At 48.0% G+C, this 115,343-nt stretch carries 98 protein-coding genes, 4 tRNA genes and 2 pseudogenes (1 of these 104 cut by a window edge); 50 read left to right on the forward strand and 54 right to left on the reverse strand.

Annotated features, from left to right (window positions below):
• Positions 1-201 precede the first annotated feature (201 nt).
• The 3 genes from ACSTTG_RS07690 (at position 202) to ACSTTG_RS07700 (ending at position 4,599) form a co-directional block, all read left to right on the forward strand.
• On the forward strand, positions 202-1,083 hold the full coding sequence (locus tag ACSTTG_RS07690; protein ID WP_438457823.1) for an NAD(P)-dependent oxidoreductase: 882 nt from the start codon (positions 202-204) through the stop codon (positions 1,081-1,083).
• Positions 1,084-1,459: 376 nt separating this feature from the next.
• Positions 1,460-3,703, forward strand: coding sequence for a TonB-dependent hemoglobin/transferrin/lactoferrin family receptor (locus ACSTTG_RS07695; RefSeq protein WP_438474348.1), 2,244 nt, complete (start codon positions 1,460-1,462; stop codon positions 3,701-3,703).
• A gap of 59 nt (positions 3,704-3,762) precedes the next feature.
• The gene (locus ACSTTG_RS07700; protein ID WP_438474349.1) at positions 3,763-4,599 is read left to right on the forward strand and encodes a heme/hemin ABC transporter substrate-binding protein; all 837 of its coding nucleotides are present in this window, start codon (positions 3,763-3,765) and stop codon (positions 4,597-4,599) included.
• Positions 4,600-4,833: 234 nt separating this feature from the next.
• Here ACSTTG_RS07700 and ACSTTG_RS07705 read toward each other — a convergent pair whose 3' ends face one another.
• The 6 genes from ACSTTG_RS07705 to ACSTTG_RS07730 form a co-directional block, all read right to left on the reverse strand.
• The gene (locus ACSTTG_RS07705) at positions 4,834-5,145 is read right to left on the reverse strand and encodes an AzlD domain-containing protein (RefSeq protein WP_438474351.1); all 312 of its coding nucleotides are present in this window, start codon (positions 5,143-5,145) and stop codon (positions 4,834-4,836) included.
• Positions 5,146-5,149: 4 nt separating this feature from the next.
• Complete coding sequence (locus ACSTTG_RS07710) at positions 5,150-5,839, reverse strand: AzlC family ABC transporter permease (RefSeq protein WP_438474352.1); 690 nt, start codon at positions 5,837-5,839, stop codon at positions 5,150-5,152.
• Between the two features lie 213 nt (positions 5,840-6,052).
• Positions 6,053-7,705 carry an RCC1 domain-containing protein gene (locus tag ACSTTG_RS07715; protein ID WP_438474353.1) on the reverse strand — a complete coding sequence of 551 codons (1,653 nt, stop codon included), beginning with the start codon at positions 7,703-7,705 and terminating at the stop codon, positions 6,053-6,055.
• 356 nt (positions 7,706-8,061) lie between these two features.
• A complete protein-coding gene (locus tag ACSTTG_RS07720) occupies positions 8,062-8,583 on the reverse strand; it encodes a putative ATP-dependent zinc protease (RefSeq protein WP_438474354.1) in 522 nt (173 codons plus the stop codon).
• Positions 8,584-8,885: 302 nt separating this feature from the next.
• Positions 8,886-9,326: a DUF3299 domain-containing protein gene (locus tag ACSTTG_RS07725; protein ID WP_438457817.1), complete on the reverse strand. Its 441-nt coding sequence runs from the start codon at positions 9,324-9,326 to the stop codon at positions 8,886-8,888.
• Between the two features lie 159 nt (positions 9,327-9,485).
• Complete coding sequence (locus tag ACSTTG_RS07730) at positions 9,486-11,570, reverse strand: metallophosphoesterase (RefSeq protein ID WP_438474355.1); 2,085 nt, start codon at positions 11,568-11,570, stop codon at positions 9,486-9,488.
• 470 nt (positions 11,571-12,040) lie between these two features.
• On the opposite strand from ACSTTG_RS07730, the gene ACSTTG_RS07735 reads away from it, so the two are divergent.
• Positions 12,041-12,913 (forward strand): DMT family transporter, encoded by an 873-nt coding sequence (locus ACSTTG_RS07735; protein ID WP_438474356.1) that lies wholly within the window; start codon positions 12,041-12,043, stop codon positions 12,911-12,913.
• A gap of 113 nt (positions 12,914-13,026) precedes the next feature.
• On the opposite strand, the gene ACSTTG_RS07740 is transcribed toward ACSTTG_RS07735, so the two are convergent.
• The 7 genes from ACSTTG_RS07740 to ACSTTG_RS07770 form a co-directional block, all read right to left on the reverse strand.
• Positions 13,027-13,314, reverse strand: coding sequence for a putative quinol monooxygenase (locus tag ACSTTG_RS07740; protein ID WP_438457814.1), 288 nt, complete (start codon positions 13,312-13,314; stop codon positions 13,027-13,029).
• A 267-nt stretch (positions 13,315-13,581) separates the two neighbouring features.
• Positions 13,582-14,184: a recombination mediator RecR gene (gene recR / locus ACSTTG_RS07745; RefSeq protein ID WP_438474357.1), complete on the reverse strand. Its 603-nt coding sequence runs from the start codon at positions 14,182-14,184 to the stop codon at positions 13,582-13,584.
• 12 nt (positions 14,185-14,196) lie between these two features.
• Positions 14,197-14,526, reverse strand: a complete 330-nt coding sequence (locus ACSTTG_RS07750) for a YbaB/EbfC family nucleoid-associated protein (protein WP_438474358.1) — start codon at positions 14,524-14,526, stop codon at positions 14,197-14,199.
• 70 nt (positions 14,527-14,596) lie between these two features.
• A complete protein-coding gene (gene dnaX / locus ACSTTG_RS07755; protein WP_438474359.1) occupies positions 14,597-16,771 on the reverse strand; it encodes a DNA polymerase III subunit gamma/tau in 2,175 nt (724 codons plus the stop codon).
• A gap of 3 nt (positions 16,772-16,774) precedes the next feature.
• A complete protein-coding gene (gene apt / locus ACSTTG_RS07760) occupies positions 16,775-17,320 on the reverse strand; it encodes an adenine phosphoribosyltransferase (RefSeq protein ID WP_438457811.1) in 546 nt (181 codons plus the stop codon).
• 173 nt (positions 17,321-17,493) lie between these two features.
• Positions 17,494-17,889, reverse strand: a complete 396-nt coding sequence (locus ACSTTG_RS07765) for a YbaN family protein (protein WP_438458385.1) — start codon at positions 17,887-17,889, stop codon at positions 17,494-17,496.
• A 421-nt stretch (positions 17,890-18,310) separates the two neighbouring features.
• Complete coding sequence (locus ACSTTG_RS07770; protein WP_438457810.1) at positions 18,311-19,432, reverse strand: response regulator; 1,122 nt, start codon at positions 19,430-19,432, stop codon at positions 18,311-18,313.
• Between the two features lie 289 nt (positions 19,433-19,721).
• Between ACSTTG_RS07770 and ACSTTG_RS07775 the strand changes: the two genes are divergently transcribed.
• On the forward strand, positions 19,722-20,606 hold the full coding sequence (locus ACSTTG_RS07775; RefSeq protein WP_438457809.1) for a LysR family transcriptional regulator: 885 nt from the start codon (positions 19,722-19,724) through the stop codon (positions 20,604-20,606).
• A gap of 57 nt (positions 20,607-20,663) precedes the next feature.
• Here ACSTTG_RS07775 and ACSTTG_RS07780 read toward each other — a convergent pair whose 3' ends face one another.
• The 3 genes from ACSTTG_RS07780 to fadI all read right to left on the reverse strand — a co-directional run bounded on the left by ACSTTG_RS07780 (position 20,664) and on the right by fadI (position 24,784).
• Positions 20,664-21,212, reverse strand: a complete 549-nt coding sequence (locus tag ACSTTG_RS07780) for an NAD(P)H nitroreductase (RefSeq protein WP_438474360.1) — start codon at positions 21,210-21,212, stop codon at positions 20,664-20,666.
• Between the two features lie 135 nt (positions 21,213-21,347).
• Positions 21,348-23,459, reverse strand: coding sequence for a fatty acid oxidation complex subunit alpha FadJ (gene fadJ / locus ACSTTG_RS07785; protein ID WP_438474361.1), 2,112 nt, complete (start codon positions 23,457-23,459; stop codon positions 21,348-21,350).
• Positions 23,459-24,784, reverse strand: coding sequence for an acetyl-CoA C-acyltransferase FadI (gene fadI / locus ACSTTG_RS07790; protein ID WP_438474363.1), 1,326 nt, complete (start codon positions 24,782-24,784; stop codon positions 23,459-23,461). The genes fadJ and fadI overlap by 1 nt, the downstream gene beginning before the upstream one ends.
• A 447-nt stretch (positions 24,785-25,231) precedes the next feature.
• On the opposite strand from fadI, the gene ACSTTG_RS07795 reads away from it, so the two are divergent.
• The 3 genes from ACSTTG_RS07795 to ACSTTG_RS07805 all read left to right on the forward strand — a co-directional run bounded on the left by ACSTTG_RS07795 (position 25,232) and on the right by ACSTTG_RS07805 (position 28,093).
• On the forward strand, positions 25,232-25,801 hold the full coding sequence (locus ACSTTG_RS07795) for a sigma-70 family RNA polymerase sigma factor (protein WP_438457805.1): 570 nt from the start codon (positions 25,232-25,234) through the stop codon (positions 25,799-25,801).
• A complete protein-coding gene (locus ACSTTG_RS07800; protein ID WP_438457804.1) occupies positions 25,794-26,519 on the forward strand; it encodes a DUF3379 family protein in 726 nt (241 codons plus the stop codon). The genes ACSTTG_RS07795 and ACSTTG_RS07800 overlap by 8 nt, the downstream gene beginning before the upstream one ends.
• 254 nt (positions 26,520-26,773) lie before the next feature.
• Positions 26,774-28,093: an outer membrane protein transport protein gene (locus ACSTTG_RS07805; RefSeq protein ID WP_438474364.1), complete on the forward strand. Its 1,320-nt coding sequence runs from the start codon at positions 26,774-26,776 to the stop codon at positions 28,091-28,093.
• 552 nt (positions 28,094-28,645) lie between these two features.
• On the opposite strand, the gene adhE is transcribed toward ACSTTG_RS07805, so the two are convergent.
• On the reverse strand, positions 28,646-31,351 hold the full coding sequence (adhE, locus tag ACSTTG_RS07810; protein WP_438474365.1) for a bifunctional acetaldehyde-CoA/alcohol dehydrogenase: 2,706 nt from the start codon (positions 31,349-31,351) through the stop codon (positions 28,646-28,648).
• Between the two features lie 630 nt (positions 31,352-31,981).
• Between adhE and ACSTTG_RS07815 the strand changes: the two genes are divergently transcribed.
• On the forward strand, positions 31,982-32,620 hold the full coding sequence (locus tag ACSTTG_RS07815; RefSeq protein WP_438457801.1) for a YchE family NAAT transporter: 639 nt from the start codon (positions 31,982-31,984) through the stop codon (positions 32,618-32,620).
• Between the two features lie 147 nt (positions 32,621-32,767).
• Positions 32,768-33,607, forward strand: coding sequence for an ion transporter (locus tag ACSTTG_RS07820; RefSeq protein ID WP_438457800.1), 840 nt, complete (start codon positions 32,768-32,770; stop codon positions 33,605-33,607).
• A gap of 147 nt (positions 33,608-33,754) precedes the next feature.
• Here the strand turns inward: ACSTTG_RS07820 and asd are convergent, their stop codons facing one another.
• The 3 genes from asd to yejK form a co-directional block, all read right to left on the reverse strand.
• Positions 33,755-34,867 carry an aspartate-semialdehyde dehydrogenase gene (asd, locus tag ACSTTG_RS07825; protein ID WP_438474366.1) on the reverse strand — a complete coding sequence of 371 codons (1,113 nt, stop codon included), beginning with the start codon at positions 34,865-34,867 and terminating at the stop codon, positions 33,755-33,757.
• 253 nt (positions 34,868-35,120) lie between these two features.
• Positions 35,121-36,335: an Hpt domain-containing protein gene (locus ACSTTG_RS07830; protein ID WP_438474367.1), complete on the reverse strand. Its 1,215-nt coding sequence runs from the start codon at positions 36,333-36,335 to the stop codon at positions 35,121-35,123.
• An 85-nt stretch (positions 36,336-36,420) separates the two neighbouring features.
• Positions 36,421-37,428: a nucleoid-associated protein YejK gene (yejK, locus tag ACSTTG_RS07835; protein WP_438457797.1), complete on the reverse strand. Its 1,008-nt coding sequence runs from the start codon at positions 37,426-37,428 to the stop codon at positions 36,421-36,423.
• 81 nt (positions 37,429-37,509) lie between these two features.
• Between yejK and ACSTTG_RS07840 the strand changes: the two genes are divergently transcribed.
• The 3 genes from ACSTTG_RS07840 to ACSTTG_RS07850 all read left to right on the forward strand — a co-directional run bounded on the left by ACSTTG_RS07840 (position 37,510) and on the right by ACSTTG_RS07850 (position 39,720).
• A complete protein-coding gene (locus tag ACSTTG_RS07840; RefSeq protein ID WP_438457796.1) occupies positions 37,510-37,734 on the forward strand; it encodes a YejL family protein in 225 nt (74 codons plus the stop codon).
• A gap of 27 nt (positions 37,735-37,761) precedes the next feature.
• Positions 37,762-39,537: a DUF3413 domain-containing protein gene (locus ACSTTG_RS07845; protein WP_438474368.1), complete on the forward strand. Its 1,776-nt coding sequence runs from the start codon at positions 37,762-37,764 to the stop codon at positions 39,535-39,537.
• 106 nt (positions 39,538-39,643) lie between these two features.
• A tRNA-Pro gene (locus ACSTTG_RS07850) sits at positions 39,644-39,720 on the forward strand.
• 64 nt (positions 39,721-39,784) lie between these two features.
• Here ACSTTG_RS07850 and ACSTTG_RS07855 read toward each other — a convergent pair.
• Both ACSTTG_RS07855 and ACSTTG_RS07860 read right to left on the reverse strand, forming a co-directional pair.
• Complete coding sequence (locus ACSTTG_RS07855; protein ID WP_438457794.1) at positions 39,785-40,114, reverse strand: SMR family transporter; 330 nt, start codon at positions 40,112-40,114, stop codon at positions 39,785-39,787.
• 48 nt (positions 40,115-40,162) lie between these two features.
• A complete protein-coding gene (locus ACSTTG_RS07860; protein ID WP_438474369.1) occupies positions 40,163-41,083 on the reverse strand; it encodes a LysR substrate-binding domain-containing protein in 921 nt (306 codons plus the stop codon).
• A gap of 248 nt (positions 41,084-41,331) precedes the next feature.
• Between ACSTTG_RS07860 and ACSTTG_RS07865 the strand changes: the two genes are divergently transcribed.
• The 7 genes and pseudogenes from ACSTTG_RS07865 (at position 41,332) to ACSTTG_RS07895 (ending at position 47,324) form a co-directional block, all read left to right on the forward strand.
• Entirely contained in the window at positions 41,332-42,348 is a 1,017-nt protein-coding gene (locus tag ACSTTG_RS07865) for a putative 2-aminoethylphosphonate ABC transporter substrate-binding protein (RefSeq protein ID WP_438474370.1), read from the forward strand.
• Positions 42,349-42,459: 111 nt separating this feature from the next.
• The gene (locus ACSTTG_RS07870) at positions 42,460-43,554 is read left to right on the forward strand and encodes a putative 2-aminoethylphosphonate ABC transporter ATP-binding protein (RefSeq protein ID WP_438474371.1); all 1,095 of its coding nucleotides are present in this window, start codon (positions 42,460-42,462) and stop codon (positions 43,552-43,554) included.
• Positions 43,551-45,281, forward strand: a pseudogene (locus ACSTTG_RS07875) (putative 2-aminoethylphosphonate ABC transporter permease subunit). The gene ACSTTG_RS07870 and the pseudogene ACSTTG_RS07875 overlap by 4 nt, the downstream one beginning before the upstream one ends.
• Before the next feature lie 123 nt (positions 45,282-45,404).
• Positions 45,405-46,088, forward strand: coding sequence for an HAD family hydrolase (locus ACSTTG_RS07880; RefSeq protein ID WP_438474372.1), 684 nt, complete (start codon positions 45,405-45,407; stop codon positions 46,086-46,088).
• 139 nt (positions 46,089-46,227) lie between these two features.
• Positions 46,228-46,318: transfer RNA gene (locus ACSTTG_RS07885), tRNA-Ser, on the forward strand.
• 197 nt (positions 46,319-46,515) lie between these two features.
• Positions 46,516-47,100, forward strand: coding sequence for a YceI family protein (locus ACSTTG_RS07890; RefSeq protein WP_438474373.1), 585 nt, complete (start codon positions 46,516-46,518; stop codon positions 47,098-47,100).
• Between the two features lie 133 nt (positions 47,101-47,233).
• A tRNA-Ser gene (locus tag ACSTTG_RS07895) sits at positions 47,234-47,324 on the forward strand.
• 104 nt (positions 47,325-47,428) lie between these two features.
• Here ACSTTG_RS07895 and ACSTTG_RS07900 read toward each other — a convergent pair.
• The 9 genes from ACSTTG_RS07900 to ACSTTG_RS07940 form a co-directional block, all read right to left on the reverse strand.
• The gene (locus ACSTTG_RS07900) at positions 47,429-47,971 is read right to left on the reverse strand and encodes a DUF1097 domain-containing protein (RefSeq protein WP_438457787.1); all 543 of its coding nucleotides are present in this window, start codon (positions 47,969-47,971) and stop codon (positions 47,429-47,431) included.
• The gene (gene lsrF / locus ACSTTG_RS07905; RefSeq protein ID WP_438474374.1) at positions 47,961-48,866 is read right to left on the reverse strand and encodes a 3-hydroxy-5-phosphonooxypentane-2,4-dione thiolase; all 906 of its coding nucleotides are present in this window, start codon (positions 48,864-48,866) and stop codon (positions 47,961-47,963) included. Before lsrF ends, ACSTTG_RS07900 begins: the two co-directional genes overlap by 11 nt.
• Before the next feature lie 3 nt (positions 48,867-48,869).
• A complete protein-coding gene (dhaL, locus tag ACSTTG_RS07910) occupies positions 48,870-49,508 on the reverse strand; it encodes a dihydroxyacetone kinase subunit DhaL (RefSeq protein WP_438474375.1) in 639 nt (212 codons plus the stop codon).
• Positions 49,509-49,645: 137 nt separating this feature from the next.
• Complete coding sequence (locus ACSTTG_RS07915) at positions 49,646-50,641, reverse strand: dihydroxyacetone kinase subunit DhaK (RefSeq protein ID WP_438474376.1); 996 nt, start codon at positions 50,639-50,641, stop codon at positions 49,646-49,648.
• Between the two features lie 49 nt (positions 50,642-50,690).
• Positions 50,691-51,005, reverse strand: a complete 315-nt coding sequence (locus ACSTTG_RS07920) for a VOC family protein (protein WP_438457783.1) — start codon at positions 51,003-51,005, stop codon at positions 50,691-50,693.
• A gap of 307 nt (positions 51,006-51,312) precedes the next feature.
• Positions 51,313-51,660, reverse strand: a complete 348-nt coding sequence (locus tag ACSTTG_RS07925; protein ID WP_438457782.1) for a helix-turn-helix domain-containing protein — start codon at positions 51,658-51,660, stop codon at positions 51,313-51,315.
• Positions 51,661-51,806: 146 nt separating this feature from the next.
• The gene (locus ACSTTG_RS07930) at positions 51,807-52,676 is read right to left on the reverse strand and encodes a DMT family transporter (protein ID WP_438474377.1); all 870 of its coding nucleotides are present in this window, start codon (positions 52,674-52,676) and stop codon (positions 51,807-51,809) included.
• Positions 52,676-53,878 carry a M24 family metallopeptidase gene (locus ACSTTG_RS07935; protein ID WP_438457780.1) on the reverse strand — a complete coding sequence of 401 codons (1,203 nt, stop codon included), beginning with the start codon at positions 53,876-53,878 and terminating at the stop codon, positions 52,676-52,678. Before ACSTTG_RS07935 ends, ACSTTG_RS07930 begins: the two co-directional genes overlap by 1 nt.
• Before the next feature lie 125 nt (positions 53,879-54,003).
• Positions 54,004-54,936: a LysR substrate-binding domain-containing protein gene (locus tag ACSTTG_RS07940; protein ID WP_438457779.1), complete on the reverse strand. Its 933-nt coding sequence runs from the start codon at positions 54,934-54,936 to the stop codon at positions 54,004-54,006.
• Positions 54,937-55,228: 292 nt separating this feature from the next.
• Here ACSTTG_RS07940 and ACSTTG_RS07945 point away from each other — a divergent pair, with 292 nt between their 5' ends.
• The 4 genes and pseudogenes from ACSTTG_RS07945 to ACSTTG_RS07960 form a co-directional block, all read left to right on the forward strand.
• Entirely contained in the window at positions 55,229-56,095 is an 867-nt protein-coding gene (locus tag ACSTTG_RS07945; protein WP_438457778.1) for a transporter substrate-binding domain-containing protein, read from the forward strand.
• A gap of 220 nt (positions 56,096-56,315) precedes the next feature.
• A complete protein-coding gene (locus ACSTTG_RS07950; RefSeq protein ID WP_438457776.1) occupies positions 56,316-56,975 on the forward strand; it encodes an amino acid ABC transporter permease in 660 nt (219 codons plus the stop codon).
• A 2-nt stretch (positions 56,976-56,977) separates the two neighbouring features.
• On the forward strand, positions 56,978-57,652 hold the full coding sequence (locus tag ACSTTG_RS07955; RefSeq protein WP_438457775.1) for an amino acid ABC transporter permease: 675 nt from the start codon (positions 56,978-56,980) through the stop codon (positions 57,650-57,652).
• Positions 57,649-58,410: pseudogene (locus ACSTTG_RS07960) on the forward strand (amino acid ABC transporter ATP-binding protein); the annotation flags it as partial. The gene ACSTTG_RS07955 and the pseudogene ACSTTG_RS07960, both read left to right, overlap by 4 nt.
• A 488-nt stretch (positions 58,411-58,898) precedes the next feature.
• On the opposite strand, the gene ACSTTG_RS07965 reads toward ACSTTG_RS07960, so the two are convergent.
• On the reverse strand, positions 58,899-60,206 hold the full coding sequence (locus tag ACSTTG_RS07965) for an MATE family efflux transporter (RefSeq protein ID WP_438474378.1): 1,308 nt from the start codon (positions 60,204-60,206) through the stop codon (positions 58,899-58,901).
• 443 nt (positions 60,207-60,649) lie between these two features.
• Here ACSTTG_RS07965 and ACSTTG_RS07970 point away from each other — a divergent pair, with 443 nt between their 5' ends.
• Entirely contained in the window at positions 60,650-62,800 is a 2,151-nt protein-coding gene (locus ACSTTG_RS07970) for a heavy metal translocating P-type ATPase (protein ID WP_438474379.1), read from the forward strand.
• A 48-nt stretch (positions 62,801-62,848) separates the two neighbouring features.
• On the opposite strand, the gene ACSTTG_RS07975 is transcribed toward ACSTTG_RS07970, so the two are convergent.
• Both ACSTTG_RS07975 and ACSTTG_RS07980 read right to left on the reverse strand, forming a co-directional pair.
• Entirely contained in the window at positions 62,849-63,334 is a 486-nt protein-coding gene (locus ACSTTG_RS07975) for a hypothetical protein (RefSeq protein WP_438474380.1), read from the reverse strand.
• Between the two features lie 45 nt (positions 63,335-63,379).
• A complete protein-coding gene (locus ACSTTG_RS07980; protein ID WP_438474381.1) occupies positions 63,380-64,276 on the reverse strand; it encodes a LysR family transcriptional regulator in 897 nt (298 codons plus the stop codon).
• A 197-nt stretch (positions 64,277-64,473) separates the two neighbouring features.
• Here ACSTTG_RS07980 and ACSTTG_RS07985 point away from each other — a divergent pair, with 197 nt between their 5' ends.
• Positions 64,474-66,255 carry an alkyl sulfatase dimerization domain-containing protein gene (locus ACSTTG_RS07985; protein WP_438474382.1) on the forward strand — a complete coding sequence of 594 codons (1,782 nt, stop codon included), beginning with the start codon at positions 64,474-64,476 and terminating at the stop codon, positions 66,253-66,255.
• A 147-nt stretch (positions 66,256-66,402) separates the two neighbouring features.
• Here ACSTTG_RS07985 and ACSTTG_RS07990 read toward each other — a convergent pair whose 3' ends face one another.
• The 5 genes from ACSTTG_RS07990 to ACSTTG_RS08010 form a co-directional block, all read right to left on the reverse strand.
• Positions 66,403-68,139 carry an ABC transporter permease subunit gene (locus tag ACSTTG_RS07990; RefSeq protein WP_438457769.1) on the reverse strand — a complete coding sequence of 579 codons (1,737 nt, stop codon included), beginning with the start codon at positions 68,137-68,139 and terminating at the stop codon, positions 66,403-66,405.
• A gap of 4 nt (positions 68,140-68,143) precedes the next feature.
• Positions 68,144-69,637 (reverse strand): ABC transporter substrate-binding protein, encoded by a 1,494-nt coding sequence (locus ACSTTG_RS07995; RefSeq protein WP_438457768.1) that lies wholly within the window; start codon positions 69,635-69,637, stop codon positions 68,144-68,146.
• Between the two features lie 36 nt (positions 69,638-69,673).
• Positions 69,674-70,474 carry an ABC transporter ATP-binding protein gene (locus ACSTTG_RS08000; RefSeq protein WP_438474475.1) on the reverse strand — a complete coding sequence of 267 codons (801 nt, stop codon included), beginning with the start codon at positions 70,472-70,474 and terminating at the stop codon, positions 69,674-69,676.
• An 18-nt stretch (positions 70,475-70,492) separates the two neighbouring features.
• Positions 70,493-71,257, reverse strand: a complete 765-nt coding sequence (locus ACSTTG_RS08005) for an ATP-binding cassette domain-containing protein (RefSeq protein WP_438474383.1) — start codon at positions 71,255-71,257, stop codon at positions 70,493-70,495.
• 152 nt (positions 71,258-71,409) lie between these two features.
• Positions 71,410-72,678 carry a glycosyltransferase gene (locus ACSTTG_RS08010; protein WP_438474384.1) on the reverse strand — a complete coding sequence of 423 codons (1,269 nt, stop codon included), beginning with the start codon at positions 72,676-72,678 and terminating at the stop codon, positions 71,410-71,412.
• Positions 72,679-72,912: 234 nt separating this feature from the next.
• On the opposite strand from ACSTTG_RS08010, the gene ACSTTG_RS08015 reads away from it, so the two are divergent.
• Positions 72,913-73,533 carry an MFS transporter gene (locus ACSTTG_RS08015; protein ID WP_438474385.1) on the forward strand — a complete coding sequence of 207 codons (621 nt, stop codon included), beginning with the start codon at positions 72,913-72,915 and terminating at the stop codon, positions 73,531-73,533.
• A 125-nt stretch (positions 73,534-73,658) separates the two neighbouring features.
• Positions 73,659-73,922 carry a hypothetical protein gene (locus ACSTTG_RS08020; RefSeq protein WP_438474386.1) on the forward strand — a complete coding sequence of 88 codons (264 nt, stop codon included), beginning with the start codon at positions 73,659-73,661 and terminating at the stop codon, positions 73,920-73,922.
• A 78-nt stretch (positions 73,923-74,000) separates the two neighbouring features.
• Here the strand turns inward: ACSTTG_RS08020 and ACSTTG_RS08025 are convergent, their stop codons facing one another.
• Positions 74,001-74,408 carry a GNAT family N-acetyltransferase gene (locus ACSTTG_RS08025; protein WP_438474387.1) on the reverse strand — a complete coding sequence of 136 codons (408 nt, stop codon included), beginning with the start codon at positions 74,406-74,408 and terminating at the stop codon, positions 74,001-74,003.
• 172 nt (positions 74,409-74,580) lie between these two features.
• On the opposite strand from ACSTTG_RS08025, the gene ACSTTG_RS08030 reads away from it, so the two are divergent.
• From ACSTTG_RS08030 to ACSTTG_RS08040, 3 genes are all read left to right on the forward strand, one after another.
• Positions 74,581-74,671 (forward strand) — tRNA-Ser (locus tag ACSTTG_RS08030).
• A 900-nt stretch (positions 74,672-75,571) separates the two neighbouring features.
• Positions 75,572-77,500: a putative bifunctional diguanylate cyclase/phosphodiesterase gene (locus ACSTTG_RS08035; RefSeq protein WP_438474388.1), complete on the forward strand. Its 1,929-nt coding sequence runs from the start codon at positions 75,572-75,574 to the stop codon at positions 77,498-77,500.
• 23 nt (positions 77,501-77,523) lie between these two features.
• Positions 77,524-78,729 (forward strand): Rossmann-fold NAD(P)-binding domain-containing protein, encoded by a 1,206-nt coding sequence (locus ACSTTG_RS08040; protein WP_438474389.1) that lies wholly within the window; start codon positions 77,524-77,526, stop codon positions 78,727-78,729.
• Between the two features lie 263 nt (positions 78,730-78,992).
• On the opposite strand, the gene ACSTTG_RS08045 is transcribed toward ACSTTG_RS08040, so the two are convergent.
• Positions 78,993-80,663: an amidohydrolase gene (locus tag ACSTTG_RS08045; protein WP_438457761.1), complete on the reverse strand. Its 1,671-nt coding sequence runs from the start codon at positions 80,661-80,663 to the stop codon at positions 78,993-78,995.
• Between the two features lie 131 nt (positions 80,664-80,794).
• Here ACSTTG_RS08045 and ACSTTG_RS08050 point away from each other — a divergent pair, with 131 nt between their 5' ends.
• Complete coding sequence (locus ACSTTG_RS08050; RefSeq protein WP_438474391.1) at positions 80,795-81,688, forward strand: LysR family transcriptional regulator; 894 nt, start codon at positions 80,795-80,797, stop codon at positions 81,686-81,688.
• A 162-nt stretch (positions 81,689-81,850) separates the two neighbouring features.
• Here ACSTTG_RS08050 and ACSTTG_RS08055 read toward each other — a convergent pair whose 3' ends face one another.
• The 4 genes from ACSTTG_RS08055 to ACSTTG_RS08070 form a co-directional block, all read right to left on the reverse strand.
• Entirely contained in the window at positions 81,851-82,621 is a 771-nt protein-coding gene (locus tag ACSTTG_RS08055) for a hypothetical protein (protein WP_438474393.1), read from the reverse strand.
• 221 nt (positions 82,622-82,842) lie between these two features.
• Positions 82,843-85,959 carry an efflux RND transporter permease subunit gene (locus tag ACSTTG_RS08060; RefSeq protein WP_438474394.1) on the reverse strand — a complete coding sequence of 1,039 codons (3,117 nt, stop codon included), beginning with the start codon at positions 85,957-85,959 and terminating at the stop codon, positions 82,843-82,845.
• Between the two features lie 5 nt (positions 85,960-85,964).
• Positions 85,965-87,047 carry an efflux RND transporter periplasmic adaptor subunit gene (locus ACSTTG_RS08065; RefSeq protein WP_438474395.1) on the reverse strand — a complete coding sequence of 361 codons (1,083 nt, stop codon included), beginning with the start codon at positions 87,045-87,047 and terminating at the stop codon, positions 85,965-85,967.
• A gap of 32 nt (positions 87,048-87,079) precedes the next feature.
• Positions 87,080-88,435, reverse strand: coding sequence for a TolC family outer membrane protein (locus ACSTTG_RS08070; protein WP_438474396.1), 1,356 nt, complete (start codon positions 88,433-88,435; stop codon positions 87,080-87,082).
• A 216-nt stretch (positions 88,436-88,651) separates the two neighbouring features.
• On the opposite strand from ACSTTG_RS08070, the gene ACSTTG_RS08075 reads away from it, so the two are divergent.
• From ACSTTG_RS08075 to ACSTTG_RS08135, 13 genes are all read left to right on the forward strand, one after another.
• Positions 88,652-88,861 (forward strand): cold shock domain-containing protein, encoded by a 210-nt coding sequence (locus ACSTTG_RS08075; RefSeq protein WP_438474397.1) that lies wholly within the window; start codon positions 88,652-88,654, stop codon positions 88,859-88,861.
• 12 nt (positions 88,862-88,873) lie between these two features.
• On the forward strand, positions 88,874-89,896 hold the full coding sequence (locus tag ACSTTG_RS08080; protein WP_438474398.1) for a hypothetical protein: 1,023 nt from the start codon (positions 88,874-88,876) through the stop codon (positions 89,894-89,896).
• Between the two features lie 164 nt (positions 89,897-90,060).
• A complete protein-coding gene (locus ACSTTG_RS08085; protein WP_438474399.1) occupies positions 90,061-90,792 on the forward strand; it encodes a winged helix-turn-helix domain-containing protein in 732 nt (243 codons plus the stop codon).
• On the forward strand, positions 90,765-91,316 hold the full coding sequence (locus ACSTTG_RS08090; RefSeq protein ID WP_438474400.1) for a hypothetical protein: 552 nt from the start codon (positions 90,765-90,767) through the stop codon (positions 91,314-91,316). The genes ACSTTG_RS08085 and ACSTTG_RS08090 overlap by 28 nt, the downstream gene beginning before the upstream one ends.
• Positions 91,317-91,715: 399 nt before the next feature.
• The gene (locus ACSTTG_RS08095; RefSeq protein ID WP_438474401.1) at positions 91,716-92,234 is read left to right on the forward strand and encodes a hypothetical protein; all 519 of its coding nucleotides are present in this window, start codon (positions 91,716-91,718) and stop codon (positions 92,232-92,234) included.
• Between the two features lie 24 nt (positions 92,235-92,258).
• A complete protein-coding gene (locus tag ACSTTG_RS08100) occupies positions 92,259-93,467 on the forward strand; it encodes a carbohydrate porin (protein WP_438474402.1) in 1,209 nt (402 codons plus the stop codon).
• Between the two features lie 1,036 nt (positions 93,468-94,503).
• Entirely contained in the window at positions 94,504-95,868 is a 1,365-nt protein-coding gene (locus ACSTTG_RS08105) for a V-type ATP synthase subunit B (RefSeq protein WP_438474403.1), read from the forward strand.
• Between the two features lie 3 nt (positions 95,869-95,871).
• Entirely contained in the window at positions 95,872-96,495 is a 624-nt protein-coding gene (locus ACSTTG_RS08110; RefSeq protein ID WP_438474404.1) for a V-type ATP synthase subunit D, read from the forward strand.
• Complete coding sequence (locus ACSTTG_RS08115) at positions 96,492-98,297, forward strand: V-type ATP synthase subunit I (RefSeq protein ID WP_438474405.1); 1,806 nt, start codon at positions 96,492-96,494, stop codon at positions 98,295-98,297. The genes ACSTTG_RS08110 and ACSTTG_RS08115 overlap by 4 nt, the downstream gene beginning before the upstream one ends.
• 3 nt (positions 98,298-98,300) lie before the next feature.
• On the forward strand, positions 98,301-98,750 hold the full coding sequence (locus ACSTTG_RS08120; RefSeq protein ID WP_438457746.1) for an ATP synthase subunit C: 450 nt from the start codon (positions 98,301-98,303) through the stop codon (positions 98,748-98,750).
• A gap of 10 nt (positions 98,751-98,760) precedes the next feature.
• Positions 98,761-99,441 carry a hypothetical protein gene (locus ACSTTG_RS08125; RefSeq protein WP_438474406.1) on the forward strand — a complete coding sequence of 227 codons (681 nt, stop codon included), beginning with the start codon at positions 98,761-98,763 and terminating at the stop codon, positions 99,439-99,441.
• A gap of 48 nt (positions 99,442-99,489) precedes the next feature.
• Positions 99,490-100,170 carry a DUF2764 family protein gene (locus ACSTTG_RS08130; protein ID WP_438474407.1) on the forward strand — a complete coding sequence of 227 codons (681 nt, stop codon included), beginning with the start codon at positions 99,490-99,492 and terminating at the stop codon, positions 100,168-100,170.
• Between the two features lie 21 nt (positions 100,171-100,191).
• Positions 100,192-102,027, forward strand: coding sequence for a V-type ATP synthase subunit A (locus ACSTTG_RS08135; RefSeq protein WP_438457743.1), 1,836 nt, complete (start codon positions 100,192-100,194; stop codon positions 102,025-102,027).
• A 60-nt stretch (positions 102,028-102,087) separates the two neighbouring features.
• Here ACSTTG_RS08135 and ACSTTG_RS08140 read toward each other — a convergent pair whose 3' ends face one another.
• The 3 genes from ACSTTG_RS08140 to ACSTTG_RS08150 all read right to left on the reverse strand — a co-directional run bounded on the left by ACSTTG_RS08140 (position 102,088) and on the right by ACSTTG_RS08150 (position 104,181).
• A complete protein-coding gene (locus ACSTTG_RS08140; RefSeq protein WP_438474408.1) occupies positions 102,088-102,576 on the reverse strand; it encodes a 2-thiouracil desulfurase family protein in 489 nt (162 codons plus the stop codon).
• A gap of 69 nt (positions 102,577-102,645) precedes the next feature.
• Positions 102,646-103,140 carry a GNAT family N-acetyltransferase gene (locus ACSTTG_RS08145; RefSeq protein ID WP_438474409.1) on the reverse strand — a complete coding sequence of 165 codons (495 nt, stop codon included), beginning with the start codon at positions 103,138-103,140 and terminating at the stop codon, positions 102,646-102,648.
• Positions 103,141-103,290: 150 nt separating this feature from the next.
• Positions 103,291-104,181: a LysR family transcriptional regulator gene (locus ACSTTG_RS08150; protein WP_438474411.1), complete on the reverse strand. Its 891-nt coding sequence runs from the start codon at positions 104,179-104,181 to the stop codon at positions 103,291-103,293.
• Between the two features lie 139 nt (positions 104,182-104,320).
• Here ACSTTG_RS08150 and ACSTTG_RS08155 point away from each other — a divergent pair, with 139 nt between their 5' ends.
• Entirely contained in the window at positions 104,321-105,637 is a 1,317-nt protein-coding gene (locus ACSTTG_RS08155; protein WP_438474412.1) for a serine hydrolase domain-containing protein, read from the forward strand.
• 82 nt (positions 105,638-105,719) lie between these two features.
• Positions 105,720-105,977, forward strand: coding sequence for an amidohydrolase family protein (locus ACSTTG_RS08160; protein WP_438474413.1), 258 nt, complete (start codon positions 105,720-105,722; stop codon positions 105,975-105,977).
• A gap of 185 nt (positions 105,978-106,162) precedes the next feature.
• Here the strand turns inward: ACSTTG_RS08160 and ACSTTG_RS08165 are convergent, their stop codons facing one another.
• Entirely contained in the window at positions 106,163-106,447 is a 285-nt protein-coding gene (locus ACSTTG_RS08165) for a GNAT family N-acetyltransferase (RefSeq protein WP_438474414.1), read from the reverse strand.
• Positions 106,448-106,559: 112 nt separating this feature from the next.
• A complete protein-coding gene (locus ACSTTG_RS08170; RefSeq protein ID WP_438474415.1) occupies positions 106,560-108,041 on the reverse strand; it encodes an amidohydrolase family protein in 1,482 nt (493 codons plus the stop codon).
• A gap of 150 nt (positions 108,042-108,191) precedes the next feature.
• Here ACSTTG_RS08170 and ACSTTG_RS08175 point away from each other — a divergent pair, with 150 nt between their 5' ends.
• Positions 108,192-109,073, forward strand: a complete 882-nt coding sequence (locus ACSTTG_RS08175; RefSeq protein ID WP_438474416.1) for a LysR family transcriptional regulator — start codon at positions 108,192-108,194, stop codon at positions 109,071-109,073.
• A gap of 29 nt (positions 109,074-109,102) precedes the next feature.
• Here the strand turns inward: ACSTTG_RS08175 and ACSTTG_RS08180 are convergent, their stop codons facing one another.
• Positions 109,103-110,023: a LysR family transcriptional regulator gene (locus tag ACSTTG_RS08180; RefSeq protein ID WP_438474417.1), complete on the reverse strand. Its 921-nt coding sequence runs from the start codon at positions 110,021-110,023 to the stop codon at positions 109,103-109,105.
• 117 nt (positions 110,024-110,140) lie between these two features.
• Between ACSTTG_RS08180 and ACSTTG_RS08185 the strand changes: the two genes are divergently transcribed.
• The gene (locus ACSTTG_RS08185; RefSeq protein WP_438474418.1) at positions 110,141-111,862 is read left to right on the forward strand and encodes an amidohydrolase; all 1,722 of its coding nucleotides are present in this window, start codon (positions 110,141-110,143) and stop codon (positions 111,860-111,862) included.
• Positions 111,863-111,963: 101 nt separating this feature from the next.
• On the opposite strand, the gene ACSTTG_RS08190 is transcribed toward ACSTTG_RS08185, so the two are convergent.
• Positions 111,964-112,371, reverse strand: coding sequence for a hypothetical protein (locus ACSTTG_RS08190; RefSeq protein WP_438474419.1), 408 nt, complete (start codon positions 112,369-112,371; stop codon positions 111,964-111,966).
• Positions 112,372-113,109: 738 nt separating this feature from the next.
• On the opposite strand from ACSTTG_RS08190, the gene ACSTTG_RS08195 reads away from it, so the two are divergent.
• A complete protein-coding gene (locus ACSTTG_RS08195) occupies positions 113,110-114,033 on the forward strand; it encodes a LysR family transcriptional regulator (RefSeq protein WP_438474420.1) in 924 nt (307 codons plus the stop codon).
• A 20-nt stretch (positions 114,034-114,053) separates the two neighbouring features.
• Here the strand turns inward: ACSTTG_RS08195 and ACSTTG_RS08200 are convergent, their stop codons facing one another.
• The gene (locus ACSTTG_RS08200; protein ID WP_438474421.1) at positions 114,054-114,698 is read right to left on the reverse strand and encodes a polysaccharide deacetylase family protein; all 645 of its coding nucleotides are present in this window, start codon (positions 114,696-114,698) and stop codon (positions 114,054-114,056) included.
• A gap of 72 nt (positions 114,699-114,770) precedes the next feature.
• Positions 114,771-115,343, reverse strand: the 3' portion of a protein-coding gene (locus ACSTTG_RS08205; RefSeq protein ID WP_438474422.1) for an ABC transporter ATP-binding protein. The gene runs 549 nt beyond the window's last position; 573 of the gene's 1,122 nt are visible here — the last part of the coding sequence; its start codon lies beyond the right edge, outside the window; the stop codon is at positions 114,771-114,773.

The following is a 115,343-nucleotide window of genomic DNA, read 5'->3' on the forward strand; positions in this document are numbered from 1 at the left end:
TTATTTATCGATTGAGACCAAAGTGTTAGTGAAGTTAATCACCTTGATAGATTTATGGTATGACAAATAGTCGACATGGCCCGCACTTTTCAAACTTGCCGATAGTTTCATCACAATCTACGATTGCTTAAACAGCGACATCGGTATATCCTATGCCGCGTAAATCATATAATCATACAATAATGCTTTTAGGAGTTTGATATGACTAAACCAGTAATTGGTTTCATCGGTCTAGGCCTGATGGGCGGCAACATGGTTGAGAACCTACAAAACCGTGGCTACGAAGTAAACGTAATGGACCTTAACAAAGATGCAGTAGCAGCTGTTCTAGCTCGCGGTAACGCATCTGAAGCTGCTTCTGGTAAAGAACTAGCTGAGAAAAGCGACATCGTAATGCTATGTCTAACAACTTCTGAAGTTGTTGAGAAAGTAGTATACGGCGAAACTGGTATCCTAGCTGGTATGTCTGAAGGCAAAACTCTAATCGACTTCGGTACTTCTATCCCAGCTTCTACTAAGAAGATCGGTGCTGACCTTGCTGCTATCGGCGCAGGCATGATCGACGCTCCTCTAGGCCGTACTCCAGCTCACGCTAAAGATGGTCTACTAAACATCATGGCTGCTGGTGACATGGAAACTTTCAACAAAGTTAAGCCAGTACTTGAAGAGCAAGGCGAAAACGTATTCCACCTAGGTGCACTAGGTTCAGGTCACGTGACTAAGCTTGTAAACAACTTCATGGGTATGACTACTGTTGCAACTATGTCTCAAGCATTCGCTGTAGCTAAGCTTGCTGGCGTTGACGGTCAACAGCTATTCGACATCATGTCAGCTGGTCCATCTAACTCTCCATTCATGCAGTTCTGTAAGTTCTACGCTGTAGATGGCGAAGAAAAACTAGGCTTCTCTGTAGCGAACGCTAACAAAGACCTAGGCTACTTCCTTGCTCTATGTGAAGAGCTAGGTACTGAGTCTCTAATCGCTCAAGGTACTTCTACTAGCCTACAAGCTGCTGTTGACGCAGGCATGGGTAACAACGACGTACCAGTAATCTTCGACTACTTCACTAACCTAAAGAAGTAATCAACTCGAAGAGTTAACTCAAGCAACTTTTGCTTTTGAGATGATAAGGGTCACGCCATGTGGCCCTTTTGCTTTTTTACATAAGCGATCCGCTGCCCCCTCCCCTTTGACACATCTGTCATTCTCAACCTCTGCCAGTTTAACTGTAACCTGCAAAACTAAAGCAGTTCTAGGCTCAATGTCATTTGAATAACGTTATGCACGCTTAGTGCTGATCACTCAATCAATCACCATACGATGCATAAATGATAATAATTACTATTTGCAATTGATCTAGGTCAATTTCATCTAGCACATTTTCTCTATGATACCCATGTAAATGATAATTATTATCAATAGATATATTACCTGCTCAAAAGTTTTAAGGAAAAGCAGTATGTCCTTGTTAAAGCCCAATATGGCCTCAGTCTCTCTTTTGCTCCCCGTTCTGACAACACCAGTTGCCCACGCCAATAATGATTACACCCTGGCTGAAGTTAAACACAGCACAGAAACCATGGTCGTGGTTGCCTCGCGTACAGAGCAGTCGATCAACGACGTTGCGGGCAGTGTCGCACTGGTCTCGGCCAACGATCTTGAAAAGCAACTTGCGAGTGATATTGAGCAAAGCTTGCGTTACGTACCGGGTGTCAGCATGAATGGTAACGCACGTTTTGGCGCAACTGATTTCAATGTCCGTGGTATGGATGGCAGTCGCGTAAAAGTATTAGTTGATGGTGTAGAACAGCCTATCGCATACGGCTCGGGGATCTCTGGAACGGTAATGAACGTACTGGGCAAGGGCCAAGGACAAGTAGAAGTCGATACACTACAAGCGATAGAGGTAAATAAAGGCTCATCTTCAAGCCTATACGGCAGTGGTGCCCTAGGTGGTAGTGTATTGATGCGTACGAAGAATGCCGATGACCTTCTTCAGGGAAGTGCTGGCCATGTGAGTATTGACGCGGGTTATCAGTCGAGTGACGATAGCTATAAAACAACGATAAATGCCGCACGTCAACTGTCAGAGGACGTTAAGGCTATGCTCATTTTCACCCACCGCGAAGGCAACGAAACCTCTACCCACGGAGATGGTGCCGACGTCCTTGGTGAAGAGCGTGGCGCTGCAGACCCGATGAGCTACTCATCAAACAACATACTTACCAAAGTTGAGGTGCAAGCTAGTGAAAATCATCACTTAAGATTCACTGGCCAATATTTTGAGCAAGACTCACAAGGTAACAACCTGTCTTTCGAAGGCACTTCTAGTGGTTTTGATACCTACTCTAACTATCGATTTCAAGATAAACAGCAGCGTGCTCAAGCTGGTATTGAACACCAATATTCAGCCTACAACTCTCTGTTCGATAATTTAACTTGGAAAGCAAATTGGCAATATTCACGAGCAGAGAACCAAACCTTTGATACCCTCACCGGTCTTTTACCCGGCTCAGAAGTGAATCGCGAGCGACAACGTGATGCACAAGATTCGTCTATCCAGCTTGATGTCCAGTTTGATAAAACCATCACTACTGGCGCCGTGGATCATGACCTCATCTATGGTTTTACCATTATCGACAGTACCTTTGAGCTTGAAACTCGTGATATCACTGATAAAGGTGACGATACCAGTGGTGTGGTAGAAATGCCGCCTAAAACCGACGTACGCAAGGCAGGTCTATTTGCCCAAGATCAGATGTACCTGATGAATGACCGCCTGATCCTGACCGCTGGCTTGCGTTACGATATGTTCCAATATCGCCCGGAAGCCGACTCTCGTGAAATTGATGGCAATACTGGCGAATATCACGACCTTGATGCGAGCGCATTTACAGGCCATTTGGGTGGGATATTCCACTTCACAGATACAACCAGCGGCTTTGCTAAGTACTCGCGCGGTTTTAAAGCACCGACACCAGAAGAGCTTTACTACAGTTTCGAGCGCAACCCGGTACCAGGTATGCACGTTATTGTGCTGGCAAACCCTGATTTAAACCCAGAGACCAGTGACTCGATTGAGGTTGGCCTGCGCCAAAACTACGCACTTCTTAACTGGGAGCTGTCGGCATACTACAACGACTACAATGACTTCATCAATTCTGTCTCATGGGAAGAGGAGCATGATGGTAGTACCTACCTGTACCAACGCAATGAAAACATCGAAAATGCTCGCATTTACGGAATCGAGCTAACCAGCATGCTGCACATTGGCGACATGAGTCAGCTTCCAACAGGCAGCTTTGTGAGAATGGCAGGTTCTTGGTCTGAGGGTGAAGACAAAGACACAGGTAATGCTATCGACAGTATCGCGCCACTGACAGGTGTCTTTGGAATCGGTTTTGATCGCCAAGATCGCCTATACGGCTGGGAATCAACTCTAACTGCAGTCGCCGGCAAACGTGGCTCTGACTGGAGTAATGAGAATAATCTCAACACCTCGGGCTATGGCGTCGTCGATGTCACCGCCTATGCGCAGCCAGTAAAAAACCTAACCGTCCGAGGTGGTGTATTCAACCTATTTGATAAAAAATACACCAACTACAGCCGCGTTAAGGGACTGACAAAAGCCTCTGTTACAAACCCAGATGCGCTGACATCACCTGGTATGAACTTCGGTCTAAACGCAAAATACGTATTCTAAAGCCTAATCAATTAATCGCCTCCCACTAATAAGGGAGGCCGATTACTCCGGTATAAACAATGAAAAAACAGCTCATTCTACTAGCATCAATATTGCTCCCTAGCCTGTCGACCCATGCGCAAGATCGTATGGTCAGTGCCGGCTTTGGCGTCACTGAAATCATCTATGCTCTGGAGGCGCAAGACAAACTTGTCGCGGCAGACTTCACTAGTCGCCACCTAATAGAAAATGATGACGTCAGCCAAATTGGACTTCATGTTCAATTAAACACAGAGGGTCTGCTCTCACTCAACCCAACTCACCTAATCGGCACTGATGAAATGGGACCGAAAACCACGCTTGACCAAATTGATAGCGCCGGTGTAGAGGTGGTTACAATCCCCTCAGGACAGGACGTCCCACACTTACTCTCTCGTATCATGAGTATTGCAGACATTGTCGAGGCACAAGAAAGCGCGATACACCTTAAGCAGCAGGTCCAGGAAAGCATCTCTGAAATGGAAAAAAACCAGTGTGATACCAAGCCAAACGCCGTCTTTTTTATGCTCGACATGGGCAGTGGACCTCGAGCTGGTGGTGCAAACACCGCAATCGACACCATCATCACTTTAGCGGGCGGTAACAACCCGGTCGCGGAGCATATTTCCGGTTATCAAGCACCCAATATGGAAGCTATCGTCGCCATGCAGCCTGAGCACATCATCATCAGCCAGCGAGCATGGGATACATACAACAGCACCGAAAAGCTTCTTACTAAACTACCACTGATGCGGTCCACCCCAGCAGGCATCAATGGCAATATAGCCGTGATTCCAAGTGGGGCTCTACTGGGTGGTTTTGGGCTTGCAAGTATCGAGGTCGCAAAGGACCTTAATCGTATATTCTGCCAACTCTGATGCCTATTAACTTAAGTAGGCATTAAAAGTGTTCCAAATGTGGATAGATTAGGCAACCAATCGCCTAATAAAAAAGGACAGGCTTAGATAGTTCTGTCCTTTTTTATAGCAGCTGCCGCTTTCTTTTAGTGCTCGGCTATACTCCCTTGCGAATAGCACACAACATTGCTCTCTTAAAAAACTCCTCGCTCCTCGAAGGGCAAAGCCTGTATCCGCCCCTCGTCTACCGTCTTTTCATAGTATCCATTTCAAAACAAAAAACACACCGAGACTGACGAGCGTAGTCAGCAGAATATTGCGCGATATACGCGCTAGCACCACGGCGAAAACGGCGGCAAGCAGATAAGGTAAGTTATCGCTAAAACTCAGCTCACCATGTGGCATAAATACAATCGGCCCCCAAATAGCCGTTAATACCGCAGGGCTGGCATAGCTCAGAAAGCGCTGCGCCCCACTACTTAGTCTCAGTGGCACCTTAGGCTCAAGGAACAGGTAACGGCTAGCAAAGACAATTAACGTCAGCACGAGTATAGATACATAGACCATCGGGTTATCGCTCCCCACTCACATAGCCAACCGTCATTCCGATTAGACTGGCTAACACAAGGCCACTCTCCACCTGCCAATATGCAAACAGTACCGCAGAGATCAGTGCAGATAGCGCGGCCAGTAGCGTCGACAACGTTTTGATATTCGGCACTACAATCGCAATAAAAGTCGCCGCGACGGCAAACTCCAGACCATACTGCTGTAAATCAGGAATTTGACCACCGATCACAATACCCACCAGAGTGGCTAAATTCCATATCAAGTAAAAGGAAACGCCAGCCCCAAGGGCATACCAAGGATCGAATCGTTCAGGCTTTTGGTGACCGCATAAAGCAAATAGCTCATCGGTAAGCAAAAACCCCAGGGTGATCCGCCAGCGTAGTGATAGCGGCGCAATATGTCGACGCATAGTTAGGCTATACAGTAGGTGTCGTGAGGTAATAAAGAAAATGGTGACCATCATAGTCGCCAGGCTGGCCCCAGCCTTAATCATTCCCATGGCGACAAGTTGAGCGGAGCCTGCGAATAAAATCGCGCTCATCGCCTGCCCCTCGAGTGGCATTAAACCAGAGTCAATTGCGAACGAACCTGCAAGAAAGCCCCATGGCACTACAGCAAGGCTTAGTGGCACCATTGCTACCGTGCCCTTAAATAACATACTTATTCGATTCGAAAAGTTATTCTGAGCCATCCCTTATCCTTACATACCATGACCTGCGCCGCTTAAAGATACGCTTTAACAGTCAATTATTCAGGATAAAGGTGATGGAAATCAATAGGAAAGTGATTTGAATTAAATACTCGGTAGCAACACTCTACTACCGAGTTAGTCTGTCAGTTCTTATATGAAGGTAGCGCCTCGTCTATACTATAAAATAAGCAGTACATTAGAAGCCGATCGAGTTCACTCTACTACTTCATCATTAATGCTGTTATAGGTTTCTTCCCAAACAGGGAGCAACTGGTCAGCGACATCACTACTATCCCCGCCGTAGGTGTCATCCCCCCAAGTGACTAAGTTACCATCCGATTTCAGTGCAGCGAAGGCATAGTTGTTTGCAAATATCTCTTGCACGTCCTGTTGTAACTGTTCTGTAACACCGCTGTTATCCCCACCCCAGCGATTATCACCCCAAGTAACAACGCTACCATCAAGTTTTAGCGCTGCATGGGCATACGCAGTTGAATACACCTTACTCACACCGCTTGTTAGATGTTCAGCAACACTGCTCGCGTCACCACCATAATTAGCGGATCCCCAAACCACGGCACTACCATCCTTTTTCAGGGCAACAAAGGTATAGATATTTGAATATACCTCAACCACTTCCGCTTTAAGCTGCTCTGCAACACTGCTGCTATCACCACCAAAAGTAGCTGACCCCCACGTAACAACGCTGCCGTCCGATTTGAGTGCGGCAAAAGCACCGTTAGAGGTTCCTCGTTGAGTTGAATAAACCTCTACCACCTCTCCTTCCAGTTCATTAGCCACACTACTACTGTCGCCACCAGAACCGCTCCCGCCCCATGTTACAACACTGCCATCAACCTTAAGTGCAGCAAAGGCTCTTCCGTTGGGGATTATCTTACTCACACCTTCACCCAGCTGGTGGGCAACCCCGCTGCTATCACCACCATTATTACGAGAGCCCCACGTCACTACGCTACCATTCGATTTAAGTGCGGCAAACGCATAACGATTGGAAAACACTTCAACTACACCCGACTCAAGTTGGTCTTGAACTTCGCTCGCATCACCTCCAGAAGAGCTGTTTCCCCAAACGACAAGGCTACCGTTGGATTTCAGTGCAGCAAACGCCCCTTCACCTGTCGAATAGACTGAAACAACATCTCCTTTGAGCTGATCAGCAACACTACTGCTATCCCCACCAATTGAGTTACCCCAAGTCACAACGCTACCGTCATCCTTTAGTGCAGCAAACGCTTTGTCACTCGAGAACACCTCGACCACGCCTTCCTCTAGGTGATCTGCAATACTGCTGCTATCTCCACCAACATCACTTAAGCCCCAGGTAACAACGCTTCCATCGGATTTCAGGCCAGCAAAAGCGCCCTGATTAGCTGAGAAAACCTCAAAGACATCGGATTTAAGGTAATCTGCAACGCTGCTGCTATCCCCTCCTGCATCTGAGCGCCCCCAAGTAACCAAACTACCATCGGAGATACGTGAAGCGAACGAAAAGTTAGTTGAAGAGGCTGTACTTACAACCGAAGGCGTGTTGATCGCAAGGGCACTGTCGATCAATCCATCATTATGAGCAATCGCCTTAAAACTAATTGCCTTACCATAATCATCATGATTAATGGTATAGCTCTCATCAGTCGATAATAACTCGTCTGAAACATACCATTGGTATTCAATCTCACTGCATTCTTGGCACTCAACGTAGCCATCTAATGTGTTACCGACCTTATACTCACCATCGATAGAAATCGCGATCAAAGTTGGTGCAACACCACCTGGCTGAGGGTCTTCTGATGAGTTACAACCGACTAAAAGTGATGCGATTGTCAATGTGATAAATTTCAATTTCATTGTTTAATCCTGTTCTAAGATACTTCCAAATATGCAGAAGTTCGATTCAGATTAAACGACTTAAAAATAAGATAAATTAATGAAAAATAAAGAATACTATCAAAAAATTAACTGTATCAATGGTTATTATTTTTTAGGGGGGAGCTGAATGGTGTACTTTATTTCTTTTCTATTCAAGGCTGCTCCCAATCAAAGAAGCTGTAGGCTATCTCCTATGCATGTTGCTCTATTTGAACGCGCAGAGTAGCAGTAAGCTATAGGAAAGAGTGCAACCTAGGTGTTTCGTCCCTTTTGAAAGTCAAGTTCAATCGGTTACTTTTAAATGGTTGCACCTGATATCTTGCAGATTAAGCGCCTTACAAGTTCTCTTGCTTCCCTATCGTAGGATTCTGGCTGACATCCACTAGGTACTGACATTCAAGCCAGTCACGACCAATCAGTAACTTATCGTTCATGCTGCTGCGATCGCGTAGATTCACCTGAAGAGTGCGCGCGTATTCGTCTTTTACAATAGTCAAATCGACACTATAACGAATATCAGACCCCAGTGAGTTCTTAATGCTTCTCACCGACACAATCGGCGCTTCGTATTGCTGGTACTCGCCAAGTTCATTTTCGGTAACAAAACGCACCTGTTTGCCAACATTTGCCTTGAGGTCATCGTAACCATCGATCACTTCAATATTCGTCGCATGCAGTGAAGAACGCGTCGCTCCAGTATCAATTCGTGCGCGGTACACCGAATCTATCTCTTGAACCGTGATGAACTCTTTTTCACCAATGATTGCCATACTCTCTACCGAACAAGTATCGGCAAAAACCATAGGACTTAGTGTAAACACAGCACCAAACAGACAGGCTAACTTATTATTTTTCATTATTTTCTTCCTTGAGGACGTCTCAGTGCACACCTTACGCAATTCCAAGTGAAGGTCAAATGACAAATAAACAAACTGGGAGTAAGCAAGAAAAAAGGGGATTAAACTAATGTAAGCGGATATTACTTGATTAAAGAGCATTCAAAACTGAACTATAATCGGCCCTATGGCAGTCGCCTACACCATTACTTACTAAAAAAAGATGCTGGATAATCAAAACACATCACAAAACTTCCGTACTTATTACGACGGTTGATATAGGACGACTGGCGTCTATTAGGACAGTCGCTGAGAACCTCTGGCTAGTAGGCTCTCACTGCTGGTTCGTTGAAAGCATAAGTCACCTGCCAACCATCGCCAAACTCATCTCGCTGTACCAGCAGTTCTCCCTCAACAACGATCGCATCTCGCAATAAAATATTGGGAACGCCTTGTGGGTATTTGACGTGAACCATTTGATTAGCCGGTGGCGGTGGTACATGAATACATGCGCCAAAGTAAGGCACAAGAAGAAACTCTGTCACCGCCTCATCGTTCCAATCTAAAGGCACTACAAACCCACCTAAAGCTAGCTCTTGATCGACCAGTTGTTGGTTGACAAGGGCGGCGTCAAATCCAACAGATTGTGGCTGTATAAAAGGGTCTAGCTCATCATGCTCTCTAGCGCGTTGTTTCTCTTCAGCCATTATCGCGACCAAGGTTTCCCTTTGACCTGGTTCAATGAGCTGATCCCAAGATGCCAAAGGGCGTCCTTCGCTCTGTTCTTGTGTGGCAAACCCACATCCCCAGATAACACTCGATAACAGGGTTATGATTAGTCTTCGCACAGTATTTCTCAAAGTCATAAACGGAATAGGCACCTTCAATCAGAAGGTGCCTCAAAATTAAAATGCCACTAAGACTTAACGATTAACCAGTGCAAAACGGCCATCCATATCAACTTTCGCCCAGAAGGTGTCACCAAACTGACCGACTAACCAAGTGTTATCACACTCTTCACCGATATCGTCTGGCATGCTAGTCATAAATTCAGCTCGGTATGCTTGAGTTGAGATACACTGAGACTCGACCAAAGGTTGCCACTCGCCTTCTTTTAATACTGCTAGGGTTAAAGCGTCTGCACTCTGGTCTGTACTAACCGCAATCTCAAATACATAATCATCCGCACGAACTTGGTCATCAAGCACCCAGCTGTTTGCTTGGTCAAGACGATTTGGTGATTTTTGCGCCAGCAGCTCAGGGTAACTCAATGGCTGCTTGCTGATTGCGTTCAAGTTTTTGTGGTCGCCATCAGCTTCAATGTCCTCTACCGAGGTTCCCGGCCAACCTGGCTCTGTCGTAATGTCCTTCTCTGCACCAAAGGCATTGATGTACGTACCAGTCTGGCTTTGCAGTCCATCAATGATCAAGATGTCCGATGCGGTTTGTGTATCGCCCGACGTCCAGTTAAGAGAAACCAGTTTCTTCATGTCGTAGGTTGCCGGATACCAGTGCATTCGCTGACTGCCGTTAACTACAAAACGCTGTGCGTGGTTGTAGTTCAGACCAGAGCGACCATCAACGACAAAATGCTCACCCGACGGGTTACCAATCTCATCATCTTCCGCGCTACGGATGGTAGGTTTTACAATCATGTATTCCCACATACGATCAATAGCTTCTGGATCGCTCCAGCCCATCCAATTCGCCCCATCAAGTGCTTGGTCCACTCGATTAAATACGTCATTTTGACCATCGATAATGCGTGCTCGTTCACCATTGTTTGAGTAACAGTTCACGGTACGATATTTACTGTCTACTGCACTGTAGTACTCGCCAGTAAATGGCACGCTAGTTGGAAATACGACTTTGTCACAACGGTTATTGGTGCGAACAAAGCGGTCAAACAGTTTCCAGTCCGCTGAATCTAATAAGTCAGCTGAATCGGTGAAGGTGTCGTAAAACGCTGAATAGTTAATTTCATCACCCTGAATATCGAACCATGATGCGTTGACCATCAAATCACCTGTCGCCACCATATCACGTTCGATCATCTCGTCCGTCCACTCTGGGCGGTTATCTCGGTCAATTGAGCGTGGGCTTTGATAACGTGTTTTGTACATTACCAAGCTTTGCAGTTTTTCAAACTCACCAACGCGGTTGTAGTAACCTTTCTCCGATGCATTACCAGTGACAATATGATGGAAGAAACGATGGTTCGTTTGGGTGCCTGACATAGTATCCATACCAGCACCGTTATCCCATATCACTGAGCGGCTGTATTGATGGTCATGACCAGACACAAACATCACGTCATTTTTAGTAAACAGACTGCGCCATTTTGGGAAATCGCGGGTCAACATGTCATTTTCACGTTGGTCGTTCCAACGAGCTGTGACGCGCTCCATAGCAACACCACCACGGTAAGGTCCAACGAATGGGCTATGAGTCGAGACAAAGACGTGCTCAACGTTGTCACCACGTCCAGTAATCGCTTCCTCCGCCCACTCATAGGCGTAAGGCATATCTTGGTCAGAGATCTGGACCATTAACACGTTTCCACGCGTATACGCGTAAGTTTGGAACTCACGCCCTGGCATATGGTTAATGTTTTCGCGTGGAATAAACTCTTCCATAATGCGTTTCCAAGTGTAGTTGTCACCGGGTTTACGATCATGGTTGCCCATTAGGGGCAAGAAAGTAATCTGATCAGTGTATTGACTCGCGAGTGCTTTCCACTGCTCATATTCGTGCTCAGTATTGCTATTAGTAAGATCACCCACGGCAATAACAATATCGACTCCCTGATCACGATACAGATCGAGGATCGCCTCCATCTGGTTGACGGCCACATTATCTCCACCGCCTTGCGTGTCGGTCAGAATACCAATCTTGGTTGAAAGGGTTGGGGCCTGATTATCGTCTGAGGTATCGCTGTTACTGCTGTTACAACCTGACAAAAGAGCAGCCGAGATCAAAGCTGCACATGCGGTCTGTGTGAAATTCATACTTACATCCTAATAGCACTGAATAAATTAAGCGCGTCAAGTTAGATGTAATGGATTACATTTTGACTAATTCAGAGTGTCATTTTTATTTCACCCTCATGACTGGTTTGTTAATTTCATCCAAACAAAAAGTTTTGCCATGCTCTACGAGCGATTTATTTAACTTTAACTATTGAATTTATTAAATTTTAATTACTAACCTGCCAGATTGGCATTTCCGCGAATCATCCACCAATAGACTCTCACAAACATTTTGTTACGATTATCGCAAACGCTATTGCCCGAATTATGTACTTGGCTGCATCAAATATTTGAATAATTTGCACTTTTGTCGCCCACGATCGACACACTACATTCAGTATTCTGAATTTAGCCTTCAAATAGCTGTAAGGCGCTATTTTTTTACTTATTCTCCTGTATGATGTGCCGCTGTTTCACTGTTCAACCCAATCATCTACTGTAGCTATTTCATGAATAAAGTCACTAACCAAGCGATACTCTTGCTGGTTTTCGCCAACCTACTCGCCTCTTTTTCTGATGTTTCATTGAAAGTACTCAACGGTGAAGTGCCCACTTTCCAATACGTTTTCATTCGTCAACTACTGAGCGTGCTGCTGCTATTGCCGTTTTGGCTTAAGCTTCCACGAGACACTCGCATGCAAGGCGGTTGCCGGATCAACTTCCTGCGTGCCCAGTTTATTTTGGTTGGTAGTGGCTGTGCGATGATTGCTATCACCCACCTGACGTTGGCCACTGCTAATGCGATGTTCTATGTTGGCCCGATTCTGATGCTGCCGCTGTCGATTGTGCTGCTAAAAGAGCGCCCGAATGCGGGTAAAGTGATTGCGACCTTGATTGGTTTTATGGGTGTGCTTATCGTTCTGCGCCCTGAACACTTCCATTGGGCCGCGATTGCAGGCCTAGGTAGCGCACTGGCGATGGGGGTGGGTAATATCCTGATTAAGCGCCTGCCTGGTGAACAACATATCATCTCAACCTTGTTCTGGACCAGTCTAATGACGCTGCCACTTGCCCTAGCCTTCGCTGTGCCGCAATGGGCAGAGATCGAATGGCGTCACGTTGGCTGGATTATGGCAATCAACCTATTTGTACTTGGCTATCACGCCCTAGTGGTTATCGCCTACAAAAAAGCCCCCGCTAACCAAATCGCTTTAGCAGAGTATTCAGGCCTAGTATTCGTCACCCTATTCGGCGTAATGTGGTTCGATGAGATCCCAGATCTGCTCACCCTGGTCGGAATCGGATTAATCGTCATCCCAATGATGCCAATCCAATGGCGCAAGCTCCTGCCAAACACCCAACCAAAACAATTAGAAAACTAAAAAGCAGTAGCGAGGGGCGAGGACACTTCGTTTCGAGGGGCGAGGAGTCCCAACATACCTGGACCCCCTCGCTCCCCTTAGGGCAAAGCCCGTCCCCGCACCTCGCCCCTTTTTTAAATTTCAGTCATTTCATTCAGAGTGAACTGCTCAACCGCACCCTCAGTCGCCGCCATGTACTCGGCAAGATGCGTGTTACCCATATGAGTTTGCCATAGCTCACGCGACTCCCAGTTTTCAAAGAATAGGAAGTGTGCTGGGTTTTCATTGTCTTGATGCAGGTCGTAGTTGATGCAACCTTCTTCTGCACGCGTGATATCAATCAACTTAAGCAACTCTGCTTTAACTAGCTCAATTTTGTCTTGTTTCGCAATGATGTTTGCAACGATAGTTAGTTTAGCCATGGTGTCTTCCTCACGTTAGTAATCCGCTTAACCTGATTACAGAATAGCGGGCAATTGCTACGGGATATATGCGATAAAACAAAACATATTCTCAAACTAAAATTGATAATCATAAAACAAAGGAACGAGGTTCGGGTACGGGCATAGCCCTTCGAGGTGCGAGGAGGACAATCCAGCCTGCAGACTACTCGCACCCCGGAACGAAGTGTTACTCGCTCCTCGCCCCTAAATAAAAAAAGAGCCACATCGATGGATGTGGCTCTTTTTTTATTTTAGCTGGTGCCGCCCAAGTATCGAGTGCGATAGCGTGGTGCCATCGACAAGATCGAGCTCACCGCCGACAGGCACGCCGTGGGCGATTCGACTGGCAGAGACCTGATGCTCTTTACACAGCTCAGCAATGTAGTGAGCGGTTGCCTCACCTTCCACTGTTGGGTTCGTCGCAAGAATGACTTCTTTGATATCACCGCGTCGCAGGCGAAAATCAAGGATATCCAAACCAATGTCACTCGGCCCTATACCATCAAGTGGAGATAGGTGTCCCATCAACACGAAATAGCGTCCAGAGTACTGACCAGTCGCTTCTACCGCAGCGATATCTGCTGGGCTCTCAACAACACAAAGTAATCCGTTTTCTTGGCGTTTGGGGTTAGTACAAAGATGGCAGGTTTCTTGTTCAGTGAAAGTTCGACACTCTTGGCAGTGTCCAATCTCGGTCATCGCTTGGGAGAGCGCATCGGCGAGTTGCAAACCGCCTTGGCGGTCGCGCTGTAGCAAATGAAAGGCCATGCGCTGAGCCGACTTGGGACCCACCCCAGGTAAGCAACGCAAGGCCTCCATCAAATGCTCCAGCATAGAACTGGATCGCATTATGTAACCTGATTAGAACGGCATTTTCATGCCTGGTGGTAGCTGCATACCGCCAGTAACTGCTGCCATTTTCTCTTTTTGAGTCTCTTCAACGCGACGAGCTGCATCGTTGAACGCGGCTGCGATCAAGTCTTCTAGCATCTCTTTGTCATCTTCCATTAGGCTCTCATCGATTACTACGCGACGAGTACTGTGGCTACCTGTGATAGTCACTTTAACAAGGCCAGCACCCGCTTCACCGGTTACTTCCATGTTTGCGATTTCTTCTTGAAGCTTTTGCATGCGATCTTGCATTTGCTGGGCTTGCTTCATTAGGTTGCCCATACCGCCTTTACCAAACATTGTATACTCTCTGGTTGGATTAGTTTCTGATGACATGGGGGTAACGGTTCCCGTTTTCAACCCCCATGAGTTAAATTGGTCGCACGCTCTCGCTATCGAGGGCGGCGTCAAATCGGTTCAGCATGAACTGGACGTGTTGGTCCTGATCCAAGCTGGTAAATGCTTGCTGCAGTCGCACTTGATAAAGCTGCTCTCTCAACTCTAGCGGGGTTTGCCCCTCTTCACCAATCACAATCGACAATTCATGTGGCTCGCCTAGTGTCTTATCGATAGCATCCTTGAGTTCGGCTAAGGCACGATCTTTATTCAGATGTGCTTGGCTGCTGCGCAAGGTCAAGGTGATGCGGTTCTCCTGCTGGCTGAAATAGGAGTTCAGCGCGAGCTGCTCCACCAGCTTAGGGATCTCCAAGCGACTGATGAGTTCAGCCCAGCTGTTTTGCACAATCGACTCATTAAGCAGCTTCTCCACCATCTCGGGTGTTTTTTCATGCTCAAGTGATTGCTTGATCTGGGTTGGCGTCAGCTCTTTATCCACCACCTCGACGATAGGTTTGCTCGGTGTCCACTGGTACGGCTGCTGTTCTTGCGCTGCCGCCGGTGCGTTATCGGTATGAGAAGGCGACACCGTTGGCGCTTCAAGCTGCTTTTTCGCAACGCGATCCAATACGGATTCGCGCTGAGCAGGACGCTTTACAGATGCCGCACTAGGCTTTTTTCCAGGCGTACCCTTCTCTTGCTGGCCACCACGACGAGAGCGCAACTGATGACGTAAACCACCAATCGAGGTACCGGTGCTAGTCGGAGCAGGTTCAGGTGCAACAGATGCTGGCATAGATGCCGGCGCCGATGACATTGGCTGAGATGATATAGGCTGAGCACCATCCATATCCGGATAGCCCATCGGAGGTGCATCCATTGGTGGGGGCACATCCATAGGTGGCTCACTAGGCGGCTGGTAAGCTGGCTGTGAGTGATTCGAAACGGGTGCAGTTTGTGATGGTGCACTTGGTGTAGGCGCATTTTGTGCAGCCTGATCTGGAGCATGACTCACCGCAGGTTGACTCACTTGAGGTACCACTGGTGCAGCGACTGGGCTTTGCGTCGGTGCTTGGCTCACATTGACTGTAGACTCAGTCGAAATCACGTTGGTGATAGTGCCTTGAGTAGGACGAAACGCCAACATGCGTAGCAAAGTCATTTCCAGCCCCACTCGCTCATTAGGAGCAAACGGCAGCGACTCGCGACCTTTGAGTGCAATATCATAGAACAGCTGAACATCAGCTGGGCTAAGCTGCTGCGCCAGTAAAGTCAGCTTCTCAGCATCCGGCTGCGCTTTATCTAGGGTTGCAGGCAGAGCGTGATACATAGCGATGCGATGCAACTGATTGGCAAGCTCTTGCAGCAAGTTGTCCCACTCGACACCATTGCTGGCTAGCGTCTGCACACTGGCCATAATCGATTCAGCTTGCTTGCTCGCGATAGCTTGCAGGATATGCAGGGCATGATCGGTATCGAGCGTGCCCAGCATATGTGACACAGTCTCAGTATCAACCTGACCGTTACCCAGTGCTATCGCCTGATCTGTTAAACTCAGCGCATCACGCATACTGCCATCGGCGGCATGCGCAATCATACCTAGTGCACGTGCCTCAGCCGTCACCGACTCCTTTTCAAGCACGCTATCGAGCTGCTCATGGATGGCATCAACAGAGATTGGCTTAAGGTGGAACTGCAGACAGCGCGACAAAATCGTCACTGGCAGCTTTTGCGGATCGGTAGTGGCGAGTAAGAACTTAACGTACTCCGGCGGCTCTTCCAGCGTCTTCAACAAGGCGTTGAAACTGTGGCGTGAGAGCATGTGGACTTCATCGATCAGGTAGATCTTAAAGCGACCACGCGCAGGCTTGTACTGAACGTTATCAAGCAGCTCACGAGTATCTTCCACTTTGGTACGCGACGCCGCATCGATTTCGAGTAGGTCAACGTGGCGGCCCTGGTCAATCTCGATACAGCTCTCACACTGCCCACACGGCTTGCTGGTGATCCCCGTTTCACAGTTAAGTCCCTTGGCAAACAATCGGCCAATAGTGGTTTTACCCACGCCGCGTGTACCCGAGAACAGGTACGCGTGATGGAGGCGATTTTGATCAAGGGCATTCTCAAGTGCCGTCAAGACGTGAGCCTGTCCGACAACCTGATTAAACGCTTTTGGACGCCACTTACGGGCCAGTGCCAAATAACTCATCGATTAGTGACCGTCAAACTCACAAATGCTATAAACATTCAGACCCATGGCCTCAAGGCGCTTGTCGCCCCCGATTTCAGGCAAGTTGATAACAAACGCTGCATGCTCTACCTCACCACCCAGCTGACGGATCAGCTTAGTGGTTGCTTCAATCGTGCCACCAGTGGCCAGTAGATCATCAACAACCAGCACTTTATCACCCTCAGAGATAGCATCAACGTGGATCTCTAATGTGTCCGTGCCGTACTCAAGCTCATAAGATTGACCGATGGTTTTACGCGGCAACTTACCCGGTTTACGCACAGGAACAAAACCGATACCCAGTTCAAGAGCCAAAGGCGCACCAAACAGGAAGCCACGCGCTTCAGTGCCCACTACCTTGGTAAAGCCCATGTCTTTATATTTTTCTACCAAAAGGCCGATTGTCGCTTGGTAAGCGGCAGCGTCCTCAAGCAAGCTAGTTACATCGCGAAATAGGATGCCTGGCTTTGGGTAATCAGGGATGCTTTTGATGCTCGATTGGATAAGTGAAATGGTATCTGTGGTCATAATGAAGCTTTCTTTGTTTGACTTACGGTTGAGTTTGCAACCGAGTTAAGTGATCAGTCTTGATTAAAACGCATCACTTAACTCGATTGGTATAAGCATAGCAAGCACGCTTGCTGGTGTTTTGTTCAATTGTAAGGCACGTCAGTCACATCCCTTACAACAAGGCAGCCATCTTAGTTATTTTCTTGGTTATCGGCAACCGACTCGATCACCGGAAGACGCAGAAACCAACTAAGTAGGATACTCATCATGGCTATTAGCATAACCTTTAGCCAAAGTTTGGGAACCACAATGATTGAAAAGCAGAAGCTAATCACAATCAAAATCGCCCCCCGTTGTTTCACGCGGCGCGACACACCCCGATGAGTATGCCAGTTACGAATAATCGGCCCAAAAGTCGGATGCCGATGCATCCAATCATGCACCCTTTGGCTGCCGCGCATAAAACAAGCACTGGCGAGCAAAATGAACGGCGTTGTCGGCAAAAGCGGCAAAAACACCCCCAGCGCGCCTAAAATCAGACATACACTGCCCGCAAAGTTCCACAGCCATTGTTTAAGCTTATTAATAATCTTTACCTCAAGCGCGCAGGTACGAGGCGCGGGTTTCGGGCTAAAGCCCTCCGAGTAGCGAAGAGGGGATGCGATGGACTCGATGTCTTTACGCCCCTCAAAATCAGGGGCAAAGCGTAACCTCTTCTCACTACTGAAATCAAGTTTCGGGTTACGGGCTAACGCCCTCCGAGGTACGGGTTTCGGGCTAAAGCCCTCCGAGTTGCGAGGAGTGGGTACGAAAGATGTAACGCCCACTAAACTCCTCAAACCCCGTAGCGAAGCGTACCCGAACCCCGCCCCTGAATATTAAGTTGCGAGGCGTGGGTTTCAGGCTAAAACCTTCCGAGGTGCGAGAGATGTGCGCGGCAGTTACATCACCCACTAAACTCCTCGAACCCCGGAGCGAAGCGTACTCGCACCCCGCCCCTGAGAAGCGTTAGCTTTTCGTCTGCTGGATGTCGAAACTGAAGCTAGTGCTGCCCGTAATAGATAAGGTGAGTCGGCCGCTGTCTTTGATGGGGAGTTCACGGGTGATGAAATTCTTGAGTGAGTGCTCACCTAGGTTTTCACCATGGTTAATTGATTGGTGGAAATCGCCGCTTGTCCATTGACAATCTAAACCGGCGGGCAAGATGTCTATGGTGCCGCTTGGTAGGTCGGCAAGACCAAATAATGCGGGCACGGGGCCGCCTTCGGAGCACTCAATGCCGCGCTCAATGACGCCGAGCAGGTCTTTCATATCAGCGCTGAAATTCTTTAGGTGGCGCAGGTAATCGTGGAACAAGGCGCGTACCAGCATGGTCGTTGCGACGCTGCTGCCTGCCTCAGGGTGGACCTCATCGCTGTACTCACTGTTGCCTGAATCAATAATGTAAAACACGAATTGGCCGTTCATCAGCCAAGCATAATCAAACACCAAGGGCATGGCTTCGGTGGATTGCAATAAACGGTAGCTGCAGCGCCAACTGCCTTGACTGGTATCTTTATCAGGTAAAAGCGCGTGCAGAAGGTCGCGGGCGGCCGCTGGATTTTGCTGTAGATACTCTAGGTGCCAATGCAGCTCTTGCTCTTCGGGTAGCTCTCCACCGCCATCGACTCGAAACCATTGACTCGAGAAATCTTTGCCGTCAGCGATACTTGAATCACTCTCCTCAAGCACGGTCTCAACAGCATCACTCAAGTGCTTGTAGTTGCCAATTGGCTTAGGTAGGAAGTCTTTAATGCCATAGCGCAACGCCTTGGCCACATCGGACATTTCATCGGTGGCAGAAACAACGATAACCGGCATAGAAGGGTATTGTTGACTAACCTCTTCAACAAACTCAATGCCATCAAGAATGGGCATGGCGAGATCGCACAGCACCAAGTCGGGCTCGGTACTCTCTAATAGTTGCAGCCCCTCAAGACCATTTTCGGCCTCGACCACCTGATACCCGATCGCATGCAAGAACTGACGCGTGACCTGACGAAAAATTGCATCGTCGTCAATCACCATTATTTTCTTGGGAACAGGTTCATTGGCAGGCTGTGGGGCCACTCTTGGGCGAGTGTTTAACATTTGAACCTCACTACTGACGTGTATACCTAAAACACTGACAACTCACCCTGCTTGTAATTGTGGAACTCAATTTATACTTGGGGAGCACTACCTAACTGACCAAATATCAGCCAATACCTATAAAATAGTCAGAAAATTGGTTAACGGCAAGTCTGCAAGTGGTTGCCAGTACACGATATTGTGCCGTGCATACATCACGTTTTGCACATTTAGTTGATACACCTCAAATCATTGAGGGGTGGTTACTTATACATTTAACGTCATTGATTACTCTTTGCGTCGCTTTTATATGAAACTAGATGATCTTAACCTTTTCCGTCTCGTGGTGGAAAATGGGAGCTACACCGCAACATCACGTAAGACTATGATACCTGTTGCGACGATTACGCGACGTATCCAAGCACTTGAGGATTCGCTCAACCTGCGCTTACTCAATCGTCACGCACGTAAACTGTCGCTGACTGAGGCTGGAGCCCGCTTTTATGACGAGTGCTCGCCACTATTGAAATCGCTGTCCGATACGGCCGAGTCTTTATCTGATTCTTGCCGTGGCGCCGCCGGTCGAATTAAAATTGTCGCACCGTCTAACCTGACTCAACGCATGATCATGCCGCTATTTAATGCGTTCATGACCGCGTTTCCAGATATCAATATTGATCTCACTGCGACCAATCAGTTTGATCAGCTTGATCCCACCGAATGGGACGTGATCTTTCGTGTCGGTAGCCTGCGCGATTCGAGCCTGATTGCGCGTAAGATAGGATCGGTTGAGGATATTCTGGTCGCCAGCCCGCACTACCTTGCATCGAATCAGGCCCCGAATCATGCTGAGGAGCTCAGCGACCACTCAATCCTTAAAGGTCACCCTCTACTCAAATGGCAACTAAGTAACAGCAGTGGTGAGAGTGTCGTCAACCTCGATAAAGGTCGCTTTGAAGCCGATTCATTGACCACGGTATGTACCGCTTGTCTCTCTGGCTTGGGTATCACGCTCGTGCCTGACGTAATGATCAAAGAGTACTTGGAATCTGGTCAGCTTGTGCGCGTATTGACTGATTGGAACTCGAACCAGCGTGATGTGTACATGCTCTATAACCACAAGGACCACTTACCAGATAAAGTGCGTCTGTTTATCGACTTTGTTATCCAGCACATGGAAATCCACGCGCGATAAGACTGCAATTTACGTCACCTCAAAAAGCCCTGCGCCGCTCTATGCAGGGCAATTTCCTTAGAGAAATTCGACAAAATTAGCCAGTGTGCGTTTTGGAGCTTTGACTGGTTCGCACTCGGGCGTACCAAGATAAAGAAAACCGACAATCTGATCCTCACCCTCCAGCTCAAACGCTTGGTGCACCAGCGGGTGGAACATCCACTTGCCAGAGCGCCACATTCCCTGAAATCCTTGTGCAACGGCCGCCATCTGCATAGCTTGCACAGCACAACCCGCCGAGAGGTGCTGCTCAAACGCGGGCACTTTTTCATGCGCTCTCACTTTAGCAATTACTGTGATCACCATCGGCGCGCGAAAAGGCGCACTTTTAACTTTGTCCAGCACGGCTTGCTCGCTGTTTTCAGCCTCTGCGGCCGCGAGGAGAATGTTAGACAGCTTGGTCAGTCCCTCACCTTGGGCAATAACAAATCGCCATGGCTGAATATTGCCGTGATCAGGCGCGCGCAACCCTGCTTGAATGATGTTCTCCAAGGCGATGCCCTCCGGCGCGGGCGCGGAGAGTTTTGCGACTGAACGTCGATTAAGAAGTAGTTCAAGAGCTTCCATTTTAGATTCCTTTCAACAGCTTGGGTCACCTGTCCGTTAACAGGATGAATTTGATGATAACCCTCTAAAAAACAAAAGGCGAGCTACTGCCCGCCTGTCGTATTTTTTTACCAGTGAGGATTAGTACGAAAAAGCCTAATAAAACGACTGCTCGTCGCCAGCACGGCTGACTAGACTGTCGCACGGCGCGTAACGGTCACCATACTTCTCGGCGAACTCATTCATCAGTGCAACCAGCTCTACCACCCCTATCTGATCCATGTAGCGAAACGGCCCGCCGAGGAAGGGGGGAAAGCCAATGCCGAAAATCGCGCCAATATCGCCATCACGAGCACTACGAATAATGCCCTCATCGAGGCAACGTACCGCTTCGTTGAGCATTGGTAGCACGCAGCGAAGCGCCATTTCATTCTCGGTGAGTTTAGTCTCGGGCTTGATCCCAAGTAACTTGTACACTGAACTATCAACCCCTTTCTTGTCGCCGTTTTTATAGGTGTAAAAGCCTTTCCCCGTTTTACGCCCCAAACGCTCATCACCGAGTAAGGTGTCAAACAGTTCAGGTCCCTTAAATCTTGGCCCAAGCTCCTCAACCATCACAGGCATGATCTTCGCTCCGATATCGACGCCAACCTCATCAAGTAACGTGATTGGGCCAACTGGAAAGCCAAAGTTGACCAGCGCCTCATCCAACTGCTCAATCGGCTCTCCTGCCAGGAGCAGGTTTGCCGCTTCATTCATATAGGGCGCGAGGATACGATTAACAAAAAAGCCAGCCCGGTCTTTGACAACGATTGGTGTTTTGCCCTGCTTTTTAGCGAAGTTCACCGCTGTTGTAATCGTCTTATCGGAAGTTCCATCATGAGGGATCACCTCAACCAACGGCATTTTCTCAACCGGACTGAAGTAATGCAGCCCAACGATGTTTTCTGGACGCGCCGCTTGGGCGGCAATCTGTTTAATGGGTAACGAAGAGGTGTTGGTAGCAAAAATGGTCTCAGGGCGTGCGTGCTGCTCGATATCTGCGACCATGGCTTGCTTGAGCTCCACGTCCTCAAATACCGCCTCAATCACCATATCGGCCTGTTTAAAGCGAGTAAAATCGATTCCGCCAGAGAGTTGCGCCATCTTGGCCTGCACCTGCGCCTTTGACAGAATGCGCCGCTCACGCTGCTTATTAAACAAATCAAAGTTGTAGCGCAGCGCGTTCACTACCCCATCGTTAGAGACATCCTTGATGCGCACCTGCACTTTCGCTTTGTTGATCGAAACGTGAGCGATACCCGCTCCCATCAGGCCGCCGCCTAGCACACCTACTTGTTTAATTGGCATTGGCGCCTCATCGCTGCCGAGATCTTTTTTCATCTCAGTGGTGGCAAAGAAGATTGAGCGCAACGCCTTTGACTCCGGTGTCATGACCAATTCACCAAAGCGCTTGGCTTCATACTCTAATCCCTTGGTCATGCCATTATCAAAACCATAGCGGACCACATCCAGTATCGCGCTTGTCGCCGGATAGTTACCTCGGGTTTTACTTTCGGTCTTCTTCGCTGCCTGCTCAAACACCATCTTGCGCCCAAACCCTGTGCCCGATACAAGTTTTTCTTTATTACTTGTCTTTGACGCCTTGCGCTTGCCCTTATCGACCATCTCCAGTGCCACCTGCTCGAGAATGCTCTGTGGCACACACGCATCTACGACCCCAAGCTTGGCCGCTTTTTTCGCTCTGAGCTGTTTACCGGTCAAGATCATGTCCAGGCTTGTCAGCAAACCTATCAGCTTGGGTAAACGTTGGGTCCCCCCAGAGCCAGGCAACAAACCAAGTTGGACTTCGGGCAGGCCAAGCCGAGTAATGTCAGCATCACTGCACACGCGATAATCACACGCCAGCGCCAGCTCAAGCCCGCCACCAAGGCAGGGACCGTGGATCATCGCTACCACCGGGTAATTAAGCTCAGCAAGCTGGTTGAATATCGTCTGCCCCGTTGTGGCGAGTGCTGTCGCCTCCTCTGCGCTGGTACACGCATCAAGCATGCGTACGTCAGCACCGGCAATAAAGTTATCCGGTTTACCCGATTGGATAATCAACCCTTTGAGATCGCCGTGTTCACTAAGCTCGTTAAACACCCCTTCCATCTCGCTGGCAAACGCCGCTTGCAGGGTGTTCATTTTTTCATTGGCGACATCGATGGTCAGCCGAGCAAGCTTTTGCTCATCAATTGTGAGTGAAAATGCCTTATCCGTGTTCATTATTCGACCTCCAATACCATCGCCGCGCCTAAACCACCTGCCGCACAGGCCGTGTTCAATGCCAAGCCACCCCCACGGCGCTTAAGTTCACGCAGCGTCTGGGTGATCATTCGCGCGCCTGTTGCCGCAAAGGGGTGACCATAAGCAATTGAGCCACCCAGAACATTGAACTTATCCATATCAATGTCACCAATGGCCGCTGCACGACCAAGGTTGTCTTTGGCAAATTTCTCGCTGGCAAACATTTTGACGTTGGAGAGCGCCTGCGCAGCAAAGGCTTCATGCATATCAATCAGGGTTAAATCAGACAGGGTTACCCCAGCTCGGTCTAGTGCGATAGGCGTTGCATAGGACGGTCCCATCAACATATCCTGCTCGACACCAATTGCGGCAAAACCGTACGAACGGATAAAACCCAGAATATCCAGCCCAAGCTCTTTAGCACGCCCCTCTCGCATCAGAAGCAGCGCAGCAGCGCCATCGGTCAAGGGCGTACTGTTCGCCGCAGTCACACTGCCATAGCGTCGGTCAAAGGCAGGTCTTAGTTTGGCGTAACCCTCTAAGCTCGAGTCAAAGCGAATATTGTTATCCTGATCGATCCACTGTTTATAAGGCTCTGGGAAAGCCGTCATGACCTCAGCTTGGATTTTCCCCTCTTGCCAAGCTTGAGCAGCGAGAGTGTGTGAGCGATGGGCAAAGGCATCCTGCTCTTCTCGCGTGATGGCATGCGATTTTGCCATCTGCTCTGCGGTTTGCCCCATTGATAATCCCGTTGAGTATTCCGCCACCGCAGGGGGAACGGGCACTAAGTCTTTTAAGGACAGCTTTTGCAGTAGTTTTAGTTTTTGCGGCAACGTTTTAGCTTTGCTGAGCGCAAGAAGATGGGAGGCCAGTTTTTTCGAGACACCGATAGGTAAAACTGAAGAAGAGTCTGCGCCACCAGCGATACCCACCTCAATCGTGCCCGCCATAATGCTTTCGGCGATATTCGCAGTGGCTTGAAAGCTGGTCGCGCACGCGCGAGTCACGCTATACGCATCGGTGTGGATGTTCATACCCGTGCCCAAAACTATCTCTCTCGCAATATTTGGCGCTGCTGGCATCTGCACCACCTGCCCAAACACTACTTGGTCAATCAAGACCGGATCGAGGTCAACCCGAGCGAGCATCTCACTAACCACCATTTTACCCAAATCAACAGCAGGTACGTCGGTAAACGCAGTACTCTGGCGGGCAAAAGGGGTACGAAGTCCTGATACAACGGCGATCCGCTCTCCGGATTGAGTTTGCAGCTTGAGCGGCTGCGAGGCGTGCGACTTGCCCATTAACATCTCCTTGTTGAGTAAAGGTCTGACCTCTACAGTGTAAGCAGGTTGTTAACGAAATAAAAACAAGCATTGAACAAACGTGATATTCACAACGAAATCAAAGTAGATAGCAGCGTCTATACTAAGATATGTAATGCAGCAGTTGGTGGAATAGCCAAGCGAGAAATGACAGGCAAAAAAAAACCACACAGTAACTGTGTGGTTGGAATCTATAAAACAATTAACAAACGCCAATTGTAAAATAATCAGTTTCCTGATTAGGAGAAAGTAAAGTCAGCCTTCAAAAGGAAGTGTCATCTTGCTCAACATGTCAGCTCAAAAGAACTAATTTAGCTCAGAAGAACTAACTAGATGACAGGATGTACTATAAAACGAATCAGGTATATTTTTTTGATGTAGATCAAGTTTTGGTTTAACTACCCCTTCAAATACAACTTTTAGGTAATGCTTGTGGCGATTATTGAATTTTTCGGAAAGAAAAAGTCCAGTGCCTCGGTCAATAGGGATATGGACAAGCAAAGAAAGTACGAAGCCCTTGTTAGGGCCTATCACAAGGATCTCTATCGTTACGCGTACTGGTTGTGCAAAGACCCAACCATCGCCGAGGATGTGGTCCAAGAAGCCTTCATGCGTGCATGGAAGTCGCTCGATAGTTTGCAAGACGACAAGGCTGCTAAATCATGGCTGATCACCATATTGCGCCGTGAGAATGCCCGTCGTTTCGAACGCAAGCAACTGGACTTGGTGGATATCGATGACTACGGTCAGGAGGCGAAAACCTCTGACGATGGTCATCACCAAACCCAGTGGCTACACGAGCAGATCATGCAGCTTGATGAGGAGTATCGTGAACCGCTTTATTTGCAGGTCGTGGGGGGTTTTAGTGGCGAAGAGATTGGCGACATTTTAGGATTAAACACCAATACGGTAATGACGCGCCTATTCCGAGCCCGAAATCAGTTGAAAGATAAAGTGGATGAATCCACATCGAACCGAGGTATGAGCAATGGATGAGTTAGAGTTTCGTCGCAGAGTTTTGACTGAGCCTAGTATTCGTGACGGAGAGATCATAGAAGCCACTCGTACTAACGAGAACAACGCCAAGTTCTTGGACGATGTGCTAACACTCGACAAACAGATCGCCGAGGCGATGAGTGTCGATGTGCCTGATGATCTCGCTGATCGTATCCTCCTCAATCAAGCTGTGACTGAGAATAATGTGGTGAAGCCAACCTTCACCCGCAGGATGATGTCGATGGCCGCCTCCGTGGCGTTTGTCGCCGGCCTACTTGCTGGCCAAGTCAATTGGGGCAATGTCGTTGTACCCGAAGCGCAGGCGAGCTTGGCATCAATCGCGATGGACCATGTGTATGAGGAAAAACCGTTTACCAGCCCTCTGAACGAGAACGCCAGCATCGAGCAACTCAATGTGAAGCTGATGCCATTTGATTTTCAGTTTGAGGGTGACTTCCCGTATCACGTGTATTACCTAAACCACTGTACGTTTGGCACTACTAATGCGCTGCATGCCGTGTTTGAGGGTGAGAAAGGCCGTGTGACCATGTTTGTCACCAACATGATGTCACAAGAGGCCCCAAGCTTCAGTGACGACAAAATGGAAGGTATGCTTGTTCCCGTTAATAACGAGGCAACCATGATTATCGTGGGCAACAAGGGTGAAAATGTCGCTAAAATTGCCGAAAACATAGAGTATATACTCAAACCCATGTAATTCTGGTAACCAAACCATCAATACGCCTCAGTCTCCAATCTGGGGCGTTTTTTTCTCACCTTTATAGAGTCAAAACTCTAAATAATGCCTTTTAACGGTCATTTCCTGTCAGATAGGCATTATTTCTGTGATTTTCTGCTAGTTTTATCCAATGGTCGGATTTCTATTTCCTATACTTGCGCTTAGGATTACGCCCCATATAGAGCATCCGCTCAATAAACTGCCCGATAGAGGCAATTTAGAAGGATAAATTAATGAAAAACATGCGTCTGTTTAAAAAATCAGTGGTCGCCGTAACGGTCGCCCTAGCCTCTCAACAAGCCGTTGCAGCAGGTTTCCAACTTAACGCACAATCTGCGACCGGCATCGGCCGCGCATTCGCCGGTGACGCAGTCATCGCCGACAACGCATCAGCAATGGCCCGCAACCCAGCAACTATGGCCCTTTTCGACGAAGTTTCTCTGTCTTTGGGTTTTGAGACTTTGATTACGGATATTGAAGCGAAGAACGTAAACTACCAAGGACTATTTGGTAGCGGTAACGAAAGCTATAACGATATTGGCGGTACTTCAGTCGCGCCTAACATCCACTTGATTGTCCCAGTAAATGATAAGTTTGCTTGGGGTGTTAATGTATATTCAAACTTTGGTACAAAAACCGAATTCGATGATAATTTATCTTGGTCCGAGTATGGCGGTCTAACTGACCTGGCAAGTGTAAACCTTGGTGTTTCCGGTTCTTATCGACTAAACGACCAGTGGAGTTTTGGCGCTGGATTAGATTTAATCTACGGTACCGGAAAACTAAGCAGGGTCGCGGGTGAAGGTATGGGCACAATCATCGACCCAGGCACGCCGGTTCTATGTCCAGGTGATGACCCTTGTGTAGTAGGCTTGCCTAAAGGAACCAGCTTGCTTGATGTAGACGCCAAAGGTTTTGGTGTTGGCTTCAATATTGGTACAGTCTACGAGTTAGATGAAAACAACCGATTTGGTCTTTCATATCGCTACAGCCCTGAAATCGAAGCTGAAGGCGACATTGAGTACCTAGGTAATTCTGACAGTAATGGCAAACTATATCTTCCTTTACCAGACATGGCAGAGTTTTCCGGTTACCATCGTATCCCTGATACCAAATTCGCAGCACACTATAGTGTACAGTGGATTGGCTGGCGCGCCTTTGATGAGTTAGAAGCTAAAATCAATGGTGAAAAAGTGGTCCTGAATGAGTATAACTGGCAGAATGGTTGGCATTACGCTATCGGTGGTACTTATTTCCTAAACCAAGACTGGACACTTCGTGCTGGTTACATGTACGACACAAGCGCACAGGGTGATACTAAGTCTGTATCTGTACCAGACTCAGATCGCCAATGGTTCTCTGCTGGCTTTACTTACAATATCGATAAGCAATCTAATGTTGATTTCGGCTTTACTTACCTAGTAGGTAAAGATGTTAAAGTAGAGGAAAATACTGAAAACCCATCCATTCCAGGTACCGATATTTCTTCAATCTCAGCTACTACACGCGCAAATGCAATCCTAGTCGGCCTACAATACAGCCGCTCATTCTAATCACTCCTGATTTAGAATACACAACACTTCAAAGGGTCGGTTCTCCGGCCCTTTTGCTTTTTCGCATTCCGCCAGGCAACACGTCATGTACAATTAAGCTCATTCGATGCCTCTCACCAAAGTGTGCTTACTATTAAACTCGATTCACGTTCAGTTACTAAGAACTATCACCACTAAAGTAGCAATAACACCTTAATCGCTAATCTAGCTACCACGCCACACCTACAGCGTTACTCAGTTGGTTACCCTGCTCCATGAACTCAACTCTCAAAAAAGCCCTCCGAAGAGATCACTTTTACCTTGAAGACACAAAACGACAGCGACAAAACTTCGTATTGATTCAACCGAGAGACCTAAACTCTCCATGTACAATTCCCACGTTTTACACGGGCTCTACAACAAGTACCCAACTCCTCGCTACCCGAAGCGCAGCGTCCTCGCACCTCGTACCTAGAAAAAGAAAACCCCGACACAAAGGCCGGGGTTTCAAATTTATCAGATAGATTCCGTGCTAGCGAAAACCTATCTCAGCACTTTATCCTACTTCGCGGATTAAGCTTCAGCTTTCTCTTTAGAAGCTTTAGCTGCTGGCGCTTTTGATGCTTCTTGGTCTGCTTTCTTCTTGATTACAGTAGTACCTTCGAAAGTTTCACCTTCAACGAAAGCCTTACCGTAGTAAGAAGACAGTAGAACTTCTTTCAGCTCAGAGATAAGTGGGTAGCGTGGGTTCGCACCAGTACACTGGTCATCGAACGCGTCTACAGATAGCTCATCTACTTGTGCTAGGAAGTCAGCTTCAGCAACACCTGCCGCTTGGATAGACATTGGGATGTCTAGGTTCGCTTTTAGCTCGTCCAACCATGCTAGAAGACGCTCGATCTTCTGCGCAGTACGGTCACCAGCTTGGCTTAGGCCTAGGTGGTCAGCAACCTCAGCGTAACGACGACGTGCTTGTGGACGGTCGTATTGAGAGAATGCAGTCTGCTTAGTTGGGTTGTCGTTCGCGTTGTAACGTACAACGTTCGAGATTAGTAGTGCGTTCGCCAGACCGTGTGGTAGGTGGAATGCATTACCAATTTTGTGTGCCATTGAGTGACAAACACCTAGGAACGCGTTCGCAAATGCGATACCAGCGATAGTTGCAGCGTTGTGTACTTTCTCACGAGCGATTGGGTCGTTAGCACCGTTCGCGTAGCTTGATGGTAGGTACTCTTTTAGCATCTTAAGTGCTTGTAGAGCTTGACCATCTGAGTACTCGTTCGCAAGAACAGATACGTAAGCTTCTAGAGCGTGAGTTACGGCATCGTAACCACCGAACGCTGTTAGAGACTTAGGCATGTTCATTACAAGGTTCGCATCAACGATTGCCATTTGAGGAGTTAGCTCGTAGTCCGCTAGTGGGTACTTAGCGCCAGTCTCGTCGTCTGTAACAACCGCGAATGGAGTAACTTCTGAACCAGTACCTGAAGTAGTAGTGATACATACAAGCTCAGCTTTTTGACCCATTTTAGGGAACTTGTAGATACGCTTACGGATGTCCATAAAGCGCATTGCTAGTTCTTCAAATGCAGTCTCTGGGTGCTCGTACATAACCCACATGATCTTAGCCGCATCCATCGGTGAACCACCGCCTAGCGCTAGGATTACGTCTGGTTGGAAGCTTTCCATTGCTGCCGCACCTTTCTTAACAACAGATAGCGTTGGATCCGCTTCTACGTCGAAGAAAGTTTGAACTTCAATGCCTTGAGCTTTCAGTAGCTGTACAACTTCGTCTGCGTAGCCGTTGTTGAATAGGAAACGGTCAGTTACTAGGAACGCACGCTTCTTGCCTTCTAGATCGCTCATTGCGATTGGCAGGCTGCCACGACGGAAGTAGATAGACTTAGGTAGTTTGTGCCACAACATGTTTTCAGCTCGCTTCGCTACAGTTTTCTTGTTGATTAGGTGCTTAGGACCTACGTTCTCAGAGATAGAGTTACCACCCCATGAACCACAACCTAGTGTTAGAGACGGTGCAACGTTGAAGTTGTATAGGTCACCGATACCACCGTGAGTTGTTGGGATGTTTACAAGAATACGTGCAGTCTTCATCTTGTCACCGAAGTAACGGATGCGGTCTGCGTTAACGTCTTGGTTAGTGTATAGGCCAGATGTGTGACCGATACCGCCGATTTCAACCATAGTTACTGCTTGAGCAACTGCGTCTTCGAAGTTGTCAGCGCGGAATAGACCTAGAGTTGGAGATAGTTTCTCGTGAGCAAACTCGTCGTCGTAAGAAACTTTGCCTAGACCTTCACCAACTAGAACTTTAGTGTCAGCTGGAACTTTAACACCCGCCATTTCAGCGATAGCTGGAGCAGGCTGACCTACGATTTTCGCGTTTAGTGCGCCATCGATAAGTAGTACTTTACGTACTTTGTCTGCTTCTGCTTTGCTTAGAACGTAAGCTTTGTGAGAAGCAAAACGTGCTTTCACTTCGTCGTATACTTCGTCAACAACGATTGCAGCCTGCTCAGAAGCACATACTACGCCGTTATCGAATGTCTTAGACATTAGGATAGAAGCAACAGCACGCTTGATGTCAGCTGTTTCGTCGATTACTACAGGAACGTTACCTGCACCTACACCGATTGCTGGCTTACCAGAAGAGTAAGCTGCTTTAACCATGCCTGGACCACCAGTTGCAAGGATAAGAGCGATGCCATCGTGCTTCATAAGAGCGTTTGAAAGCTCAACTGATGGCTGGTCAATCCAACCGATGATGTCTTTTGGTGCACCCGCTGCGATTGCTGCGTCTAGAACTAGCTTCGCTGCGTCGTTAGTTGAGTTCTTCGCACGTGGGTGTGGCGAGAAGATGATACCGTTACGAGTCTTCAGAGAGATTAGAGACTTGAAGATCGCAGTCGATGTTGGGTTAGTTGTTGGTACGATACCACAGATGATGCCTACAGGCTCTGCGATAGTCATAGTACCTAGGTTGTCGTCCTCTTCAAGAACGCCACAAGTTTGTTCGTCTTTGTACTTGTTGTAGATAAACTCAGAAGCGAAGTGGTTCTTGATTACTTTATCTTCAACAATACCCATACCTGACTCTTCTACCGCTTGTTGCGCTAGAGGAATACGTGCTTGGTTAGCTGCTAGAGAAGCTGCACGGAAAATTTTGTCTACTTGCTCTTGAGAGTAAGTAGCAAACTCCGCTTGCGCCGCTTTTACGCGGGCTACTAGAGCGTCTAGTTCAGCTAGGTTGGTAACAGGCATAGAAAAATCTCCTAAAAATAACAAAATGTAAAAGCTAATTTATTGAGCTTGCGATCAAACTCAGAATGCACCGCCCCCACGGAACATTCATCTGTAAGTCAGTAACTTACAAAACAGCAGGCTTAGTAAATTGCTTTCAGGATTGAGTATAATCTTTCACGATTTGAAAAAATATGACTCAGATCAGATTCCAAAAATTAATTAACCAATTAGTGGTAACTAGATCACCCAAAGCGACATAAGTTACTGAATTAAATAACATTAAAAACCGTACATTTGGCGAGCAAAAAACAGCCAGTTAAACTTTGCTATCAAAAAAGACAATAAAAGTATGAAAAAAACTTACACTTTTGTTGAATTTACTGACCTTAGCACATTTTCTACGTGCACAGCAGTACAAAGTTTGTTCAGTTTCCGCCCCTCGTTCAAAAATAGCCTACACTAACCGAGCTGCACACTATCTAACCAACCACCTGCAAAAAAGTGGTTACCAATTTGGTTTGACGCATAATTCACCAATATAAATTAGGTAGTTACAATTAATGTTGCTTTTCGCTCGAAATTTCAGACAAAAAGCCCTACATTAGCGGCGCTTTTAGGTCATCGCTATACAAGGAACACACAGCCATCATGCAAACTTTCGAAATCGCCATTTTTCTACAGTTCTTCTTGGGTCTCGTCGCCGCCGTGAACCCGGTGGGTATTATGCCGATCTTCGTTTCTCTGACCGGTCATATGACTTTGGAAGAAAAGCACAAAACGGCTAAGACCGCCAATATCGCGGTGGGCGTGATCCTGATCACCTCTTTACTTGCCGGTCAAGCATTGCTGGATATGTTCAGTATCTCGCTTGATTCATTCCGCATCGCGGGTGGTCTACTGCTATTGAGCATCGCCTTTACCATGATGAGCGGTAAGCTCGGTGAAGATAAACAGAATAAACAAGAGAAATCGGAGTACGTCAGTCGCGAGCAGATTGGCGTCGTGCCGCTGGCGATGCCTCTAATGGCAGGCCCAGGTGCGATCAGTTCAACGATTGTTTATGGCGCGCGCTACCCAAGCATGTTTGAAACGGTGGGTATCTTGATCACTGTAGTGGTGTTCTGCTTCTGCTCTTGGCTACTGTACCGCTCTGCCCCCCTGATCGTGCGCTTCTTGGGTCAAACGGGCATCAACGTGATTACACGTATCATGGGCCTGATCTTGGCGGCCCTTGGTATCGAGTTTATGGCCAATGGTTTGAGAAACCTTTTCCCTGGTTTGATGTAACTCCTGCCCTTCCCTACCATGTTGGCTCTCATCACAGCATGGTAGGGAAAACAAAAACTTGTTTTCATTCATACGCCTATCATAATAAGTAGACACTAGTTGCGCTGCGCATGGAAACAGCCATACTCAAGGCAGAATAGACTCGCTATGGAAAACAAGAAGCACCCGCTCAAAAACCATCTCTACACCATTATCTTTGGCACCCACACGCCTGCTGGGCGAGCATTCGATATTGGCTTAATTATTGCCATCCTACTCTCTCTAGTTGTCGTGATCGCTGAATCCATCCCAGAGGTTCACGCCATCTATGGTCCACCGCTGCATGCTATAGAGATTGCTTTTACCCTACTTTTCACCATTGAATATCTGGCGCGCTTGTATTGCTCGCCACAACGCTGGGCTTATGCACGGAGCTTCTATGGTATTATTGATTTGTTGGCCATCGTCCCTAGTTACCTCGCTCTAATGATCCCCGGCGCCTCTTATATGTTGGTGATCCGCCTGCTGCGCATCATGCGTATTTTCCGTGTGTTGCGCTTGGTACCGTTTTTACAAGACTCAAATATTTTGCTGCGCAGCCTGTTGATGGCCAAGCGTAAAGTGATGATCTTTTTCACCACCGTGGCTATCTTAGTCACCATTTTCGGCTCACTCATCTATGTAATAGAAGGCCCCGAGCACGGCTTTACCAGTATCCCCAAAAGCATCTACTGGGCAATCGTCACTATTACTACAGTCGGCTATGGCGATATCGTGCCGCAAACCGGCTTGGGCAAGACCATTGCTTCCCTCACTATGCTGCTTGGTTACTCTATCCTAGCCGTCCCGACTGGGATCATCACCGCAGAGCTGAATAATGAAATGAAATCACACCGCCAACTGGTCAAATGCCCCAACTGCTCAAAAGCCGGACACGAGTCGGAGGCGATGTATTGTAAGTATTGTGGGAGTGAACTGCCTTCACCTGATCAACGCATCACCAAATAAAGGGGCGAGGTTCGGGTACGCTTCGCTACGGGGTTCAAGGCGCATTGAGGGCGCTGTCGTTAGCGTGCTCCCCTCGCGGCTCGGAGGGCTTTTAGCCCGAAACCCGCTCCTCGAACCTAAAAAAAGCAGGCCGAAGCCTGCTTTTTATTATTTTTCTGCCAAAATAATACGCAGTGTGCGGCGTAGTGGCTCTGCGGCGCCCCATAGGAGTTGGTCACCAACTGTGAACGCGTTCAAGAAGTCGTCGCCCATTGACATCTTGCGTAGGCGGCCTACTGGGATGTCTAGGGTGCCGGTGACTTTTGCTGGAGTGAGTTCTTGAGCGGTAATATCGCGCTCGTTTGGAATCACTTTTACCCAGTCGTTGTGGGTGCCGATCATCTCTTCGATCTCATCCATTGGGATCGCTTGCTTAAGCTTGATGGTTAGTGCTTGAGCGTGACAGCGCATTGCGCCGATGCGCACACAGGTGCCATCGATTGGCACAGGTGAATCTTGTAGGCCAAGGATCTTGTTTGCTTCAACGCCCGCTTTCCACTCTTCCTTGCTTTGACCATTGTCGCGTTTGACGTCAATCCATGGGATCAGTGAGCCCGCTAGAGGAACGCCGAACTGGTCCACTGGGAAGCTCTCACCGCGCATGGTCTCTGCCACTTTCTTGTCGATGTCCAGAATAGAAGAAGCCGGGTCAGCAAGTTCAGTCGCCACTGACTGGTTGATGGTGCCCATTTGCGCAATCAGCTCGCGCATGTTTTTCGCGCCAGCGCCGGAGGCGGCCTGGTAGGTCATCGCGCTCATCCACTCAACATGGCCTTTCTCGTACAGACCACCCAGCGCCATCAGCATCAAGCTCACGGTACAGTTACCACCAACGAAGGTGTTGGTGCCTGAGTGAATACCTTGTTGGATTTGGCTTAGGTTAACAGGGTCAAGGGTAATGATTGAGTCACTCGCCATACGCAGTGTTGAGGCCGCATCAATCCAGTAGCCCTTCCAACCCGCTTGACGCAAGGCTGGGTAAACCTTCTCAGTGTAACCACCACCTTGACAGGTAATAACAGCATCCAATTGCTTAAGCGCATCGATATCAAACGCATCTTGCAGCATGCCTGCATCTTTACCAAAGTTTGGCGCTGGGATACCGACTTGTGAGGTACTAAAGAACACCGGCTCGATAACATCAAAATCGCGCTCTTCCACCATGCGTTGCATCAGGACAGAGCCCACCATACCACGCCAACCAACTAAACCTACTCTCATTCGCTTCCGCACTCCATGTCAAAAAGATCAAAAATAAAAAAAGGGAAACCTCATCTATAAAGATTTCCCTTATAAAGCGCAAGCTTTATTTAAAAAAAGGGCGCGAGGTGCGGGGACGGGCTTTGCCCTACGAGGTGCGAGGAATATCACGTAACAGGCAACATCATCATATTACTTTGACCAGTATAGTTAATTGCGCGTGCAGTTTACTCGCTCCCCGAAACGAAGTGTCCCCGCTCCTCGAACCTAGCCTTCACCGTCCTCGATAATCCTCAGCACTCTGAATCGTCTGGCGCAGATACAGTGCTAATAGTTCAAGATCTGTCTCTGTGATAGGATGGCCTTTTTTTAGGTTACTCTCTAGGTCAGAGGCAATATCACGTAGCGGCGTCGCACCGATACTGCCTGCAACACCTTTTAGGCTATGTACTAAGCGCAGAGCTGTGGGATCTTGTTGGCCGATGAGGGCTTGGATACGTTCGGCGTCGTCTTGGTGATCTTCGATAAACACATTGAGCAGCAATTCTACGGCGCTTTTGTCGCCGCTGACTGAATCGAGCATGTAGCCATAATTTATCGCACTGGTGCGCTCGGGGTTAACACTCACTGTTGGCTTGGGCGCAGGCGCGGGTGGTGCATCAGGCGTGTCACTTCGAGTGATTTGCTCGGTGCCGAGGTCGATAGCTGGGCCTGTTGCTAGGGCTGCTGACGGTGTGAAAGACATATTCGGCCTCCGATAAAGGGCAATCAATAAAGGCAGAAAGCCCACTGCGGCGAACAATATTCCTCCCACATAGATATGGTGATACAGCTCTTGTCGCATTTCGCTGATGGTCTTCGTTACCTCAAATTCGGCTAACTGCTCGACCCAATGCGCCCCTTGAGCATAAGCGCCGAGCGAATTTGAGCTGCGCGCGAGCAGACTTTGCACCTTAGTGCGCGCGTCATCGGGTAACTCGAGCGAGTCAACGTAGAGCGCATCCAACTTACGATACACCAACGAGTTGCCATCAAAGTCACTATATAAGGCAATAAAGGTCAAAGAGCCCAGTTCTGTCAGCACCTCAAACACCCTTGGCTCGCTGCGATACTCATCCATCGCCATCCCCAGCTCTTCCAGCAGGCGCACCATCTGGAGCTGATTGTCGCTGAGTTGTTCGACAAGATGAGTAAACCTATCAAGCAACAATATCAGCTGATTAACATCATGGAAGACAAAGTGGTTATCTTGACTAGCAAGGAGTTCAACTTGAGTTTCGTTGATCACCCGGGTGGAGATCGCCAGGTTATCAAGGTGGTTGGTTTGATAAGCCGGATTGACATTGAGCAAGCTACTGACCTGCTTGACCTCAGTATCGAGCTTCTCGAGTGTGGTGAGCACGTTGTATTCACTGCGCAGCCAAGAGAGCGCGGTGAAGGTCGCCACTACCCAAATAGTCAATGCGACAGTCCCTTTATTAAGCTTCATCCTTGTCCTTACACAATTGTGCACATAAATTGACGTTAAACCAAAAAAAAAGAGAGAGCAAACTTGCTCTCTCTTTTCTCGATCTTTATCCGTTCGACTGACGGGTTAACTGGTCTTTCAAGTTTGGCGGACAACCCTTGATGGTCAGAGTGTCGCTCTCTTGGTCGTAAAACACGCGCTCACCCAAAAGCAGGCTATCGAAACTGATATTTAGGCCGCCACCAGCGCCGACATATTTGGTCAGTTTGCGCACAGTGGTGCGATCGGCTGGGAAGCTCTCTTCCAACTCGTAGCCTTGCGCGCTGGTAAAGTCTTGGAAAGAGCTGCCTGTGTCCGTCGATGGCAGTTCACCCGAGAGCTCTTTTACATGGATCTCTTCGCCGGCTTTAAGCTGATCGTTACAGTAACTTGCCACCTGCTTCTTATACTCTGTCGTTTCTTGCTTATCGAGCTGAGCATCGGCACAGAAATCCTCAACCGCCTGCATCAATACTAGGTTCTGTTGCTTGCTGTCCAAGCCAACCTCTGCCTGCAGGAAATCAAGGAAGAAGTCCGCTACTTTACGCCCGACACGGCCTTTGATGTAGCTTAGGTAGCGGTTCGATTCTTTATCCGTATCGTAGGTTGATAAGTCAAGGCGCGCCGCGATATCCATCTTGTTGATATCAAGGTAGTCCGTCGCGCTGATATCCAAGCCTTCGGTTACCTTAAGGCTCTGGTTGGACGGTAAGATACCGATAAACAGGTAATCGGTCGCCAGAGATTGATACTCGGCAATGACAAAAATACCCTCATCAGCGAATGGGTACTTCGACAACTCTTGCTTTAGAGTTTGGCCACAACGCTGTGAAAACTCATAGAACGCCATCTCTCCTTTGCGGAAGGTATCCAGATTGAGCTGGAAATCGCTATCACTTTTAAATAGCCCAAACCCCTTACCTGGCTTAGCATTAAACGTACGGTGCAACTCCGCGACTAGGTTCTCACTCGTTTGGTCAAGCTCGAGTGCCTGTGGACGGTAGTTTACCACCAGTTCATCCTGATCATTTTTGGTCAGTTGATGCAAAATAATGTTAGAAAGCTGCAGACTCATAGGAATTGAAGTAATCTTGGTTCAGTTAGCGGGTCTAGTAGGGTATCATAAGTCGTTTTTACTAGCACATATAGAGTTACCATGCCTATTACATCTAAATACAGCGACGACCAAGTCGAACAAATCCTAGCAGAGGTTGCTGCGGTTCTTGAGAAACACAATGCAACACCAGAACTCTCTCTGATGATTGCAGGTAATATTGCAACCAATGTCTTAAATCAAAGCGTTGCCCCTTCACAGCGCAAGGCGATTGCTGATAAATTCGCCCAAGCTCTTGTTTCTTCTCTAGAAGATAAAGCTCACTAATAAGTTGGATATAAAAGAACAGCACTTATGGTAGATAGCGGAAACTCCTACTCGGAACGCGTGTCTCGTCTCGTAGGATGGGGGCACTGGTTTGCGTTTTTCAATATTATCGCAGCCATGCTTATCGGAACACGTTACATTGCCCAATCACCATGGCCAGAGAGTCTGCTAGGACAGCTGTATTTGGCTATCTCATGGGTTGGGCATTTTGGCTTCTTGGTATTTGCCCTCTATCTGTTGGTGCTGTTTCCACTCACTTTCTTAGTGCCCTCGAAAAAACTGTTCAGGCTGCTCACAGTGTTGTTTTCAACCATCAGCTTGACGGTTTTATTGATCGATACCCAAACCTATCAGTCGATCAGCTTGCACCTCAATCCGGTGGTGTGGGAGTTATTGTTTACGGATAACTCATCGCCCGTCAGTCGTGACTTCCAGCATTTGTTTATCGTGCTGCCGATGATCTTCCTACTCGAGCTTGGTCTCTCCGAGTGGGTGTGGCGTAAGCAACGCAAATTAAGTCATCGCCATATTGGCCGCCCGATTGCTGCGGTGTTTTTTATCTGTTTCAGCTTAAGCCACGTGATTTACGTTTGGGCCGATATCTCGTTCTACGAACCGATTACCAAACAACGCGCTAATTTCCCGCTGTCTTACCCAATGACGGCCAAGTCATTTATGGAAAAACACGGCATCCTTGATCGTGAAGAGTACCAAAAGCGCCGCCAAGAGAGCGAAGCACGCGCGGACGAAATCAGCTACCCACTCGAGCCACTGGTGTTTGAGCGCCGGGCTAACCCGCTCAACGTACTGCTGATTAACGTCAACAATCTGCGTGCTGACGCGCTCAATCAAGAGGCAATGCCGTTTACCGCTCAGTTTGCTGATAATGCCCTAAACTTTACCCGCCATTACAGCTCAAGCAACGATGTACAGGGCATGTTTGGCCTGTTTTACGGCCTGCCGACCAGTTACTTGGGCAGTGTCGCCAATCAAGGCGCCGACTCCATTTTGCTGTCTACGCTGGGCAACAATGACTATCAGTTTGGCTTGTTTAGTGACCATAGCTTCAACTTTGATTTATACACCAATTTGATCTTCCGTGACCTACCGGTTGAGGAGGGTCTCAAGGGTGACCGCCTAATAGAAACCTGGAGTCAGTGGGTTAGCGAGAACAGTGGTGCCCCTTGGTTTAACTTTATCGAGCTAACCACGGTTGAACAGTTTAATGCCATGGAAGAGCACCAGGGCTCGACGCTCGATAAACTTAAACAAGGCTATGTACAGTCCGTCAAGCAAGCTGATAAGCAGCTAGAGCAAATCCTCGCCCAGCTTGATGTATTAGAAGTTCGTGATGAAACGGTGGTCATCATCACCTCTAACCACGGCATCGAGTTCAATGAGACTAAAACCAACAGTTGGGGCGCTGGCTCAAATTATAGTGATTACCAGTTGTCGGTGCCTCTGGTTATCAAATGGCCGGGTAAGCTCGCCGCTGAGTATACCCACTCTACTAGCCACTTGGATGTCTCTGTCACCCTAATGGAAGAGCTGCTGGGCACCTCATCAAACCCAAGTGATTACAGCAGCGGTCGCAACCTATTTAACGAACGCAAGCGTAAGTGGGTCATCGCTGGCAACAATAACGAGTTGGCTCTACTGACACCAAGCAAAACCACCGTGGTGGATCGCTATGGCAACTACAAGGTCTACAACGAGAATTATCAGCGCCTCAAGGATGAGAGCCCAACGCTGCCGGTGTTGATGCAGGCCCTGACTGAGCTGCAGCGCTTCTATAACGACTAGATTGGTCAGAGTTTGTGCAAACGAGCTGGCAAATCGACAATAATGCGATTTTAATCAATCTCTTACCCATTGACGTTCGATGATGAGGTGGTAATATCAATCCCATCGGACTGTAGCGCAGCTTGGTAGCGCACCGTCATGGGGTGTCGGGGGTCGCAAGTTCAAATCTTGTCAGTCCGACCATATACCGCAAGGGGTTAGCTTAGGCTAACCCCTTCCTCGTTTTAGGCCAAGCGAAATGCCAAAGTTAGTGGGTCACCACTTTCGAGAATACATTAACAATCACCGTGCCGAGCAAAATAAAGCTCATTCCGATGATCGCTGGCATATCCAACTTCTGACCAAAAACCATCCAGCCGATACCAGCGACCAACACGATGCCTGCGCCACACCAAATTGCATAGGCAATTCCGACTGGCATGACTTTGACAACTTGTGCCAGGGCGGCAAAGGCGGCGGCGTAACACGCCAGACAAATTAGAGTTGGGATTGGCTTGGTAAAACCTTCGGTCTTGGTTAAGAAGCTGGTTGCAATCACCTCAGCGGCAATGGCAAATGCAAGTAGAAAATAGTGCAAAATATTCCCCGTCTATTCGGTCGGTACTGTTTGTGTGTGGTAACGTGCTTACTGTGACTGCTTAAGCGCGCGAAAAAACGCCTCTTCTGGGCGCTGCTCTAGCATCTTTTGCTTAAACCACTGAGTAAATAAGGTCACCTTGGGCGGCGATAAATGGCGATTATAGGTCAAGAAATGGCTATCGCTGGCGCTCATTACTTTATCACTGATCGCGACCACCTCACCACTCGAGAGTAACGGAATCGCATTCAAAGAGCGACACAACATCACTCCGGCGCCCTTAGCAACCAGCTCTAACCCCATCATACTGCTGCCGACTTCATACTGCTTTTTCGGCGCTCCGCACGAGAGCGCATTGCTCGCTAACCAATCCGGCCAGCCTTCAGCATAACCACGAACGTAAATCCCCGGCAGCAGATCAAACTGGCCCTGCTCCAACTCTTGATGGTAACGCTCACGAAACCCCGGACTACAGATAGCCAACCAGTACTCTTTACAAATTAACTCACCATAATCACTGCCATTGGGCTGACCATTGACAATCTCGATATCGACCAGTGATTGATTGTCATCCAATTGTGGCCAGTCATCGGTATGCAGACGAACGTTGATATAGGGGTGCTGCTTATAAAAGTCGTCGAGCATGGGCACTAACCAAAAGTAGGCAAACGAGGTATTGACCTTAATCGTCAGTTGCTGCGGCTCACTTTGATAGGTTAATGCTTGAGTCTGGTTGCGAATCGCGAGCAGTGATTGATGCACCGTAGGGTAGTACTTGTGCCCTTGAGTTGAGAGTTTAAGTCGGCGTTGCTCGCGATTAAACAGCGCAAAGCCTAAGAACTGCTCAAGCGCCTTGATATGTTGACTCACTGCAGCCTGAGTCACATGCAGCTCTGCTGCCGCTTTAGAAATAGAATGAAGTCGAGCGCAAGCTTCAAAGGCCACCAAAGACTTGAGTGGAGGCAACATAGGCGGTGATCTCTTAAGGGATAGTGCGGTCAAACTAGACATGAACTTTTACACGCGGATGAATAAATCGTGACGTTAGTTTTACTTATAAGCATGACGCTGACATGTCGGGTTAGTTTAGAAAAACTTATATAAATCAGACAAAAAAATGCTTTAGCTGTAATTTTTACTTAATTCTCTGCTTCTAACTTATACCCCAACTTAATTGGCAAAACGCCACACCGCTTAATCATGAAATGGAGAATATCATGAACAAATTGATGCTTGCTGCTGCGACTGCTGCAGTATCGTTGACAAGTATTTCGGCCTTCGCAAAGCAAGAGCTGACTGTCTACACAGCATTCGAGATTGAACAGATTCGCGCCCTGGAAAGTGCCTTCCAAGCTCAGCACCCGGATATCAAGCTGAACTTTATGCGCGATTCAACCAGCGTTGTGACTGCACGCCTGCTGGCAGAAAAAGAAAACCCACAGGCAGATGTCATTTGGGGTCTTGCGGCAACATCAATGATGGTTCTTGATAAGCAGGATTTGCTGGCTCCATATGCACCAGCTGAGCTTGATAAGCTGGATGAAAAGTTCCGTGATAGCCGTGAAGTACCACACTGGATTGGTATGGACGCATGGATTGCGGGCATCTGTTTCAACACCATTGAAGCGAAAAAACACAACCTTGAGGCGCCAACGTCTTGGGCTGACCTGAAAAAGCCTGAGTACGCGGGTCATATTGTCATGCCTAACCCGGCCTCTTCTGGTACTGGCTTCCTAGACGTATCAGCATGGCTGCAACAGTTCGGTGATGAGCAGGGTTGGGAGTACATGGAAGGCCTGCACAAAAACATTGCCCGCTACACTCACTCAGGTTCTGCGCCATGTAACCTAGCGGCAACGGGCGAAGCAACCATGGGTATCTCGTTTGCCTTCCGCGGTGCAACACTGAAACAGCAAGGTGCGCCAATCGATATGATCTTCCCATCAGAAGGTGTGGGTTGGGATATGGAAGCCGCTGCGATTGTCTCGGGTACCGACAAGCTTGAAGCGGCGCAAACCCTACTTGACTACGCGGCGTCAGCAGACGCGAACAAGGTGTACAACCAGTTCTACCCGGTTATCGCCATCAGCGATCTAGCACAGCCAGTTGAGCATTACCCAACCAATGCTACTGAAATCATGATTGAAAACGATTTCGTTTGGGCATCAGAGAACTACGACTACATCATCAATGAGTGGGTTAAACGCTTTGACGGCAAGTCAGACGCGAAATAATTAGCCACTACGTTCCTAACAGGGAATCAGTTCTCACTAGGGGCTCACATGAGCCCCTTTTGTCTCCATTCCCCACCCTATCAATAGCTGCCTGCTCAGAGTATCAACACCGTGAACAATACCAATTACTTGTCCGTTAGCGACCTGTCAAAACACTTCGGCGACTTTACTGCGCTCGACCGTATCTCTCTTGATATCAAAGAGGGTGAATTTATCTGTTTCCTTGGCCCTTCAGGCTGTGGCAAAACCACCTTGTTGCGAGCGATTGCCGGTTTAGAGTTGCCAAGCGACGGTCAAATCACGCAAGCGCAGCGCGACATTACCCTGTTGCCACCTGAGCAGCGCGATTTCGGTATTGTCTTTCAGTCTTATGCCCTGTTTCCAAACCTAACGGTGGCCGACAACATTGCCTTTGGCCTGACCAATCAAGGCATGAAAAAGCCCCAAGCAATGGAGAAGGTGCGCCAATGGCTTGAGCTTGTGGATTTACCTAATTCAGAGCATAAATTTCCCGCGCAGTTGTCAGGGGGCCAGCAGCAACGCGTCGCCCTCGCACGTGCGCTTGCTCTCTCACCTGGCCTGCTGCTGCTCGATGAGCCATTATCTGCACTGGATGCTAAGGTGCGTGCTCACCTACGCCATGAAATCTGTCTACTGCAGAAGAAACTCGGCATCACAACCATCATGGTGACCCACGATCAGGAAGAAGCCTTGACCATGGCCGATCGCATTGTAGTAATGAATCACGGGGTGGTAGAGCAAATAGGTACGCCGCGCGAGATTTATCACCAGCCGGCGTCGGAGTTTGTCGCTGATTTTGTTGGCACGATGAACTTCCTTGAGGCCAAGCATCAGCAAAATAATCTGCTGGCTATTGATGATTACCGCTTCACTACTCCAAAGCAAGTCAGCACCGACTCGGTTAAAGTTGCGCTTCGCCCAGAGCAGATGCGCATTCATGCTGATCTCAATACTGGTATCCAGGCACAGATCAAGGCGTTTGAATTCCTCGGCTCATTTATTCGCATTGACTGTCAGCTAGCCTGCAATGAACAACTGGTTCAGGTGGATGTGAGCTCTGAACAACTTGACGCGCTCGAGCTAGACATTGGCCATTACTGCACCTTGAGCTGGAAAAGCGAGGATGCACTAATTTTTGGTGAGCCTGTCTGCAAGGAGCAAGTCGTTGAGGAGAACGCCGCATGAGTCTTCAAGCAACACTGCCACATTCCAAGCTTGCTACAACCTCATCCGCGCTAGTGACCCGTTTCAGACGCATTAGCCGTGACCAATGGGTGATGAGTCTGCTGCTGTGCCTAGCGGCACTGTTGATGATCTTCGGCCTTATCGCGCCATTATGGGCGATGTTTAGCAAAAGTGTGCAAAACAGTCAGGGGGAGTATATTGGTTTCGCCAACTATGCCAATTACCTTAGCAGCCCTGCACTGACTCAATCGATTTATAACACCCTATTTATCGGCGTCACAGTATCAATTATTGTAGGCCTGCTCGCGTTTGGTTTTTCTTACGCACTCACGCGCACCTGCATGCCATTTAAGCGCACCTTTAAGGTTATGGGTAGCCTGCCGATTCTTGCGCCATCATTACTGCCTGCCATTTCCTTTATCTATCTATTCGGTAACCAAGGCATTTGGAAGTCCTGGCTAATGGGCGAGAGTATCTATGGTCCCATAGGGATCGTCCTTGGCCTGGTATTTTGGTGTTTTCCTCACGCTGTCTTAATCATGTCAACGGGCCTATCCAATGCTGACGCGCGCCTGTATGAAGCAGCCCGCGCACTGCGCACCTCCCCGCAGCGTACGTTTTTTACCGTCACACTGCCTGGCGCCAAATACGGCGTGATGAGTGCGATGATCGTTATCTTCACCCTAGTGGTGTGTGACTTTGGTGTCGCCAAGGTGATTGGCGGTCAATACAACGTGTTAGCGACAGATATTTATAAACAGGTTATTGGTCAACACAACTTTGCCATGGGCGCGGTGACTTCGGTGATCCTGCTCCTGCCTGCCGTGTTGTCGTTCGGGGTTGAAACCCATATTCGCCGCAAGCAGCAAAGTATGATCAGTGCGAACGCGGTCATTTACCAGCCGCAGCCAAACCGGGTCAAAGATACCCTCGCATTGGTGTTTTGTAGTGCCATTGTGTTGGCGATTCTTGTCGTCATCGGCATGGCTTTTTATGGCTCTTTGATCAGCTTCTGGCCATACAATAAAGCACTGACGCTGAACAACTACGACTTTGAACGCTTTATCAGTTACGGCTGGGCACCCTTCTTCAATTCAGTCAAAATGGCACTGCTTGTCGCGGTAATTGGTACCTTGGTGACCTTTATCGTCGCTTACTGTGTTGAGAAAGGTCGCGCTATGAAGCCTTTGCGTAACGCACTGCACCTGATGGCTATGATGCCTATGGCCGTACCAGGCATGGTTCTGGGTTTGGGTTATATCTTTTATTTTAACTCCCCAAGTAACCCGCTCAATGGTCTCTATGGCACCATGACAATTTTGGTATTGTGTACCGTAGTGCACCTTTACACTGTCGGTCATATGACAGCAATGACCACTTTGCGCCAGATTCCAGCAGAGATAGAAGCGGTTGCGGCATCACTTAAGATCTCGCAATACAAAGCGTTTTTTAAGATCTCACTGCCACTTGGGCTGCCAGCTATTCTCGATATCGGCAGTTACTTGTTCGTTAACGCGATGACCACAACCTCCGGCGTGATCTTCCTGTACACCACCGATACGGTATTGGCCTCAATTGCCGTCATGCACCTTGATTAAATGGGCTACACGGCCGCTGCGGCGGCGATGGCGGTGATGATCATGCTGAGCTCTGCAGTGGCACGCATCATCCATAGTGTGATCAGTCATGTGCTGATTAAGCACACTCAGCGCTGGCGTTATCGCTAAACCATCTGTGACTCGCCAATAACGGTAAAAACGGTACCGATGGATATCGGTACCCATTCAAGAACTCTCTCTAAGAAATACAGCCTGAGGCTCGCCAAACGCGAGCCTAGCTCAGGAGCTATTATGCAAACTCAATCAATTAATACACCGACCCCTCTCATCATTTTTGACATGGATGAAACCCTGATCGCCAAAGATCTCAGCGTTCTCTGGCACCACTACCTTGTCCATGAATTAAACATCGCCGCTGCCGATTTCCTTGAGCAAGATAAGCATCATATGCAACGCTATTATCAAGGTGCAATGGATATGGATGAGTACATTGCGTTTAGTCTCGCACCGCTGCGTCACTATACGGTGGATCAAATTGACCAATTTGCTGCGCAATTCGTCGCCTCTCATGCCGCTCAATATATCTACCCAGAGGCGCTTGATTTGATTAAGCACCTGCATAAACAAGGGAAAGCGTGCATGATCATCTCAGCCACGATATCGTTGCTGGTCAAAGCAATGGCAAAACACCTAAATATAGAGTTTGCTGAGGGGGTCAATCTTGAAATTAGTGATAATTACTACACTGGCAAGATTTCTGGGACCCCAAGTTACCAGAAGGGCAAGGTGATCAGACTTCAACAATGGCTCGAATCGCAACAAGGCAGATATGAGGCAACACACTTCTATTCTGACTCGATTAACGACCTGCCCCTGTTACTTGAAGTCCCTAATCCTGTGGTGATAAATGGCTGTCAAAAACTTACTCTAGAAGCACAGAAGCGCAACTGGACTCAAGAGAAGTGGTCACTCTAGTTTTGGTGGTTGTTCAACAAAATATCGCTCCACAGCAACAGAAGGATTAAAAAACCTTTTAAACTGTGTGTAAATTAAGCAAACAAGCCCAACTAGGGTTTACAAGCCAAACCAACCCCATTAATATAGCGGCCACAACGGAGAGATGGCTGAGTGGTTGAAAGCACCGGTCTTGAAAACCGGCATACGTTAATAGCGTATCTAGGGTTCAAATCCCTATCTCTCCGCCACCTTTAGAAAAGGCCACTGATTATCAGTGGCCTTTTTGCTTTTCTATCCCCTAAACATAAGCTAAACATCATTGCTGATGGTAGCCATATACTCACGCAGTTATTGCATCGCCAAACCATAAGTACAGCTCATCACTTGCGCCGCTGGTGATTTGAACAATACTCATTTAGGTGTAACCCATAACAAGGAACAGGGTATGAAACACCTAATCATAGTTTTATCGCTCGGTCTTTCTATCGCATTACTGCCACTCAAGGTATTTGCAGCCGGGCATTATCAAATCGACTCAACGGTTTCTACAGTCAGCTTCGCGACGATCAAAAAGCAGTACATATTAGAGCCTGCCGTTATTACTGGTTTATCAGGCAGCCTTGATGAGAGTGGCAATCTTTTAGTTGCGATTCCTATTGGCAACATCGATACCGGTGTTCCAATTCGTAACGAGCGTTTGGGTGAGCTATTTTTCAATGTCGCCGATTTTCCACAGGTAACGGTGCAAGCAACTGTACCTGCTGAGCTGCTAAGTGGAGACAGTCTGGTTACTCAAGCAACTGTCCCGGCAAGTGTCACCATGTACGGTAAAGACCAAGACATTGACTTCAGCCTAAATATTGTGCGCTTTGGTGATGTCATGTCCGTTTCCAGCACTAAACCTGTGATTATCGACGGTGCTAGCTTCGGCATTCCAACTGAAAGCCTAGCCGCCCTATCGAACACCGTTGGTGACATTGCTATCTCCACCAGCGTGGCGGCGAGTGTGTCGCTTGTTCTCAGAAAATAGAGGAGATTGACAGTAATAGATCTAGTTTTGAGGCTTTAAGCGCATAATTTGTTCAAACGAATGATAAATCCATATAAATGACCAGATTGGGGTTTACAACACAAGATAACCCTTATAATATGCCCGCCACAACGGAGAGATGGCTGAGTGGTTGAAAGCACCGGTCTTGAAAACCGGCATACGTTAATAGCGTATCTAGGGTTCAAATCCCTATCTCTCCGCCACATTCGAAAGCCCTGATTTATCAGGGCTTTTTTCGTTTATGAGTACTAAAATAGTACGTATGAATTGGCGGACCTGCTCAAATCACACCGCTTGACTTAACACGCTAGTGCGTGTGTGAAACATCATGAGTAACATGGTGTTCATGCCACGCTTCATACTTGGTACGCGCAGTGACCGTCATCCATCCATAAACCAGACCGATGGCGCAATAAAGCAGCTCTGTAAACCCTGCAATGGCATAAGTGGCCCCGGGCACATACGACATAAAGCCAAAGAAGATGCCTGCCCCAACAAACAGGGCTGGAACAAAGTCAAACGGGGGTAATCGCTCTAGGCAAATACAGGGGACGACGACAAAGAAGATCGCCACTGGCACCGCCCAAAAGCCTAATGTACCAAACTTACCTGACAGCTCCATGATGGCAACAGACGCAATGATCCCCGCGATGTAGCCAAAGACCACTTTCTTGCCACCTTCTAGCGTGCAACCCGCCATAAAGTACATCGCCCAAGTAATGAAAGCTATCCAGCCAAAGCCTAGATTGTCGAAAGGTAACGTTGGCGCAAGCAGTTGATCAAGCACTTGAATGGTAAACGCCAATACTGCAACCATTATTGGAATTACGATAAAGTTTTTAAATTTCATGGCTATTTTCCTTAAGCCAACCGGCTTGTTCAGTTAGGTACAAATCGTATCCTTGCTCGGGAGTAAGGTTGTCATGCACCACCCCATTCACCGCTTTGAGCATTGCTACCGGACATTGAGACTGGAAGACATTGCGCCCCATATCAACGCCAGCTGCACCTGCTTGTATCGCTTGATAAGCCATCTTCAGCGCGTCGAGTTCGCCCACCTTCTTCCCGCCTGCCACGACGATCGGGACTGGGCACGCCGCGACCACTTTATCGAAGTCTTCGCAGTAATAGGTCTTCACTATATGCGCGCCGAGCTCGGCTACCACACGCGTGGCTAACATAAAGTACCGAGTGGTCCGCTCCATCTCTTTACCCACAGCGGTAACCCCAAGCGTTGGGATCCCGACCCGCGTCCCGGCATCGACTGCTCTAACCAAGTTCTCCAGACTCGAGCATTCGCCCTTAGCCCCAACAAATACTTGGATTGCTAGGCACGAAGCATTGATCCGCAGCGCATCTTCAAGATCCACCCCGGCTACCTCATGACTCAAATCATCTTTTAACACCGTACTGCCCGCACTGGCGCGCAAAATGATCGGTTTGTTGTGGGTGGGTTGAATACAGGTGCGCAGTGCGCCGCGTGTTGCCATCAGTGCATCGGCGTGATCCGCAAGGGGATCAATGGTCAGGTCAAGCCGCTCCAAACCCGCAGTTGCCCCCATGATGTAGCCATGATCAAATGCCAACATCACACTGCGCCCGCTCTCGCGGCGAAAAATCCGGCTAAGCCTATCTTTCATTCCCCACTCGACATGATCCATCCCTTTTACAAAAAATGACTCACTGCGCTGCGCTATGCCCAAGCCATAATCTTTGGCAATTTGATTGCCATCTTTATCAGCCATGCGCTACTCCTTATTACTCTCAAAGTACAAGGCAAACGACTCAAACATCATCGCCATACTGACTGCCCCTGGGTCAAGATGACCCACCGATTTTTCACCTAGGTTTTTTGCTCTGCCTCTTGTTGCCTTCATTAACTCAGTCTCATCGGCACCACGTCTAGCGGCGTTAGCTGCAGCAGAAAACATCACTGTCAAACCTTCTCCCTGCTGTGATGATTCCTCTAGGGCTACCACCGCTGGGATCAAGGCATCCAACATGGTTTTATTGCCTAACTTGGCATGACTAAACTGCTGAACTTTATCCAGCGCGAGACGAAAGGCACCGGCGACCTGTGAAGGAGAAAGGTGCTCCTCCACCAATCCCTGGGCGAGTCCGACATAAAAATTGCCAATCAGCATGCCTGCCGAGCCTCCGTCTTGACTCATGATCTGCCAACCCAAGTCGTCTATCTGCTTTTTCCAGTTTGGGTTTTCTGAACAAAGACAAGACTCAATCACCCGGCAAACCCTCAACACGGTTGTGCCATGATCACCATCGCCAGTCTGCCCATCGAGATCATTGAGATAGCCGGCCTTAGCGGCCATCCGCTGCGCTGCGTCTCTCAACATGCTGCTCAGAACGCTCTGTGTGAAATCACTCATATTGCCTCCTTGCCAATATCAATCCACCTTAATTTAGGTAATAACTCGCTATGACAGCTCAAACTTGTGCTGCCCAAAGAGTGGATAGATAAAGTGGGTGATGCGCACCCACTAAAGCGAAGGTGCGCGCAATGATTTTATTGTTGGGTCCAGTATGGCGCACTGCATGGTGCGTCCCACAGCGATAACGTCTCGCTATCAAATTTACCAATGCACATCTGGAAACCCGCCATCTCTTGAACCGTGAGCACTTCCTCGACTTTGCAGCGTGCTACCGTGGTTTGCTTATCACCAAGCGCCAGGTGACAAGCCCTAGACACAATCAACATTTCCATCAAGGTGGTTGCGCCTGAGCCATTGATCATCAGCATCAGGTCGTCGCCTGCTTGCACATCGATGGCCTTGCATAGCTGCTCTAGCATGATATTGGCGGTATCGTCTGCGGTTTGCAGCTTCATTCGACCGCCACCACCCTCACCATGCTGACCCATGCCGATCTCCATCTCATCATCGGCTAAATCACCAATTTTCATTCCTGATTGAGGGTGAGTCGCATTACTCATCGCCACTGCCAATGTGGCCATTTGCTGATTAAACGTCTGCGCAACGCGATAGACCTCATCCAGTGATAAGCCTTGCTCTGCTGCCGCACCCGCTATCTTGTAGACAGGGACACAACCCGCAAGACCTCGACGATCTTCCTCTGGCACATCAAGCCCTGCACTAATATCCTCATGCGTTAGCAGCATTTTGACCTTTATGCCTTCGCGCTTGGCCATTTCCATCGCCATATTAGCGGCCATCACATCACCTTCGTGGTTTAGCACAACAAACAGGATCCCGGCTGGGCGATTGGCCAACTTAAGCGCTTCAAACACCTTGGGCGCCCCTGGCGCAGCAAAAATATCGCCAACGACAGAGTAATCGAGTAGACCCTCGCCTACATAACCACTGAGTGCCGGTTCGTGTCCCGCGCCGCCTAATGTGACGATCGCCACCTTATCGGCTGACTTGGGAGTCACTCGGGTAACAATTTTTTCGCTGACGACTTTCACTTTATTAGCGAAGCTCATCGCCAGGCCTTGCAGTAGTTCGGTGGTCAAGTTTTCAGGATCATTCATAAATTTTTTCATGCTTAGCGTCCTTCTTTATCGTTACACGTTCTGCGTTGCACAAATTGCGTTACACATATTGCATCAGCTCAACTGGAGCTTCGTCTTCCATCACAAAGGCAATTTTGAGCGATTCATTGGCATAAAATGGCTCAATCAACACCTTCTTGCCTTGCATTGCACGATCAAGATCATCAACTTCATAGGCAATGTGTGCGGTGTTTTTTAACTCGTCTGGCATTGGGCTACCGTCAACAAAGCGTAACCACTCAATTTTGTGCTCACTTTGAGAAAAATCCGTGGTATACACACCAATTTCGGCATTAAGGGTTTCATTCGCGTGCTTGTTGCTGGTCGGGATCCCGACATGATTAAATTTTTTCATCATACCCACCTTTGCTGTCCAACGTTCGAACCAAAGAATAGCGAGTTAAACTCAAGCTGTATGTGACCAATATCGCTTTAGAAAACAAGACTTAAGCCACTGAATTTAGTGAATATTTAATTTCACTTCATCGAGGGATGGGGCAAGTGCAACAGACGTTTTCAGCCTACTATTCCAAGCAACTGCAACAAGCAAAACTGAAATTTTGCGGGGTTAAAGAAGTGTGGCTTGGCAAGTGCAACAATGGCTTGAACATCGCTGACGATAAACACAGTGCAAGTGCAACACGTGATAGATTTCACAGGAATTAAACTTGCTCAAGGAGTAAGCGATCGATTTGCTCAATGTCTAATTCTGGGTAGAACTGAGTTAAGAATTTTTTGCACTGAGCGTCACTCCAGCCCATCTCCTTAATCTCACTAATCAGTTCATCATAATGACGCTCGACGATCTGACGATGGAACTGTTTACGATATTGCGCCAGTTGTTGCGCCATCTGCGGCTCATAGCCATAAGGGCCTGAGTTGCGACTGATCTCGCGGCTGATGGTTGAGCGGTGTACCTTTAATAACTTGGCAATCTCCGACTGACACTTGCCCTCTTTGCGCATCGCCCAGATTTGTAACCTCTGCTCTTCACTAAGTTGTTTATACATAGCAACCGCTCACTCTAATCAACTGAGTTTAAAATATACCGTTCTGCCGATTAATTATCTGTGATAGCAATTCATCTAAAACAAAAAGCTCCACACTCTTGGAAAAGTTGTGGAGCTCATATGATGTTTGCGAACTAAAGGTGAGGCTACGAACCCACTTCACATCGCCTAATGACTGTGCGTGCCCATATCTTGCCTAAACCGGAGCCTAAGATGATCAACACCAGCGAGACCAAGTGAAGCGAGGTCAACTCAACGCTGCTGTGAACTACGGCTAATAACACCATCGAGAGCAACGGAGTCAGGTAAGCTAGTGCACCAACGAATCTTGGGTCACCATGGCGCATAGCGTAATCCCAAGTATAAAAACTCAGCCCCATTGGACCCAAGCCAAGCATCAACACATAAATCGCATCACGAATAGCCAGGTCTGGCAGCACTTGGGAAGACAGCGAAAAAACCACCAGCGATACGATGCCGGACACACCACAAATACCTGCAACGGCTGAGCTCGGCATCGCAGTGTGGCGTCGGTTAGACAGGGTATAAAACGCCCAAAGTAGCGCAGCACAAAATGCCTCGCTATAGCCAAACCAGTAATCACCGCTGTAATCGACACCATTGCCGGTCATCACGATGACCACACCAACAAACGCCATCACACCACCGATAACATGCCCTGCATTTAACCTCTCACCGCCAAATAACGGCGAGCCAAGAACAATAAACAGCGGCCATAAGTATTGGATCATGTTGACCTCAACGGCCGGCGCTCGACTAAAGGCGTCGAACAAGAGGAAGTGATAACCAAACATCCCTACGATTGCGCTGACCCACACTGACAGCGGCATACGCCAAGTACGCCAATAACGTAACCCAGGAAGCGCTGCTATCAGCAAAACGGCACCAACAGTAAATAGCGCTGGTACATGATTTAACGCTAAAGTAAGGCTTGCCAGCGATGACCACATAATAATGGTGGCCAGTGCTGACAATATCGGTAATGCACTTTTCATTAAGCTTTCACTATGTTGTGTTCAGGGCCAAACTTAAATCCAGTGATGTTCTCGCTGCCCTGCTCTTGTACGATCAGAATATCGTGCTCACGATATCCACCTGCGCCAGCCATGCCTTCCGGTAGCATCAGCATTGGCTCCATGGAAACCACCATACCCGGTTGCAGCACAGTTTCAATATCTTCTCTTAGCTCTAAGCCTGCCTCACGGCCATAATAGTGGCTGAGCACACCAAATGAGTGTCCATAGCCAAAGGTACGATAGTCGAGTACGCCGTAGCCTCGGTAGATTTCGTTCAACTCCGCCGCGATATCACAGCATCTGGCACCCGGCTTGATCAGCTCAAGACCTCTTCGGTGCACTTCACAGTTAATTTGCCAAATTTTTAAGTGTTCATTACTACAATGGTCAAGGAACAGCGTTCGCTCCAGTGCGGTGTAGTAACCCGCTATCATTGGGAAACAGTTGAGGCTAAGAATATCGCCCTTTTGTAACTGTCGCGTCGTTACCGCATTGTGGGCGCCATCGGTGTTGATCCCCGATTGGAACCAGGTCCAGGTATCGCGGATCTCAGTATGTGGGTAGGTCTTGGCGATCTCACGGATCATGGCATCAGTCGAGGCGATCGCAATTTCATGCTCAGGCACGCCCTCGGCGATCGCTTGTTTACAGGCTTCACCACCAATGTCAGCAATACGGGCGCCGTTGCGGATAATTTCAATCTCCTCAGCACTCTTGACCATCCGCATCTTCATCACATCAGCGCAAACATCGACAAACGTCGCGCTTGGAATCGTTGCAGCAAGCTTATCGCGCATCACTAATGGCAGATGATCGCCCTCTATCCCGACACAACGTTCGGCACGGCTCAAGGATTTGATCGCACGGAAGTAGTTGTCCTGTTTCCAGTCGGTGTAAACAATGTTGTCACCAAAGCTGCGTCGATGACCTAGGCCCCCATCAATATTGGCAGTGATAGTGACCGAGCGCTCTTGAGTCACATATAAACCGAACGGGCGGCCAAATGCATAGTAAAGATAGTCGCTATAGTAATTAATATTGTGATATGACGTGAACAAGATGGCATCAATCTCTTTTTCCGCCATCATTTTTCTTAACTTCGACAATCTCGACTGCATCTCTTGTGGAGAGAATGTGCCTTTTACCTGCTCACCATTTTTTATTTCAAGAATATCTTTCATCTCTAACTCCGTTGACTCTCGGCTCTTTATTTTATAGAGACCGGTTATTCGTTAGAGATTAGATTGAGACATTTTATTTATAACAACAAACAGTGTTTACTAATGCACTGATAACCATTTCTAATTTATATTGCCTTTGCCATTAATTTATTAATATCACACTCGTGCTCAAAATTTCTTGAAACTCGTTCAATCCAATCAATAAACTCGGCCACTTGTTTATGCTCAAGCAAGCCCTTTTGGCAAACTAGATAAACACTCTGATCCGGGGTAACTTTACGCGTTAGGGGTACCAGATTACCCTTGGCCACCTGCTGGGCAACTAAAACATGCCTGCCTAGCGCGACACCTTGTCCGGCAAGCGCTGCGTTAACAACTAAATCCGCGCGGTTAAAGCTATAGCCTTTTGAGGTATCAATATGTTGCAGTTGATGCTCCATCAGCCATCGCTGCCAAGATGTCGAAAGCTTAGCTTGTGGTTGAGAGTCATGCAGGAGAGGAACATGGGCAAGGTTACTCAGGTCATCTAATTGATAACGCTCAACCAACTCAGGCGTTGCGACCGGATAGATATAATCTCTAAACAGCTCTTTTTGCAACATCTGCGGCTGATCACCGAAGCCATGACTGAGGCTGATATCAAAGCAGTTATGGTTGCTATCTGGCTGATTTAAACTTGCGACCAAATTGACTACAGTATCCGGGAAGCGCTGATAAAAATCACTCAGGAGAGGCAACAGCCAACAACTGGCAAACGAAGGCTGGCAACACAGGCGCAGCACTGCTTCTTGATCTGCTTGGCTGGTATTATGAAAGGCATCATGGATCTGATTAAGTGCACTACTGACAAGCGGTAGAAGTTGGCTGCCCCTTTCCGTCAGTAGTAGCTGCCTTGGTTTTCGGTAGAATAATTTATAGCCCAAACGCTCTTCTAGCTGAATCACTTTTTGGCTTACCGCACTTTGCGAAACGAACAGCTCCTCTGCAGCCAAGGTAAAACTCAAATGCCTAGCGGCAGCTTCAAAATAGCGCACTGCTTCTAAAGGGGGTAACTTCATCTTAAGCCTAACTCCTATCCTCTGTATTACAATAATAACTTCTCTTAAGCAGTCATTTACTCACATCCTTTCCTCTCACAGCAATTTAGATACCAACAATTTTCCCACCAAAATCACTCAAATTAAATAAACTCAGTATCTCTCACGTCCCAAAATGGTGCAAAAGCAGAACTAATACGGATCGAAATAGTGCATTAATTTAGCTTATCCATTGATTAGAAAATAAGGTTTGTATCTAGAGACTTATTTATTTCAAACTACAAACAACTTATTAAAGACAAGGAATTCAACAATGAAAAATCTTGCTAATAGATTAAAGCCAATACTAACTAAGTCTCTTTTGTTCGCTGGAGTGATGAGTTCTAATATTACCCTTGTACACGCTGACCTACTTGAAGAGATCAAGCAGCGCGGTGAATTGGTCGTGGCGACCGAAGCGCGCTATACCCCGTTCGAGATGCTTGAAGATGGAAAGATTGTTGGTTACGCCAAGGATATTCTTGATGAGATTATGCTCGATCTTCCAGGCGTCAAACTCAAACAGCTTGATCTCCCTCTACAGGGGATTTTGGCCGGCCTAAGCGCCAAGCGATACGATTTTGTCGTGACTTCACTAACGATCACTGAGGCTCGAGCGGCGAACTACAGTTTTACCTACCCAATCTCCACCGCATCGGTTGCTATCTTAAAACGAAAAGGTGATAAGCGTGTTCAATCGCCTCTTGATATGTCAGGTATGGTGGTGGGCGCCCAAGCCGGTGCGCCACAGGTCAAGATTGTTAAAGACTACGAGCAAACTGTGCTAGTGCCTGAGCGCGGTAAGGGCGTGAAAAAAATCCAAGAGTTCACCGACTACAATGAAGCCTATGCCGCACTGGCTGCACGTCGCGTCGACATAGTCCCACAAGCGCTTCCAAACCTTGCGCCGATAGTTCAAGCCAGACCCGAGCTGTTTGAGGTCGTGCTTCCCGCTTTTGGCCCCGATACCTATTACGCATGGGCAGGACGCCCTGATGCAGAATCTGAATCTTTGGTGCAGTTCTTTAGCGACGGTATCGAGAAGCTGCATAAAAACGGCAAGTTGGCTGAACTACAGATGAAATGGTTTGGCTTTACCATGGACTTCCCTACCGGCTATGTGCCCGAGCCTGCGAGCTAATCTTTGTCCAATGCAATGAGGGCCTGTCCCTCATTATTTTTTATCTAACTCAGAGACAATGCCATGCCACATGACTATCAACAAGGTCAGCTTAATCTGCCCTTTACTGGTTACAGCGGGTTCAGAAAGAGTCCGATTGCTGACCGCAAAAATACCCTTACAGCCCATGGTTTGCACTTAGTCATGAGTTATGTGGCGCACTATCAACAGGAGCCAAACTATGTTTGAGTTAAGTGTGGTTTTTCCCTACTACAAGCCGCTACTATCAGGTCTCTTTACCACCTTTTGGATTTCGATTGTCTCAATTCTAATTGGCTTTTTCGTCGCGCTGGTTCTGTGTCAAATCAAGACCAGTCGTTGGCTAATGCTGCGCAGTGTAGCTCGTATCTATATCAGTTTCTTTCGCGGCACCCCGCTACTGGTGCAACTGGCAATCATTTTTTATTTCCTACCCTTGGCCGGGATCTTCATCCCACCAGCGGCCGCTGCAATCATCGCTCTTAGTATGAATACCGGCGCGTTTCAGGCTGAAATTTTGCGCGGGGGCTTTCGAACCTTACCTAATGGCCAGCTTGAAGCCTGTTGGACTTATGGGTTTAGCCCATGGCAGAGCTATTGGTATATTCAGTTGCCCCAAGTGGTGCGTAAAACCTTGCCCGCACTGGTTAATGAAACCATTGATATCATCAAGAACTCGGCATTAATTTCCACCATTGCTGTGGTTGATTTGATGCGCATTGCTCAAACCTATTCATCGACGACCTATCGTCCACTGGAGTTTTTCTTTGCCGCCGGAGTGCTCTACCTCACTCTGACCCAAACCGTCGCCTACCTTGGCCGCCGGGCAGAAACTAAGCTCGCCAATTTATCGAGGTCATGATTATGGATTTGTCACTTATCTTAGAGTACGCCCCCCTGCTGTTGGCAGGTCTGAAGATCACGGTGCTCACTTGCTTGGGAGCCCTCGCGATTGGTTTAAGCCTTGGGCTGGTTTTGTATCCATTATCTCAATCGAAATCCCGTCCTTTGCGACTATTTTATCGATTGTATGTCACTGTATTTCGCGGCACACCATTACTGGTTCAAGTCTATTTGCTCTTTTATGGCGGCCCTTTGCTTGGCTTAACCCTGGGCGCGATAGAAGTCGGCATATGGGGGATGGGATTCTACGTTTCGGCTTACTTTGCTGAGATCTACCGTGCGGGTTTCGCCAGTCTCGCCAAGGGTCAAATGGAAGCGGCTTACGATCTCGGTTTCTCACCATTGCAAACACTGCGCAAGGTACAACTGCCACAGATGCTTGGCCTGATCATTCCACCGATCACCAACCAATCGATCATCTTGATCAAAGAGTCGGCGATCTTATCGATCATCACTGTCCCTGAGATCAGTACCGCTGCAATACGCATGGCAACCGAAACCTTTAGCGTTGTCGAACCTTATTTGGTTTTGGCTCTCGCCTACTGGCTTCTCACCACGGCGGTCTCTGCTGCAGGACAAAAAGCAGAGCAGCGTGCGACTCACTATCTCAACCCTAACGTAAGGAATGCGGCATGAAAACCAACCCAATCGTCGAGCTGGTCGACATGAAAAAAAGCTTTGGTGACAACCAAGTACTTAAAGGCATCGACCTTAAAATTAATCGGGGGGAGGTGGTGTGTATCATCGGCGGCTCGGGCTCAGGTAAGAGCACCATGCTGCGTTGTATGAACTTTCTTGAGCACTACGATCAAGGCGAGGTTTTGGTGAATGGTAAGCTGATCGGTTACGGCACCGATACGCAAGGTAACCTGATCCTCGCGCCCACTAAAGTCGTGCAACAAAACTTGAGTGACGTGTGCATGGTGTTCCAACAGTTCAATCTCTGGCCCCACTTAAGCGTGATGGATAATGTAATGCTGCCTCTCACCTTGGTTAAGCAGATGCCCAAGGCACAAGCTGAACAAATCGCGCTGGATATGTTGACCAAGGTTGGGATGGCGCACAAACAAGATGCCTACCCTAACCAGCTTTCTGGCGGTCAACAACAACGAGTCGCCATTGCGCGCTCGTTGGCAACAGACCCCAAGATTATGCTGTTTGACGAACCTACTTCGGCACTTGACCCAGAGCTTGTCGGCGAGGTGCTAAAAGTCATGCAGCAGCTGGCGAAGGAAGGCATGACCATGGTAATAGTGACCCATGAGATGAGTTTTGCGGCTCAGGTCTCTGACCAAGTGGTGTTTTTGGCCGAGGGAAAAATCGAGGAGCAAGGCCCACCAGAAGCTATCTTTTCCAATCCCCAATCAGCCAAGCTAAAAGCCTTCCTCAGTACTTGGAACGAGCGCACTGCCCCACTAAAACTAGATTCGAGGGACGAGGACGCTACGCTGCGAGAAGCGAGCAGTTCAGTGGGTGTTAATCGTTTTGCTCACACCTAAATCCCAGTAGCGGGGAGCGAGTTTCACTTCGTTCCGAGTATCGAGGAGTCTCGTGGGCGATGTATTAATCGCGCTCACCCCTCGCCACTCGAAGGGCGCCAGCCCGATACCCGATCCTCGCACCTAACTTCAAGTTTCGGGGAGCGAGTTTCACTTCGTTCCGAGTATCGAGGAGTCTCTTGGGCGACGTATTAATCTCGCTCACCCCTCGCCACTCGAAGGGCGCCAGCCCGATACCCGATCCTGCCACCTAAATCCCAGTAGCGAGGCGCGAGTTTCACTTCGTTCCGAGTATCGAGGAGTCTCGTGGGCGATGTATTAATCGCGCTCACCCCTCGCCACTCGAAGGGCGCCAGCCCGATACCCGATCCTCGCGCCTTATATTAAGCGTGGCACTTTTCTCGTACCTGACCCAAGTAAGGGTACAAGAACACGAATCGACCTACATAAAATACGGTAAACGCAAACCAAAGCCCCTGATTGCCCCATAGTTCAACTGTAATCAGCTGGGTTAAAAGAAACACAGCCAGAGTGATACAGGTTGAGTTTCTTACCGGACGTGTGGTGCCCGTGCCGGTAAAGATGCCATAAAAGGTTAGGCCATAGCCGGACACTAACGGGAAAATTAGCAGCCAAGGCGAAAGTGACAGATAAATCTCGATAAGCTCAGGTAGTTGTGTGAATACCAGTACAATAGAGTCTCGGAATATCAGCGTCAGCAGGGTTAAGGCGATGACAAAACCGGTTGTCCACTGCACGTTAAGCTTCACTACGCGCTCAAGCAGTTCAGGGTTCTTTTGCCCCACCGCTTTGCCAGCAAACACGCTCGACGCATTCGCCACACCATCAAACATGTAGCTAACAATAAAGGTCACCTGCATCAGGATAGCGTTGGTTGCTAGGACGTCTGCACCAAGCTGAGAGCCCACACGCGCCATCATGTTGAAGAACGCCAAAATACACACCGTACGCAGCAATAGATCCATGTTTGATGACATGATCACGCCGAGATCTTTGCGGGTCATGCTGACCTTACGCGCATACTCAAACAGCGGGAACTGACAGGTACGTAAGACCAAGACCATGCCAATCACAAAGGTGGTGATTTGTGAGATTAAGGTTGCATAAGCGACGCCCTCAATCCCCATATCAAGAAACAGGACAAACACCACATCGAGTACAATGTTGAGCACGTTACCAAACACCTGAGTAAACAGGGTCGCTTTGGCTTTGGCTTGCCCCATCAACCAGCCGATTAGGGTGTAATTGAGCAACACAAATGGCGCGCCATAGATCAAGATATCGAAGTAGCTCTTAGCGCTTAACGCCACCCCTGTCTCTGGCTCAATGACCCAATTTGCCCCCTGCCAGATGAGAGATTGAAGCACAATGAAAATCAAACCGACCAATAAGGCGAGACCGAAAGGGCGCACCAAACTTGCCGCAAGTGCTTGGTGGTCGTTCTTACCCAGTGCCATCGCACTTTGACCTGTGGTGCTCACGCGGAAGAAACCAAACAGCCAGTACATGGTGTTCATGATAACGGTACCGATGGCGACACCGCCAATCAGCTCAGCAACACCAAGCTTACCAATCACCGCGGTATCGACCGCGCCAAGTAACGGTTGAGTCACCGTCGAGACAATAAAAGGAAAAGCGATTTTTAAGTAATCTTTATGAGTCAGGGTCATAATGAGCTAATGCTTGAAAGTTTGAGTAAGAATTCAGAATTGACCATCACCTACAGGAAGAGACTGTGATATCTATTGCCATCTATCGAACTAGGATGATTACAAGGTTGTTTGGCTAATTGCTGGTTTGTGCCCAAGCACGGGCAGTGCAGAGTGTGCATGATAATAGTTATTATTACCAGCACTATTGACTCCCCGTTTACGCAAAAAACAGCAGCCTTATGATCCTTATCAATTTTGCTCGGTTGTTTGTCGATAAGATAGCTCGATGTCATTGTGTCGTCACAATTAATAAGCCCGAAAAAAAACGCACAACCTTGCGTTATCAGTCACACAAATATTAGATATTCTTATCGCGTATTGACATGACAATGCAACATTCCTTATATATGTTGCCTCACTATTTTAAGTAATACAGGCCGCAATGGTCACAAGGTAAATTAATGAGCAATTCACACGGTTGTAGCCATTCTAAATGCTGCTCCTCACACAAAGAAAAAGAGCAATCATTAGAGGCTGTGGGTAAACGTCTAAGCTGGCAATTAGTCGGTATGGACTGTCCAAGTTGTGCCGCTAAAGTCGAGAAAGCGGTCGCACAGGTCGACGGTGTGATTGCTGCGCGAGTCGCCTTTGCGACCGAGCGCTTGATCATCTCAGCCTCATCGACACTCAACCCAACCGATGTGACCAACGCGATTACTGCAGCAGGTTTTGATATCGCTGATGAAACGACCTCGGCGCCGCAAACACCGAAGCCAAGCTCATTACTGAGTAACTCTCGCGCACAAATCCTGATTGTTGCCGCTTTGTTTGCTATCGCTATGCTGTTTGGTCAGGTTGTCCCAGCGATTAAACAGCCATTGATGTACGTTGTGACTATTCTGGCGCTGATCCCTGTCGGAAAAAAAGCCGTTGCTCTGATGCGCAGTGGCACCCCGTTCTCAATTGAAACTCTGATGTCTATCGCCGTGATTGGTGCGCTCTTCCTAGGCGAAACCGTTGAAGCAGCAATGGTGCTCTTGCTGTTTATGGTTGGTGAGCAGCTCGAAGGTTTTGCTGCTAACAAAGCTCGCAGCGGCGTGCAGAAATTGATGGCACTCACACCAGATAAAGTTCGACATATTAAAGCTGATGGTGAAGTTGAAGTCGTTGGCGTCGAATCAATCCTTGTAGGCGATAAAATTGAGGTACTTCCGGGTGAGCGCCTGTCGGTCGATGGCGAGCTCCTTAGCTGCCACGGTCACTTTGACCAAAGTGCCCTCACCGGTGAGCCGCTGCCTGTTGAGCTGAAATCACACGCATCTGTGATGGCAGGCAGTATGGTGGTTGATAAAGCCGTGCGTTTGAAAGTTACTTCTGAGCAAGGAGATAGCGCGGTTGATCGTATTATCGCGCTGATCGAAGAAGCCGAAGAGAAAAAGGCACCTGTAGAGCGTTTTATTGACAAATTCAGTCGCTGGTATACGCCACTGATGATGGTGATCGCCCTTGTGGTTGCGGTTGCGCCGCCACTGCTTCTTGATGCATCTTGGCAAGAGTGGGTGTACAAGGCACTTGCATTGTTATTGATTGCCTGTCCTTGTGCTCTGGTTATCTCTACGCCTGCGGCGATCACCTCAGCGCTTGCCAACGCAACGCGACGCGGCGCCTTGTTGAAAGGTGGCTTGGCACTCGAGCAGTTAGGTCGTGTAGACACCGTCGCCTTTGACAAAACCGGCACCCTGACTCAGGGTCAGCCACAAGTCACCTCTGTTGAGGGTGATGACGATACCCTGGCACTCGCCGCAGCTATCGAGCAAAAATCAACTCACCCACTCGCGACTGCAATTGTTGCAGAGGCCAAGCGTCGTCACCTCACTATGCCGAGCGTTGACAATGCAATGAGTATCTCGGGTGTCGGTGCGTCGGGTGTCATTAACGGCCAATCGGTACAAGTACTGGCGCCGCGTCATATTGATAACCTGTCTGTCGAGCTTGAGCAAAAGATCCACGCTCTCGAGGCACAAGGACAAACCGTGGTGGTGGTCACCATCGACGAAGCGCCAAAAGCCCTTATCGCACTGCAAGATACGCTGCGTGATGATGCTATTGAAGCAGTCAAAGCACTCAAACAAATCGGCGTTAACAGTGTAATGCTCACTGGCGACAACCAGCGTGCTGCTGCTAACATTGCCGACCAAATTGGCATGAACTACCAAGCCGAGCTGATGCCAGGTGATAAGCTTAACGCACTAAAAGAAATTTCAGGTTCAATCGCTATGATTGGCGATGGGATCAATGACGCACCAGCGCTTAAAGCAGCTGATGTCGGCATCGCTATGGGCCACGGTACGGATGTGGCGCTTGAAACCGCTGACTGCGCGCTGACGCACAATCGCCTGGAGTCTATTCCAGGTCTAATCAAGCTATCGCGCAAGACCATGGCGATCATTCGTCAAAACGTGGCGCTGGCGATCGGCAGTAAGGTGTTCTTCTTGATCACGACTCTACTTGGCGTCACCGGCCTGTGGGCTGCGGTACTGGCAGATACCGGCGCGACGGCTTTGGTCACCCTCAATGCCTTGCGTCTATTGAGCGAAAAAATAGAGCGCTAGGCCGATAGCACGATCAGTAAGGGCTTCCAGTTGGAAGCCCTTTTCATTTTAACCAACAGCACCCTCGGAGACTGAAATAATACCAAGCTCTTTGGCGCGACTGAGGGTAATCTCTTCGCTGACTAGTGCACCTAACGTTTCTGAGGTCAGGACCACCACATTGTAGTCTTGCTGCTCTGGCGCAAGTTCCAGTTGTAGCCTTGTTGGTGCTTGGTGTTGATATTTTGCCCATAGCGCAACATCGGCAAGGTAAATATAGCTCTCTTCCACCCCATGTTTTTGGAACTCACGCGTAAAAAGGTTCAACCACCAGCTCGCTCGGCGAAACCCGGCATCACCTTCTAGCTTTTCAATGGCAGGCACCCGCCCCTGCTGGACGGCCGAGTAGCTTCTGATCACTAGCCAAGTTGCGCCGCGAGGAATATTGGCATCCTCTTCGAATGACGAGTGAAAGCCACACGCACTCACCTGAGGGGTACCAAGGCTAAGAATCAGGGCTAATGTAGGTAACAGGGATAGTTTTCTGTAAATCATATGTTTTTAATGAAGTTGGAACGATTAATTATGTATGGGCAGAGCTCATGCCTGATAAAGTTGCTTCAGTTGCTCTCTGAGCCATTGACTGCCCGCATTATTATCTTGTGCTTTATGCCAAAGCATATACAGATTCACCGGGTTACTACTAAAAGGAAGCTCATAGATGGCCAGTCCTAATTTATCTCGATAGTCCTTGGCCATTGAGACTGACAGCGTCGAAATTTTATCCGTCTGAGAAACTAGTACCATGATCTCAAAAATGGATTGGCTATAGGCAACGATATTTAAGTCATGAATATAAGCTTGAGTAAATGACTGGATCCCCGCACGGTTGTCGCGCGTGCGATTAAACTTGATGTAGGGCTCACTCAAAAACTGCTTCATCGAGATGTGATTGCCGCCCAATCTGGGGTGATCCTTACTGGCAATCACACAGAGTTTTTCTTGGGTCAGTTGCTCACCCAAAATACTCGGGTGATCGGGCACAACCACATCGATAAATAGATCCCTTTCTCGATCTAATAGCTGCTTAACCAGTGCATCACTGCTCTCAGGCTGATTATGCAAGACAACTTTAAGTCTAGAGTTGTCATTAAATGGAATACTCTGCAGCAAACGCGTATGACAAATTTCAGGGCAGCTAAGGTCAAAGGTGCGCTGACTTTGGGCAGCATCAAACGCACTCAATCCAGTGAGCGTCTGAGCAATTCGATCTAAATCGACCGATAACTGATTATACAATGCGCGTCCCGCAGCCGTAGGCTTGACTCCGCGAGTTTGACGAATGAAAAGCTCGGTCCCTAACTGAGTCTTTAACCTTTGTATTGCCTGACTGACCGCCGATTGATTGACACCGAGCTGGTTCGCTGCCTCTGTCATGCTGCCACTTTCTACCACCGCACAAAATACCGTGAGTAGCTTTAAATCTATTTGTTGCATATTCATACCAGCCTGACTACCTCGCCTACTTTATACCCCAATAAGACACTGTAGTGATATTAATCCAGCTAATATCACTTGTTAATTGGAACAGTAAATAGCCAATCGGTTTTGCGATATTGTCGAGGTATCGATGCCATGGCAGCTAACCGTTTGTCACAGCATCGGGATTCAATAACAACCTATAAGAGAACCCTATGAAGAAGAACATCCTTGCCCTTAGCGTCGCCGCAACTATGGCTTTTGGAGCCCATGCGTCGGTAAATTGGCAGCACTACAACGATAACCTTGATGCACCGAGCGTGATTACCCTGCCTAATGGTGCTGTAGGTGATGTGACGGCTTTGACCAAGATCGCCAATATCCACCGTGTCACCGCAGAGCTCAACCACGAACAGGTTACCGACAATGTATGGGTTCTTCACGGTCCAGCCTACGCACCCGTCGTTATCGAACTTGATGATGGCTTGATTGTCGCCCCAACCGGTGAACACGCGGGCGATGGCGCCAACTTCCGCGCTTATATTCGAGAGCACATCAGTACTAAGCCAATCATTGGCATTATCTACGATCATAACCACTACGTAGCCGGCACCAAAACCATGCTCGATGGTGACGATGCGGTTATCGTGGCCCACCCAGACCTAAACGACATCATCATGGCACGCTCCGGTGATGGTCAGGCAAATGCTTACATCGATGAGATGCAGCCGCACCTTGCGACTCGTGCCAATATCCATTACGGCAACCTAAACCCAGATGAAGGTCCAGATGCTGCCCTAGTGCCACTAAGTGTAAAAATGGGTCATGAGAGCGCGTGGATCCCGGCTACTCACCTCGTCGAACACGGTGAGTCGTTCACAATCGGCGGACTTGAGTTTATTGCTTACCATGCTGAAACCGACACCAAGGACACGATCAACGTCTACATCCCTGAGTATGAAATGGTGATCGCCAATGCGGTATGGCCATCGATGAATATGTATACCCTACGCGGTGATGCTTATCGCGACCCTCGCACCTGGACAGACGCCTTAGTACAAATTCGTGACCTAGAGCCTAAGTATGTGATCGATATTGGCTCGGGCGCTAGCCCACTTAAGAGTAAAGAGCAGATCCAGCAGACCATCAATGCAATGGTCGACTCGCGTAACTTTGTCTACGACCAGGCGATTCGTCTGACCAACCTTGGCGTATCTCCAAGTCAGCTTAAGCACCACATGCCTATCCCTGATGCGCTGAATGCCCACACCCACGTGAACAATGTTTATGGTCAATATGAGACATATCCTGAGGCATTCCCAGTGCAAAACCACGGCTACTTCTCGGGTCAGCCGCATGAACTGCACAATCTGCCGAATGCTAAACACGCTGAGTACATGATCAAGTTAGCGGGCGGTGTTGAAGCGACCTACGTTGCATGGCAAGAGGCAATGGCGCAAGGTGAGTTCCTGTGGGCCAAAGAGCTTGCTTCGGCGCTGTACTTCAATGCACCGGGTAACACCGTTGCGCGTCAGGCGTTTGCTGATACCCTGCGTGAGCTTGGCCGTCGCAGTGAAGGCACCATTGTGCGTAACTTCTATATCGCTGGTGCGCGTAGCCTAGAGGGCGATACGGATGTGACCCTAAGTGGCCGTCAGAGCGCGGCTTGGGTTGAGCGTGAGCCAGGCACCGCGGTTAACTATCTGCGTACCTATGTAAACCCAACACGCGCGACACAAGTGAGCGGCATCCTAACCTTTGATTTTGGTGATGAGCAGCACAGCCTAGAGATCCGCAACGGCATTGCAGAATACCTAACCAATGCCAATGACTCTGGTGAGGTCATCAAGATTTCACCTGAAGAATTTGGTCAATATTATGTTGGCAAGCGTAAAGCCAATCAGATTGCCTCTGGCAAAGCGCTTGAACTATTGAATGTGTTTGATGAATATCAGCACATCCCTATGTATCCAACTAACTTTGACCACTTAAACTAATCGCTCTGAGCGGTTAGACAGCTTAGTGGAAGCTAAAAGCCCCTCGTCACGGATGATGAGGGGCTTTCTTTTGCAACCAAAACAGGGAGTTTTACTTAGCGCGATAACAGTGAAACTTATCGCGCTACTCTTACAAACCGATAACGGTTAGTCATCGAATAAGAGGTTAATCGCAACACCCAGAGCAACCAGACCGAAGATAGGCACTAACACACCTTGTGGTGCACGCTCTATGTACGGCAGGTTTTCGGCAATCAGCAAGCCCCACTCTGGCGAAGGCGGCTTAGCGCCAAGGCCGATAAAGCTAAGCGAGGTTAAGCTCAATGTGATCACGGGCAAGCGCAACAAGGCGTGACGCAGTAGCGGGGGCAACACGTAGGGCAGCAGGTAATAGCGCAGCATGCGTGCGGGCTTGGTGCCCCATACAGGCGCCAGGTGTGTGTATGGCTGGGCTTTAGCCTCAACCAGCAGGCTCGAGCAGTGCGCGGCGAGCGGCGCCCAAGAGACCAAGACAATCGCAATCATAGCGCTGTCTGGGTGCATACCAGTCATACCAGCGACAAGCAAGCCCGCCACGATGTACGGCACACCCTTGGTGATTTCAATAAAGCCTTGGCTAAAGCGAGTACAAAAGCCCATCACAAGCCCAACCAATAAGCTTAACGCTGTCGCCAATACACCGGCTTGAATAGTGGTGATCATCCCAAGACCAACTCGAGCCAGCAGGTCGCGCCCGATGGCATCGGCGCCCAGTGGCGCTGCAAAGCTCGGGGCCGCAAGACGGGTGAATTGACTCAGATAAGGGTCACGCTGCAGTGCCCATACCACGCCGAAAAACAGCACAGCAAAAATACCAATACTGAACGACAGCTTGACCTTAGAGCGGGTAAAGCTAAACGTTGAATGGCTACTGATCAGCTTGCCGCTGCTGGCACTGTGTCCTAGAACCAGTTTTTGCAGCAAGATGCTCAAGCTACTCACCAAAATAGAGAACACGAGCAGCACTAACAATCCGCCCTGCAATATTGGCAAGTCCTGCGCCTTGGCCGCGCCAAGGATCATACGACCAATCCCTGGGATCGAGAAGATCTGCTCAACCGCGACAGCGCCGCCAGTTAAGCCAATCACTGTCATGGCGATTTGCGGGAACAGGTTACTGATCGCGCGCCACAGGGCAAAACGCATAATCTTGGTTGAGTGCACGTTGGCGCTAAGCCAAGTGATCACCCACGGCTCGTTCAATACGCGCTTTAGGCTGTCATTGAGTAAGCGACTGAACAGCCCCGTAGCAGGTACTGCCAGAGCAATACTCGGCAGCCACAAATTCTCGATGCCCTTCCAGCCATAAGGTGGAAACAGGCCAAGCCAAACTGAGAGTACTAGGATCAGCAGGGCGGCAATCACATACTCAGGCAACGCGATTAGGATTGAGCTTAAGCTGTTATGCTCCATACCCAAGCGACCACGTCGCCATCGCAGCAAGGTATAGCCCACACTGACACCACACAGAAGTACGGTCAGCACGAGAGCTGAGCCCGTTAGCATAAAAGAGGTTGATGCTGTCTGCTTTACACCTGCCATCACATCCGAGCCATCTATCCAAGATTGACCGAGGTCACCGCGCATTGCGCTACTCGCCCAATCCCACAGACGCTCAGTGGCGCTGCGATCCAGTTGAAGGTCGATACGCACCGCTTCAAGCGCTTCCGCTGTCAGCAGTTGCTGCTGACCGGCACGCGCACGCAAAATGGATTGGCTTGGGTCAATACCTGCAATATCAGGCATCAAACCAACCAACACCACCACAATCAGTAGTGCAACGGCGCGTGATAGCCAAGGCAGTGAAGAGCCGAGCAATGCTCGACCCGGTAAAACAGACAGCATGAGCTTATTTAACCTCGGTGATTTGGTTAATCAAACGACGCTCAGCTGGGTCGCGCACCGCATCTTTCACACGCAGGCTCTCACCTTGCACAACACGCTCATGCAGCAAAGGAATCGCAGCGTATTGATCCAGAATCATCTTCTCTGCATCAATGATCGCTTGCTGACGCGGCGCACCCAGTTGCTGCAGGTCAGCGTGAGTCAGTGCTTCATCGATAGCCTCTGAGCAGAATTGACCTAGGTTAAAAGAGCCCGCACAGCCAAAGTCACTTTGGAAATAGGCCAGAGGGTCACCTGAATCAAGAACAGTTGCACGTGACAGGATAAACGCATCAAAGCGACCCGCTAGCGCGTCGGTTTCAATCTGAGCATATTCGCGAATATCCAGCTCAACCTCAAAGCCAACCGCTTCTAGTTGCTGCTTAAGCAGTGCGGCAACTTCTGGCAGTTCAGCGCGGTCAGTAAAGGTACCGATAACAATCTTCTCGCCATTCGCTTTGAGATCGCTTGGTAGTGGTGCACGCTCAGCGCGGATAGGATCAGCCCAAGCTAGAGCAGGGCCTAATAGACCTTTAGCGATATCGGCATGGTTCTCGTAAACGGTTTCAACAATTTGCTCACGATCAACAGCAGCAGCTGCGGTTTTTCTTAGCTCAATCTGGCTAAAGACTTCAGATTTGTTGTTGAGGTACAGCGTGTTAGTACGAGGCATTGCTACCTCATGCAAAAGTTCGTCATCAATCATAGCGATCTGTGAAATTGGCACCGCCTCAACCACATCCGCTTCACCGGTGCGAAGGGCCGCTGCGCGCGCGAAACCATCTGGCACGTAATCGGCAATGATGGTGTCAATTTTTGCATTCTCACCCCAGTAGCCATCAAAGCGAACCAGCTTAGCGCTGACTGCACCATTGATTTCAACCAGCTCAAATGGACCAGTGCCTGCACTGATTGGTGAAACACGACCGTTGTCTTGGTACGCCGTCGCCGTCAGAATCGATAGCTGTGGGCTTGAAAGACGACTTGGAAGCAGCGGATCGTTGAATGGCGTTTCAATTTCAACCGTGTAGTCGTCAAGAGCTTTCACTTCCCAGTGAATACCATCAAGAATGCGTGGTTTAGGTGCTGCTTCAAGCGCTTTGTTCAGGCTGTTGACCACTGAGTGAGCATTGAGCTCTTCGCCATCATGAAACTTAACGCCTTCACGGATCGTAAAGGTCCACTTCAAATCACTCACCTGCTGCCAGCTTGTTGCTAGCATAGGCTCTGCATCGCCTTCAAGGGTCAGATTAACCAATGTCTCAGCGGTGCTCCAACGTGACAGCTTGAACGCATCATCAGACAAAGGTGACAGTCCTGTGCGTGGTGGCTGCATCATAGCAAGACGGATTTCTGAGGTTGCAGAGTTCGCTTCATCACTGGTTTCTGGGCCGAAACAGCCAGTAAGAGGCAGGGCGAGAGCTAGCGAAATTGCTAGTTTAAGAGAAGTAGACTTCATGGTGTTCTTATTCCATTTGGGTAAATTGAAATGTGATTAGGCTGATAATCTTTGGGCTTCTAACAGCGCTTGACTAGTTGGATGCTGGGGATTTTGCATCACTTGCTCAGTGTCGCGTTTCTCTACGGCTTGGCCTTGATCAAGCACCAAGATTTCATCACACAGAGTTTGCGCGGCATCGAGGTCATGAGTGACCAAAATCAACAACATGTTACGTTGGCGCTGAAGGTGAGTGATCAAATCAAGCACTTGCTTGCGACTGATCGGATCGAGGCTACTGGTTGGCTCATCGGCCACCAGCACACAAGGCTCTACCACGAGGGCACGAGCGATAGCCACACGCTGCGCTTGCCCTACGGAGAGCTGATTCGGGTAGAAATCGAGCAAACCCGTATGCAAGCCAACATCTGCAAGGGCTTGCTCTAACTTGGTATCGACATTTTGCATCAAACCTAAGTTAATCAAGGGTTCGGTCAGGATCTGTCGTACTGTGTAGTACGGATTTAAGCTGGTTTGCGGCTCTTGTGGCACCAATTGAATGTGCTTACACAGTTTTTGACGCTGGGCGCTGCTCGATGTAGACAGAGGATAACCACACACGTAAACCTCGCCATGGGTCGGTTTACGCAAACCGAATAGCAACTCGATCAAGGTCGACTTGCCCGCACCAGAAGGGCCAACTACGGCAATGTTTTTGGTATCAATCGACAGATTCAAGTCACTCAGAGCCTTAAAGGGTTTGCCACCCAGCCAGCTTGGACGAGAGTAATAATGGACACTGACATCTTCAAACACCACTTGGGCTGACATTGCATTACTGTGCTTTTTCATAACCATGTTCATAACCGTGCTCACTTAATGACTCTTGCGTAGCTGCTTGAGCTGCTGACAAAATGGGTGAAGGTTGCTGTCCAATACATCTTCTGGAGTGCCCTGTGCGACCATCTTGCCATCGGCAATGACTAATAGTTTGTCGCACTCTAGCGCCGATCTTAGGTCGTGAGTGATCAATACACCCGCTAGGCCACGCTGTTTCACACTCGAGCGGAATAAATGCAGGATCTCTTTTTCAGTGATAGGGTCAAGTGCGCTGGTCGGCTCATCGGCAATCAGAACATTGGTGCTACTGATAAGCGCAATCGCGATACAGATGCGCTGACGCTGACCACCAGAGAGCTGGCTTGGGTATAATTGTAGAATATGCTCAGGATCACTAAAGCCCAGTTGATCAAGCAAGGCGATAACTTGAGCACGGTCCCCACCGTTTAAGCGTGTACGTCGTGATGTCAGAGCAAGTGCCAATTGAGCCTCAATCGAAGCCAGAGGATTAAGTGCTTGCAATGCGTCTTGAAATATCACGCCCGGGCGATGTTCACTTGCACGCTGCAACAATGTTTTGCCACCCACTTCCTCTCCAGAGAAAAAAATCTCACCAGTCATACTGATTTGCTCCGGCAAGATACCCGCGATTGCACGCGAGAGCATCGATTTACCTGTACCTGAAGGCCCCATCACCGCAAGAGTCTCCCCAGCACACAGTTCGAGATCAAGAGACTGAATGATGGTTCGAGTTGGACTGGTCAGATTGAGCTGTTCAATTTTTAGTAGCGCTGGTGACATGTTGGCCGTACTTTAATGTTATAACATCACGATAGTGCGACAGATAGTGCCACAGATCTAGCGGATTCCAAAGCGTTACATTGTATCATTCATGTAATATTCAAGCTTGAAAACACGGTGTTAATTATTCTCAATAAGATATGTTAAATCTATCAATTGGATAGTAGATTTTGCTGCTCTAGCCATGTAATTGCTGTATCAATGCCATCTTGTTGCATCAACTGAATACCGAGCTGCTTGGCCTTGGTTTGCATCTCTTGGTCGGTCACCATCTCACTGATAGCGTGCGCAAGATTATCGACCGTCAGATTTTTTTGCTTGATAGGCTTAGGTCCTAAACCGTGCTTGACCACTGTCTGCCCCCAAAATGGTTGGTCACCGAAGAAAGGACAGATTAATGTTGGCTTACCGGCTCTCAACCCTGCTGCTGTCGTGCCCGCTCCACCATGGTGGATGACAGCGGCAACCTTATGAAACAACCAATAGTGCGGTGCACCCTTAATCATCAGCACCTTGTCGTCATGATCGGCCAATTCAAGCCCACCCCAACCACTAGCTATGATGGCTCGTACGCCACTCGCCTTCACCGCCTGGAGCACGATGCGTGTGGTTTGCTTGGGATCGCGACCAGACATACTACCAAAGCCAATATAAATAGGTGCTTGAGGGTGCTCTAAAAATGCCTTGAGCTCTGCCGGTGGTTGGTAGTCAGTTTGCTCCCCTCTTAGAAACCAGTCACCACAAACTCGCGCCGTCTCAGGCCAATCATTGGGGCGTGGGATGAGGAGATCGCTGTACGCGTGCAGCACAGGGATCGATTGCCCCCGCTCCCGAGTAAGCACACTCACACCTTTACGCAGTGGTGGTAAGGCTAATAGTGTTTCCCTGTATTGGTTGAGCTCTTGACGATACTGCCCAAAGCCCTTCTCGATCAGGCGATAATTCAATCGATTGAAATACTTACCCAGATTGGGCAACCCTGCAGGCGGAAATGCTTGGGTTGGCACAACCATCGGCTGCAACACTGCCATTACCGCTGGGATACGCAGCTTCTCGGCGATTGATGCCGCTGCCATGGCTTTAGGGTGGTAAATGATCAACTCTGGTCTGGTTTCTAATCCAGCCTCAATACTCTGTCGAAGCATTTTTCGATTGATAGGCTTGGCCAAACGATGCATCTTGACCGCCGTGCGGATACCGCTGATTAGGCTACCCATCGCCTCTAGTGTGCCCTTTTCTACAATCTCAAACAGCTCATCCGTCAGGAAACAATACTTGAAACTATGGGCTTCAATCATCGACTGAAAATTCACCGGTGCGCAGAGCGAGACTTGATGACCCTTATTCTTTAATCCTACGCCCAAGGCGATAAACGGTTCGATATCTCCCCGCGAGCCAATCGTCATCAATAGTACTTTCAAACGGTTGTCCTATAACTATGCTTTTCGTTCGATGCGTGATAGTAACTGTATGTCATCGTAATGACCACGATATAAACCAAGCTTTGACCGTTAACCTTATGATTCTTAGTTGAATGTAAAAGGTTAGCGGTGAGAGGTGTGGCTTTCACACCCTTGGCTACGATGCCTATACTCAATAGGCTCGCGCGGTTTGGAGGGATTATGCGGGAAAGGAGCGACAATAGAAGCCACTCAATGTGGCAAAACCGTAATTATGTCCGCTTGCTATTGGCTCAAGTTGTCTCTTTGATTGGCACAGGGGTAAGCTCGGTATACCTTGCTCTGCTGGCGTATGAATTGGCTGGCGCCAGTGCCAGTCAAGTGCTTAGCATCGCCTTTGCAATCAAAATGTTTGCTTACATTGTGCTTGCTCCAATTTTCAGCGCCCTAACCTACACTCTCAATAAGAAACATACACTAATCGTTCTCGATTTATGCCGAGGCCTGACCTTGCTGTTTCTGCCTTTGATCGAGCAGGTTTGGCAGGTTTACTTGTTGATGTTTATCATCTTTGCCTGCTCGGCGGCGTTTACTCCCCTCTACCAAGCCCTGCTCCCTCAAGTGCTGCCCGATAGAGACGATTACGCCAAGGCACTCTCGTACAGTCGAGTCGCGTTTGACCTTGAGCAGGTGATCAGCCCCTTGCTCACAGCCCTTATGCTGCTGACGATCAGCTTTCGCACGCTTTTTTTACTTGATGCAGGCGCCTTTGTTATCTCCGCAATCCTTATCAAACTATTTAGCGCATCCCTCATTGCGCGCACTCTGGTTTGCGTATCTGGCAGCGGCCTCAGCCAGTGCCATGGTGCTTGTTAATACTGTAGTTTATGTTGCTGAGCGCCTTAAAGGCGGAGAAGCACAGACTGCCTTGGCCATGTTCGTCGTCGGGCTTGGCTCAATCGCCGTTGCGTTCATTCTACCAAGACTGCTAAAGGCATATAATGCCAGTTCCTTTCATCTTACCAGGCATTGGCATCATCTGCGCTGCTATGCTTGTTGGTATGCTCACGCCCAACTGGCCCGGCTTTATCGCCCTGTGCTTCGGTCTTGGTGTTGGGATGTCATTAATCCAAACGACGGCAGGCTTAATCATCACGAGTGTCGCGGGACAAGAGCAAGCGAGCGCCTATTTTGCCGCCCATTTTTCCTTGACTCACTTTTGGTGGCTGGTCACCTATCTCTGCGCTGGTTTTTCTGCCACTTAGCTCGGTCTATCAGGCTCTTTCACCGTCATGCTCACTCTATCTATGCTCAGCCTATTTGCCTATCGGCGCGAGGCGCGGCTAAACGATTTGCATTAACATGGTTTCATCCTTGATCAACTCAAAACCAAATTTCTCATAGAGTGAATGGGCATCTTTGGTCGCCAACATCATCCGCCTCAGCCCCTGCAAGTCTGGATGATTAACAATAATTTCAATCAGCCAACCACCCAGCCCCTGCCCTTGATACTCCTCAACCACAAAAACATCAGAAAGATAAGCAAATGTCGCTTTATCTGTGATCGTGCGACCAAAGGCCACTAACTGCCCCTCGCAATCATAAACGCCAAAACACAAAGAGTGTTTTAGTGCCACCAATAGCTTTTCCTTTGACATACCACGTGCCCAGTAGCTCTTTTCTGATAAATAATGATGGATTAGATCGGAATTGAGTAAATCAGGGTTAGTAGAAATATGATATCCGTTCATTTTTTGTCCTTTCGCTCACTTTCACAAGGTGATAGTCCCCATATGAGGATATTTAGATGTACACTTTTGAGTCTCTTAGAGCAATAAACACCCAAACAACATAAAAATCAAAAAAAATCGGCTTAGATACTTTACAACAATCGTCAGGGCCTTTAATATGCGCCTCAACAACGGAGAGATGGCTGAGTGGTTGAAAGCACCGGTCTTGAAAACCGGCATACGTTAATAGCGTATCTAGGGTTCAAATCCCTATCTCTCCGCCACATTCGAAAAGCCGCTGATTTATCAGCGGCTTTTTCCGTTTCTGAGCACCTAGCTTGCCTCCTGTAAGTTAACTTATTCCTTCAAAACTATTACTGCTAACCTCAAGTAACCCGTATTCTCTGGTAAGTAAAAGCTTCTGATTAGTTCAAACTGAGCTCGCATACTCAGTCTCGGTCCTCCACTTTTAGTCGACGCTGTAGCCATCATGCTTTCCTATATAGCCCTTCTCTGTAGGACGTGATCAAATTCTACTGATAGGAGACGTTAGCAGATTTTATATCGCATCCGCTATTGATGTGATAATCGTCCAATGACGAACTTTTTTACCGGCCTAAAAATTGTACAGGTGCTTGCTAGCGGCTATCGTAGCTTAACTGAAACTTGGAATCGTCATATTAGCTTTACAATTAATCGTTACAGCCACGTGCACCAACTAATACTGGGATGCCTTACCACTGAGTGAATCAGAGAGTAAAACTTCATTTAACTTATTGACTGTGAAGTCAATTTCAATTGACCAGCACAATAAGGACGGTTAACATTAACCGTATTTCATTCATCAAAAGCTGAGTTGGTCGCCCTGAATGTATCGATTTCAGACCTTATAAACCACATTAGGTGAACTAATCAATCCATCGAACAATTGAGCAGCGTGCAGCGAAAGTAAACTCGGGGACCGGAAATATACAGGTCCATTCAGTAAGACTGATATCTTGAGTTAACTGAATTTGTTGGTATATTCTTCGACGCTTTAATTGTTGAGTTGCAGCTCAGATGACCATGGCTCAGTTCTCCGCCTGGATTTGTAATGTCTATTAGCTAATAAAATCATACAAATTGGACTAAGTTTCGTTCCAAAAAGATTTACTATTACGGGCAGCTATTTAGGTTAAGGCATTGTGATTCCATCAACTTCCATTCCACAATTATTACATACACCCATTTGGGTCTACTGTTTTGAGACAAAAGCCATCATTTGGGCAAACAACGCAGCACTCCAGCTGTGGGAAGCCGACTCGATTGCTGAACTCAGTAACCGAAATCTTGGTGGGGATATGTCCTTAGCGACATTAGCGACCCTAAATTATTTTCGTTCAATGTTTAAAAAAGGCGAGTCCATCAGAGCCTGGTGGGATTACACCCCAAAAGATAAGCAGAAAAAGACCTTATGCCACTTCTCTGGTGTCACGTTAGACAGCAATGCAGAAGGCATGCTGGTCGAAGTACTCTCTAAAGAGGAGTGTATTCAACGCGCGGTTGCCTTCTCTGAATACTCTAATAATGCCATGCTGATTGATAAACATGGACAGGTCATTAGCTTCAATGCAGCATTCATTCAATCCTACAGCCCAACCGTCACTGAGCTAAGCCAATTCCTAGACTCCTCCACTCTCGCTTCAGAATGGCTATCTGCCGTTAAAGAGGAGAAGGTAATCAACCGTGTCCATCACTGTTTCACCGGACATCAACATTTCTGGTTTCGCATAGAGATGCGTTGGCTTGAGGAGAGCAACCAAATGCTGTTGCACCTAGTCAATATTGATGCAGAGCGGCGCTCCTATCTCGCTGCACGATACGAATCAGACCACGATTTACTGACCAACCTGCTCAATCGCAAAGGGTTATATCGAAAGATAGAAGACAATTATAAAGAGGGTTCTTTTGAGGTCCTTTTCATCGATATTGATGCCTTTAAAGCCGTCAATGACAGCTACGGACACCTTGCCGGTGATCAGTTACTGATTGCGATTGCTAAACGCATTGCAAGTCTACTACCCGAAGATGCATTGCTTGCACGATTCGGTGGTGACGAATTTATTGTTATTATCCCTGAGCAAAACCATATCGCTGATCTGATTGTTGAGCAGTGTGGACTTCCTTTCTATATCGATCAAATTGGAGAGATCAAGGTGGGTTGTAGTATTGGTATCGCCCACTACCCAGAGCACAGTATGAGCATCGATCAACTGTTTAAATTTGCTGATATTGCCATGCTGAGTGCCAAAAAAGCTGGCAGGGGCCTTGTGCACAATTTTGCCGCACCGATGCTCGATAGTATCCGTTACAAGTCGCTACTTCGCCAACAACTCGGTACTGCAATTAAAGAAGAGCACTTTGAACTTCATTATCAACCCATTTATCAGGTAGAAACTGGCGAGATAGCCAGCGTCGAGGCTCTGCTTCGTTGGCACGACCCGCTACTTGGGCAGGTGTCGCCCGCAAACTTTATTCCTTTTGTCGAAGAGTGTGGCATGATGCCAAAGATCGGTCTTTGGGTCATCGAGCAAGCCTGTAAACGACTGAACAATTGGAACGGAACGCGTCACTGGAAGGTCAACGTCAACTTAAGCCCTTGCCAGCTCACAAGTCACTTTGTCGATGATGTCATACAGCTCACCACCAAGTATGGTATCGCACCGGACCAATTAGTCTTTGAAATCACTGAAACCGCCATCGTGCAAAAAGGTGCCTTAGCGCAGGAATGTCTTCAATCGCTGCGCGACAGTGGCTTTGCCCTGCAATTGGATGATTTTGGCTCAGGCTACGCTAACTTCGATAGGATCGCCTCATTACCCATCACAGCGATTAAACTTGACCGCCAATTTGTCAAGCGATGTACGGTACAAAGCCAAGCCATCATTCAAGCCACTCAGCTTATTTGTAATGCATGCGGCTTTGACCTTATTGCCGAAGGGGTTGAGACAGAAGAACAACTCAAGCAAATCAGAACACTCAATATCGACTACTGCCAAGGCTTTTTATTAGCTAAACCGATGCCAGCAGACCAAATTGAGAACATTAACGTTATTTCACCTTATTTTCACTAATGCAGAGGCATTTCGAGGTTTTTATGTCTTCATCTTTTTCTATGCCGTCCTATTACAACGGCAGCTTTAGTGAGCTGGGCTATCAGTTTCTCGCAAATATCGCCAAGCCATATAGCCAACAAGCCAAAGAGTGTGTCATCTTTGCCGTCATGCATTGCTATGATGGCACCTTGCCTTATATCTACGCCCTAGCGGATAATTGTTCCAAGCTTGTTATCGTACCAAAACAGTCGACAATGAAAAACAATCAGCACGTTGTTGAGTCACTCGCTAGTTTTCCCCAGTGTGTGATTGCTGACAGAGGCATTAACAAGCTATCTCTAAATGATAATGGGATTTGTGAACAATTTATCGAGCAGCACACCCAAGGGGCTCCCTTTATTCTACTTGATCATGGTGGCTATTTTGCACAAGCCTCTGCTCACCTCGCAGACTGTTTTGGCAAACAATTTTTCGGCGCGGCTGAGCTCACTGCTAATGGTTATTATAAATATGAGAAAGTCGAGCTTAAAACACCAGTAGTTTCGGTCTCACATATTTCAATAAAAAAACCCGCTGACTACGAGGCTGCTGAATGTATTGTCCATTACTGTGACCATGTGGTCCGTGAGCAGTTCGGCGCTAAACTCAACAATAGCGGCTTCTACAATATTGGAGTTGTTGGTGCTGGGAACCTAGGATTAGGCATTGTTAAGTATCTACAGGGGAAGGGGATCAGTAACCTTCAGGTATCTGATGCTGACCCGCGCAAATTAACTATGCTAACGCGAGATGGTATCAGCGTTCGCTCCATTAAACAGCTTGTCAGTGACTGTAATTTCATCTTCTGTGCAACAGGAAATAAATCCATTCCCTCTGAGCTGTATCGTTACCTTCAACCACACTCGGTCATCACGACAGTGACCTCCGCCGATGATGAACTAGGCCTACCGAGTTTGATTGAGCACGGCCACATTACTTTAAAAAATGAAACACCTTGGCTCTGTGAGTATCAGAGTGAAAGTGGTAACCCCTTTTACCTACTTGCAGGCGGTGACTCTGTAAACACCCTGTTTAAAACAGGTATGGGTGACCCAACAGTCTACCTTTTCGAGGCTGCACATACCCTCGCAGGATTGCAACTGCTTTCCCCCTCATCACAGTGGAAACCCGGACTGCACAAGATAGACGAGTTGAATGAACGTATGATTGCGATAGAGTGGCTCCACCATTTTTACGATTACCAGTAATCAGGGAAGTTAAACCACTAAAGCCTGCCATTTTGACATCCAAAATGAGTTAGAAAATTAGGCCTCCCTCACTGCCAACAGGGCCGATACAAATGAGATAAGTAAATCCAACGACTCAAGAGCACTTTTTTGGCCCAAGTTCACAAACCCAAAAGCCAGCAGGATAAACCCACTGGCTTTTAATTAAATCACCCTCTCTATTATTTAACAAGAAGGCTTCAACCAACACTCACTCAGATGTGCAGAGCTATATTAGTTGGGTTCTATTGAGCGTAGATACTCACACCATCTTTGATCGTTTCTAGTACCGAAATATCCTTAATTTTCATAGGATCGATATCTAGAGGGTTCGCATCCAAGACAGTCAGGTCAGCACGCTTACCAACCTCAATTGAGCCTTTTTCAGCCTCTTCGAAGTTCTGGTAGGCACCGTGAATCGTGATCGCTTCCAGAGCTTGATATGGGCTGATTTTGTGCCACTCGCCTAAAGTTTGGCCACTGCGCGTTACTCGGTTGACTGCCGTCCACATCAACGTGGTCATATCCGGGAACAATACCGGTGCATCCATGTGAATGGTAAACATCAAGTCATGCTCATTCGCCCATCCCATTGGAGAGATGTGTGAAGCACGCCATGGGCCCAACACTGAATCACGGTGATAATCACCCCAGAAATAAGTGTGCGCAGCGAAGAAAGATGGGATCATCCCCAGACTTTTCATTTTCTCAATCTGATCTAGACGTGCGGTCTGAGCGTGGATCATCACAGTACGGTGATCTAACTCTGGGTATTGCTCAACCGCATTCTGCACAGCGTTGATTAAGATATCACCGGCAGCGTCACCATTAGCATGAGACAGGACGTGTGCGCCATCCTCGTAGGCTTTTAATACAAATTCATTCATATCCGCTTGCGGCATGACTGGATAACCATGGTAATGCAGCGAATGACTGTGTGGTGGCTCAAAGTAAGGGGTCGAAAGGTACGCCGTTTTACCTTGTGGAGAGCCATCACCAACCATCTTGATCCCCGCCAGCATCACGCCATTGTTGTACTCACGCATTGGGAACGTTTCACGAGCTAGGTCATAGTCGGTCCATTTTGCATACAGATGAAGATCGATTTTGAACAAACCAGCCTCTGCCATTTGTGCAATAGCTGGTATCAGGTTACCGGTCATCGCACCTTCTTGGGTGGTTGTGATACCGTACTTGACGTACATATCCTGAATCTTCTCGATTTTAGCCTCTGCCTCACCAGGTGACATGATCAAGTGAGGAAAAATCGGATAAATCGCACTTTCTTCTAATACGCCAGTAAGCTCACCATTTTCAGCGCGATGAACGACACCACCGTCAGGGTTTTTAGACTCAGACGTGTAGTCCATGCGCTCAAGTGCAGCGCTGTTACACACGGCAATGTGGCCAGAGATATGCACGGTACAAACCGAGTAATCACCCGTTACCTCATCCAACTCCCAGCGCGTTGGGTGGCGCGCTTCAGCAAGCTCTGCATTGTCGTAACCCCAAGCAGCGTGAATACGGTCATTGGGTAGATTAGGGTCGCTGAAATGCGCTTTTAATGCAGCTTGATAATCAGCAATATTGTTCACCTTCCCCATAGGTGCAGGATAAAGGAACGGGTTGGTGATCACTGGCAAATACTGCATGAAGTGGCCATGCGTATCAATAAAACCTGGCGTTACGGTCTTACCCGCAAAATCACGCACAACGGTGTTAGCACCTTTTTGTTCTAGAACCGCTTTGTTGCTACCAACAGCAGTAATAAGCCCATCTTTAATTGCCACCGCTTGCGCACGATCGGTTTCGCCCGTCACGGTGATAATATCGGCATTCGTCAGGATTAGGTCTGCTTCGGCCAGGGCGTGACCAGATGCAAGTAGTATTGCCAGAGTTAGTGTTGTTCTTTTCATATAATTTAATTACCTAGAGTTTCAATCTACCTACAAAGTAGGCTTGGGTATTTTATGAAAAGTATATTGAACTTAAAAACCGCTTTTGTTAGGTTAGCCCTGTCAAAAAAGAGCTATTAGTAGACACTAAAATGTACAGTATCGAGCAAGTAAAAGCCTTCATAAATACTTATGAATCAGGTTCATATAGTAAAGCAGCCAAGCGATTGGGTCGTAACCGTACCAGTGTACGTGAGTTGGTAAAAAGCCTTGAGGATGTTTGGGACGTTACCTTGTTCAATATTGTTGGTCGTACTGCCGAGCCAACAGCAGAGGCACAAGCACTCTACTATCGAGCCTCTATCTTACTAAGAAACCACGAGCTGCTCGCCGCACACAGCAAGGTCGTGGCCGACGCCGATGGCTATGTGCTTACAGTCGCACTGGATCACTATGTTCCAAGCAGTTTAGTTGCTGAGGTTGAACAGGCACTGCTTGAGCGCTACCCCACTGTAGAAGTCCGCTGGTTAATGATCCCTCGACAAGAGGCGCTTGACGGACTGATTAATGGCTCCTGTGACTTTGCCTTGCTCGAAGGTCGAGGTAAAACACACGCAGAAAAAGAGGTCGAGATCAGCTTGATCGGCTACTGTCGACTGAACGTTTACGTCGGTAAAAACTCGCCCTTATTGGAATCTCAGCCAATCTCTGTCGGCAGACTTGAGCTTGAACCACAGTACATCCACTCTCTTGATGCACAAAATCAGGGAGCCATTAGGCGCCTTTCTACTAATTGCCGCGAGGCCGGCAATGACGAACTGATAATCAAACTGTTGGAGGCGGGGGGATATGCTTGCTTACCTTTTGAAGTCGGGGAGCAAGCGGTAAAAATGGGGCGGCTAAAGCGTCTCAATACTGAACTGACACAAGCCAAAGAGACCCTCTTACCGATAACGCTATTCTACCCGACTAAAAACCGCAATCATGGTGTAGTGAGTACAGCGATAGAGCTGTGTAAACAAGCTGGATCGCAATTTCTTAAATAAACCTATATAAATTGGACTCAGCTGCTTCTATGAGCACCCCTCATGAAAAATAACCTTTCATAGAATGAAGTTAATAAAAAAGCCAGTGAGAAAGACCCACTGGCTTTATTATTAACACCCTAACATCGAGTTATTCTGACTTAACTCTATCTTTCTATCGAATTAGAAGAACCACTTAACGCCAATTTCAGCTTTTAGTTCAACATCACCTTCGATCTCCACACCACCAGGAGTTACAATATCTGCACTACCATATTGCAGTTTAGTCATTAGCCACTGAGTACGGTTTTGCTTGATTGGCGCGTTAAACATCACGTTAAATGCACTTGATTCCATTTCAACCACATCACCTTCAACTTTAAAGTACTCAGGCCATGCTTGAATAAACGCACCTGCATCACCAATTGGTTGTGTTACAAACAGGTTTGCCATGAAGCCATCTGCTGACTTACCCATAACGTTACCCGTAGTGTAGGCTAGGTTCGGGAATACCATCGCACCAAAGGTGTACTGTGGATTGATCAAACCAACGGCACCAACCGAAAGTAGCGTGGTATCATCACCCGGCGTTTTTTGGTGGATCAAATCAGTCGAGATACCAACACGTGGCATTAGCGGGTTGTCCAATGCGTGAACTTGGAAGTATTGAGCGCGACCATTTTGATAATCTACACCAAGCTTATCCTTTTCCTCTGCTTTTGCTTTGTCATTACCAAAGTTACCCTCAACAAAACCAGCAAACTGGATATCTTCACTCCAAGCACCGGTAAACATGGCAGAAACACGCACATCAGCATCAGAGGTCACAAACACTGCAGCTTGTGTGTAAACACGGGTTAGATCAGATGGGTCAATAACCTCTGACTCTTCTGCAAATGCCACTGGAGCCGCTAGTGCAGCCAACATAGAAGTTGTAATAAGTTGCTTTTTCATCATTTTACCTTAAAAAATACGACCACTATGAATCCTTTCGCGCAGTACTTTGTTTATATTTTGGTTTGTCACTTCTATAAACACGCTCACTGTTCAAACAACAAGGTATTTATAAGAATTACTCATTACTGTGAACATCTCTTTCCACAGTAGGAAACATCTCCTTGGTCAAATGCATGTTCATATTTAACGCCCACCTAATGACCAAGGATATTATTTATTTAATTGCGAGATTTAAATTTTTCACGCAGGGTTTGGAACACAGCGTAGAAACCAGGGGTCATCACTGAACCGACCGCAAGTACCACCATCATTCCGCCAAGTAGCGCAAGGCCAGTCGTATTTTGCGAGATCGCACCAGCACCTTGTGCAAATACCAGTGGCAAAATACCCAAGATGAATGACCAAGAGGTCATATTAACCGCTCTAAAGCGCATCTTACCGCCCTGAATTGCTGCCTCTTCAATCGATAGCTTGTCGTCCTCACGCTTAATCTTCGAGAACTCCACCATCAAGATGGCGTTTTTCGCCGCAAGAGAGATCAAGAGGATCAAACCAATCTGACCGTAGATCGACAGTGCTTGACCACCAAGCAGTAGCGCTGCGTACGTTCCCACCGCTGCCGTTGGTGCAACGATGATGATCGCCGCCGGCAGAGCCCAAGATTCGTACTGAGCCACAAGGAACAGATAGATAAACACCAGTGCAAGGATTAGAGCAATCTGGGCGGTATTGCCCGCTTGCTTCTCTTGGAAGGCCATGTTGGTCCATTCGTAGGTATAGCTGTCACTCAACAACTCTTGTGCTACGCGCTCCATTGCCGCAATCGCTTCACCTGAAGAGTAGCCCGGTGCTGGGTTTAGCTGCAGGCGCGCCGCTGGCAGCATGTTATAACTGGTGACCAAGTCTGGTTCAAGTGTCGGTTTGATAGAGGCAAAGGTAGACAGCGCCACTTGCTCGCCAAAGGTTGACGGAACATGAATGCGTAACACATCGTCAAGATCATCACGCTGCTCACCTTTTGCTTGAACAAACACACGGTAGCTACGGCCATTAAGCGCAAAGTCATTCACATAAGCAGAAGCTAAGTGGGTCGCCATCGCATCATTAATCGCGCCCAGAGTTACGCCCATTTGACGCGCTTTTTCGCGGTCAATCTCAACACTGTAGTGCGGTACGTTGGCACGATAGGTTGTCATTGCGTTAGTGATTTCTGGGGCTTGGTTTGCCGCAGCCATCAACGCATAGGTCATGCTTGCAAGGTCTTGCGCGCTACCACCAGCCGTATCTTGAACCATAAACTCAAGTGCATCACCCACACCGATACCCGGAATTGGTGGCAGACCCATGGTGATACTCATCGCTTTGTCAATCGCAAACAACTGACGGTTTAGACGTTGCACCACATCGGCTTGAGTATGCTCACCTTCCATTGCAAGGCGCTCATCCCAGTCTTTGAGGTTAATAAACATCGTCGCCGAGTTCGACGCCAGACCACCAGTCAGCGCGTTAAAGCCAATGGCACCTGCGTAATCTTCAATAGCAGGATCATTGTTAAGGATTTCCTCGGCCTTCTTGATCAGCTCATGGGTACGCTCTTTCGATGCGTTATCCGGCAAGAACATCGCCATTGCCAGCACGCCCTTGTCCTCTGAAGGCACAAACGCAGTCGGTAGTCGCTCGTTCATCGCCACAACCGATGCAATCGCAACAGCAAACGTGATAAGGAGTACAGCAACTTTGCGCACCATCAAGGTTACCGCTTTGCCGTAAACATTGGTGACTTTATCAAAGCCTTTGTTAAACAGCAGGAACCATTTCGCCGGTGTCTCGTTACGCTTCATCACCATGGCACACAGCGCTGGCGACAAGGTCAATGCATTGATTGCAGAGAGTACCAGAGCAATACAGATAGTGATCGAGAACTGAGCAAACATCAAGCCAGTGATCCCCGGAAGCAATGCAACCGGAATAAATACCGCCAGCATAACCAAGGTCGAAGCGATAATTGGGCCCGTCACCTCTTTCATTGCTTGCACAGTCGATTGCTTGGCATTCCACTGCGGGTTCTCTTCAAGGATACGCTCGACGTTTTCCACCACAAGGATCGCGTTGTCCACCACGATACCAATCGCTAGGATCAGGCCAAATAAGGTCACTGTGTTGATACTAAAGCCACCCATTTGCATAAAGGCAAAGGTACCAATCAGAGAAACCGGGATAGCAACAACCGGCGCTAGTGTCGCACGGATATTACCCAAGAACAGATAGGTTACTGCCACAACCAGCAATACCGCGACAAACAAGGTCTCGACGATACTCTTAATCGATGCATCAACTGACAAGGTTGTGTCATAAGGGATCGAGTAGGTCATGTCGGCTGGCAACAGGTCTTCAATCTCTTTCAAGACCGCTTTCACCGCCGCGCCAGTGTCAAGTGCATTGGCATCCGGGTTAGCCTGCATGCTCACCAAGGCTGCTGGACCACCGTTATAAAGCGCATACGCATCGTAGATCTGCGCACCAATCTCGACTTTCGCCACATCACCCAGGTATACGTGTGTCCCGTTTGGCAGGGTACGAACAATGATCTGTTCAAACTCTTCAGCGGAATTTAGACGACCTTGAGTGATCAAGTTAAACTGCAGTGCGCTGTTCTGACGGCTCGGTCCTTGACCGATACGACCGGCCGGTGAAACCGCATTTTGCTCACGAATCGCGTTCTTAACTTCAACCGTGCTCACGCCAAGCGTCGCCATACGGTCAATATCAAGCCATACACGCATACCGTAGGTCGCACCAATCAGCTCACTGTTAGCAAGACCTGGAACACGCGCAATTCGTTCCATAAAGTTGGCTTCAACCCAAGTGTTCATCTCTAGCTCAGAGATAGACTCAGAAGGCGAGTAAAATGCGATAGCAAGCAAGTCATCCGGCGCGGCTTTACGAATACGAACGCCACGGGCACGAACATCGAATGGCAACATGTTTTCCGCCACCGCGACACGGTTAGATACGTTAACCATCGCCATGTCCGAGTCGACACTGTTGTCAAAGGTGATGTTAAGGAAGTAACGACCATCGTTGGTTGAGCGTGACTGCATGTACACCATGCCATCAACACCGTTCACTTCCTCTTCGATTGGGTTACCAATCACCTCTTTAACCGTTTCCGCGCTCGCACCTGGCATAAAGGCCACAACACGAACCTGCGGCGGAGTGACACTCGGGTACTCCGCAATTGGCATAGTTTTGATTGCGATCAAACCGATTAGAGTCAGAAATATCGATATAACAAACGCAAACTTAGGGCGTTCGATAAAAAATTTACTTAGCATCTGGTCTACTCCGCGATCACCACAGAATCACCTTCGCGAATACGCTGCAAGCCACCGGTAATCACGGCATCTTGTGGCTGTAGACCTGCGGTAATAAATACGTCTTGCTCAAGTCGATCGGTTACCTCAACCTCAACCTTGGTTGCGGTGCCGTTATCCACGATGAAGACATACTGAGACAAGGCATCTTGGTGTACGGCTTTGTGAGGAACCGTTACACCCGCCATAGGCTCACTTGGTCTTAGGCCAACACGGACATATTGATTTGGACGGTAAGCCATCTCCTCATTAGCAAACTCAGCCGCCACTTCAATCGCGCCCGTTGATGGGTTGATTTTATTGTCCACAAAGCTGATCTCGCCCAAGTCAAACTCTTCTTGACCTTCTAGGTGCAAGCTGACTAGGTCACGATCATCATCTTGAAGCTTATGACGAGCTAAATCAGACTCTTTGATTGAGAAGCTCGCCTCAATTGGGTGAATTTGCACAATGTCAGTCAATGGACCGAAGTTCGGCCCTACCATGTCACCAATTGAGAAATTGGTTTTACCCAGCTGACCGCTGTACGGCGCTCGAACTTTGGTTTGCTCAAGGTTATCTTGTTGCACCACTAAATTGGCTTTAGCCGATTGCACACGCGATCTCGCCATCGATAGCTCAGCCGCACTGACATCCAGCTGCGCTTGAGATACACCACCGGTTTTAAGCATATTTTGGTTACGTTTGTGGTTTAGCTCAGTCAAAGCCAACGCTGCGGTTGCTTCTTCAAGCGTTGCACGCGCAGCATCAAGCGCTGCCTCGTAAGAGGTTGGGTCGATCTCAAACAGAACGTCGCCTTTTTCGACCATGGCGCCATCTTCAAAGCGCTTGCTGAGCAAGTAGCCCATAGTGCGTGGGGTAAGCTTGGCCGATTCAATTGCCTGCATACGACCAACAAAATGATGGGTTGGACTATGTTCAAAGGCTTGTGATTTAACGACAGTGACTGGTTTGGCTGCAGGCGCTGCCGCTTGCGGTGCGTTATCAGAAGAGTCACCACAGCCGGTAAGAAGTAATGCCGTTGCTAAATACAAGGGGCGTATTTTCATTGTCTATCTCTTTTATTCACTTGTTGTTGCCATTAAAGGGCTTTTTTAGATGTCAGTGCATTCACGTCAATAAGGTCTTGCTCTGTGAGCTCACCAGCAAGAAAACGCAGTTGTAAAGAGGCGATCAAGAAGTCAATCTGCGAATTACTTAATTGCTGCCTTGCTTGGTACAGCTGGGTGGTAGCATTGAGCACATCGACGATGGTGCGATTGCCCACTTCAAAGCCTTGCTCGGTTGCCGCTAGGGCTGATTTCGCAGAGCGGACCGCCTGCTGATAAGCAAGTTGCGCACTTTCTAATGCACGAAGGTCTTTTTCAGTGCTGCGGATATCTCGCGTGACTTCACGCCAGGTTTGCTCTTGAAGTTGCAAAGATTGCTGATACTGAATATTGGCTTGTTCCACCTTGCTGGTCGTAGCACCCCCGCGGTAAACAGGTAGGCTCATCGCAATGCCAGCAAATATTGTCGAGTTGTTATCTAGGTCGACAAAATCACCCTTTTTCTCACCCATGCCGTTGTTACGTGACTGTGAGGCAAAGGCATAGCGGTACTCCGCAACCAGGCCAAGACTTGGCATATGTCCTGCCTCAGCCAAGGCAATTTGCTCACGTGACAACGATACAAGCTGCTGCTGGATCTGCATCTGTGGGTTCGCTTTCTGGGCTTTCTGTTCCCACTGACTGAATGTGGCTTTTGGTGCCTCAAACTGCACTTGGGTAAGTTCTAGTGGCAATACTGATTCGTAACTCTTGCCAGTCAGTTCATAAAGTGCATCCAGCGCTTTATCAACACTGTTTTCAGCAAAGATCACAGACGTCAACGACAGGTCGTACTGAGCTTGAGTCTCTTTAACGTCATTCTCTGGCACAAGACCATTAGCAAAACGATGCTTCATCTGAGCTAATTGCTCGCCAATCGCCTCTAGATTCGCCTGCGCCTGTTTCAAGCTTTCTTGCTGCTTAAATGCGTTAAGGTAACTCGCCGCCACATTGAGCTTTAATCCTTCTAAGGCAATTTGATAGCTAACTCGAGTTAACTGGGTAGTTTGCTCAGCCAAACGTGCACTGGCATTAAGCTCTGAGTTATAAAGATTTTGCCCCGCACGTAGCGATGCTTCAGCACCTTGACCATCGGTTTCATTCATCGTGGTCCAATCATTGCGCAGTGCCCCGTACTGCAGCCCGGCATCAACTTGTGGTCGATATAATCCGGAAATTTGCTCCTGCTGACGTTGCGCGCGTTCGATTTCGTAGGCTGCCGACTTAAGCTCTGGATTATTCTCCAGTGAGTCTTTGTACAAGCTCGATAGATTTACCGCGCTCGCATTCGCGTTGGCACAAAAGAGGGTCAAACTAATGCACAGAGACAAGATGTTTTTATTGTTCATACTGGTCGCCCATTTAGTGGTCTTGTATTCGTCAATTGGGTGTAATTGATGAAAAATGCAGGGCTATTGTTGCGTTTTGGTCAAAAAAACGAGAGGAAGGGCGTTATCGTACTTTGTTTTGGATCATAATTTGCTAGTGAATTTCGGCAAAATCGTGGACAAGCTCTGGCATCCTTGTTATTTAATTAATTACTTATTAATTGAAATGGTCAGACCATGTACCAGTTAAAAGCCCAAATCACTTGGTTTAATCAGCAAAAAGGCTTCGGCTTTGCCGCGCCAGACATTGCACCCATCGATGTGCTTATAGATGTGAACTCACTCGATACGCCAGACTTACAGTTAAGCGCTGGAGACCGCGTGTACGTTGAAGTGTCAAAAGATCGTGATGGTCGCTTTCAAGCCCACAAAGTTATTCTGTTGTAGTCTGGAGCCATAATGACAATCACTCCAAAACAAGGTCGACCTAAGCTGACTGAAACGGTAAAGTTAGAGCGTAAAGTCGCTGGGCAATACATTAAGCTTATTGGACTGCGTAAACAACTGCGAGCCAGTGTGGTTAAGATGCACCCATCTCTAACATCAGCCCAGCAAGAATCACTAATTCAACCTATCTTAACCGCCGCGGAAGAGTACCGATTTTGGTCTCAGCTAGATAACGATCTACTTGCCATTCAAAGACACGCTTGCGCGCAAACTCGCTTCGAACAACTGAACGGCGCGATAACTAGGCTTTTGGATCAGCTTATCAATAGCTATGAGCTGATTTTTTTCACTCGTCAGGAGCTAGAGCAAGCCAAATCCGGACAGCAGCCGCAACAAATCGAGCACTGGGCAGATGTGCTCAATCAGATAAAGTCTCAGTCGGTCATCACCCAAACTCAAAGGCTTTATCAATTAGCGAGACACCTGCATACCTTGTTAAATCCTACCTTTCAGATTGAGCAGGTGACGAGTGTTCGTGCGATTATTCGAAGTGTATTGATACTGATTAAACACTATCGCCTGAACGTGGTTTATCGCTGCTCGCTGGAAAAGAATCAAGGCCAGTCCATCGCTGGCCGTCCCTCTGCTGGGCGCCCCTTAGCTGGGCGCCCTAGCATTCCACTACCAATACAAGTTGTGCGGGCTGAAGAAGAGTTGATCGTGCTATTCAATCAGCTCACACTACTTTATAAATACCACCAGCAGGAGATACCGACCCCTCGAGCCATTGCAGAAAAATACCACCGAGTGCGCTCATCGTCTCTTGGACGCCCAAAGCTAAGCGAACGCCAGAAGCTCGAAAAAGCGATTGTTAAAAAACAACAGGAGATCACAAACTTGCTCGACACGCATGTGGATAGTGCTCAGCCTGAGACTCAATCGCCGCCACGCCGAGGACGCAAACCTCTCACGTTCGAACAAAAATATCAAAAGCTCATGCAAGAGCTCTCCGCTCTTAAGCTGCAAATTGAATAAAAGTTTGGGCCAGTGTAATGCAATGGGGAGCTGAAGAGATAGGTAATTTTAGAGTGTTATCACAACAATCATCATGTTGATGTTTTTACAACATGTTATATTATTGCCCGGCTCGTTTAGGGCAGATAACTCTTAAGTATTCATCAAGACACATATTAAACTCTATGAGCTACTACTTGTTAAATCAGTCCGTTGTCTACGATGGGCTCACAGGGAAGCTTGTATCACTAAGGAATGGTCAACATCGTCAACTACGCTCTAACGAGTGGAAATTGTTGCAGCTGTTCATCGACAACGCTGGGCGTGATATCACTGTCCAAGATATTTTAGAGTCTATTTGGCAAAGCAAACGCGCGAAATCAAGTGCGATAACCGCCATTAAAAATCTGCGTCATCAACTGGATGATAAAGTTGAGGCGCCAACTTATATCCAGACTCAAGTCATGTCCGGATATGTGTTTATCGCCACAGCGACAACATTAACCCAGGCTGAACTGAATCGGGTGCTAGCACCCCATCGTTCAAAGCTCGCACTTATATCCTCATGGCTCTACCAAGTCCGCTGGCAAGTGGGGTGCTATCTTACTAATGCCCTAAGCTTGGCTATTATCGTTGCAAGTACGCTATCACTCTTTAGGCTTGGTGCTTTTGACCAGTACATTACTACTCGGCAAAGCACGCGCGTGATCCCAATGACGATATCCACGACGAATGGCAAAGCCCCAAGCGAGCGTGATATCCGAACCTGCAATTCGCTTTTGATCGATGCCCAGCAAACATCGCGTCTCTATCAGCTGCCGGTGACCTGGGAGCCTAATCACTCATATCCGACATTAACTTGGTCAACCGATACTCGAGAGCTACTTAAATGCCATCTACCATCCACAAGTTTGTAACTGCCCTGCTGTTTTTACTCGCGGTCGGTCTGTGCACGCTTGACAAAGTGTATCGAAATACCAATCCACTCACTCAAGTCAATATCGGCAGTACGTGGGAATTCACTCACCGCGGCTATCCAAGTCAATTTGGCTATCTCTCTAACTTATTAGACTTGAGAGTCGTAGAGACACGCTCTCAACTCTATATCGATACTGATAGAACCATTCAAGCCCTTGCATTTAGATTGTTTAGCTCGGAGAAAATGATTGGTGAGTTCGTGATTCAATTTGATATCCAATGGGAGATGGAGAACAACTATATTCACGTGTCGGTGAAGGAGAAGAAGGCGCAGATCAATTACGTGTCACCGGGCTTCGACATTGACCCATTCCGCGCGATGCTTGTCGATTTTATCCATGATATTTATCGCGAACCGAGAGAACTCCTCTCAGCAACCAATCTAGAACTGGTTTCCGATATCCCTTACCTTGGCATCGTTCGTATAAAAAGAATTCCCGAGCCGACACTTATCAAGTTCTAAACTCGCACACTTAATTCCCAGTCAACCATGATGCGCCGCTATGGTCGACTACTACACTCGTCCACCTGTTTGTTTGGCTTATATTTTCAGCCTTACGTTACCATTCCAAATGCATACATCAGCTGCTCACCTAACGCCATAACCATTATGTTCACCTAGAAATTGGGTGAGTGACCTCTGCCTAACAAACTCTTCTTAACGTCACTGTCGTTTCTGACAAGGATCACACTATCCTCACCAAACGATAGTTCACGCGAGTGAAACGTCTATCAAGTCAAATTAATTTCAATGAATACCTATATAAAACAATGCATTAAATGGTCTTATAAAAATATCTAATTTAGTTTTCTCATCTAATTTTCCTCTACTCTGCCCTAGTACTCTGGCTAGGTGACGTTTATGTTTATTTTAAATAGTCCCAAAGTTAGCGATCTCACAAGGCTAATGCAGGACATTATTCGTAGCGTCAGGGAAGACCAAATAGCAATACTCCCTAAGGAAAGGGATTCAATTATTGAGCAAATCGATTTGCTGATCGAGCAGGCTTCAGGCGCGCAGCAATATCAGGTTGCCGATCTCAATCAAGCTTTGGCGCTGTTAGAGCGAATCTCTATTGTGGTCAACTTGAATCGATACGCTCACCTATCAAACAACATTAAGAGAGCAAAAGGGCTAATTGGTGCGTTAAAAACTGGTTCAGAAAAGACTCCCCCAGCAAGTACCAGCTTGTTGGTCGCGTATTTGAGCACGCACGGCATTATTTCCAATTCTGCCGAGCTTCACCATGGCAATAAAGCCAGTATCACCTCTGCCTACCAGAACGGTTCACTCTCACTGAGTGAGGCCATTGACGCCTTTGAGGCCATCGTTGCTTGCAGTAATAAATTACATTTAAGCCAGTTATCTCGCGCTTGTTAGTTACTATAAAAAGGAAGTTCATCCATGACCAACGCGGTTCGTTTCATCACCCTACCCTTAATCATAATGAGTGCCAGCGGCGTCGCCAGCGCCGACTTTAACCACACACTTAGTGGCGACTGGGGCGGTGTGCGCTCTACCCTCAATAGCAAAGGACTCAACTTCGATATTGAGTACACCAATACCTTGCAATCTGCCGTTGCTGGCAGCGAGCATAGCGAACTCAACAACTCTCACCGTTTTGACATGATCACTAACCTAGATCTCGAGAAAATGGGGCTGTGGGAAGGTGGCAAGCTAACTTCACAACTGGTGGCCCGCGGGGGTACAGCGAATGATTTTGGCTATGCCGGGCTGTCAGTGCCTAATGCTGGTCAGTATGGTCACGACGAAGATGTCTTTATCTCTTCTCTGTTCTATACCCATCTGTTTTCCTCATCAACTAACTTGCTTATCGGTAAGATTGATGCCTTTGAGTTGTTAAGAAATGCACCATTCTATGGCGGAGCAACACGCCACGGATTTTTGAACGTTGCCTTTGCTGCGCCACCAAGCGGTGTTACACCTCCTTCTTTTGTTGGTGCAATTGCCAATCACACTATCGATAATATCCGCTTAAGTGGCATGATCTACGATCCTCGTGACCGTTATACAAATAACCTAGACATGAGTGGTCTATTTAAGGATGGGATGAACGTCAGCCTCTCTGCGACCTACAATACTGAATGGTTGAGCCGCAGCAGCTCTATCTCAACCTCGTTTACCTACAGTACGGAAGAGGGGACCGACTTCAGCTCAATTGAGTCAATAGTGAATGGCGCGACCAGTCAATATAAGTACAATGCTCGCATACAAGTCAACCATAACCTAGTTGAGCGCGATGGCGACAGCTGGGGTATTTATCTGCGTGCCGCGCTTGCTGATGGTAACCCGAACATTATCGATGGTACCGTTGTTGGTGGACTAGGAGGTAGTGCGCTGTTCTTCGACCGACCAATGGATACTTGGGGCGTAGGCTACTACTACTATGACCTATCTAATGATCTACAAGACAGCATTAACGATACTGCAGATATGAAACTACTTCAGGATGAGAGTGGCTTTGAGGCCTTCTACGCCTACCAAGCGCTACCATGGCTAACGCTAACCGGTGACATTCAGTATGTTGTGCCAGCCTTGAGTACCGATTCCGCAGCATGGGTAGCGGGTCTACGTACCAATATTCGCTTCTAAGCCGAAGACCTAGTACGAACTATAAAAGAGTGACCAAGCGGTCACTCTTTTTTTCGCGTCGAGCCATCCCCCACTTACACGGTCCGTATTTTGCTCACCTTACCTTTAGCTCTCTTCCGACCAATGCTCCTCTTTGCGCTCAGTAACATCTCTCCCAGTTCAAGTCAGTTCTATTAATCACAACGATTGTGCCCCCTTACAAACCGTGCTGCGACCCTAAAATCTACACCTTGAGGTCACCTAGGCATAAGCCCCTTCGACAACAGGCTCTATGGCCGACTCATGATGCGGCACTAAGGTGCTATTAGTTAGTAATTTAAAATTAGCAAAATAATTTCGATCCTCGTCAATTTTTATTCAATACCCCAGCCCTAATAAAATAGACATAGCAGCCTCGTACAAATAACGTTCTCTAAGAAAGACTGACCTCTCATACAACGTAGTACCTTGTGAACAAATCGAGCAATAAAATTCCGAACCAATTTTCAAAGCTCTTTAACCAAGCATTAGGATCATATTTATAGTTGATTTAATTTTCCACTTATCAATTCCAAGAGTAAATATAGGCCATCATACCCGACTTCCTTTGTTACATTTGTTACACACCCCCATGCGCATAACAATTTCGATATCTAAGATTTCACTAATGATAATAGTGAGCTAACTCTCAGAATTTCAGTTTTCCTTCTGATTCAGTAGCGTAGATATCCTGCCCACAATTCACACAAAGCCTGTTAAATCAACACATTAGATAACGGTTGCACTTTGAGGTGAATTTTATAACTCACAGTTTATTCGAATAATTATTTCGCTTTACCCGATGTGATCGAAGTCTTTGCTTACAAAACATCACACTTTGACATGTATCTACGGTGTTAAATCCTGCTTATCGGACTAATCTAGGCATGTCTTTGAGTAAGGAGAGCTATTTATTAAAACAGCACCTTCCTTATTCAACTGTCAGCTAACCAGTTATTTATCCAACAAGCTAAATAACTAAAAAACTCTTCCTTTAAGTAGTAATCAAGGAACTGTGATGTCGCAGAGTCTTTTAAGATACACCAACATACTCAGTATTGTGGGTGATTTGATTAAGGTAGAAGTACCCAAACTTAATAGCGAAAATGCCACAGCCAAATATGGCGATCTTGCGATGATTGAGCAAGATGGTGAGAACTATTCATTAGCGCAGATCATTAAGATTGATGATGAAGAGGTCTCATTGCAGGTATTTGCAGGCTGTAAAGGTCTATCGACCAATGCCGCAGTCTGTTTTCTAGATCAGCCGATGAAGGTGACTTACTCACCGAACATTCTTGGGCGTATTTTCAACGGTGCAGGTAATGCTATCGATAATGGCCCAGAGCTCGAGACCGATCCCAAGGTCGAGATCGATGGCCCCTCAGTCAACCCAGTCCGGCGCACACTGGCTTCACGTATGGTACGTACCAACGTGCCGATGATTGACGTGTTTAACACCCTAGTAGAATCGCAGAAAATCCCTGTGTTCTCTGTCGCGGGTGAGCCATACAACAAGTTCCTTTCTCGAATTGCGATCCAGGCAGAAGCAGATATCGTTGTTTTCGCAGGTATGGGCCTTATCTATGACGATTACCATTTCTTTAAAACCCAGTTTGAAGAGGCCGGTGTTTCCTCGCGTACTGTGATGTTTGTTAACCAAGCCTCTGACCCAACGGTTGAGCGTCTGCTTGCACCCGATATGGCGCTATCCGTGGCTGAGCACTTTGCTGTAGGTGAGAGCAAAAACGTGCTGGTTTTGCTTACCGACATGACCTCATATGCCGATGCGATGAAAGAGATTGGTGTCTCTATGGACAAGATCCCGTCAAACCGCGGCTATATGGGTGACTTGTACTCGCAACTCGCTAAGCGTTATGAAAAAGCGTGTGATTACAAGGGCGCAGGCTCAGTGACTTTGCTCGCGGTTACAACGATGCCAGGTAATGATGTTACGCACCCAGTGCCCGATAACACTGGCTACATCACCGAAGGTCAATTCTACCTGCACGATGGTGTGATTGACCCGTTTGGCTCGCTATCTCGCCTTAAGCAGATGGTGGTTGGTAAGCAGACACGTGAAGATCACGGCGCGCTGATGGATGCCCTGATCCGTCTTTATTCAGAGGCCGTTGAAGCCAAACAAAAAGAGGCGATGGCGTTTGAGCTCTCTGATTACGATCGCAAAACCCTTAAGTACGGCGACCTGTTTAAGAAAAACTTTATGACGTTGGATGTCGATATGTCATTGGAAGATGCGCTCGACCTTGGCTGGAAGATTCTTGCAGACTGCTTTGAGGCGGAAGAAACGCTGATCAAAGATAGCCTACTAGAGCACTACTGGCCATCGAACCAAGCTTCCCAAGTAGAAGCGGAGGTTTAATCGATGTCCCAGGTAGCTTTGAACAAAAGTGCGTTAAACCAAGAAAAACGCAGCTTAAAGACATACAACCGCTACCTACCTGCGTTAGAGCTAAAGCGTCAACAATTGATGATTGAGCGTAAAAAGGCAGAGCAAGCATTGAGAGAGGCAGAGCAGCGAGTCGCTGAGCTGCGCAGTATCGTCAAAGAGGCGATACCCATGCTGGCATGCAAAGAGATAAGCGTGAACAACTTGATCAAAGTTCATAACGTCACGCTGGATACGCAAAACATCGTTGGCTGTAAAGTGCCGGTGATCAAAGACATCGACTTTGAACTCACCCCTTACAGCTACTTAGCTCGTCCCCATTGGGTTGATAGTGTTGTGCGTCAATTGAAAGAGATGGTTCGCCTGCGTGTCGAACTGTCGGTTTTTCAAAAACGCTATGAGCTGATCAGTCATGCTACTCGCGTCACCAGTCAACGAGTGAATCTTTTCTCTAAGGTACTTATTCCTGAGACAAAAGAGAACATTCGTCGCATCGGCATCTACTTGTCCGATCAAGACCGAGCCGCGGTAATGAATGCAAAACTGTCCAAGCAAAAAGTGTTAGCGCAACAAGCCAAACAGCAGGGAGGTCAAGCATGAGTATTAAATCACTAAAACGACTAACGCTTGGTGGCCAAGCCTCACGTCGTGAAGACATCCTCATTGCTCTGCAAGCGCTAGGTTGTATGCACTTGATTCCGTTAAGTGAAGACAATGCCAAAGCCAATCGTGCGATTGCGATGCAGCAGCCGACTGAGGCTAGTGAGGCCCTCGCGTGGCTCAGTCGCCTCGAACGTCGTCGCCGTCCGGTCAAAGATAAAGACTTGATCGATGTCGATGAGCTGGTGGCTGAGATCCTAGAGAACAAGCAACGCATCCGCCAGCAACAAGATAAACGCGACCTACTCAAACAGCGTTTGCAACTGTTGCGTCCGTGGGGTGAGTTTGACTTGCCTGAGCTTGCCAGCCTCCGAGGTCTGCGTTTTTGGTTTTATGTTTTGCCGCTGAAAAAATCGGCCGCTCTCTCTAGCTTGGAGGTTCCTTGGCAGGAGATCTATCGCGACCAGAAAAATGCTTACATTATCGTTGTCTCAGAAGACGAGCCCGATAGCGGCATTCTACCGGTTGAGCGCTCACGAGTTGGGCAAGATAGCTTATCTAAAGTTGAAGAGCATATCGAGATTGCCGAGCAGCACCTTGAAGATTTGTACGCCGAACGTGAAGCCTTGACTCGTTGGATTTATCCATTAAGTCAATCGCTTGCAGCCAGTCAGGATCGCGCTGAGCTTCTGCTGGCGTCTTCAGGTGTTCAAGATGAAGGGGAGTTCTTCCTCGTTCAAGGTTGGATGCCCGCTGATGCTGAAGAGGCGATTTTAGAGCTCAGCGAGATCTATGGCACCGCCGTGCTGCTTGAAGAGCCGAAGGCTGACGACCAACCGCCAACCTTGCTCGAAAACTCGGATCTGACTGGTGGTGGCGCCGAAGCGATGGGCTTTTTCCAAACGCCAAACTATCGCGCTTGGGACCCAGGCAACCTGGTGTTTTATTCGTTCTCATTGTTCTTTGCCATGATTATGAATGACGCCATGTACTCCGCTGTCTTTGGCCTGATTGTCTTCTTGTTTAGAGATAAGTTTGAGCAAAGCATCGAAGGACAGCGACTCAAGAACCTTGGTCTGTTTATGTCAGGACTTGGTGTGGTCTGGGGGATCTTGGCAGGGAGTTACTTTGGTGTAACACCGAGCGAAGGCAGCCTATTAGCTTGGCTGAATATCATTGATATGAACGATTATTCGGCAATGATGAAGCTGTCTGTGTTTATCGGTGTGATGCACCTGATCATCGCCAACGTGATGACCGCCTACATCAACCGTACTCAAACTCGCGCGCTAGCGCCCCTTGGCTGGGCAGCACTGATGTTTGGCGGCATGGTGTACTGGTTTGCCGAAACCGGCACGGTTTGGCAAGGCCTTGGCAAGTTTGTCGGCGTTGTCTGTGCGATTGGTGGTACGGGCCTGGTGTGCGTCTTTAGCAGCAACCGTCCTATCGACACGCCGAAAGGCTTGGTCCTGCGCGTACTCGATGGCGCTAAAGCTATCTATAACATCACCGGTGCGTTCGGTGACATTCTCAGCTACATGCGTCTATTCGCATTGGGTTTGTCTGGCGCGTCACTGGCGATGACATTTAACTCACTTGCAGGTCAGGCTATTGAAGCCAAACCCGTCTCCGGCGTGCTATTCGCTGGCTTGATTCTGCTTCTCGGCCATGTCCTTAACTTCGCACTCTGCATTATGAGTGGCGTGGTGCACGGCATGCGTCTCAATGTAATTGAATTTGTAAACTGGGGTCTATCCGACGAAGGATACCCGTTCAAAGCGTTTCGTAAGAAAGAGGATTAAAAAATGGAACATTTCGTTATTGCACTAGGTTGGTTAGGCGCATTCGCTCCAGTCGCACTCGGCGCTATTGGTTCAGCGATTGGTTGTTCGGTTGCCGGACAATCAGCGTGTGGCGCAATGCTGGATGTTGAGTCTGGCTATGGTAAATACATCGGTCTATCGGCAATGCCTTCTTCTCAGGTTATCTACGGCATCGTGATCATGTTTACCCTTTCGGGTATCGGCGTGACTGAAGCAACTGCGGGTGGCCTGTTTGGTATCGGTCTGATGACCGGTCTTGCACTACTTTTCTCTGCTATTTATCAGGGCCAAGCGGTATCCGCGGCGATCAACGCATCGAAGAACAAGCCAGAGGTGTTTGGTCTGTCTATCGCACCAGCGGCCATCGTTGAAGGCTTCTCTGTATTTGCTTTCGTTTTCGCTTTAGTAATGGGCGGCAACATCGGCGCTTAAGGAACGGATAATGACTACAGAAACTCAACACACTCCGGTATCTGCTGGCATTAAGCAGCTGGTAGAGACACTGCGCCAAGAGGGCGTAGAGGCTGGCCAGTTGGCAGCCGATAATATTCTTGCCGACGCGCGCAAAGAATCCGCAGCGATCGTTCGTGAGGCGGAGGAAAAAGCAGAGCTTATCCTCGCTGGCGCTAAAAGAGAAGCTGACTTTGTCACTTCAGCGGGTAAGCAAGCGTTTGAAATGGCCAATCGCAATGCGATTTTAGAGCTAAAAAGCTTCCTGCAAGACGAGTTTGCTCAGCAGATACAGGCCACCGTCGGTACTCAACTGACTGACCAAGCCTTGCTTAAGCAGATGATCCTGGAAATCGCAGGTCGCAACGACATCAGTCGCGATGAAGCACTCGATATCATCTTACCGACTAAGGTTGTGGGTCTAAGCGATCTGCAAAACAACCCTGAAGAGCTTAAGGAAGGCACCTTGATGCACTTTGCGGTTGCGCAAGCGGCAGAGATGCTCCGTGATGGCGTCACATTCAATGTCAACGACGACAACGACAGCGCGATCGTCTTCCGTCTTAAAGACAAGGACATTGAGGTTGCTCTTTCCGATGAGACTGTGACCAAGATGATGCTAAACCACCTTCAGCCTCGCTTCCGTGCGTTGCTCGAAGGGATTGTTAAATAAGCGCTGAAAGGCAGGCTTACCCTGCCTTTTCTTCCACAAGGAGCGAATATGGCCGAAAAAGCTTACCACAGTCTTTTGACGTCGCTGCCGCATATCGACTCTCTGTTTGACAGTCAGGTAACGCCAATTTCACGTTACCAGCTTGAGCGTCGTCTAAGCAGTTTGTCATTCACAGAGCGAAAGCTGCTGAGCAAAATTGAGCGCTTGATGCACTGGGATTCAGCCAAAGACGATACCAGTGATGCTGAGCTGATTAAGTTTGCTACCCGCACTCGCGACCAAGTCAATAGTAAGGTGCTCACCGAGCTTATTGACTGGCGACTCGACATGCGCACGGTGGTCGCAGCATTGCGCCGCAAACGTGCTGGCGCTGGCGCACCCTCCGAGCCACGCTGGAGCTTTGGTACCCGTTACGAGTTTATTCGTCGTAACTGGAACGTGCCCTACTTCAATCTGCAATTTACCTTTCCTTGGCTGCCTGATGTGGCCAGGTATATGGAAGCAGACCAGAGCTTTGAGCTCGAGCAAGAGCTGCTCAAGGCGGTATGGCATGAGCTTGACCGTATTGGAGCCCAACAGCGCTTCAGCTTTGAAGCCGTTGTGATCTACGTGTTGCGTTGGAACCTCGTCTCTCGCTGGACGACATACGATAACGACCTCGCTATCGAGCGCTTTGATCAGCTCGTAGAGAATGCACTGGGCGAGTTCGCCCATGATCTGCCTAATTAAGAAAACAAAACAGGTTGTTCAATGAGCACTGAAACTACTAATACTACACCGACTGCCCACGTAACTGCAGTCATTGGTGACACCCTAAAAATTCGTCTGAACCCAGAAACCAAGGGCGCCCTTATCAAGAATGAGGTGGTCTATGTTATTCCTAGCCGCAAGCAAACCGAGGGTGCTGATGAGCAGCTGATGGCGGAAGTGCTGCGCGTGAATGGCGATAGCGCTGACATTCAAGTTTATGAAGACACCCGTGGTGTCGCAGTTGGCGATGACATTATTCAAACCGGCGAGATGCTGACGGTGGATTTGGGCCCGGGCATCTTGTCGCAAATCTATGATGGCCTGCAACAGCCTCTAGAGCGCCTAGCGCAAATCCACGGCAAGTTCCTAAAACGTGGCATGCACGTTGATGCGCTTGATAAAGCCGAGACTTGGGCATTTACCGCTAAAGTCCGTCAGGGCGAAAAGCTGCTGGCAGGACAATCGCTAGGTAGCGTGCAAGAAGGCCGCTTTACTCACCAGATCATGGTGCCTTTCCACATCAAAGGCGAAGTGGAAGTGACTTGGATTCAAGAAGGTAACTTTACCGTTGATACCGTCATCGCGCACATTGTTGATGCAAAAGGCAAAGAGCACAAGCTGACCATGGTGCAAAAATGGCCAGTGCGTCAATCGATTGCCAACACATTGTCGGTAAAAGGCAACACCACACGCCAGTTCCCTTCTGAGCCATTAGTGACCACCACTCGCACCATCGATACCTTCTTCCCGATTGCGCGCGGCGGTACGGGCTGTGTTCCGGGCCCTTTCGGCTCAGGCAAAACCGTTCTGCAGCATGGTATCTCACGTTACTGTGATGCTGACATCGTTATCGTGGTTGCCTGTGGTGAGCGCGCTGGTGAAGTAGTGGAGACCATCGAAGAGTTCCCTCACCTACCCGACCCTAAGCATGGCGGCACCCTGATTGATCGCACCGTGATCATCTGTAACACCTCATCCATGCCTGTAGCCGCTCGTGAGGCGTCTATCTACACCGGCCTAACGCTTGGCGAATACTACCGTCAGATGGGCTTTAACGTACTGGTGCTGGCTGACTCGACTTCGCGCTGGGCACAGGCGATGCGTGAAACCTCTAACCGCCTTGAGGAGATCCCAGGTGAAGAGGGCTTCCCAGCCTACCTAGACTCGTCAATCAAGGGCGTTTATGAGCGCTGTGGCGTGATCAACAACGAAGATGGCGTGAATGGCTCACTGACTATGATTGGCTCGGTGTCACCAGCCGGTGGTAACTTCGAAGAGCCTGTGACTCAATCAACCCTTAGCACGGTGAAAACCTTCTTGGGTCTGTCGTATGAGCGTGCGTACAAGCGCTTCTACCCGGCCATCGATCCATTGATCTCATGGTCTCGCTACCTTGACCAACTCGAGCCTTGGTATGCGGAAAACATCGGTCCACACTGGGTTCCGACCATCAAAGAGATGAAGCAGCTGCTCGTGACTGGCGATAGCATCAGTAAAATGATGCAGGTGACTGGTGAAGAAGGTATTTCACTCGATGACTACGTGACCTATCAAAAAGCCCTACTGGTGGATATGGTCTACCTGCAACAGAATGCGTTCGACGACGTCGATGCTTCGTGTAGCTTCGAGCGCCAGCAGTTTATCTTCAATAAAGTGGTTAACATTGCGCGTAACACTTATGACTTTGAAGATAAAGCAGATGCACGTAAGTTCTTTACCGCGATGACGCGTTACTTCCGTAACTTCCACTTTGCGACGGAAAACTCGGCTGAGTACCATGACTACATTGAGCGTATTGATCAACTGCTTGAAGAGACAATGGCAGTTACAGGCTAACCAACGCCTTGATTTATTGTAGAACTATAAACAGGGATCCAATTTATATGGATCCCTGTTTTAGCTATGCTCTTCCAACATGCTTCGAAGTTGAGTTACCGTATGCTGACTAAAAACCTTAATTCCCCGACCTTCCAGCAAGGCGGCAGTAACTCCAGAGCCCACGACTTTGTTTCCACTAAATGTTCCATCGTAAATATTGCTGCTGCCACACGACGGACTGCCCTCTGCAAGCACGGCATACTTTATATGTTGCCGCTGACAAAGCGCCAACGCATTGTTTGCCCCAGCGACAAATTGAGTAGTCACATCAACGCCGTGATTTCCGACGACTTTTGACGCCCCCACCAGCACATCGACACCTTTACCTGCGATGATTTCAGCAGGCGCTCTTGGCGTGGGCAGGCCTGCCGATACTTCTGGGCAAAAGACAACTAATTCAAAGTTGGATTGCAGCCAATCCAAATCAGGCTCAGGGATTGACAAGCAGCTCGCGTTGTACCGGACTTTGTTTCCCATTAAACAGGCGCTAACTAAGACCCTTTCCAAATAAGGCTCCTTTTCATGTAAAAAGCTCTAACGCTAACTTAAGCTGTTGGACATTTGATTAGCAATCTATCATTCATTTAGCTTGAGTTGCCAATAACCGACACTGCGCTTTTCTCCAAACTTGAGGCCTATGTCGGCAAACTCACCCACTTTTGTAAAGCCAAGTCTTTCATGAAGTCGGATACTAGGATCGTTGGGTAATGCTATCGAGCCAATGACATTACCATACTGCTCATGCTTAAGTCGCTCTAGCAGTGAGCCATAAAGTGTCGAACCTAACCCATTTTTCAAATACTCGTGTGATATATAAACCGATGACTCAACGGTATAACGATAAGCACTACGCGCTTTCCATACACCAGCGTATGCATACCCTACAACGGCACCATCAACTTCCACGACTAACCAAGGCAAGCCATTGCTGCGGGTAGTGTTTATTCTTTTAGCCATTTCAATTTCTGAAATAACTTCCTCTTCGAAAGAGATAAAAGTCGACTCGATATAGTGGTTGTATATCTCTGATAGTATTCTTGAGTCTGTTAACTCAACATCCCTGATTCTCATTGACCTTCCCTAGCACTTGAACCTTGTATATCGATAATATCTGATGCAGTGTATCACCAAAAAACACTGAATCACTTTGCTAATCATAGTTTTCCGTTCAACCAACACTCACTCAATTGGCTTTCAATAAGTCATAAATAATCTTCTATCTTAGTTCAAGAGTTCTCTGCAACTCTCTCTTATCAGCTGTATACACCTTTTTATCGTGGGGTTGGACTCATGAGCAAATGAATAGAATAGAGCAAGACTCGTACGATAATCATGGACTAACTCTGCGACATTTATACGTTGAATAAGCCCCTGCTCCTCATAAATTTTCGCATCTAGGCTATTAATCACCGCCCAACCTCGATTAGCCAACAGTCGCACCATCAGATCCACACTATTGACCTCGTGACACTCAGACGAGATCTGCATGGTTTTTTCCCCTGTCACAAACACGTTACTGCTCACTAACTGAGGGTACTCGGTAAGATCTTGAATAGAAACTTGCTCTTCCTTGGTGAGCGGTGAATTGGGATGGACATAGACGCCATAACCACAACTGCCCATCCTAACCAACCCCATCCGTTCGGGCGGAGTCAGGTTACGCATCGTTGGCAACAGAGCAAAATGGGCCAAGCCTTTCTCCAACATAGTCGAAGCTTGCTGTCTGTCTCGCTGTAGCCATTTCATCGTTAAATGAGGAAACACAGCACTAATGCGTCGGTCAACGTCCGCCAAGAGTTGACTTGGTACTTGTATGTCATAACACAAGGTTAACTGAGTAAGAGCGAGGTGCTGTGTCGAGAAGGCGACAGATTCAAAATCCATCGCTTGTTTGACCAGGTGACGGGCACGTGGATAAAGGTGCGTTGCAAAGGCGGTGGGGTGCGCGCTCTTACCTTGGATAGTAAACAACGCCTCTCCGAGCACATCCTCAAGCGCCAATACATGCTCTCTGACCGTTGTGCGATCTTTACCTATCGCCCGCGAGCCAGCGCTATAGCTGCCTTGTTCATATACCGCACGAAAGCAATTAACTTGCTCAAATGTGATCATTGTCTACCCCTAGCTAATTTTGAACGTTTATCCCCATCATTATGCAATAGATATGAAAAATGAACCAACCTAAACTGCGTGCTAGTCCGACGTCTTAATCCACTTTGGTCAGACCTCCTAATCCAATAAAGGTTAAAATATGAAAAAAACACTAATCGGTAGCCTAATCGGCCTAAGCCTCTTCTCAGCTACAACAGCAGCTGCCTCAGAAATCGCGGTTATGGATACCATCCCTGCAAGCCCAGAAGCTCAAGCTACCAAAGGTAAGTGGACCCAGGCACCGTATAACAACTGGACGTTTAGAAATATGGGCTTGCACCCGAGTGTCATGGTGCCGCGTGAAGGCAGTGTTGTGGCAATCCCTGAAGCGTTAGACCCTAACATTGCAGCGCTTAAATTCGACCACCAAGGTGAAACCTACACCGTACGTGATGCGATGATCGGCGACCATACAGACGGTTATATCATCGTTCAGGACGGCAAAATTCTGCACGAAGAGTACTTCGGTGATTTCACAGAAAAAGACCACCATATGTGGGCATCGAGCACCAAATCTCTGACTGGTCAGGCTATGGGCTTACTGGTTGAGCAAGGAAAAGTCGACGTTGATGCTAAAGTTGAAACTTACATCGAAGAGCTGAAAGACACCCACTTTGGCCAGCGTACAGTGCGCGAAGTGCTGAACATGGTGACCGCGCTAAACTACTCAGAAGACTACGTCAATATGGTGCCGGGTGACTTTAGTACCGAGTATTTCCGTCGCCTTGGTTTCGTTGCTGCTTTTGACCTTGAAGCTATCGACCCAACTAAGGATGATACACCTCGTGGTCTACTGGAATTTGCGCCATTGTTCACGCAAAACCCTGACCTAGAGCCGTCTTACAAGTACGAGTACCACTCTCCTAACGTTGATGTTATTGGTTGGATCATTAGCCGCGTTTCCGGTCAACCACTACAAACCTTCATTGCAGAAAATATTTGGAGCAAATTGGGCGCTGAGCACGATGCGTTCATGATGGCAGATATGACCTTCGTTGCAATTGCCACTGGTGGTATGAACACTACGCTACGTGACTTTGCTCGCGTGGGCATGGCAATGGCGAATAACGGCCAATACAATGGCCAGCAGGTATTCTCTGAGAAATGGGTTAAAGATACCTTTGCCCTAACTGATGAAGAGAAGCTGCACACAGCACGCAGTATCTACCGCAGTGATGAAAACAGCCCAGTTTACGACCAGTGGTTAGAAGGCTACAAGAACTACCTATGGGTGCATGACAGTGAAAAAGGCATCGGTACCTTCCGTGGTGTATTCGGGCAAAACCTGTACATCAACCAAGAGAAGAACCTAGTCATTGCAACATTCTCTTCAACGCCAAGCGCCTCGAATGCGGCTCGAGAAACGAACCGCCCTCGTATGGCGGCATTTGAAGCGATTGCTGATTCAATCAAATAACTACTGATGTTAATTCGGCGATCTCTTGATTAAGCAATAGCCTCTGAGGGGCTGAGTTAGTAGACAACAATAAGGGTGGCTTGTGAACACCACCCTTATCTATTGTGGCGATGTGCTTGGCGAATATCACAGCCTAACGCCATATGAAGCTTTGGAAGCCGTAACCATTACTGCTGCCTATCAAAATTTTAAGGAAGCGGAGAAAGGCTCAATCGAGGTGGGTAAGCGTGCAAACCTTATCATTTTGGATAACAACCCGCTAGAAGTAGACCCTATGTCAATCAAAGACATCAAGGTACTTGAAACCATCAAAAACGGTAAGTCTATCTACTCGTTATAGAGTTATCGACTAGATGAAGTGCGGCGCTCGCCGCACTTCATTATAGGTTCAAGATTCAACACATTGGTATCCATTAATGCTTAGTGATCTTCAGCGGGCAAGACGCACTGAAAACAAGAACCAACCTGAACGTTAGTTTTTCTTATTTGGACTGCTACAGCTGATTATTCAAATTCTTACTTTTACTAAATATTCTCATACCAAAGCTCATGGATTAACTCAGGCTCCCGTATTGCGCCAGTCGACTCATACAATGATAAAGCCGCTTTATTTTCGACATCAGTACCGACCCATAAACTTGAAACGCCCTGACTTTTCAGAGTGCTTTTCAAACAATTCACCATTCGGGTCGCCACCCCTTTTCTTCGATAACTTGGGCATACCTCAATCTCATAAAAATAAGCCATCTGTTCGGCCCGCTCTAATCTTGGCATTATGTACGCCGTCAAAAAGCCTAAAGTGATCTGCACCAGCTAGGACATACCATGAAGTCATTTCACTTGTGTTCAGCATTACCAGTGCAGATCGCGCGTTGCAACTATGTCTTCAGGCCGATACTAGTGGCTAATATCGGCCTGACAATCATGGATGAGTAGAAAGGATAAATTGTCCAGGTCTTTCCTTAGTCAGTTTATCCCCTTCCAACACGACCTGACCGTTGACCAGGATATAATCCCAACCGGTAGCCGGCGCGAATGGGTCCATATAGGCAGCGTTACTCGATAAGTTATCTAGCTCGAACACCAGCAGGTCAGCATCAGAACCGACTTGAATTCGTCCCTTACGCTTAAACGCAGGAGCAGCCTCTTCAATCAGTCTTGCCGGGTAGTAGCTTGACATCGCGATGGCCTGCTCAAGGGAAAGCAGCTTGGTGTCTCGAACATAGTGCGTCAACAGCCTTGTAAATGAACCTGCACCGTTAGGGTTCGCCTTTACATTGGCATTTAATGTTGGCATCGCATCCGATGAAACGATCATACCCGGATAAGTCAATGCCGTTTCTAGCCACTCTTCTTTCATGTAGTGGTGAATCACCATACCGCCTGGTTCTTCACGACGTTTCTGTTCGAAGGTCTCTTTGGTCAGAAATTCGCCCGTTGCAGCCCATTGAACATCTTCGTATGAGATATCAAAAATCTCTTGCCAATCACGACCAAACACATCAGCTGAGATAGACGTTGAACCCGCTGTATATGGGAAGGCTTCAACGGTCACGTTCGCCCCTTTCTCATTGGCTTCATCGATTGCCGCAAGCCAGTTACCAATGTTGCCCATCGCGTTGGCATTAATGTGGCAAAGGTGAAGTGCTGTACCGTATTTTTGAGACAGTTTCAGTACGTCATTTAGCGGACCAATATCTCCATTAACGCCACGACGAATGTGAGCAAATAGCGGGACATTAAGATCTTTCGCTAACTTAAATACCATATTGAGCTCATCATCTGAGATAGCTTCTGTCATATAGTCCAGAGGCAAACCGATACCAATACCACCTTGGTTAATACCGTCAGTAAGGTGCTGTTTGAGCTCTTCAATTTGCTCAGGCGTCGCCTGCTGGGTAAACGCCGGGCCGGCAAATGGATGCGCTCCCTTTTCGGTCACAATGTACGACTGATCGCGACCCTCAATGACTTTGATACGCGCGGCATAAAAGCCGACCGATGCACCATAGTTCGCTCGTGCCTTGTCACGGATAAACATACCGTAATCGGTAACAGGATAAGCGCCGGCTTCCAGATCCAATGGTGTCGTCACACCATCTCTTAACTGCAGACTCTCACCGAAACTAAAAGGGGTGTGTGAATGCAAGTCGATAAAACCCGGGGCAACCACTTTGCCCTGAGCATCTATGACTTTATCACCGACGAGTTTGTCATTATTCAAAGTGACGATGCTGCCATCAACAATACCGATATTCATGATTTCATTGGTGCCGGAGGCCGGGTCAATGACTCGCCCTTGCTCAATCACCACATCATAGATAGTGGCATCTTCGGCACAAAAGCCACCAGAAGCGAATAATGCTGCTGATATTGCCACCGCTACAGATAATTGTTTTGTCATTGTATTTCTCTTTAGTAGGGTTCACTGGAAAAGTGGCACTATACTCAGCAAAAAAGTCCAGTTAAAATTCATAATGTACGGCTAGGCCGTACATTTTACGCAACGGATTTGATAAATGCTCGGACACCCTTGTGATAACAGACGATTGATATGATTAGCATAGATTTAGCAAGATACTTCACCCTTTGTTTCGAACTCGGCTCATACAGTCAAGCCTCCAGAGCAATCAACAAATCCAGAGTAACGGTAAGAGAGCAGGTAAAACAGTTGGAAGACCTTGTGGGTAGCGAGCTGTTCGAAGTACAAGGCAAGTCTTTAGTACCTAGCGTTTTTGCCAAAGCAATCTATCCAGACATGAAGCAGCTAGTTGAGCAATCAGAGCAGTTAAACGCGGTTGCATTAGCTTTATTTAATATCGACCTGACGACGATTAATATCTGTTTTGATAATTTTTTACCAAACCCGGCCATAAGGCAGGTCAACAAAATGCTCGCTCAACAGCATCCAAATATTGTCACCAATTGGCGACTAGCACCGCGCGATGAGAGCTTACAAGCCACTGAGTCTAACGAGGTTCATATTGCCATCTACCCTCATCGACAAAAACCGTATCCAACCAATCAAGTTGGCTATCAAAGGTTAGGGGATGTCTCTGTGGGGGTGTATGTTTCGGCTCACTCGGAGTTGGCTAAGCACGAAGAGGTGAGTCTAAAAAAACTCCGAGGTCACAAACAGTATATTACTGAAAACATGACCGAAGAGGGCTTGTCGATCTATTGGATATCCAATCAACGCCATAGTATTTCTAGTGGTGAATTACTGATTTCTCTTCTCCAAGATGACGGCTTTGCTGCCCTACCCAACTGGTCGGCACATCCCTATGTTCAAAGCGGACAACTGAAAAAACTCAAAGTCACAGAGATCAGTCAAGACTTGCGCCAGGGCTTAACGTTACATTTCCCAATCTCACTCAAACACAACCCGATTATCAATATGATCAAAGAGCTATTTTGCGAGCAACTGATTCAATAAACGCTAAGCTTGCGACTACCGTATTTAGCTCAGTTACTGGAGTCACTATTCAGTGCGAGCTCATCGGTAAATAGCACCTTGATACTCTCAATCAACGAGCTTAATGCTGGCTCTGCAGTATGTAATTTGTTACTGAATAGGATGTATTCAGCGACGTTGGTATTTGAAATAAAATTCAACTTTAGAGAAACTAGCCGATCGCGACTGGGGTGGTTGTTAACTAAAGCGACAGGCAGCAATGCCCACCCTGAGTCTTCCAGCATCGCCATCAGCATATCAACATTACTCACCTGTTTCGGGTGACTCTTGATTTGAGAGCGGAAAAAGACCGGAGTATCGAGGTAGTCCTCTAGCATCAAATAGCGATGCTGAGTGAGATCGTGCAAAGAGCATGGCTGCTGAGCCACTAAAGGCGAGTGCTTGCTGGTATAAATATCAATTGGCATCACACCGAGATTATAGAAGTCCACACCATGCATTGGCAGCGTGCCTCCACTGCTTAGCGCTAAGCCTATATCTGCGTCACCATTGATAAGCCCTTGATACATCGCTTTTCGATCACGTCGAAGCCATTGAATATCGACCAAGGGGAAGGCATCTGAGACCCAGCGATCAGCCCTTGCGATTAGATGTGGTGGTAACACAGCATCATGATAAACGGTCAACTGCTGACTCGCGCCCTCTGACAGGCTGTCAGCGGAATTTTGCAAATACTTAGCGTGATAAAGCAAGTGTTTGGCTTGCTCTAGTAGCACTCGCCCTTCTTGGGTTAAAACCACCCCTTTTCCAACCCGATTAAACAGAGCCAGGTTGAGATCCACCTCTAAGTTAGTCACTTGGTGATGCAAGGTTGAGCGATTCTTGCCACTCGCGCGAGCGGCATCGCTAAAAGAGCTGTTTTCAGCAACAGCGACAAAGGCAGCGATCTGCTCCAGATTAAAACGTAACAAGATGTTTCACATCGTCTCAATAGTTCGAACAAAGCTAACGTTACATTAGCGCTGCGCTTTATACAATGAGCACGTGCCAGAAAGCTGGCCGTTAATTATTCTAATAAGGTTTGAATTATGAAAAGAACATTCTTAGCAAGCTTGGTTGCCGCTCTCTCAATGTCTGCCTATGCAGATGCTGATGCAATCTATTTTGGTGGTGATATCCTGACCATGGATGACACAATGCCAAAAGTTGAAGCGGTTGCTATCAAAGATGGCAAAATCGTAGCAGTGGGGAAAAAAGACGCAATTAAGGCCGAGCATAAAGATGCGAATACCGCATTGGTTGACCTTGAGGGCCAGACCCTGATGCCAAGTTTCTTTGACGCACACAGCCACTTCCAGATGTCTGGTGTTAAGCTTGCTATGGTCAACCTAGACCCGAAACCAGCAGGCAATATTGATAGCATCAAAGATATCCAGCGTGAAATGTCTTGGGCGCTGAGTAAGCGCGATAAAGATAGCAAAGACTGGCTGATTGGCTGGGGCTATGACAACGCAATGCTTGAAGAAGGACGTCACCCTACTCGTCACGACCTTGATGCGATCTCCACAGACGTACCGATCATCGCTATTCACTTCTCAACCCACATTATCGTAGCGAATACCTACATGCTTGAGATGCTAGGTATTGATGAGAACAGCGTTGCTCCTTCCGGCGGCGTTATCCAGCGTGAAGAGGGTTCAATGCAACCTAACGGCATTCTAGAAGAAGCTGCGATTAAACCAATTCTGCTGTCTATGACCCAAGACCTTGGCGTCGATCAATCTCAAGATTTACCGCAAGACTTTATGTTTGAGCTAAGTCAGAAAATGGTTCGTGATGCTCAAGACGTCTATGCCTCACAAGGCTTCACCACAGTGACAGAGCTGGGCTTATCGCCACAAACTCAAGCTTTGTTCCAACACATGGCTGCCACTAACCAACTGAAGGTAGATGTGGCTGGCGGTATGTTCTACTTTGCTACTGACGTGGATACCGTGGTCGATAACTACTCCCCAGAGTACAATAATGGCTACCGACTAGCGGGCCTAAAAGCCAACCTTGATGGCGGCTCGCCAGGGCGAACTGCCTACCTTCGTGACCCATATCATGTTCAGCTTGAGGGTGAGCAGGACTACGTGGGCTACTCCTCGATGACCGCTGACGATCTGGCTAAGCTTGCGAGCACCTACCTAGAGCACGATATCCCACTCTTTGTTCACGCCCTTGGTGATGGCGCACTCGATATTGCTATTGAAGGCTTGAGCGTAGCGAAAAAAGCCCAACCTGGTGAAGATCGCCGCACTCAGCTTATCCACCTGCAGCAGATTCAAGAGGATCAGTTTGAGTCGCTAAAAGATCTCGATGTGACACTAACATATCAGATGGCGCACAGCTTCTACTTTGCTGACTTCCATGCGAAAAACATCTACGGACCAGAGCGAACGGCAAAACTAAACCCTGTGCAGTCTGGGATTAACCACGGCTTCTCGACCACTATTCACCACGACTCACCTGTCCACCCAGTGGATCAGTTCACTCTGATTTGGACAGCGGTTAACCGTGTGAGCCGCAGTGGCAAAGTATGGGGCGAAGATGAGCGTATCAGCGTGATGGACGCGCTTAAAGCATCAACCATCAATGCGGCTTATCAGTTCCGTGAAGAGAATCAGAAAGGGTCGTTAGAAGTGGGTAAGCTGGCGGATATGATTATTCTTGACCAAAACCCGCTGGATATTGATCCGATGAAACTCAAGGATCTACAAGTCATGGCGACCTTCAAAGAAGGTGTCGAGATTTTCCGAGCGAAATAATCCAAACCACTGGGTGGGCATAAAGCCTACCCAGTTCTCGCATCACACGATTGAGTTGGTGTGGCCTGAATATAATCAGACCACTCAGTGCTGATTGCCGATTAAAACTGATAACTCACACCCAAGCCCGCATCTATCTTAAACTTGGTCTTATCCTGGATCTGCAGCGCTGGATTTAGCTGAGCAGTTAGGTTCCATCTCGGCGCAAAACGAAAGTCTAAACCGACTGGTACTCGGACACCAAAGTCATCATTCCATTTTGTCCAACCACCGAAACCGATAAAGTAGCCAACCGGCTCACCGCTTGAAATGGCCCCTTTGGCAAAGTGGTAATCTACCGCCAGTCCATCGTTACCCACAAAGACATTGACGCTATCGTCAAACTTAAGGTTAACCCCTAAACCATAATCAACCCCCATGCCGATTTTCACCGATGCACTGGCAGGCGCTACCGCCAATCCAGCCGTCAGAGCCGAAACAATCAGCGTGAGAGAACGTGTTTTATACATGCGTTATACCTTACTTACCTGATGATGCTATTTACCAACGACTCAACACCTTTGTTTCGGGTTATTTAAGTCGCTGGCGAGCATCCAAAAACCTCCATACACTCCATGTGTGGCGATGACTTGGGTATATAGAAAACAACAGAAGTCTTTCCCTGCACTCCAAAAATCTGCAGTGATTAACGCCTAATTTGATAAACAAGCGCCATCGTTATGTAAAAGCTAACGACCGAATAATCACTTCATTTAAGTGCTCACTATTTCAATTGGAACCTTAGTCACGGTGAGTGCCAAAACACTTAAAAGCGAGGCTGTGCATAATAGCGAGTGCTTACTATGAAACGTCATAGCGAGGAAAAGATAAGGAAAAATCTTATGGAAAGAACTTATCGCAAAGAGAGGTGCCAAGCATTCTATCAAGCAAAAAAAACCGTTCAGCGCTTTAATATCGGACACACGCTGAACGGCAATAAGAAAGGTCTGTGAGTACTCGACTCTAAGACTCTATGGATATGGAGTTGGTTTGCACTAGCAACTAGTACTTGTGAACCGCCATCTCAATGCTCATGCCACCGTAGTGGCCACCGAAGCGAGAACTGCGGTAAGTAGCTTAGGGGTCATTAGTAACTCGTTGAGTGTTTTGTCAACGGGTTTATTTTACGTGAACCAAATCAGCAAAATACTTGTTATATTTGGTTATACTATTTGAAATTTTTGAACAGTTAACCCCAGAGAAAAATCGTGCATCATCCACTGAGCGGAATCGAACTTAAATCGCTGCTGATCCTGCAGCAACTACTGCAGCACAACAGCGTCAAAGAAGTCGCTAAGCAGATGGGACTGCAGCAAGGTACGGTGACTTATCACCTTAATAAGCTGCGTGAGCACTTTGATGATCCGCTCTACATCCCTTCTGGTAGAGGGGTTGAGCCAACCCCTAAAGCCCTATCATTAGCTGGACCACTATCAGAGGCCGTTACCTGTTTGGAGCGGGTTGTCGCGATTGAGGCCTTTCAACCCAGTAAAGTCAAAGGACGGATTCGCATTGCGATGCACGACCTAGGCGCGCTCTACGCGATCCCAATCTTGGTCGATCGCTTGCAAGACAAAGCGCCTGGAATTGTGGTCGAAACCGCGCTGTGGAATATCAATACCGAGCAAGAGTTACTCGAGGGAAAAGTGGATCTGACCTTCAATGCTATCACTCAACTATCATCACAATTTTATGGCGTTGAGTTAGGAAAGATACCCTTGTGTGCCATCTTTGATAAGCAGCACCCGCTGCAAGACAGCGAGCAATGGCCGCAAAGCGTGTTTGATTACCCGTATGTCACGATCTTACCTCAAACACCACAGCAAGAAGCGGTTGAATCCCTTGCTCAATCTTATGGGAAAAGTCGACAGATAGTTTCGGGTGCGGCCAGCTATAAATTGTTGGCTAGGTTGATAAAAGGGACTCAGCGAGTGAGTGTGATTACGTCCGCTTCCGCTGCGCTACTGGACGAGGAGGCGCTCACCTCTCGCCCAATCGATAACCTGCCTCCCACCACAGTTCACTGCTACTGGCATCAAAGAAACCACAATGATCCATTGCACCGTTTTGTACGCAATGAGCTGATTGAGATATGCAGAGAAGGTATCGGTTTTATCGCTGAAAGCTTTTAACCCGCGCTAGCGAGCGTATGTTAAAGCGTATCGATAATATTGGCCCACTCACTTCTTGAGTCTTGTGCAATTCGCGCCAACTTACGCTCGAATTGTTGCCACATTGCCTCGCTCAAAAGCTCGTACGAGTGTCCCCAAAAATAAAACACGCCGACCTCTACGGCTTGCTCATAGTAATGCCAAAAGTCAGGGTCGAGGAAATGGCAGCTAGGCGATAGAACGAAAGGGTCTTGTTGACTAAATGGGATAATTTGCTGGCTGACGGTACGAGCGTATCGATGCCCTGACTCCACGACGATCTGTTGGGTCGTTTGGTCGTGGGCACCAAATGGGTAGCAAAAACCTTCAATTGAGCGACAAAAAGTATCTTCAAGCCAATGTTTGTTGTCTGTGACTTGGCGGTGAATTTCATCTCGCGACAGGTCCGTTAAACAGGGGTGGGACAAGGAGTGATTGGCGACACAAAAGCCACCATAGACATCTAGCAGCTCATGGCTTGCTAAGACAACAACATCATTTTCTTGGTAGCGCCACATAACCCGGCGCTGTTGATGGTGAAAGTCACGGCATAAATTGAAGGTCGCCTTAGCATCAAAGGACCTGAGTAACTCAGTTAAGCGAATATCACTAACAAGCCCATCATCCCAGCACTGTATGACTTTCATCGACCCCATCCTATTTATGCCCATTAAAACCAAAACCACGGCACATCGAGATGGGCCGTGGTTGTATTTTGATTAGTTGGTGATGCTGTTTTCAGTCTCACCATCAAAGATATGACACTGTGAGGTGTTGAGGTTAAATCTGAAGTACGTGCCAATATCGTGGGTGGTAATCGTCAGGTCGTTCAAACGAGCAATAATTACGTTTGAGCCGACGCGAAAGTGCAGGTATTTCTCGTTACCCATATTTTCAACCACCGTTAGCTTACCTTCAACAGTATTAAACTCATCGTCTTCACCTGCCAATTTGATGCTCTCTGGACGAATACCAAAACACACTTTTTTATCGATGTGATTAGTCAGCCCTTTTTGCTTTTCAATTGGGATATACAAGCGTTGACCCGGCGCCAACTCAACAAAGATATTGTCTTCTTCTTGGCGTAAAACGGTATCAATCAGGTTCATCGCTGGTGAGCCGATAAAGCCTGCAACAAACTTATTCTTCGGCTTAAGGTAAAGATTTTCTGGCGTATCCACTTGCATGATCTCGCCTTTGTTCAGCACACAAATGCGATCGCCCAGCGTCAGAGCTTCGGTCTGATCGTGGGTAACGTAGATCATGGTTGCCGGGTTGCCCTCTTCTTTCAG

The sequence above is a fragment of the Vibrio glycogenivorans genome, from assembly GCF_051660965.1.
Taxonomy (GTDB): domain Bacteria; phylum Pseudomonadota; class Gammaproteobacteria; order Enterobacterales; family Vibrionaceae; genus Vibrio.

Coding starts and splice junctions, on each gene's coding strand:
- ACSTTG_RS07860 (WP_438474369.1), bottom strand. CDS start 41,083: ATGTTGCCTCCACTCAAGTCTTTGGTGGCCTTTGAAGCTTGCGCTCGA.
- ACSTTG_RS07990 (WP_438457769.1), bottom strand. CDS start 68,139: ATGCTGTCTGTTTTACCGGGTCGAGCATTGCTCGGCTCTTCACTGCCT.
- ACSTTG_RS08170 (WP_438474415.1), bottom strand. CDS start 108,041: ATGACAAAACAATTATCTGTAGCGGTGGCAATATCAGCAGCATTATTC.
- ACSTTG_RS08000 (WP_438474475.1), bottom strand. CDS start 70,474: ATGGTTATGAAAAAGCACAGTAATGCAATGTCAGCCCAAGTGGTGTTT.
- ACSTTG_RS08185 (WP_438474418.1), top strand. CDS start 110,141: ATGAAAAGAACATTCTTAGCAAGCTTGGTTGCCGCTCTCTCAATGTCT.
- ACSTTG_RS07750 (WP_438474358.1), bottom strand. CDS start 14,526: ATGTTTGGTAAAGGCGGTATGGGCAACCTAATGAAGCAAGCCCAGCAA.
- ACSTTG_RS08130 (WP_438474407.1), top strand. CDS start 99,490: ATGGCCGAAAAAGCTTACCACAGTCTTTTGACGTCGCTGCCGCATATC.
- ACSTTG_RS08025 (WP_438474387.1), bottom strand. CDS start 74,408: ATGAACGGATATCATATTTCTACTAACCCTGATTTACTCAATTCCGAT.
- ACSTTG_RS07930 (WP_438474377.1), bottom strand. CDS start 52,676: ATGAAAAGTGCATTACCGATATTGTCAGCACTGGCCACCATTATTATG.
- ACSTTG_RS08200 (WP_438474421.1), bottom strand. CDS start 114,698: ATGAAAGTCATACAGTGCTGGGATGATGGGCTTGTTAGTGATATTCGC.
- ACSTTG_RS07955 (WP_438457775.1), top strand. CDS start 56,978: ATGGATTTGTCACTTATCTTAGAGTACGCCCCCCTGCTGTTGGCAGGT.
- ACSTTG_RS08085 (WP_438474399.1), top strand. CDS start 90,061: ATGAGCTACTACTTGTTAAATCAGTCCGTTGTCTACGATGGGCTCACA.
- ACSTTG_RS07965 (WP_438474378.1), bottom strand. CDS start 60,206: ATGACCCTGACTCATAAAGATTACTTAAAAATCGCTTTTCCTTTTATT.
- ACSTTG_RS08045 (WP_438457761.1), bottom strand. CDS start 80,663: ATGAAAAGAACAACACTAACTCTGGCAATACTACTTGCATCTGGTCAC.
- ACSTTG_RS07795 (WP_438457805.1), top strand. CDS start 25,232: ATGCTTGTGGCGATTATTGAATTTTTCGGAAAGAAAAAGTCCAGTGCC.
- lsrF (WP_438474374.1), bottom strand. CDS start 48,866: ATGGCTGATAAAGATGGCAATCAAATTGCCAAAGATTATGGCTTGGGC.
- ACSTTG_RS07975 (WP_438474380.1), bottom strand. CDS start 63,334: ATGATTTACAGAAAACTATCCCTGTTACCTACATTAGCCCTGATTCTT.
- ACSTTG_RS07770 (WP_438457810.1), bottom strand. CDS start 19,432: ATGTTAAACACTCGCCCAAGAGTGGCCCCACAGCCTGCCAATGAACCT.
- dhaL (WP_438474375.1), bottom strand. CDS start 49,508: ATGAGTGATTTCACACAGAGCGTTCTGAGCAGCATGTTGAGAGACGCA.
- ACSTTG_RS08050 (WP_438474391.1), top strand. CDS start 80,795: ATGTACAGTATCGAGCAAGTAAAAGCCTTCATAAATACTTATGAATCA.
- adhE (WP_438474365.1), bottom strand. CDS start 31,351: ATGCCTGTTACCAACCTAGCTGAACTAGACGCTCTAGTAGCCCGCGTA.
- ACSTTG_RS07980 (WP_438474381.1), bottom strand. CDS start 64,276: ATGCAACAAATAGATTTAAAGCTACTCACGGTATTTTGTGCGGTGGTA.
- ACSTTG_RS08145 (WP_438474409.1), bottom strand. CDS start 103,140: ATGAGAATCAGGGATGTTGAGTTAACAGACTCAAGAATACTATCAGAG.
- fadJ (WP_438474361.1), bottom strand. CDS start 23,459: ATGAACACGGATAAGGCATTTTCACTCACAATTGATGAGCAAAAGCTT.
- ACSTTG_RS08135 (WP_438457743.1), top strand. CDS start 100,192: ATGAGCACTGAAACTACTAATACTACACCGACTGCCCACGTAACTGCA.
- ACSTTG_RS07710 (WP_438474352.1), bottom strand. CDS start 5,839: ATGGCTCAGAATAACTTTTCGAATCGAATAAGTATGTTATTTAAGGGC.
- ACSTTG_RS07740 (WP_438457814.1), bottom strand. CDS start 13,314: ATGGCTAAACTAACTATCGTTGCAAACATCATTGCGAAACAAGACAAA.
- ACSTTG_RS07780 (WP_438474360.1), bottom strand. CDS start 21,212: ATGGAAGCTCTTGAACTACTTCTTAATCGACGTTCAGTCGCAAAACTC.
- asd (WP_438474366.1), bottom strand. CDS start 34,867: ATGAGAGTAGGTTTAGTTGGTTGGCGTGGTATGGTGGGCTCTGTCCTG.
- ACSTTG_RS07830 (WP_438474367.1), bottom strand. CDS start 36,335: ATGAAGCTTAATAAAGGGACTGTCGCATTGACTATTTGGGTAGTGGCG.
- ACSTTG_RS07970 (WP_438474379.1), top strand. CDS start 60,650: ATGAGCAATTCACACGGTTGTAGCCATTCTAAATGCTGCTCCTCACAC.
- ACSTTG_RS07735 (WP_438474356.1), top strand. CDS start 12,041: ATGAATAAAGTCACTAACCAAGCGATACTCTTGCTGGTTTTCGCCAAC.
- ACSTTG_RS07690 (WP_438457823.1), top strand. CDS start 202: ATGACTAAACCAGTAATTGGTTTCATCGGTCTAGGCCTGATGGGCGGC.
- ACSTTG_RS07880 (WP_438474372.1), top strand. CDS start 45,405: ATGCAAACTCAATCAATTAATACACCGACCCCTCTCATCATTTTTGAC.
- ACSTTG_RS08175 (WP_438474416.1), top strand. CDS start 108,192: ATGATTAGCATAGATTTAGCAAGATACTTCACCCTTTGTTTCGAACTC.
- ACSTTG_RS08065 (WP_438474395.1), bottom strand. CDS start 87,047: ATGAAAATACGCCCCTTGTATTTAGCAACGGCATTACTTCTTACCGGC.
- ACSTTG_RS07935 (WP_438457780.1), bottom strand. CDS start 53,878: ATGAAAGATATTCTTGAAATAAAAAATGGTGAGCAGGTAAAAGGCACA.
- ACSTTG_RS07920 (WP_438457783.1), bottom strand. CDS start 51,005: ATGAAAAAATTTAATCATGTCGGGATCCCGACCAGCAACAAGCACGCG.
- ACSTTG_RS08080 (WP_438474398.1), top strand. CDS start 88,874: ATGACAATCACTCCAAAACAAGGTCGACCTAAGCTGACTGAAACGGTA.
- ACSTTG_RS07845 (WP_438474368.1), top strand. CDS start 37,762: ATGGTAGATAGCGGAAACTCCTACTCGGAACGCGTGTCTCGTCTCGTA.
- ACSTTG_RS07865 (WP_438474370.1), top strand. CDS start 41,332: ATGAACAAATTGATGCTTGCTGCTGCGACTGCTGCAGTATCGTTGACA.
- ACSTTG_RS07805 (WP_438474364.1), top strand. CDS start 26,774: ATGAAAAACATGCGTCTGTTTAAAAAATCAGTGGTCGCCGTAACGGTC.
- ACSTTG_RS08095 (WP_438474401.1), top strand. CDS start 91,716: ATGTTTATTTTAAATAGTCCCAAAGTTAGCGATCTCACAAGGCTAATG.
- ACSTTG_RS07715 (WP_438474353.1), bottom strand. CDS start 7,705: ATGAAATTGAAATTTATCACATTGACAATCGCATCACTTTTAGTCGGT.
- ACSTTG_RS07800 (WP_438457804.1), top strand. CDS start 25,794: ATGGATGAGTTAGAGTTTCGTCGCAGAGTTTTGACTGAGCCTAGTATT.
- ACSTTG_RS07900 (WP_438457787.1), bottom strand. CDS start 47,971: ATGAAATTTAAAAACTTTATCGTAATTCCAATAATGGTTGCAGTATTG.
- ACSTTG_RS08060 (WP_438474394.1), bottom strand. CDS start 85,959: ATGCTAAGTAAATTTTTTATCGAACGCCCTAAGTTTGCGTTTGTTATA.
- ACSTTG_RS08120 (WP_438457746.1), top strand. CDS start 98,301: ATGGAACATTTCGTTATTGCACTAGGTTGGTTAGGCGCATTCGCTCCA.
- ACSTTG_RS08020 (WP_438474386.1), top strand. CDS start 73,659: ATGCCAGTTCCTTTCATCTTACCAGGCATTGGCATCATCTGCGCTGCT.
- ACSTTG_RS07940 (WP_438457779.1), bottom strand. CDS start 54,936: ATGAAGTTACCCCCTTTAGAAGCAGTGCGCTATTTTGAAGCTGCCGCT.
- ACSTTG_RS08155 (WP_438474412.1), top strand. CDS start 104,321: ATGAAAAAAACACTAATCGGTAGCCTAATCGGCCTAAGCCTCTTCTCA.
- ACSTTG_RS07950 (WP_438457776.1), top strand. CDS start 56,316: ATGTTTGAGTTAAGTGTGGTTTTTCCCTACTACAAGCCGCTACTATCA.
- ACSTTG_RS08100 (WP_438474402.1), top strand. CDS start 92,259: ATGACCAACGCGGTTCGTTTCATCACCCTACCCTTAATCATAATGAGT.
- ACSTTG_RS08115 (WP_438474405.1), top strand. CDS start 96,492: ATGAGTATTAAATCACTAAAACGACTAACGCTTGGTGGCCAAGCCTCA.
- ACSTTG_RS08110 (WP_438474404.1), top strand. CDS start 95,872: ATGTCCCAGGTAGCTTTGAACAAAAGTGCGTTAAACCAAGAAAAACGC.
- ACSTTG_RS07730 (WP_438474355.1), bottom strand. CDS start 11,570: ATGAATTTCACACAGACCGCATGTGCAGCTTTGATCTCGGCTGCTCTT.
- fadI (WP_438474363.1), bottom strand. CDS start 24,784: ATGGGCAAGTCGCACGCCTCGCAGCCGCTCAAGCTGCAAACTCAATCC.
- ACSTTG_RS07775 (WP_438457809.1), top strand. CDS start 19,722: ATGAAACTAGATGATCTTAACCTTTTCCGTCTCGTGGTGGAAAATGGG.
- ACSTTG_RS08150 (WP_438474411.1), bottom strand. CDS start 104,181: ATGATCACATTTGAGCAAGTTAATTGCTTTCGTGCGGTATATGAACAA.
- ACSTTG_RS08015 (WP_438474385.1), top strand. CDS start 72,913: ATGTGGCAAAACCGTAATTATGTCCGCTTGCTATTGGCTCAAGTTGTC.
- ACSTTG_RS08125 (WP_438474406.1), top strand. CDS start 98,761: ATGACTACAGAAACTCAACACACTCCGGTATCTGCTGGCATTAAGCAG.
- ACSTTG_RS07815 (WP_438457801.1), top strand. CDS start 31,982: ATGCAAACTTTCGAAATCGCCATTTTTCTACAGTTCTTCTTGGGTCTC.
- ACSTTG_RS07915 (WP_438474376.1), bottom strand. CDS start 50,641: ATGAAAAAATTTATGAATGATCCTGAAAACTTGACCACCGAACTACTG.
- ACSTTG_RS08040 (WP_438474389.1), top strand. CDS start 77,524: ATGTCTTCATCTTTTTCTATGCCGTCCTATTACAACGGCAGCTTTAGT.
- dnaX (WP_438474359.1), bottom strand. CDS start 16,771: ATGAGTTATTTGGCACTGGCCCGTAAGTGGCGTCCAAAAGCGTTTAAT.
- ACSTTG_RS07720 (WP_438474354.1), bottom strand. CDS start 8,583: ATGAAAAATAATAAGTTAGCCTGTCTGTTTGGTGCTGTGTTTACACTA.
- ACSTTG_RS08055 (WP_438474393.1), bottom strand. CDS start 82,621: ATGAAAAAGCAACTTATTACAACTTCTATGTTGGCTGCACTAGCGGCT.
- ACSTTG_RS07995 (WP_438457768.1), bottom strand. CDS start 69,637: ATGAAGTCTACTTCTCTTAAACTAGCAATTTCGCTAGCTCTCGCCCTG.
- ACSTTG_RS07840 (WP_438457796.1), top strand. CDS start 37,510: ATGCCTATTACATCTAAATACAGCGACGACCAAGTCGAACAAATCCTA.
- apt (WP_438457811.1), bottom strand. CDS start 17,320: ATGACCACAGATACCATTTCACTTATCCAATCGAGCATCAAAAGCATC.
- ACSTTG_RS08005 (WP_438474383.1), bottom strand. CDS start 71,257: ATGTCACCAGCGCTACTAAAAATTGAACAGCTCAATCTGACCAGTCCA.
- ACSTTG_RS07705 (WP_438474351.1), bottom strand. CDS start 5,145: ATGGTCTATGTATCTATACTCGTGCTGACGTTAATTGTCTTTGCTAGC.
- recR (WP_438474357.1), bottom strand. CDS start 14,184: ATGCGATCCAGTTCTATGCTGGAGCATTTGATGGAGGCCTTGCGTTGC.
- ACSTTG_RS08105 (WP_438474403.1), top strand. CDS start 94,504: ATGTCGCAGAGTCTTTTAAGATACACCAACATACTCAGTATTGTGGGT.
- ACSTTG_RS08190 (WP_438474419.1), bottom strand. CDS start 112,371: ATGTATAAAACACGTTCTCTCACGCTGATTGTTTCGGCTCTGACGGCT.
- ACSTTG_RS07985 (WP_438474382.1), top strand. CDS start 64,474: ATGAAGAAGAACATCCTTGCCCTTAGCGTCGCCGCAACTATGGCTTTT.
- yejK (WP_438457797.1), bottom strand. CDS start 37,428: ATGAGTCTGCAGCTTTCTAACATTATTTTGCATCAACTGACCAAAAAT.
- ACSTTG_RS07945 (WP_438457778.1), top strand. CDS start 55,229: ATGAAAAATCTTGCTAATAGATTAAAGCCAATACTAACTAAGTCTCTT.
- ACSTTG_RS07890 (WP_438474373.1), top strand. CDS start 46,516: ATGAAACACCTAATCATAGTTTTATCGCTCGGTCTTTCTATCGCATTA.
- ACSTTG_RS08075 (WP_438474397.1), top strand. CDS start 88,652: ATGTACCAGTTAAAAGCCCAAATCACTTGGTTTAATCAGCAAAAAGGC.
- ACSTTG_RS07925 (WP_438457782.1), bottom strand. CDS start 51,660: ATGTATAAACAACTTAGTGAAGAGCAGAGGTTACAAATCTGGGCGATG.
- ACSTTG_RS08070 (WP_438474396.1), bottom strand. CDS start 88,435: ATGAACAATAAAAACATCTTGTCTCTGTGCATTAGTTTGACCCTCTTT.
- ACSTTG_RS08090 (WP_438474400.1), top strand. CDS start 90,765: ATGCCATCTACCATCCACAAGTTTGTAACTGCCCTGCTGTTTTTACTC.
- ACSTTG_RS07700 (WP_438474349.1), top strand. CDS start 3,763: ATGAAAAAACAGCTCATTCTACTAGCATCAATATTGCTCCCTAGCCTG.
- ACSTTG_RS07695 (WP_438474348.1), top strand. CDS start 1,460: ATGTCCTTGTTAAAGCCCAATATGGCCTCAGTCTCTCTTTTGCTCCCC.
- ACSTTG_RS07820 (WP_438457800.1), top strand. CDS start 32,768: ATGGAAAACAAGAAGCACCCGCTCAAAAACCATCTCTACACCATTATC.